Consider the following 111,028-nt stretch of genomic DNA (forward strand, 5'->3'; position numbering starts at 1 on the left):
GTTTCGGTGGTCATAGCGTGAGGGAAACGCCCGGTTACATTCCGAACCCGGAAGCTAAGCCTCACAGCGCCGATGGTACTGCAGGGGGGACCCTGTGGGAGAGTAGGACACCGCCGAACAATCATTCCGGGAGACCCCCGCACCGTATGGTGCGGGGGTTTTCTGCGTTTTAGGTACTGTTATTCGCATGAATGACTTTGTGGTGCGGGGCATACGGGCCGACGAATGGCGTTCCGTGAAGGCGCTGCGACTGGAAGCGCTCCAGGATTCCGCTGCGGCGATCGCCTTTCTCGAGACCTATGAGGACGCCGCGGCGCGGCCGGACGCCTTCTGGCAGGGGCGGGCTCTCGGGGCCGGAGCAGAGGCCGGCGGTGTGCGGCAGTTCGTCGCCGAGGCGGCCGGTGGGGGGTGGGTCGGGACCGTCACCGTGCTGGTGGAGGAGGCCGGCAGCGTCGACTGGGCCGGGCTGCCCGTCGAGCGGCGGCAAGGGCATGTGGTGAGCGTGTACGTGCGGCCCGAGTGGCGAGGGGTGGGAGTGACCCAGGCGTTGTTCGAGGCCGGGGTGGCGTGGGCGTGGGGTGTCGGACTGGAGCGGGTGCGGTTGCTGGTGCACCAGAAGAATCTGCGGGCGCAGCAGGCCTATCGGAAGGCGGGGTTCACACCGAGCGGGGTCACGGTCCCCGTAGGGGAGGGATTCGGGGATTTCTCGGGGGAGGTCGAGATCGAGTTCGTGCGCGAGCGCGGGTAGAACGTCCTCAGACCGGTAGTTCGTGGTGGGGCCAGCGGGCCCTGGCCTGTTCGCGGGAGCGCAGAAGGGCCAGGGTGGGCAGGCCGCGGTCCGCACCGGTCGCCAGGAGGTCCGGCAGTTGGGGGAGAGGTGCTACGGCGGCGATGTCGTCCAGGATCAGGGTCAGTGGTGGGTCGAGGCGACCGGAGGATGACCGTTCGGCCATGCGCCGGCCGCGCTCGACCACGCTGGAGACGAGGGCCGTAAGGAGAGGCATGGCGCCTGGGTTTGTCCTGGGGTCCTCGAGGGATTCGCCGACCACGTAAAGCGTTCCCCCTTCTTCCACGAAGGAATCCAAGGCGAGGGCATCATTTCGGTGGGGAGTGCATGCCTCGCGGATGTTGATCGTGGAGAGGGCGGCGAGTGCGCGGGAGGTGAGCTCCTGGGCGATGTCGCGGCGCTCGGGGTGGGCGGTGAGTGCGGCCTCCAGTTCGCCGGCGGAGCCGGGGGCGGCCTTCGGGTTGGTGCGGAGGGTGCGGACCGCGTCCTGGATGCCGGTGCCCTGGGACCAGCGGTGGACATGGCGGATGGTGCGGCCGTCGATGGCGGCGGCGTGGAGGTAGCTGCGGAGGAGGGTTGCGGCGGTGTCCGTGACGGCTTGGTCGAGGCGAGCTGTGGGGCGTACGGGGGTGAGGAGGGCGGTGGCCCGGAGGGCCGCTGTCGCCTTGTCCTCGCAGCCGGTGGTGGGGGACCAGTGGAGGCGGGCGGGGGAGTCGCAGAGGTGAGTCGGGTCGTAGAGGTGGACCGGGCCCAGTTTGGCCCGGGCGTCCTTGGTCTCCTGCCAGAGGGAGGGGTTGGAGGTGAGGACGAGGGCCGCGCCCTCGGCGTCTCGGAGGGCCTGGGCGGCGGCGGCCTTGCGCATGTCCGGCGGGGCGCAGCGGACGCCGACACCGCCTTCGGTGCGGGTGCCTTCCCTTCCGTTCACCACCCCTCCGTTCACCGTCCCTCCGTCGACCACTCCTTCTCCCGGCGATGGGGAAGCCGGCGTCGAGGGCGTCTTCGCGGCCGGAGTGTCAGGGAGCTGTGGCTGGGTGTGAGGCGGTTCCTCCGTCGGAACGGCTTCTTCTGTGCGCGGTACCGGCACCTCGTGCCGCTGTGGGCCGGTGGCGGCTCGTCTGCGGGCCCGCACGGCCCGCCATCTGGCCACCGTCCCTATGGTGAACACCGTGAGGACGAAGAGGATCATCAGCTGGCCGATGAAGAGGCCCCAGAAGAGGCCGTAGCCGGAGAGGGCGGTGGGGGTGGCGTCGGGCCAGGCGCCGGGGATGTCGTGGGGTTGGGCGACGAGGTGGCGCATGGCCAGGGGGGTGCGGGTGAAGGTGACGCCCTGGGGCCAGGAGCCGTGGGTGAAGAGGGCGGCGAGGCCCGTGGCCGTCCAGACCAGGAGGGTCATGCCGAGGAGGAAGGCCAGCAGGCCCACCAGGAGGCCGTCGGGGATGCCGCCGGGGCCGCCTTCGCGGGCGGGGGCGCGCTCGTCACCAGGTCTCATGGCACCCCCCTGCCGCTAGGCCACGGTCGACTCGGACGAGTCGTCCAGGTCGGCCAGGTGGTGTTCCATGAAGGCCGCCGCCCGGCGTTCCTGTTCGAGTTCGGCGGCGTGCAGGGCGTCCTCGGAGGCCAGGTGGTCCGTGGAGGACTCCGTCATGGCCCGGTCGGTGAAGACCAGGGGGCGTTCCGTCTCCGTGACCAGGTGTTTGACCACCTGGACATTGCCGTTGACGTCCCAGACCGCGATACCGGGGGTGAGGGTGGGGATGATCTCCACCGCCCAGCGGGGGAGGCCCAGCACCCGGCCGGTGGCCCTCGCCTCGTCCGCTTTCTGGGCGTAGATCGTCCTGGTCGAGGCCATCTTGAGGATGGCCGCGGCTTCCTTGGCCGCCGCGCCGTCCACTACGTCGGACAGATGGTGGACCACCGCGACGAACGACAGGCCGAGGCGGCGGCCGAACTTCAGCAGGCGCTGGAACAGCTGGGCCACGAAGGGGCTGTTGATGATGTGCCAGGCCTCCTCGACCAGGAAGATGCGCTTCTTCCGGTCGGGGCGGATCCAGGTGTGCTCCAGCCAGACGCCGACGATCGCCATGAGGATCGGCATGGCGATGGAGTTGCGGTCGATGTGGGAGAGGTCGAAGATGATCAGGGGCGCGTCCAGGTCGATGCCCACCGTCGTCGGGCCGTCGAACATGCCGCGCAGGTCGCCGTCGACCAGGCGGTCCAGGACCAGGGCGACGTCCAGGCCCCAGGCGCGGACGTCGTCTATGGCGACGTTCATGGCCTCCGCCGACTCCGGTTCGGGGTGACGGAGTTGTTCGACGATGTCGGTGAGGACGGGCTGGCGTTCGACGATCGTCTCGTTGACGTAGGCGTGGGCGACCTTGAGGGCGAAGCCGGAGCGTTCGTCCAGGCCGTGGCCCATGGCCACCTCGATGATCGTGCGGAGCAGGGCCAGCTGGCCCGTCGTCGTGATCGAGGGGTCGAGGGGGTTCAGCCGGATGCCGTCGTTGAGGGCGGCCATCGGGTCCAGGCGGATGGGAGTTATGCCGAGGGCCTGGGCGATGAGGTTCCATTCGCCGACGCCGTCCTCGCCCTGGGCGTCCAGGACGACGACCTGGCGGTCGCGGAAGCGGAGCTGGCGCAGGACATAGGTCTTCTCCAGCGCCGACTTGCCGTTGCCGGACTCGCCGAGGACCAGCCAGTGCGGGGCGGGGAGCTGCTGGCCGTACAGCTGGAAGGGGTCGTAGATGTAGCCCTTCCCGGAGTAGACCTCGCGGCCGATGATGACGCCGGAGTCGCCGAGGCCGGGGGCGGCCGTGGGGAGGTAGACCGCCTGGGCCTGGCCGGTGGAGGTGCGGACGGGCAGGCGGGTGGTCTCGACCTTGCCGAAGAGGAAGGACGTGAAGGCGTCGGTGAGGACGGACAGCGGGTCCCGCATGTGAAGCCCCTACCTTCGGATGCCGGTGGCGAACGGGAGTGTGTTCACGAACGCGCGGTGGTGCTCGCGGTCGCACCACTCCAGCTTCAGGTACGACTTGCCTGCGGACGCCCTTATCGTGCGCTTGTCGCGGGCCAGGGCCTCGGGGGTCCGGGAGGAGACGGTGATGTAGCCGACCAGGTTGACGCCGGCGGCGCCGGAGGCCAGGTCCTCGCCCCGCTGGTCGAGACGGGAGTGGGCGGCGACGTCCCGGGGGTCGACGGTGCGGTTCATCTTGGCGGCGCGGCTGGCCTCGGCCTCGTCGTTCGTCTTCTCGGTGAGCATGCGCTCGATGGCGATCTCGGTGGGTTCGAGGTCCATCGTGACGGCGACGGTGCGGATGACGTCGGGGGTGTGGACCAGGAGCGGTGCCAGGAAGTTGACGCCGACCGGGGTCATCGGCCATTCCTTCACCCAGGCGGTGGCGTGGCACCAGGGGGCGCGGGTGGTCGACTCGCGGGTCTTGGCCTGGAGGAACGTGGGTTCCATGGCGTCCAGCTCGGCCGGCCAGGCGTTGCGCCGGGTCATCGCCTGGATGTGGTCGATGGGGTGGTCGGGGTCGTACATGGAGTGGACGAGGGAGGACAGCCGGCCCTGGCCCAGGGGCTGGCGGACGCGGATGTCCGCCTCCTGGAGGCGGGAGCAGATGTCGGTCAGTTCACGGGCCATGACGACGGCGAGGCCGGCGTCGCGGTCCAGTTTGCGGCCGGACTGGGGGCGGGCGGCGCGGGCCATGGCGTGGGCCTCGGCGGCGAGCTCGCGGGTGTAGTGCATACAGGCGACGAGGTAGGCGCGGTGCTGCTCGCTGCTGGTGGAGACCATGGACTGGAGCTGGTCGTAGGACTGGGCCAGCCAGCCCGGTGCCCTGTCGTCGCCGCGCTGGGCGACGTCCTTGGCGTGGGCGTCGGGGTCGGCGGGGAGGGTGCGGGCGAGCATCTGCAGGCGGGTGACGAAGCCGTCGCCGTTGGCCACGTGCTTGAGGAGGGTGCCGAAGCGGTCGACGAGGGCTTCCTGGTCCTCGCTGTCGCGCAGGCCGACGCCGGGGCCCTCGATCTCGATGGCGGCGGTGACGGTACGCCGGTCGGCGTGCAGGAGTACGGCGATCTCGTCGGGGCCGAAGGGGGCGGCGAGCCAGCTGATGCGGCCGATGCCCGGGGGCGGGCCGACCTCGACCTCCTGGCCGTCGATGCGGGTGCCGGCCTCCATGGCTCCGGAGCGGTAGGTCGTGCCCTGGCGGAGGGTGCGCTTGTAGCTGCGGTTGATCTCGAACCACTTGTAGAAGGTGCGGTGCTTGTACGGCACGTAGACGGCGGCGAGCGCGATCATCGGGAAGCCGGCGAGCAGCACGATGCGCAGGGGGAGGAGGGGGACGAGGAGGCCGCACATCATGCCGAGGAACGCGCCGATGACGATGAGCGCGATCTCGCCGGTTTCGCGGTTGCGGCCGACGATGGCGTTCGGCCGGGCGCGGCCGATCAGATATGTGCGGCGGGGCGAGACCACGTGGGACACGTGGGCCAGATGGGAATCCGTCGTCAACGCCCTTCACCTCCCGTGCGGTTGTTGCGGGTGTTGCCTGCGTGCGGGGTGTTCACCGCGCTGCTGGAGCGGGGCGCGGGTGCGGCGGAGGGGACAGATCCGCCGCCTCCGTTCGAGGGGCGGGAGCTGTGGGCGGCGACGCCGCCCGAGGCGGGGTTCGAGGGGCGGGGGCCGGAGGAGGACGAGCCGCCTGCGCCGTTGTTGTCGGCGCGGGTGCTGTGGGTCTTGATGCCCTGGGCGACGAGGGTCGCGGGGGAGCTGATGACGGCGGCGGCCTTGCCCTCGGCGCCCTGCATGATGCGGTTGCTGCGGGAGTTGGCGATCTCGTCGCCGAAGCCGGGGACGAAGCGGTAGATCATCGCGCTGGCGAAGATGGCGAGCAGGATGATGGCGAGACCGGAGACGACGGCGGAGAAGGCGTCGGGGCCGTCGTCGGAGGAGAGGGCGCCGGCGAGGCCGAGGACGATCACGATGACCGGTTTGACCAGGATGACGGCGATCATGATGCCGGCCCAGCGGCGGACGTGGCTCCAGAGGTTCTTGTCGACGAGGCCGGCGTAGACGACGGTGCCGAGGAGGGCGCCGACGTAGAGGAGGGCGGCCCGGATGACGAGCTCCAGCCAGAGGACGCCGGCGGCGAGGATGGAGACGAGGGAGACGACGATCAGCATGATCGGGCCGCCGCCGATGTTCTCGCCCTTGGCGAGGGCGGCGGAGAACGTGCCGAAGAAGGTGTCGGTCTGGTCGCCGGTGGTCTTCGCGAGGACTTCGGTGATGCCGTCCGTGGCGGAGACGACGGTGTAGAGGATCAGGGGGGTGAAGGCGGAGGCGAGGACGGTGAGCCAGAGGAAGCCGACGGCTTCGCCGATGGCGGTGGTGAGGGGGACGCCGCGGACGGCTCGCTTGGCGACGGCCAGGAGCCACAGGACGAGGGTGAGGACGGTGGAGGCGGCGAAGACGACGGCGTACTGCTGGAGGAACTTGGTGTTCGTGAAGTCGACGTTGGCGGTCTCCTTCACGGCTTCGCTGAGCTTGTCGACGGTCCAGGAGGCGGCGTCGGCACAGCCCTTGGCGAGGGAGGAGAGGGGGTCGAGGGTGTCGGAGACGCCGGGGTTGGTGGTGGTGCCGGTGGTGTTGTTGCCGCGTTCGCAGTACTTCTTGGCTTCGCCGGAGATGAGGCTGCAGTCGAGGGAGCCGCTGGGGGAGGGGGACGCCGAGCCCGACGGGGTGGGTGAGGGGTCGGGTGTGGGGGCCGCGAAGGCGCGGCCGGCCAGCAGGACCACGCTCGTCTGAACGGCCGTCACGACTCCGGCGAGCCTGAGCAGGCGGTGCGGGTTACCGGGCATAAGTGAACCCTCCGTACTCCTCGATGGCCTTGCTGATCTCGTCGGAGGCGGCGGCCTGGTCGTCGCCGGGGACCGGGGCGGGGCCGTTCTTCTGGCTGTCGGTGCTGATCTTCCAGTCGCCGGCGGTCCAGGTCAGGTCGAAGGTCCAGGTCTTCCACGACGAGGTGACGGGGTCGGTCGAGTCCGTGCCGGACATGCCGATGAGACCCAGGTACCAGACGGCGACCTGGGTGGTGGTGTCCGCGTATTTCCCGACCGTCGTGCCGACGGGGACCACGCGGGAGACGAAGGTGTTGCCCTTGGGTGCGTTGCCGTCCGCGTCGAGGCCCATCTTGGCGAGGAAGTCTGCCGAGTAGGCCTGGTCGATGGCGCTCTGCAGCTTGGCCGCGGCGTCCTTGGTGTAGACGGTGTCGACGAGGGTGTGTCTGCTGTTCTTCTGGAACATGCCGGTCGAGCCGAGGGCCACCGCGTAGTTGGCGGCGGCGGACTGGGCGCCCTGCTCGGTGTGCGCGAAGCCCGAGGGGATTCCGCCCGTCTTCGTGTCCACCGGCTTCGTCCCGCTCGCCGCTGTGGACGTCGTCTTCGGCTTGTCGGTGTCGGGGGTGGCTTCCGAGGTGGTGGAGTCGTCGCCGCCTCGGTTCGCGAAGGCGATGGCCGCGATGAGGAGGACCACGACGCCGACCACCGTGACCAGGCTGCGGGAGGAGGAGCGGGCGGGGCGGCGGGCGCCGCCGTAGGGGTCGGCCTCGGGGAGGCGGACTCGGGTGCCCGAGGGCTCGCCGTAGTCGTGGTCGTCGCCGGGAGTCATGTCGCGTTCGCCCCCTCGTTGCCGTACCGAAAAGCGTAGAAGTACGACGGTAGCCGTGCTGGTTCCCGCGCGGGCGCGGTGTGGTGACTCGACATCAGGGAAACGCAACCTCAGCCGGTGGGCACGACGGATGGGTGGGGGAGGAGGGGCGCCGGCGGGCGGCTATACGGCCATGCCGTACACGATGGTGAACAGTGTGCCGAGGGAGCCGATGATGAAGACGCCGGTGAGTCCGGCGATGATGAGGCCCTTGCCCTGTTCCGCACTGAAGGTGTCCCTCAGGGCCGTGGCGCCGATGCGCTGTTTGGCCGCACCCCAGACGGCGATGCCGAGGCAGAGGAGGATGGCCACCGCCATCACGACCTCGATCATCACCTTCGCCTCGTTGCCCAGGCTGCCGAAGGGCCCCCAGTCCGGAGCGATTCCGCCGATGATGGTGTTGATGTCGCCCTTGTCGGCCGCGAACAGCATGTAAGTCACCGCCCCTGGTGGGTAGTTCCGCGTGGCCCCTGCCGGGTGCAGAGGTCAGGCCTCATTGTCGCCGACGATGTCGCCGTCGTATGTCGACTTGGCGTCATTGACGGGTGGGATTCGTATGAATGGTTGCTATCGTCACTCTGTGTATCACGGCAGGTCACGCCGGGCAATGAGGCCGGAACGGAACCTGGGTGTGGTTCCGTCGTTGACCCACTTCACGGCTCCGTGCCGTTTCTGACGGCTGGTCGGGTGAGTGCACGTTTCGATGGTCTCATGTCCGTGTGGAACGCACGGCGAACGGGCCGCGGCTGGATGCCGCGGCCCGTTCGCCCTTGCCGCTGTGGCCCCCACGGTCCACTGCGGTCGTTCTGCGGGGTGGTGAGGGGATGTCAGCCGGTGAAGGCGTCGGTTCCCTCCGGGGTGCCCACGCCGGTGGGGCCGTCGTAGCCCGTCCTGGCGGTGCACAGGTAGCCGGCGCTGGAGGAGCAGGTGCCGTTGCTGCCGCTGGTGACGTCGTTCAGGGACGAGGTGCCGAGGTGGGCGTAGGGGTACGAGGCCGGGTAGTCGCCGCTGCCGGGGGTGCCGGCGAGGGCGTAGACCGCGGCGATGATGGGCGCGGAGGCGCTGGTACCGCCGAAGGTGTACCAGCCGGCGGTGACGCCGTAGGAGTCGTAGACCGAGACGCCGGTGGCGGGGTCGGCGACCGCGGAGACGTCGGAGACGGTGCGCTTGGCGCAGCCGGTGTCGGTCTGCCAGGCGGGCTTGGCGTCGTAGGAGGAGCAGCCGGAGCCGGTGCCCTCGGTGGAGCTGGTGTTCCAGACCTTCTCGGTCCAGCCGCGGGTGGTGGAGGACGAGGTCGACAGGGCGGTGCCGCCCACGGACGTCACGTACTTGGACGCGGCCGGGTACTCGGCGCCGTAGCCCTCGTCGCCCGCGCTGACGGTGATGGCGACGCCCGCGTGGTTGAAGTACGAGGAGTCGTAGGAGGTGTCCGAGGAGGACTCGGAGCCGCCGTAGCTGTTGGAGACGTACTTCGCGCCGAGGGTGACGGCGCGGTTCACCGCGGTGCCGAGGTTGGCCATGCTGGCGGACTTGGCCTCGACGAGCAGGATGCTGCACCGGGGGCAGACCGCGCTGGCCATGTCGAGGTCGAGGGAGATCTCCTCGGCCCAGCCGCTGTCGGCGGAGGGGAGTGAGGTGGTGGAGCCGGTCTGGCCGACCTTCTTGAAGCAGCCGTTGGCGGTGGTGCAGGCGGAGAGGCCGTAGAAGGAGCGGTACTTCGCGAGGTCGGCCTCGGCGTTGGGGTCGTCGTAGGCGTCGACGATCGCGAGGGTCTCGCCGTCGCCGTTGGTCGCGGCGGCGTCGGTCAGGCCGTAGGCGTCCTGGAGGTCGGAGGGGCCGTAGCCGGTGGGGGCGGCGGCTGCGGCCTTGGGGGTGACCTGTGCGGTGTCGCCGGTCCGCCGGGCCTGCGCCTTCTGGAAGGCGGTGGTGCCGCCGGTGACGCGGAAGGAGTCGCAGGCGAGTTCGCCCGCGTGCTTGGGGGTGGCGCAGGGGGTGGCCGCCCAGGTGACCTTCGAGGGTGTGGCGGTGGGGGTGGTGGGGGCCGCGTCGGCGTGGGCCGCGGTGCCGAGGCCGGCGAGCACCAGGGCCGCGGTGCCGAGGAGGGAGGCGCCGGCGCGGCGCCATCTGCCGGGGGAGGCAGAGGGGTTGGGGGAAGTCGTCGTACGCAACGGACAGCTCCTGATGGTGGGTGACAGGGGCGGTGCGGGTGGGGGTGATGCGTGGCCGCCGGTACGCGGTCCCCGGCGGCGGGCGGCGGCCCGCGACGACTGTGCACTTGTTGAGTACGCGACAACAAGGAGGGTTGCGGAGTTCTGACTTCCGCCTTACTCGCGGGGGTGGGGGGATTGCCCGCCGATGGTGGGCGGATGGGGGGTGGGTGGCCGGTCCTTGACCCCGCTCACAGGTGGGCCACAGGGGCGCGGGGGCGGGCGGTCAGTGGCGGATCAGGCCGTGCAGGGTGTGGTGGACCAGATCGGCGACGCCCGCGAGGACCTCCTCGGGGGTGAGCATCTCGTTCGCGGCGAACGAGGCGTACCCGTGCAGGGTGGAGCCCAGGAACAGGGTCAGCCGGGCCGGTTCGCCCTCGACGATCTCGCCGCGCCGCTGCCCGTCGGCGATCAGCCGCTCCAGGCTCCCGACCGTGCGGTCGATCGCGGCGGCCATCCGGTCGGCGACGTCCGGGGTGGTGTGGGCGTGCTTGCGGGCGTACATCAGTTCCAGCAGCGCGGCGTTGTCGAGGGCGAAGCCCAGGTAGGCGCGGGCGAGCGCGGTGAGCCGGGGTTCCATGGGGAGGGCCGGGGCGTCGGCGGCCTCCAGGGTCTCGGCCAGGCGGTCGAAACCGCTGAGGGCGAGTGCGTCGAGCAGGGACTGCTTGTCCTTGAAGTGCCGGCCGGGCGCGGCGTGGCTCACGCCGATCTCGCGGGCCAGTTCGCGCAGGGAGAGGGCGGTGGCGCCCTTGTCGCGCAAGGTGCGTTCGGCGGTGGCGAGGAGGGCGGAGCGGAGGTCGCCGTGGTGGTAGGGGCGGCTCTCGGTGGGCGACGACGGCATGCGGACCATCGTATCCCGGTGTTGACGGCGTCAGCATTGTTGTCGCCGTCATCTTTGTTGACGTCGTCATCTTTGTTGTCGTTGACAGCATTGTTGTCGGCGTCTACTTTTGGCGGTATGGCAGCTGAGAAGAAGGCATGGAGTGTCGCGGACCTCCCGGACCTCACCGGTCGCACGGTGATCGTCACGGGGGCCAACAGCGGCATCGGGTTCACCGCGACGCAGGCGCTGGCGGGGGCGGGGGCCCATGTCGTCCTCGCGGTACGGGACCCCGAGCGCGGGCGGGCCGCCGCCGCGCGGGTGAGCGGCAGCACCGAGGTCCGGCGGCTGGACCTCGCCGATCTGTCGTCCGTGCGGGAGTTCGCGGCGGACTGGGCCGGGGCCCCGTTGCACACCCTCATCAACAACGCCGGCGTGATGATGGTGCCCCGGGAGTCGACCGCCGACGGCTTCGAGCGGCAGTTCGGCACCAACCACCTGGGCCACTTCGCCCTCACCAACCTGCTGCTGCCGGCCGTCACCGACCGGGTGGTCACCGTCGCCTCGGGCGCGCACCGATGGGGCGGCGCGGTGATCCACTTCGACGATCCGAACCTCAGGGCCGGCTACACCCCGCAGCGCGCCTACGCCCAGTCCAAACTGGCGAACCTGTTGTTCACGCTGGAGCTCCAGCGCCGGCTCGCCGCGTCCGGCTCGGCCGTACGGGCCCTGGCCGCGCACCCCGGATACTCCGCGACCAATCTCCAGAGCCACGCGGCCAGTCCGCTCGCCCGGGTCTTCATGCGCGTGGGCAACGCGCTGTTCGCCCAGGACGACCGCGCGGGCGCGCTGCCCACCCTGTACGCCGCCACCCAGGACCTGCCCGGCGCGAGCTACGTCGGGCCGGACGGCCTGGCCGAGATGCGCGGGGCGCCCACGCTGGTGGGACGCTCGGCGGCGGCGAGCGACGCGGAGGCGGCGCGTCGGCTGTGGACACTGTCGGAGGAGCTGACGGGCGTGCGGTCGGGAGTCGGCGTGGGGTGAAGCCGGGGGCCGGAGGGCCGGAAGCCCCGGCGGCTGTGGTGGGGCGGGCTCAGCGGGGTCCCAGGGTCCATATCGAGAGGGTGCGGTGGTTCTCGCTGGTCGTGTACCAGTGGCCGGCGCCCAGTGCGGTCGGGGAGCTGGTGACCGGGGCCGGGTAGCCGAGCGGCTCGGGGCGGGACGCGCCCCGGGTCACCAGCCAGTGCCTGCCCTCGCCCCACTCCTCGTCCTGCCACACGGTCCCGGCGACCATCGTCGCGTCGTCGACGAAACCGTCGGCCCAGTCCCAGGCGGGCCACACCTCGTCGTCGTCCGGACCGGCGTCCGGGTGCCGGGGCACGCACTCCTCCACGTCCCACTCCGCGACCTGCGTCCCGGCCGCCGTGTCGTACAGCGCGAGCTTGTCCTGGTCGTGCGAGACGGTCATGAAGTGCGCGCCGGACGGGCTCACGTCCAGCAGGGCCAGGTCCAGTCCCTCGAAGTACTCCACCGCCAGCCGCTCACCGTCCCAGCGGCCCCAGCGCATCGGCGCGCCGTCCTGGCCCTCGCCGATGCTCAGGCCCATCCGGCGCGGGTCCGGGTGCGCGACGTGGTCGCTGCCGGCGGCGGCCGACCGTGCGTCCACCCGGGCCAGCACCCGGCCGTCCTCAGGGGTGAGCAGCAGCCACTCGTCCACAGGCTGTGCATCCAGTGCGCCGCCCTCGGCCAGCGGGCCGCGGACGTGGGCCCACAGCAGCGAGCCGTCCACGGAGAAGCCGGCGGAACCGCCCTCGGGGTACAGGTGCCGGCCGTCGGTCGCGTACTCCTCGAACGAGCCGTGCGCCTCGGGGCAGCCCCAGCAGCCGTGCCGTATCTCCCACAGCGTGCCCCCGTCCGGGTCCACCGCGCGCAGGGCGTGCGTGCCCGCGAAGACGACGACACCGGCGTCGCGGGAGACGGCACAGGTGCCGAAGCGATGGGTCCACGGGGCCGGGAACCGGATGCGCCCCACCGGCCGGAACGCGTCGTCCAGCGGCTGTACGACCACCTCGTGGTCGCCGCGCTGCACGAGCGCCGTACGGCCGCCGCGCAGCCGGACCACCGTCGCGGGGGCGGCGTCGGGGCCCGGGAGCGGCGCGTCGAGCGTGGCGACGAGTCGGGCGGTTCGGGTCATGTCTCGAACCGTACGACACCCCACTGACAACGCCCGTCCCCTCGTACGCCGAGGTCGACGCCCGGCCGATCGCCGCTCGCCTGTCGTTCGTCACCCGTCACCCGTCACCCGTACGGCCCAGTGGTCGCCCCGTTGTCTGACGCTTCTCTCACCTTTCTGGGTCACAGTGGGTCCGGTGAAGCCGGTGAAGCGAAACGCTCTGCTCGGTGCGGTCGGGCTGCTCGCCGTGGCCGCCACCTCCGCCTCCGAGGCGGCGGCCGACGGTGGGCCGGGCCCCCTGGGGGTGACCACGGTGGCCGCGGCCACGGCCGATGCGGCACGCGTCGGCGCGCTGTTCGACGCGGCGGACGCCGGCCGTCCGACCGGCGCCCACTTCTGTACGGCGTCCGTGGTCCACTCGCCCCACCGCAACCTCCTCGTCACGGCCGCCCACTGCCTCGGCGGGGGCGGCGACCTCGTCTTCGTCCCGGGGTACCGGGACGGCAGGGCGCCGTACGGCACCTGGACGGTCGCCCGCGTCTTCCTGCCCGACGGGTGGGCGAAGGGCCAGGACGAGGACAGCGACGTCGCCTTCGCGACCCTGCGCGCCGACGGCGGCCGACAGATCGAGGACGTCGTGGGCGCCAACCGGCTCGCGACCCGTACGGCCACCGGCGCCACCGCCGTGACCGTCACCGGCTACCCGAACTCCCGTGAGACCCCGGTCCGCTGCGTCAACCGCCCCACCGCCCACAGCTCCACCCAGCAGCGCATCGACTGCCCCGACTTCACGGGCGGCACCAGTGGCAGCCCCTGGGTCAACGGCGACGACCAGATAGTCGGCGTCCTCGGCGGCCACGAACAGGGCGGGGCGACGGCGGACATCTCGTACAGCGTGGTGCTCGGCGCGGAGGCCGCTGAGCTGTACGAGGACGCGGCCTGCGATCCGTAAACCTTCCGGAGGCCGCAGAACCTGCAGAAACCACCCCGTACATGATCACCCCGAAGGGCCGGGGCGCCTCTACACTGACCGGGGCGGACTCCCGGGCGGCGAGGGGCGGTTGACGGTGCGTAAGGCATGGATCGTGGCGACCGCTGCCGTCGGTGCCGGTGCCGCCTTCATGATGGTGCTCGTCGTCGGGGTCTACATCGTCGCCGGGAACATGGTGAACGGCGTGGGGGGCAGCACCAAGTCGCTCGCCAAGGGCGCCGTGCCCGCCGCCTACAGCGCGATCGTGCAGAAGTGGGGCAATCTCTGCTCCGCCATCAATCCCGCGCTGCTCGCCGCGCAGTTGTACCAGGAGAGCGGATTCAACCCGCGCGCGCGGAGCGCCGCCGCCGCACAGGGCATTGCGCAATTCATCCCGGGAACCTGGGCCACGCACGGCATTGACGGCGACGGCGACGGCGACCGCGACGTATGGGACCCGAATGACGCGATTCCGTCGGCCGCTTCGTACGACTGCCAGCTCGCCTCGTACGTGAAGGACGTCCCCGGGGACCCCACGAAGAACATGCTCGCCGCCTACAACGCCGGGGCGTACGCGGTCATCAAGTACGGCGGCGTGCCGCCGTACAGCGAGACCCAGAACTACGTGAAGACGATCACGACGCTGGAGGAGTCGTTCGCCGCGCCCGTCTCCCGGGTCGATCCGTCGGAGCAGGCCGCCGGGGCCATCTACTTCGCCCAGAAGAAGCTCGGCACGCCCTATCTGTGGGGCGGCAACGGAACGGCTGACCAGGGGGGACGCTTCGACTGCTCCGGGCTGACCAAGGCCGCCTACGAGAGCGTCGGGATCACCCTGCCCCGGGTCGCCAACGACCAGTACAACGCCGGGCCGCACCCCAAGCGCAGTGAACTGCTGCCGGGGGACCTGGTGTTCTTCTCGACCGATCCCGGCAACTCCCGTGCCATCCATCACGTGGGTATCTACGTCGGCGGCGGATACATGATCGACGCGCCCTACACGGGGGCCGTGATCCGGTTTGATCCCATCGACACGGCTGAGTACTTTGGTGCCACTCGGGTGACCGAAGATGGCGCGAAAGCGCTCCCGACGAACGTCTGAGACAGTCCGGGAATATCCCCCTGAGCTGCGGCTTTGCATCTCTCTTCGATAACGTCTGAGTGATCATTCAGTGGAGAGTGGAACGTATCAACCGGGGCCGTGCGTTCCTGTTGAGGCGTGCGCACGAGAGATGCGCCGGGCAGAAGACGACGAAGGGGCCGCAGCACCATGGCTGGACTCGCCGATTCCGGGTCGAACCCCGACGTCGACCTGCTCTACGACATCAACGGTCTCGCCAAGGACGCCCCCCATTGGTTCGACCGGATCGTCGAGTTCGTGGGGGAGTACGGGCTGCTCCTCGCCATGGTCCTGCTGATTCTGTGGTGCTGGGCCGGCGGGCGGCGCACGGTGCGGGGGGCCGAGGAGGCCTCGGCCGCGGTCGCCGCGCTCGTGTGGGCGCCGCTGGCGGCCGCCGTCGCCGTGCTGGTGAACGTGCCCATACGGGGATTCGTGGAGAGGCCCCGGCCGTTCCTCGATCACCAGGGGCTCGAGGTGCTGGTCTCCGGGAAGACCGACTACTCGTTCGTGAGCGATCACGCGACGCTGACCATGGCCATGGCCGTCGGACTGTTCGTCGCCAACCGGAAGTTCGGGTTCTACGGGATAGCGATCGCACTGCTCGAAGGGTTCTGCCGGGTCTACATGGGCGTGCACTACCCGACCGACGTGGTGGGCGGGTTCGCGCTCGGGACCGCCGTCGCGCTGCTGCTGTCGCCGCTCGCCTCGCTGGCGCTCACCCCGCTGCTGAGGGCCGTCGAGCGCTCGCCGCGGGTGGGGTGGATCGTGCGGAGCAGGCAGGCGAGGGAGCGGGCCCGGGACGCGTTCATCCCGGGGGCCCGTTCCGGGGCCGCCGCCGAGGAGCGGGACCTCGCCGCCTGAGAGACCCGTGTCAGAGTGCCTGCGGGTAGGTGAAGAAGCCCGTCGGGTCGTACTGCCTCTTCAGCTGGGTCAGGCGCGGCAGCGCGTCCCCGTAGTACGCCTTGCGCCAGTTCGTGAGGGTCGGGTCGGCGTAGTTCTGGTAGGCGGCGCCCGAGGCGTACGGCTGCATCGCCCGGTGGGCCGTGTTCAGCCAGGACTGGGCCGTCGTACCCGTCGTACCCGCCCGCCAGGACACGAGGTACTGGGCCAGCATGCGTGAGCGGCGGTGCACGAAGGCGGTGGCCGTCGGGGAGACGCGGTTGATCGCGCCGCCCAGGGCGGTGAGGGCGATGCTGCCGGCGCCGCCCTGGACGGACTTGATCTGCTTCAGCAGGGCCTGGATGCCCGCCGAGGACAGGGAGCGGTCGAAGAAGTCGCTGCGTGCGGTGTACGTCTCCCGGCCCAGCCTGCCCTGCGGGGAGCGGCCCGGGGTGGAGCCGGGCAGGTGGCACTGGGCGTCGGCGCTGAAGGAGGAGCAGCCCGCGTAGGCCTCCATGGCCTCCTCGTAGCCCTTGCGGCGCAGGGACACCGAGGACGCGGGGGCGCCCACCCGGTCGGCCAGGCGGTCGACGGCGTTCTGGAGCTGGCCGTAGGTGCCGATGCAGAACGCGGCGACGGCGACCCGGGGGGTGCCGCCCGCGGAGTTCTCCAGGTGCAGGGAGGACCAGATCTCGTCCGGCTGGGACGGGCCCCACTCCTGCCAGGCCTTGATCACCGCGGCGGCCTTCGCCCAGGGCCAGGTGAGATAGCCGGTCACGGCCTGCGGGGCGGCGTGGGTCCGGAAGCGCAGCTCGGTGACGACGCCGAAGTTGCCGTTGCCGGCGCCGCGCAGCGCCCAGAACAGGTCCTTGTTCTCGGTGGCGCTGGTGACGAGCTGCTTGCCGTCGGCCGTGATGATGGTGGCCTGGGTGAGGCTGTCGCAGGTCAGGCCGTAGGCGCGGGAGACGACCCCGTGGCCGCCGCCGAGGACCAGGCCGGAGACGCCGACGGTCGGGCAGGAGCCGGCCGGGATCGTGACGCCCTTCGCGGCGAGGGCGCGGTAGACGTCTATCAGCTTGGCGCCCGCGCCGACGACGGCCGAGCTTCCGCTCGCGCGGACGGTCCGCAGCCTGGAGACGTCGACGATGAGCCGGCCATCGCCGGAGGACCAGCCGCCGTAGGAGTGGCCGCCGTTGCGGATCGCGACCTTGGTGCGGTGCGCGCGGGCGTAGGAGAGGACGGTGCGGATGTCGTCGGCGTGGGCGACGTACGCCACGGCCGCCGGCTTCAGGTTGTCGAAGCGGGTGTTGTAGAGCTGACGGGCCGTCGTCCAGGAGGCGTCGCCGGGGCGGACGAGGGTGCCGTCCAGGTCGCGGGCGAGCGCCGCCCAGTTCGCGGGCCCGGTGCCGGCGGTGGTGGTGAGCAGGGTGAGGCCGGTGGTGTCGGCACCGGCGGAGGTGCTCGCTCCGCCGCTCTTCGAGGTGCTGCACGCCGCCGTGGTGACCGCGGCTACAGCGGCCGTTCCGCCTGCGATGAACGTACGCCGTTCCATGGTGTGCGCCTTCCGTCCGCCTGTCGGCATCTCGCGGCCTGTCGGTTTCATGGTGCGAGACGGGGCCCCGCGGCCACGGGTTCCCGCGGGCGGCGGCGGTGACGGAACGGTGACGTCAGCCGCGGGCGTGGCCCTCGGCGTCCGACCGGGCCAGGCTTCTCGCTCTGCGGGCCGGCCCGCGCCAGCCGCAGGTGCACCGGGCCAGGCAGAACCGGCCCTGCTCGACGGTCGTGGTGGTGTGTTCCCCGTCGGTGCGGGGAGGGGCCGAGCCGTCCTGCTGCGTCACGCAGACAACGTTACCCAGGAAAGGTCAACGGCACGTATGCCGGGGAGCGGGAGGCGCGAACGACCCGTTCGGCGGTCGCGCGGGGGGTGGGGCGCGTGACGGGGGCACGTGACCGTCGTTAGGCGGGACGACAGGGGCACCCGTGACGGACGTACCGGCTGGGGGTAGGCAGACGATGACGGAGCGGTGGTACAGGCGGCGCGGACGGGGCGGTGCGGTGGTCGCGGCCGCCGGGCTGGTGGCCGGGGGGTGCCTGGGGGCGACCGGGTGTTCGGGCGCGGGGGGAGCGGCCGGGGTGGCCGACGGGGCGGCCGGTACGGGAGACGCGCGGGGCGGTGAGGCGGTACGGCTGGTGCGCGGGGCCGCGGACGCGCTGCGGGAGGCGGGCAGTTCGAAGGCGCGTACGTCCATGGAGATGGCCACCGGCGGGACCCGGGTGACCATCCGGGGCGAGGGGGTCTACGACTACCGCAGGCAGCGGGGGCGGCTGACGGTGCTGCTGCCGCAGGATCCGGCGGGGACGAGCGAGCACCGGCCGATCACCGAACTGCTCGCGCCGGGCGCGCTGTTCATGAAGCACCGCGGGGCCGGGGTGCCGGACGACAAATGGGTGCGGGTGGAGACGGCGACGCTGTCCGACGGGAACCTGGTGACGGGCGGGGCCACGGATCCGTTCGCCGCGGCGGAGGTGCTGCGCGGGGCGCGGACCGTGGCGTACGTGGGGCGGACCGCGGTCGCGGGGACGGCGGTGCGGCACTACAGGGGGACGGCGGATCTGGTGGTGGCGGCGGAGGCGGAGGGGGCGTCGGCGGGGAGCAGGGGGGCGCTGGCGGCGGCGGCGAGAGGGTTCGCCACGGCCCGGGTGCCGTTCGACGTGTATCTGGACGACGCGGGGCGGATCCGGAAGGTCAGGCACCGGTTCAGCTTCGTCAACGGGCGGCAGGCGGAGGCCGTGGCGGTCGCCTCGACGACGCTGCTGTACGACTTCGGGGCCCCCGCCGACGTACGGCTGCCGGCGGCTCGGGACATCTTCGCGGGGCGGATCGCGGAGGACTGAGGTCACCGGGCCCGCGCAAGGACTAGCCCGTCCGTGCCATGCGCGCCGTGTGCGCCGCTCCCTACTCTAGGAAGCCGGTGACGGCAGAGACGAGGTGATGCGCGTGGCTCCGGTCGGCGGTACGGCAGTTCAGGACCACGTGGCCCTCGCCGAGATAGAGCTGTGCGGGGAGCTGATCATCGCGGCCTCGGCGGCCGGGGAGGAACGGCTGAGCCTGGAGAGCATCGACCAGGTGCTGCGCGTGCGGGAGACGCCGGACGGGGGCGGGGCCGCGTCAGGTGCGCAGTAGGCGGCCGATCGCCTTGGTCGCCTCCTCCACCTTCGCGTCGATCTCGTCGCCGCCCCTGAGGGCCGCGTCGGCGACGCAGTGGCGCAGGTGTTCCTCCAGGAGCTGCAGGGCGAAGGACTGCAGGGCCTTGGTGGAGGCGGACACCTGGGTGAGTATGTCGATGCAGTAGGTGTCCTCGTCGACCATGCGCTGGAGGCCGCGGATCTGGCCCTCGATCCGGCGCAGGCGCTTGAGGTGCTCGTCCTTCTGCTTGTGGTAGCCGTGCGTGACGTGCGGCACTGTCTCGGCGGGTGCCGGGTCGGTGGGCTCGGTGGCCTGTGTCGTCGTCATCGCGTCCTCCCGTTACGGACATATACCCCTGCCGGGTATATCGTAACGAACTTTGCCGGGTACGGGACCCGTGCGGCCCCCGTGCTGATCACGCTGTCCGATGGGTGACACTGGGGGACGGCCCGATAGCCATGTCCGGATGGTGCGCTTAGCATCACCCCTGGCCATTGGCTTGACCGAAACCGATGCATCCCGAGGACCCCAAGTGCGCTTTCGTCTGACCCCCAGGGAGACGAGCTTCTACGACATGTTCGCCGCATCCGCGGACAACATCGTCACGGGCTCGAAACTCCTGATGGAACTGCTCGGGGCGGACACCGCCGGCCGGGCCGAGATCGCAGAGCGTATGCGGGCCGCGGAACACGCCGGTGACGACGCGACGCACGCCATCTTCCACCAGCTGAACTCCTCGTTCATCACGCCGTTCGACCGTGAGGACATCTACTCCCTCGCCTCCTCCCTCGACGACATCATGGACTTCATGGAGGAGGCCGTCGACCTGGTCGTCCTCTACAACGTCGAGGATCTGCCGAAGGGCGTCGAGCAGCAGATCGAGGTGCTGGCGCGGGCGGCCGAGCTGACCGCGGAGGCCATGCCGAACCTGCGGACGATGGAGAACCTCACCGAGTACTGGATCGAGGTCAACCGGCTGGAGAACCAGGCGGACCAGATCCACCGCAAGCTGCTGGCTCATCTCTTCAACGGCAAGTACGACGCGATCGAGGTGCTGAAGCTCAAGCAGATCGTGGACGTGCTGGAGGAAGCTGCCGACGCGTTCGAGCATGTGGCGAACACGGTGGAGACCATCGCCGTCAAGGAGTCCTGAGCTTTTCATGGACACCTTTGCTCTGGTCGTGACCATCTGTGTCGCGCTCGGTTTCACGTATACGAACGGTTTCCACGACTCGGCGAACGCGATCGCGACGTCGGTGTCGACGCGGGCGCTCACGCCGCGGGCCGCGCTGGCGATGGCCGCGGTGATGAATCTCGCCGGGGCCTTCCTGGGGAGCGGGGTCGCCCACACCGTCAGCAGCGGGCTGATCGAGACGCCCGAGGGCTCGAAGGGGATGGGGATCCTCTTCGCCGCGCTGGTCGGGGCGATCGTCTGGAATCTGGTCACCTGGTACTTCGGGCTTCCCTCGTCCTCCTCGCACGCGCTGTTCGGCGGCATGGTGGGGGCGGCGCTGGCCGGGGGGACCCAGGTCATCTGGTCGGGCGTGCTCGACAAGGTCGTCATCCCGATGTTCCTCTCGCCGGTCGTGGGACTGGTCGGCGGGTACCTGGTGATGTGCCTGATCCTGTGGATCTTCCGGCGGGCCAATCCGCACAAGGCCAAGCGGGGGTTCCGGATAGCGCAGACGGTCTCCGCCGCGGGGATGGCGCTCGGGCACGGTCTGCAGGACGCGCAGAAGACCATGGGCATCGTGGTGATGGCGCTGGTCATCGGGGATGTGCAGACGGCCGAGGATCCGATTCCGGTGTGGGTGAAGGTCGCCTGTGCGGTGATGCTGTCGCTGGGGACGTACGCCGGTGGGTGGCGGATCATGCGGACGCTGGGGCGGAAGATCATCGAGTTGGATCCGCCGCAGGGGTTCGCGGCGGAGACCACGGGGGCGACGATCATGTTCACGACGGCGTTCCTGTTCAAGGCGCCGATCTCCACGACCCATGTGATCACGTCGGCGATCATGGGGGTGGGGGCCACGAAGCGGGTCAACGCGGTGCGGTGGGGTGTCGCGAAGAACATCGTGCTGGGGTGGTTCATCACCATGCCGGCTGCTGCGGTGGTCGCTGCGGGGGCGTTCTGGGTGGTGAACCTGGCGTTCCTGTAGGCGGTGGTGGCCGCGCCGCCCGCCCCGCCTCGCCCACCCGCCCACCCGTCTCGGTCCGTCGAGGGGTGGGCGTTGTGTTGCGGGCGTGGGGTGAGGGGCGGGGGCGGGGCGAGGGAAGGAGCGGGGTGCGCATCGGCTCGGGCTGTGGGAGCGACCGGGTCTGCGCCCGCCGTCGCGGCGGTCGCCGCGGAGCCGCTGCCCCGGAGCGACCGGGACCTGCGCCCCCTCTCGGGCCGGGCCGCCGCCCGAGAGCGGTGGTTGCCGTGGGACCGGTCGTCGCCCTGGGGCAGCCTGTCGGGCCGTTGCCCGAGAGCGTCCGTGCCCCTGCGGTTCTTTCCACGTCGGCCGGGGCTCCGGGCGGCCTACCTGTGTGCGTCCTGGCGCTGGGGCGCTGCCCCCCGCCTGCCGTCAACCGGGTCGTCGTCCGCAGACGCCCCTTCCTGTGGTTGCCGTTGTGGCCGGTCGTTGCCCGGGGGTAGGTCACCCGCGGGTGTCCGCTGCCGGGCCGCTGTCCGCACGCGCCCCTTCCTGTGGTTGCCGTTGTGGCCGGTCGTTGCCCGGGGGTAGCTCACCCGCGGGTGTCCGCTGCCGGGCCGCTGTCCGAGGGCGTCCGCGCCTGCTGTTGCCGTAGCGCCAGCCGTTGCCCGAAGGGGCCGCACCCGCAGGCATCCGCGCCGGTGCAGGCCGTTGCCGTGGTGTCGGTCGGCGGTCGTTGGCTCCTCGTTGAGGTGGACGTAGACGCACCTGGGCCCGCCCCCCGAGGCAGTCGGGGGGCGGGCCCTTTGGCCTCGCGGTGGCACCGCCATGCAGCACCGCGAGGGGTTCGTGGTGTGCCTCGGTCAGCCGAAGCGGCCCGAGATGTAGTCCTCGGTGGCCTGGACGGACGGGTTGGAGAAGATGCGCTCCGTGTCGTCGATCTCGATCAGCTTGCCGGGCTGGCCGACGGCGGCGAGGTTGAAGAAGGCCGTGCGGTCGGAGACACGCGCCGCCTGCTGCATGTTGTGCGTCACGATGACGATCGTGAAGCGCTCCTTCAGTTCGCCGATCAGGTCCTCGATGGCGAGGGTGGAGATGGGGTCCAGGGCCGAGCAGGGCTCGTCCATGAGGAGGACCTTCGGCTCCACGGCGATCGCGCGGGCGATGCACAGACGCTGCTGCTGGCCGCCGGAGAGGCCGGAGCCCGGCTTGTTGAGGCGGTCCTTCACCTCGTTCCAGAGGTTCGCGCCCTTGAGGGACTTCTCGACGATCTCCGAGAGCTGCGACTTCTTGTAGTTGCCGTTGAGCCGCAGGCCCGCGGCCACGTTGTCGAAGATGGACATCGTGGGGAACGGGTTCGGGCGCTGGAAGACCATGCCGATCTCGCGGCGGACGGCGACGGGGTCGACGCCCGCGCCGTACAGGTCCTCGTCGTCCAGCAGGACCTTGCCCTCGACCCGGCCGCCCGACGTCACCTCGTGCATCCGGTTCAGCGTGCGCAGGAACGTCGACTTGCCGCAGCCGGACGGGCCGATGAAGGCCGTCACCGTGCGCGGCTCGACCGTCATCGAGATGTCCTCGATCGCCTTGTGGGTGCCGTAGTAGGCGGTGAGCCCGCTTACATCGATTCGCTTGGACATGGTTACTACTTCACTTCCGTCTCGGTCGCTGAGCTGAGGGGCCGCGTCAGCGACCGGTCTTCGGGGCCTTCCAGCGGGCGATGGCCCGGGCCACGAGGTTGAGGATCATCACGAAGGCGATCAGCGTGAGCGAGGCCGCCCAGGCACGGTCGTACGCCGCCGTGGAACCGGCGCTCTGCGAGTACTGCTGGTAGATGTACAGCGGCAGAGACGCCTGCGCGCCCTCGAAGGGGTTGTTGTTGATGAACGGGTTGCCGAAGACGAGGAGCAGGACGGGGGCCGTCTCACCCGCGATACGGGCGATCGCCAGCATGACGCCGGTGATGATGCCGCCGATAGAGGTCGGGACGACCACCTTGAGAATGGTGCGCCACTTCGGGACGCCGAGCGCCAGGCTCGCCTCACGCAGTTCGTTCGGGACGAGCTTGAGCATCTCCTCGGTCGAGCGTACGACCACCGGCATCATCAGGATCGCCAGCGCGAGGGAGCCCGCGAAGCCGAAGGGCTGCATGTCGAACATCAGCATGAGGCTGAGGATGAACAGACCCGCGACGATGGACGGGATGCCCGTCATGACGTCCACGAAGAAGGTCACTGCCTTCGCCAGGCCGCCGCGGCCGTACTCGACGAGGTAGATCGCCGTCAGGATGCCGATCGGGGCGCCGATCAGGGTGGCGAGGCCGACCTGCTCCAGGGTGCCGATGATGGCGTGGTAGATACCGCCGCCCGGCTCGGAGTCGGCGACGACTCCCATGGAGTGGGTCAGGAAGTAGATGTCCAGGACCTTCACGCCGCGCACGACGGTGGTCCAGAGCAGGGAGACCAGGGGGACCACGGCCAGGACGAACGCCACCCAGACCAGGGAGGTCGCGATGCGGTCCTTCGCCTGACGGCGGCCCTCGACCTTGGCGGCGATGCCGTAGGTGCCGGCGATGAACAGGAGCCCGGCGATCAGGCCCCACTGGATCTTGCTGTCCAGGCCGGCGGCCAGGCCGATCCCGACGGCGACGACGACCGAGCCGCCGGCGATCGCGTACGGGGACCAGCTGGGCAGGCTCGCGCCGCGCAGCGTGCTGGGGCGCTTGTCGGCGACTGCGGTTGCGTGGCTCATGCGTTGGCCCCCGAGTACTCCTTGCGGCGGGCGATGATCATGCGGGCCGCGCCGTTGACCAGCAGGGTGATGACGAAGAGGACGAGACCGGAGGCGATCAGCGCGTCACGGCCGTACTCCGTCGCCTCGTTGAACTTGCTGGCGATGTTCTGGGCGAAAGTGCCGCCGCCGGGGTTCAGCAGGCTGGCGTGGATGTCGAAGTCGGGGGAGAGGACCGTGGCGACGGCCATCGTCTCGCCGAGCGCGCGGCCGAGGCCGAGCATGGAGGCCGAGATGACACCGGAGCGGCCGAAGGGGAGCACCGCCATGCGGATGACCTCCCAGCGGGTGGCGCCGAGCGCCAGGGCCGCCTCCTCGTGCATCTGCGGGACCTGGCGGAAGACCTCGCGGCTGACGTTGGTGATGATCGGCAGGATCATGATCGCCAGGAGGATGCCGACCGTCAGCATGGAGCGCGGCGCGCCCTCGTCCCAGGAGAAGATCCCGGTCCAGCCGAAGTAGTCGTTGAGCCAGCCGAACAGTCCGTCCATGTGCGGCACGAGGACGAGGGCGCCCCAGAGGCCGTAGACGATGGAGGGGACGGCGGCGAGCAGGTCCACCACGTACGCGAGGGGGCCGCTCAGGCGGCGCGGGGCGTAGTGCGTGATGAACAGGGCGATCGCCACGGCGATCGGGACCGCCAGCGCCATCGCGATGATCGACGACACGACCGTGCCGAAGGCGAGGACGGCGATGCCGAACTTCGGCGGGACGAGGCCGGTGTTCCACTCGAAGGCGGTGAGGAAGTTGGCGTCGTCCTTGCTGATGGCGAGGTAGGCGCGGTAGGTCAGGAAGACCGCGATCGCCGCCATGATCACCAGCAGCAGGATGCCCGACCCGCGGGAGAGACCGAGGAAGATCCGGTCGCCGGGTCGGGTGGCGCCGTGGGCCACGCGCTTCTGGGGGCCGTCGGCGGAGGTCGTGGGGGGAGGAGTGTCGTGGGGCGGGGGTGCGCCGTCGGCGCCTGTCTTCTGCGTGGATATGTCCATCGGGGTCTCCGGTCTGCGGAGCCGCTGCGGGAGTGGGCGGCTCGGGCGGGGCCGACCCTCGGGCGGCCCCTGGCGGCGGTGCACCGGACGGGTGCGGTCCGGTCCGGGTCTCCCCGGTACCGGACCGCACCTTCAGATCAGCTCAGGCCGTCGATCGTGGTACGGACCTTGGAGATGATCGCGTCGGGGATCGGCGCGTAGTCGATGCCCGAGAGGATGCCCTGGCCCTCGGTGGAGGCGATGTAGGTCAGGAACGCCTTCGTGGCCGGCAGGGTGGCGGCCTTGTTGCCCTTGTCGCAGGCGATCTCGTACGTCACCAGGGTGATCGGGTAGGCGCCGTCGGCCTTGGTGGTGTAGTCGAGCTTCAGCGACAGGTCGCTGCCGGTGCCGACGACCTGAGCGGCGGCGACGGCCTTGGTCGCGCCCTCGGAGGAGGCCTTGACCGGGGCGGAGGCGCCGGTGTTGATGGAGACGACACCCAGGCCGTCCTTGGCGTACGACAGCTCCATGTAGCCGATGGCGCCGTTGGTCTGCTTCACGCCCTGGGCGACACCGGAGGAGCCGGCGGCGGACTGGCCGCCCTTGGCCTGCCAGGCCTTGCCACCGGAGTACTTCCAGTCGCTCGGGGCGGCGGCGATCAGGTACTTGGTGAAGTTGTCCGTCGTACCCGACTCGTCGGAGCGGTGGTACGGCTGGATCTTCAGGTCGGGAAGCTTCGCGCTGGGGTTCAGCTTCTTGATCGCGGCGTCGTTCCAGTTGGTGATCTTGCCGTCGAAGATCTTGGCGATCGTCGAGGCGTCGAGCACCAGGTCGTCCACGCCGGAGACGTTGTACGCGACGGCGATCGGGCCCGCGACCATCGGCAGGTCGATGCCCTGGCCACCGGAGCAGACCGACTTGGAGGCGGTGACCTCTTCGGGCTTCAGCGCGGAGTCCGAACCGGCGAAGGCGACCTGGCCCTGGGTGAAGGCGGTGACGCCCGCGCCCGAGCCGGAGCCCTTGTAGTTGACCTGGACGCCCGAGCAGGCCTGCGTGAAGTTCTTCACCCAGGCGTCGATCGCGTTCTTCTGCGCGGAGGAGCCGTCGGCCAGGAGCTGGCCCTTGGCGTCGTCACACTTGATCGAACCGGCGGCGGCGGTCGCGGAGGAGCTGCTGCTGCTGTTGCTGCTGGAGCCCGTGTCGTCGGAACCGCACGCCGTGAGGGCCAGGGCGCCGGAGACGGCGAGAGCACCGAGGGTGAGGGCCCGCCGGTTCATGCGCTGAAGCTTCACTTGAGGGAGATCCTTCCAGTAGCCGCCGTCCTGAATTCGGCGGCGTGCGAAAGTCATGGGTGGCACGGCCGGGGTCCTCGGACCGCGCACCGCACCGGGTAAGGCTGAAATTAGGCAGATCAGGTGAAGGCGCCTACGGGCGCGAGTGAACGGCGGGTGAACCCATGGGGAAGGCCCGGTTAGGTCACGGAACGCTTACGCTGAGGACACAGCGCGGTCCCGGGTCAGGTGAGGCGCAGGGTGTTCAGGAGGGCGTCCACCAGGTCACGGTCCCGGGGCTGGGTGAGGCGGGTGCGGGCCGCCGACGGTGACAGCCACAGGAGGCGGTCTACCTCGTCGTTCGGGCTGAAAGCGCCGGAGACGGCCTCCGCCGCCCAGTAGCGGACCTGCTTGGGCCGGCCGTTCGCGTAGTAGCTCACGGTCGGCAGCACAGCGCCGGGCTCCGCCCGGTACCCGGTCTCCTCCCCGACTTCGCGCAGGGCGCCGGTCAGCGGGTCCTCCCCCCGCTTGAGCTTGCCCTTGGGGTGTGACCAGTCGTCGTATTTGGGCCGGTGGACGAGGCACACCTCCAGTTCACCGCCACTCGGCGAGCGCCGCCACAGGACGCAGCCCGCGGCCTGTACGGGGGTGGTCTGCAGGGGGGTCCGGTTCGGGGAACTCACTTCGTCCTCACCGCCTGGCTTCCTACGTTCCGGTGTTCCGACGTCCTGGCCTGATGTCTTCCCGGCCGCCTGTCCTCCTGTTTACGGGCTGCTGTCCCGCGTCTTACGGCGGGGTGTCCATGACGTGCCGACCGCTGCTGTTCGACCTCTGCTGTTCGACCTCTGCTGTTCTACGACATGACCGCCGGGGTGCGCACCTCGGCACCGTCCCTACGGCGTACCGACGGTCTGCTTCTGCCAGCAGTGCTGGAACGCGTACCGCGCGGCCTCCACCTCGTGCCGCTGGTCCGCGTGCAGCACGCCGAGCGCGTACGCGGTGGCCGGCGCGATCCGGGGCGTGCGGGCCGCCTGGGCCGCGGCGGCCGCCGCCTCCGAGGCGTCCCGGTGCCGGTCGAGGGCCTGGCCCGCGGTCAGCAGCCGCACGTCCAGGGGCGCTCCGGGGCCGTGCAGGACCTCGCAGGCGTAGCGGTGCAGCCGCAGCAGCAGCCGGACCTGGTGCCACGGGGCGTCCTGAGGGTGCGGGGCCGGGTCCGGGGAGAGGCCGTGGATCAAGGCCTCCGCGTTGTAGGGGCTGCCCGCGGTGAGGAGGGGGAGGGTGGCGACGGCGTCCGCGAGGCGTTCCTCGGCGGCCGCGGCGAGGGGGCGCAGGTCGGTGGTGGGGGCGGCCGGGGTGAGCCGGACCTCGCTGGCGAGGACCGCGACCTGGTCGGCGACCGCGTGGAAGCGGGAGGAGCCGAGGGCCTGCAGGGCGGTGCTGTGGGCGCGGGTGCGGGCGAGGGTGAGCTGGCGGTCCAGGAGGGCGCCGGCCTTGGCGGCGCCGACCGTGAGGTTGGCGCGGTCGGGGTTCGCGGTGGTGCGGGTACCGCCCGGGGCGGCTGCCGCTCGCTGGGTGACGGGGGCCGCGGCGCCGCCGCCCCGGCTGCCCGCCGCCGTTCCGGTTCCGGGCGTGCGGGTTCCCGCCGTGCGGGTCCCGGCCGTTCCGGTTCCAGGGGCTCCCGGTGTCTGTGGCTGGGGCGGGACCGGCGCGGAGCCCGAGAGGCGGTGCAGGGCGAGGAGCAGGCGTTCCAGGCGGGCCTCGTATGCGTGTTCGAGGGCCAGTGTGCCCGAGAGCCAGGCCAGTTCCGGGCGGATCTGCTCCGACCACTCGGGGTCGAGGAGCGGGCGGAAGGTGTGCAGGCTGCCGCTGATCCGGCGGGCCGTACGGCGCAGGGCGCGCACCGCGTCGACGGCGTCCTCCGCGCCGCCCGGCGCACCGGAGGACGCACCGGGGCCGGCGGCCGACGCGGCGCCCGCCGCCGTACCGCCGCCTCCCGTCTCCCGGTGCAGCCGCAGCGCACGGAGGAAGTCCGTGGCCTGGGCCCGCAGATAGCCCGCCAGGGCGTCCCCGGTCACGGGCCCGGGGACGACGCCGGGCCCGGCCGCCGAGTCCGTCACGTCATGGTGTTGCTGTGCCACGCCGGCGCCTCCGGGCGTCTATGAGCATCTCCTGGACGTTGCGCAGGGGCTGGCCGTCCGGGTCGGTCGCGTGCCGGATCCATTCGCCGTCCGGGCCGAGGTGCCAGGAGGAGGTGGCGTCGGACATGCCCGTCTCCAGCAGGCGGTTCAGGGCGGCCCGGTGTGCCGGGTCCACGACCCTGACCATGGCCTCGATACGGCGGTCGAGGTTGCGGTGCATCATGTCGGCGCTGCCGATCCACACCTCGGGCTCGCCGCCGTTGCCGAAGGCGAAGACCCGGGAGTGCTCCAGGAAGCGGCCGAGTATCGAGCGGACCTTCACGTTCTCCGACAGGCCGGGCACGCCGGGGCGCACGGCGCAGATGCCGCGCACCCACACGTCGACGGGCACGCCCGCCTGGGAGGCCCGGTAGAGGGAGTCGATCAGGGCCTCGTCGACGATCGAGTTGACCTTGACCCGGACGTACGCCGGACGCCCCGCGCGGTGGTGCTGGATCTCCTTCTCCACCCGGGAGATCAGTCCGTCGCGCAGCGACTTGGGGGCGACGAGGAGACGGCGGTAGGTCTCGCGGCGCGAGTAGCCGGAGAGCCGGTTGAACAGGTCGGAGAGGTCGGCGCCGACCTGCGGGTCCGCGGTGAGCAGCCCGAGGTCCTCGTAGAGCCGGGCCGTCTTCGGGTGGTAGTTGCCGGTGCCGACGTGGCTGTAACGCCGTAGCGTCTCGCCCTCCTGACGGACCACCAGGGACAGCTTGCAGTGCGTCTTCAGGCCGACGAGGCCGTAGACGACATGGCAGCCCGCCTCCTCCAGCTTGCGCGCCCACTTGATGTTGGCGTGTTCGTCGAAGCGGGCCTTGATCTCGACCAGCACGAGGACCTGCTTGCCGGACTCGGCCGCGTCGATCAGCGCGTCCACGATCGGCGAGTCGCCGGAGGTGCGGTACAGGGTCTGCTTGATCGCGAGGACGTCCGGGTTGGCGGCCGCCTGCTCCAGGAAGGCCTGGACGGAGGTGGAGAAGCTGTCGTACGGGTGGTGCAGCAGCACGTCACGGCTGCGCAGGGCGCCGAAGATGTCGGGAGGGGAGGCGGACTCCACCTCGGCGAGGTCGCGGTGCGTGCCCGCGATGAACTTCTTGTACTTGAGCTCGGGCCGGTCGAGGCCGTGGATACGGAAGAGACCGGTGAGGTCGAGCGGGCCGGGCAGCGGGTAGACCTCCGCCTCGGAGATCTTCAGCTCGCGCACCAGCAGGTCGAGCACCGTGCGGTCGATGGACTCCTCGACCTCCAGGCGCACCGGCGGGCCGAACCGGCGCCGCATGAGCTCCTTCTCCAGCGCCTGGAGCAGGTTCTCGGCGTCGTCCTCCTCGACCTCGAGGTCCTCGTTGCGGGTGAGCCGGAAGGCGTGGTGCTCCAGCACCTCCATGCCCGGGAACAGCTCCTCCAGGTGGGCGCCGATGACGTCCTCGATGGGGACGTACCGGCCCGGGGAGGCCTCCAGGAAGCGGGAGAGCAGCGGCGGCACCTTGACGCGCGCGAAGTGGTCGTGCCCGCTCACCGGGTTGCGGACGACGACCGCGAGGTTCAGCGAGAGACCCGAGATGTACGGGAAGGGGTGCGCGGGGTCGACGGCCAGCGGGGTGAGGACCGGGAAGATCTGGTGCCGGAAGAGTGTGAACAGGCGGGCCTGTTCCTTCTCGGTCAGCTCGTTCCAGCGGACGAGGTGGATGCCCTCCTCCGCGAGCGCGGGGGCGATGTCCTCGTGGTAGGTCGCGGCGTGCCGGGCCATGAGCTCGCGCGAGCGGGCCCAGATCATCTCCAGCACCTCGCGGGGCTGGAGTCCGGACGCGGACCGGGTGGCGACGCCGGTCGCGATACGGCGCTTCAGCCCGGCCACCCGGACCATGAAGAACTCGTCCAGGTTGCTCGCGAAGATGGCGAGGAAGTTCGCCCGTTCGAGCAGGGGCGTGTTCGGGTCCTCGGCGAGTTCGAGCACCCGCTCGTTGAAGGCGAGCCAGCTGCGCTCCCGGTCGAGGAAGCGGCCCTGCGGGAGGCGGACCCCGTCGGCCTGCGACTCCTCGTACGCGTCGAGGTCGGCGTCGATGTCGGGTTCCAGATCGGAGACCGCGGCCGCGACGGTGTGCGGGCGGTGCGCGGCTATGGAGCCCACGGAGGGCTGCGGGTGCTGGACATCGGCCTGAGGGGCGTGTGACTGGCTCATGGACCCATTCTTCCGCGCCAGCAGCGATACGGGCGCGTCAGAACGTGCAGGCGGGAGCATGACGGGCTGCCCGTCGGGGTCGTTCCCCTCGGGGGGCGGCGAGGCCTCGGGCGCGGCGGGCTTCATTCGCCGAGCCTTGCAAGGCCGTCTTAACCAGTGGTTACGGAGACATGGCGTGCGGGATATCTGGGGGCGGCCCGCGGGCGTCGGGGCCGGGCGGCGGTGGGGGAGACGCTGCCGGGGTGCGGTGGCGCCGGGGGCGGTGACGGGGGCGGGGCGCGTACGGCCGTCTCCCCCGCGGAGGGACGTACGCACCCCGGGCTCACTGGGGCCCCGCCGGTTCAGGCCGTGCGCCGGCGCACCAGCCGGTAGACGGCCACGGTGGCGAGGACGGTGACGGCGAGCACGATCCCCGTCTCCAGGAGCTGGATCGGCCAGTAGTGGGACTCGGGGTGGTAGGAGGCGTAGTAGCCGGTGAGGCCCAGGTCGTCGACGCAGCGCCGCATCTCTGCGGCGCTGCCGTCGCACTGCCAGGACGCGAAGTTCGCGACCCGCCGGCCGTGGAGCAGCGCGCCGTTCTCCACCTGCCACGCGGCGTCGGGGATGTGGGGGTAGCCCTTCGTCGTCGAGGTGCTGGTCACCGTGGGCCACAGCCGGGCGCGGTACAGCGAGAGGATGAAGGAGAGCGCCCAGGTCGTGCCGGTGGCGACGGCGAGGGCGGGCAGCGCGCGGCGCAGCAGCAGCCCGGCGAGCGCGCCGACGGCGAGGGCGCACAGGACGTACGCGACGGCCGCCGGGCCGCGGGCGTTGAACCCGTCGGTCATCCAGGCGTCGTAGAGGAGGTCCCGGTTGCCGTCCCAGACCCAGCGGAAGAGGAGGACCAGGGCGGTGGTGCTCGCGGTCAGCACCAGCGCGGGGACGGTGAGCTTGGCGGTGAGCCAGCGGACGGGGCTGATGCCCTGGGTCCACGCGAGGTGTGCGGTGCCGTTCTCCATCTCGCGGCCGATCAGCGAGCCGCCGGCGAAGGCGGCCACCACGACGAACGAGTAGCCGAGGCCCAGACCGATCAGGCCCATGCCACTCATGAAGTACGCCGTCGTCGTGTCGCAGAAGTCCTGGCCCGCGCGGTCACAGATTTCCTGGGCGGCGCGCTCGTCGGCGGCGGTGACCGTGCCGAGCCACACCAGGCAGCCGCTCAGGCCGACGACGACGAGCGTCCAGAGGACGAGCGCGGTGCGGTGCAGCCGCAGGACCGTACGGACGGTGCCCCAGGAGGCACCGGGGGACACGGCCTCGGTGGTGGGCTGCGGGGCGCCGGTTCGCGGGCGGGCGACGGCGGTCATACGGCTGCCTCCTGAGCGGGGAAGGGCGGGCGGTCGGGGAAGGGTGAGCGGGCGGGGAAGGGCGGGCGGTCGGGTCGGGGAGGGGTGCTCACGGGGCTCACAGGGCGCATGGGGCTTACGGGGCTCACGCCAGGGCCTCCTTTGGGGCGGCCGGGGTGAGGGGGGCGGCCTCGGGGTTGCGCAGATAGGCGAGGAGGAGCTCCTCCAGGGAGGGCGCCGAGGTGCGCCAGTCGTCGGCGAGGCGGCCGGCGGGGCGGATCAGCGCGGTGACCTGGCGGCCGGTGACGCGGGACTCGACGACCGTGTGCGCGGAGAGACCGGGGAGCCCGGCCACCGCCGTGCCCGCCGTACCCGCCCCGCCCTCCGTGGCATCCGTGGCCTCCGCCGTGGCGCTCACGCGCGCGTGGGCGGCCAGCAGCTCGTCGATCTCCCCGGCGAGCCGCACCCGGCCGCGGCCGACGAGCAACAGGTGGTCGCAGGAGTCCTCCAGCTCGGCGACGACGTGCGACGACATCACGATCGTCGTCCCGTGCTGTGCCGCCTGGGACATGAGCGCGCCCATCAGCTCGTGCCGGGCGAGCGGGTCGAGGTCGGCCATCGGCTCGTCCAGGAGCAGCAGCTCGGGCCGCTTGGCGAGGGCGAGCGCGAGGGCGACCCGGGTGCGCTGGCCGCCGGAGAGCGCGCGGATCCTGCGCCGGGGATCGAGCTCGCCCGCGGCGACGATCCGCTCGGCGGTCGCGGCCTCCCAGCGGCCCGGGTTGAGGTGGGCGCCCATGCGCAGGGTCTCGGCGATCGTGAGGTGGGGGTGCAGCGGCTTGTCCTGGGCGACGTAGCCGACACGCGCGCGTGCGGACGCGGGGTCGGTGCCGAGGACGGTGACGGTGCCCTCGCTGGGGACCAGCAGCCCTGCGGCGAGGGAGAGGAGGGTGGACTTTCCGGCCCCGTTCGGTCCGACGACGGCGCAGACCCGTCCGGCGGGCAGCCGGAACGTGCAGTTCCGCAGTGCCCAGCCCCCGCGCCGGCCGAATCGCCTGCCGAGCGCGGTGGCCGCCATGGCGAGGTCGGTCATGAGGGGTCTCCTTCGGGGTGTGCGGGCTCCTTGCGAGCGGCCGGCGGGGCGAAGTGTTCTTCGAGTACGGCGGTGAAGAGCGCGGCGACGTCCTCGCGGTCCAGGCCGGTGTCCCGGGCGCGTACGGCCCAGGCGTCCAGTTCGGTGCGCAGGGGCGAGTCGGCCGGGGCGGTGCTCAGGCCGCGCCGCACGAACGTGCCGACTCCGCGCCGCGCCTCCACCAGCCCCTCGCGCTCCAGCTCGCGGTACGCCTTCAGCACGGTGTTCGGGTTGATGGCGGTCGCCTCGACGACCTCGCGGGCGGTGGGCAGCTTGTCCCCGGGCCGCAACACGCCGAGCCGCAGGGCCTGTTTGGTCTGCTGGACGATCTGGACGTAGGTGGCCACGCCGCTGTGCCGGTCGATGCGGTACTCGACCACGCGGATCAGCCCCCTTCCCCTGCTTTCACTAATTGAGTAGTGAAAGGGTGGTGGAAGGGAGGGGCGAAGTCAAGATCGAGAAGGCCGCCGGTTCGCCCCGGGCGCTTCCGCCCGAGACGCAACCGCCCTTCCCCGGACCCGTGATCGGGGCGAAAGGCCAGGTCGCGGGGGTGGGGGGCGGCGCGGTACGGCTCGAGGAAAATTCGTGGGCCGGATCGTGAACCGATCGGCGGGGCCGGACCGATGAGGGGATGTGAGCGAAACGAGAAGCGACGGGGAGCTGCTGCGGGCCATCGCGGCAGACGCGGACCGTCACGCCTTCGAGGAGCTGTACCGGCGGTTCGCGCCGTGGCTGACCGCGCGCATGCGCGGCCGCTGCGCCGACGCCGGGATAGTCGACGACGTCGTGCAGGAGACGTTCCTCGCGGTGTGGCGGGGCAGCGCCCGCTATCGCGAGGAGGGCGACGTGGCCGGCTGGCTGTGGCGGATCGCCGCGCGCCGGCTGGTCGACGCCCTGCGCGGCGACGGCGCGCGCGGCCGCCTGCGCCAGGTCCTGTCGCGCCTGCGCCACCGGGACGAGGCCTCGGCGGAGGAACGCGTGCTCGCGGGGGTGGAGCACGGGGACCTCGCCGGGGCCCTCACCCGCCTCTCACCGGAGCTGCGGGCCGTCCTCCAGGCGACCGTCATCGACGGACTCACCACCAGGGAGGCCGCGGTCCTGCTCGGCATCCCGCCCGGCACGGTCAAGACGCGGGCCCTGCGCGCCCGCAAGCAGTTGCGGGAGGCGCTGGCATGAGACGGATCGCGGACGACGGGGACGACCGCTCGTACGACCGGGACGACCGCTCGTACGACGGAGCCGACCGGCACCGGCCGAGGGAGGCACAGGCATGACCGAGGGAGGCACAGGCATGACGTGGCATGTGGCGGAGGACGATCTGCGGGCCTACGCCCTCGGCGAGTTGGCGCCACCCCTGCTGTGGTCCACCGACACGCACCTCACCCGGTGCGCGCAGTGCCGGGCCAGGCTCGCGGCCGGCACGGACCCCGTGGCGCTGGACCTGGCCTGGGAGCGGCTGGACGCCGAACTGGACGCGCCCCGGCCGAGCCTCGTCGAGCGGCTGCTGGTGCGGATCGGCGTGGCCGACCACACCGCGCGGCTGCTCACGGCGACCCCGATACTGCGCCGTTCCTGGCTGCTGTCGGTGCTGTTCCTGCTGGTCATGACGGTGCTGGCGGTGCGGGTGGCGGACCTGCCCGGACTGTTCCTCGCGCTCGCCCCGCTGCTCCCGCTGGCCGGAGTCGCGCTGTCCTACGGCCCCGGACTCGACCCGACCTACGAGATGGCGGTCGTCGCCCCGCTGCACGGCTTCCGGCTGCTGATGATCCGCACCGTCGCGGTCCTCACCGCCGGCCTCGCGCTCAACGGACTGGCGACCCTCGCCCTGCCGGGGTACGGACTGCTGGCCCTGGCCTGGCTGCTGCCCGCCCTCGCCCTCACCACCACCGGCCTCGCCCTCTCCGCCCGGCTGGGCCCGGTCCTCGCACCCGCCCTGGTCGGCGGCGCCTGGCTGACCCTGCTGGCCGTGCTGGAGACCCGGCCGCACACCGCCGGCCCCCTCGCCCCCTTCACCGCGGCCGGCCAGTCCGTCGCCGCCGGGCTGGCGGTCGTCGCCGCCGTGCTGCTCTACCAGGCCAGGGACCGTTTCGACGCCCGCCCGCTGCGCGGCTTCGCGGACGGGGGCCCGGCATGAGCCCCGCCCGCACGGGCGGCGACCTCGCGGGCCCCGCCCGCCGAGCGCCCGCCTCCCCGACCTCTCCCCCTTACAGGACCTTCAGGAGCCCTGCGTGACCATCGACCCCCTCACCGAGCCCAGCACACTGCGGGCCGACGGGCTGGCCCTGCGGTTCGGCGGCACCCGTGCCCTCGACGGCGTCTCCCTCCGGCTGACGCGCGGCGTCACCGGACTGCTCGGTCCCAACGGCGCGGGGAAGACCACCCTGCTGCGGGTGCTGGCCACGGCCGTACCGGCCGACGACGGCCTCTTCACCGCCCTCGGTCACGACCCCCGCACCGCCGCCGGCCGCCTCGCCCTGCGCCGCGAGCTCGGCTATCTGCCCCAGACCCCCGGCTTCCACCCGGACTTCACGGCCTTCGAGTTCGTCGACTACGTGGCGATCCTCAAGGAGCTGACCGACCGGGGGGCCCGGCACCGCGAGGTCCGCCGTGTCCTGGACGCCGTCGACCTCTCCGACGTGCGCGGCAAGCGTCTCAAGCGGCTCTCCGGCGGGATGCGCCAGCGGGTCGCGCTGGCCGCCGCGCTGGTCGGCGACCCCGGATTCCTCGTCCTGGACGAGCCGACCGTCGGCCTGGACCCCGAGCAGCGCATGCGCTTCCGCGACCTGATCGCCCAGGCCGGCGAGGGCCGCACGGTCCTGCTGTCCACCCATCAGACCGAGGACGTGGCGATGCTCTGCCATCGTGTCGTGGTCCTCGCCGCCGGCCGGGTCCGCTTCGAGGGCACCCCCGCCGAACTGACCGCCCGCGCGGCGGGCCGGGTCTGGAGCAGCGCGGAACGCGCCCCGGGCGCACTGGCCGGCTGGCGCACCGGGACGGGCACCTTCCGCAACATCGGCGACCCGCCCCCCGGCGCCGATCTGCTCGAACCCACCCTGGAGGACGGCTATCTGCTGGCCCTGGACGGCGAGAGCGCGGAGGTGACGGCATGAGCCCCACCCCCGCAGCCCCCGACGCCCCGGTCACCCCGGCCGGCCCGCCGGCCGCGCCGCTCGACGAGGCGCCCCCCAGCGGCTCCGGGCAGCCCGACGAGCGCCGCCGCTTCGGCGCGGTCCTCGCCCTGGCCCGCTTCGAGACGCGCGAACTGCTGACGCAGGTCCAGACCCTGTTCTTCCTCGCCCTGTGCCTCGTCCTCGTCGTCGTGCAGATGGTGCGGCAGGAGGGCATGGACGACTACCCGATCCTCAACATGGTGGACCGGCAGACCCAGGGGGTGTCGCCGCTGTTCGCGCTCGCCGTGCTCGTCTGCGCGAACGCGGCCGCGCTGCGGTCCCGCAAGCACGGCACCGGCCATCAGCTCGACGTCCTGCCCATGGACCGGTGGCGGCGCACCCTCGCCCACATCCTGTCCGTGGTGCCCTTCGCCGCGCTCATCGGGCTCCTCGCCCTCGCGCAGTACTGGCGGGAGGCGCTCAAGCCGGGTGCGATCGGCCACGGCTCGCTCGGCGAACTCGCGGTGGGGCCGCTGACGGTCCTGCTGGCCGGGGTCGTGGGTGTGCTGCTGGCCCGCCTGATACCGCTGTCCTTCGCGCCCATACTGTTCGTCATCGTCTTCTACCTGGCCCTCGTCATCGCCGCCGACCTCGCCGGCCAGGGCAAGGGCTGGGCCTGGCAGTGGCTCAGCCCGGTCTCCCTGGACTCCCTGCCCAGCGGCGACCCCGTCCCCTCCGACCTGCTCGGCCGCCCCGCCGCCTGGCACGCCCTCTACCTGCTCGGTCTGTGCGCCGTGGTGGCCTGCGCGGCCCTGCTCCTGTCCGGCGGCCGCACCCGCGCCGTCAAGGCGGCCACGGCCCTCGCCCTGGCGACCACCGCGGTCGGGGTGATCGGCCAGGCACCCCGGGACGCGGCAGCCCTGGACGCGGCCCGCAAGGTGGCGACCGAGACGCCGCTGAAGGTGCAGTCCTGCACCCGCCACGACGGCTCGACGTACTGCTCCTTCCCCGAGTGGAACGGGGTACGGGACGACTGGGCCGCCGTGGTCCGGCGCGTGCGGTCCCAGGCGGGCGGCACCGCAGCGACGAGACCGCTGACGATCCGCCAGCGCATCGACCTCTCCGGCGGCGTGGAACAGGACAGCTCGCTCACCGCCCTCACCACGCCCGACGAGGTCACGGTCGGCACACACTGGGGCGGCAACCGCGTCCCCGAGTTCGCGGTCGGCGTCGCCTCCGTCCTGGTGGCCGGCACGGAGGACGTGACGAGCGGGCAGCTCTGCGGCGACGCCCGCGCGGTGACGATCATGTGGCTGGCGCTGGGCACCGACCCCACCCCACTGGCCACCTTCCGTGACGTCCGGATCGACGACAGCGACCACGGCTCCGCGGCGGTCCTCGCCCCCACCAGCGGGTTCTCCCTGGGGGCTGATCAGACGACGGTCGTCCGGGAGCTCCTGGACCGCCCGCGGGCCGAGATCACCGAGCGGGTGAAGGCCCACTGGACGGAGCTGACGTCCGCGTCGACGACGACGGTCCGGGCCGCCGAGCTGCTGGGCGTCCGGGCACCGAAGGAGGCGAGCACGTGCGAGGAGTAGAGGAGACCGGCGGAATGAAGGACGACGGCGCTAAGGCCCGCGCGGACGAGGCCGTCACGGCGACGGTGCACACGAGCAGCCGGCCCACCTCGGCCCAGCTGCGCCCGCTGCTGGTGCCGGTCTGGCGCACTCTGCCCCGGCGGGCCCTGACGATCGCCGGCGCGGTGGGCCTCCTGGTCGCGGCGAGCACCCGCCTCCCCGACCACGCCCCGGGGGCCGAGCCGGGTCTGGTCGTCCTGCGCCTGACGGCACTCTCCGGCGCCCTGGGCCTGGCCTTCCTCCTGGACGACCCGGCCCGCAACACCAGCGCGACCACTCCGATCGCCCGCCCGCTGCGGACGGTCCTGCGCCTGGCGATGGTGCTCCCGCTGACCGCCTTGTGGTGGACGACGGCCCTCCTCCTCGTGCCCTCGCCGAGCCGCCCGCCGCTCCTCCCGGTCACCCTCCAGGCGGCGGCGACGACCGCGGCCGCCCTGGCCCTCGCCACGCTCGCCGTCCGCTTCTCGGACTCCCCCGAGGTGGGCAGGAGCACGGCGACATGCCTGCTCACGGCATCCGCGGTGGCCGTCCTGACCCCCAGCCGCTGGGGCCTGCTGGCCGCGTTGTCCGACCCCTGGTGGGAACCGACGCAGCTGCGTTGGGCGGCGGTCCTGGTGGTGACGCTGGCGGTGTGCGCGCTGTGGACCCGGGAACCGCTCGGCCCGGGGAAGGCGCTCAGGCGGCCGGGGTCCCCTGGTGGAAGTACATCCGCCAGCCCGTCGCGGTGAGACGCCACAGGGAGCTGCGCCACACCCGGCGGCCCCGGTGCTCGGAGACATAGGTGAGATGCACGAGCCCCGGAGCGAGAAGGGTCCCGGTCATCTCACCGACCTCGACCGGAGCCTCGGCGGAGACCTCGCCGTCACCGGTCACGGCGAGGATCGTCTCCGCGTCCCACCGGCGCCCCGAGGCCCCGATCTCCTCGAACTCCGGATCCAGCAGTGCCAGCACCCGCTCGCGGGAGGCACGCACCTCGGGATCGAGCAGCGACAGCTCGCCCCCGACGGCCGCCCGCACCGACTGCTCCTGATCGTCCGTCACGTCTCCGTCCGGTACATCAGGTCCGTCTCGTGGGTGACGAAGCCCAGGCCCTCGTACACCGCCACCGCCGCCTTGTTGTCGGCGTCGACGTACAGCATGGCCGTGGGCAGTCCCTGGTTGGCGAGGTGCCGCAGGCCGATCGTGGTGAGGGACTTGCCGAGACCGCCGCCCTGGGCGCCGGGGGCGACACCGAGGACGTACACCTCGCCGAGCTGTTCCTCGGCGTGGACCTTGGTCCAGTGGAAGCCGATGAGTTCGTCGCCGCGGAAGGCGAGGAAGAAGCCGGCGGGGTCGAACCAGGCCTGGGCCTTGCGGTCGTCGAGGTCGCGCTGGACCAGCGATCCCTGCTCGGGGTGGTGGGCGAAGGCCGCGGCGTTGACGGCGAGCCAGGCGGCGTCGTCCCGGCCGGGCTCGAAGGTGCGGACGGTGACCCCCGCTGGCAGCACCGGCTCGGGCAGCGCGAGGCCGCTCAACGGCCGCCGCAGCTGACGGAGTTCGCGGAACAGGGTCAGCCCGAGGACCTGGGCGAGATGGCGGGCGGCGGAGTGCCCGCCGTGGGCCCACACCCGCAGCCGCTTGCCGGAGGCGGCGAGCAGCGCGGCGCCGAGGGCGCGGCCGTGGCCGTGGCCGCGGTGGGAGGGGTGGACGACCAGCTCGGCCGCCGGGGCCTCGATCGGGTCGGTGTCCTCCAGCTGGGCGTAGCCGATGAGTTCGCCGCCGACGGTGAGGACCAGATGGGAGACGCCTTCGCGGGAACCCCCGCGCAGTTGCAGCCGGCCCTGCTCGGACACCGCCTGCTGCCCGTCCGTGCGGAGGGCCTCCGCGAGCAGGTCGAGGACGGCATCGGTCTGTTCGGGGGAGAGCTCGACGAGGGTCTCGATGGATCGGGAGCCGTAGGGCCGTGCGATGTCGTCGCTGGTCATGCGTACGAGGGTAAGGGGAGGGAGCCGCAAAGTGGGGGCAAAGGGGAGGGCAAAGGGAAACCAGGATGTAACCCGGAACCCCCTGTCGCGCTACGCGCGTTGACCTTAGGCTGCGCCGGACGGGCCACCTACCTCAGCCGATTCACAGGGGGGCGCATGCCAGCCACTTCCCAGCCGGACCCGGGCCGCAGACGTCGTACGTACCGTCTGCTCGCGGCCGCCGCCACGCTCGCCACCGCGGGTGCGCTGGCCGCGGCGCTTCCGGCGGACGCCCACGACGCACACCACGGCAAGCCGCTGCCGAGCCGTTACCAGGACGTGCAGCTGCTGTCGTTCAACGATCTGCACGGCAACCTGGAACCGCCGTCGGGCTCGTCCGGCCGGGTGACGGAGCTTCAGGCGGACGGCACGTCGAAGACCATCGACGCGGGCGGTGTCGAGTACCTCGCCACCCATCTGCGCGAGGCCCGCAAGAACAACGCGTACTCCATCACCGCGGCCGGCGGTGACATGGTCGGCGCCTCCCCCCTGATCTCGGGCCTGTTCCACGACGAGCCCACCATCGAGGCGCTCAACAAGCTGGACCTGGACGTCACCTCCGTCGGCAACCACGAGTTCGACGAGGGCGCGAAGGAACTGGCCCGGCTCCAGTACGGCGGCTGCCACCCGACGGCCGGCTGCTACACGGACAAGAGGTTCAAGGGCGCCGACTTCCCGTACCTGGCGGCCAACGTGCTGAGCGAGAAGACCGGCAGGCCGATCCTCGCGCCGTACTGGGTGTGGAAGAAGAAGGACGTCAGGATCGGCTTCATCGGGGTGACCCTGGAGGACACCCCGGGCGTCGTCTCCGCCGACGGCGTCAAGGGCCTGAAGTTCAAGGACGAGGTCGAGACGATCAACAAGTACGCCAAGGTGCTCCAGCGCCAGGGCGTGAAGTCGATCGTGGCGCTGATCCACGAGGGCGGCCAGCCGGCGTCGGGCGCGTACAACTACAACTGCGACTCCCCGGGCGCCGGTGACGGCATCTCCGGTCCCATCGTGGACATCGCGAAGAACATCTCCCCGTCGGTGGACGCGCTGGTGACGGGCCACACCCACGCCGCGTACGTGTGCACGATCCCGGACCCGGCGGGCAACCCGCGCATGGTCACCTCGGCCGCCTCCTTCGGCCGTCTCTACACGGACACCACGCTGACGTACGACCGCTTCACCGGCGACATCGCGCGCACGTCCGTGAAGTCGGCGAACCACGTGGTCACCCGGACCGTCGCCAAGGCCCCGGACATGACCGAGCTGATCAGCAGGTGGAACACCCTCGCCGCCCCGATCGGCAACCGCGCCATCGGCTACATCTCGGCCGACGTGCCCAACACGGGCACCGAGTCCCCGATGGGTGACCTGATCGCGGACGCGCAGCTGGCGTACGGCAAGGGCCTCGACCCCGAGACCGACCTCGCGCTGATGAACCCGGGCGGCGTCCGAGCCGGCCTCACCTACGCGGCCAAGGGCAGCGAGGGCGACGGCGTGGTGACGTACGCCGAGGGCTTCACGGTCCAGCCGTTCTCCAACACCGTGAACCTCCAGGACTTCACCGGCGCCCAGCTGATCCAGGTCCTCAAGGAGCAGGTCAGCGGGTCGAACGCGGCGGCGCCGAAGATCCTCCAGCCGTCGGCGAACCTGACGTACACGCTGGACCTGACGAAGAGCGGCGCCGACCGGGTCGTCACCGACTCCATCCGGCTGAACGGCGCGGCCGTCGACCCGTCGGCCACCTACCGCATCGCCACCAACAGCTTCCTCGCGGGCGGCGGCGACGGCTTCACCACCCTCGGCCAGGGCACGGGCGACCTCGTCGGCACGGACGACCTCACGGCCCTGGAGCAGTACCTGACCGCCAACTCCTCGGCGACCAGCCCGATCACCCCGCCGGCGGCGAACCGGATCACGATCGTCCAGTAGCTCACGGCTCATCCCCGGACGAGGCCGTCGCGTCACCGACGCGGCGGCCTCGTCCAGTTCTCCCTGCCGGGGCCCGCGGTCAGGAGGCCGACGGCGCTTCCAGGAGAAGCCGCCCTCTCCAGTTCGGCGAGCGTCTTCACGGTGACGGTCTTTCCGTCCCGGCCGCCGTACGTCCCGTTCTGGCCCATGGGGGGGCGTCGCGGGAGGGTCGCCGCCCGGGACGGAAAGGGGGCCGTACGGGGGAAGTCCCTGGTGCCGTCGGCGCTACGGCGTCTGCGGCGCCTCGGGCGGAGGCGTCGGCGCCCCCGGCAGCCGTACGGTGGCCACCGTGCCGCCGCCGTCCGCGCGGGCCAGGTCGACCCGGCCGCCGGCCTGCTCGACCGTGCGGGCCACGATGGACAGGCCGAGGCCGGAGCCGGGGAGGGCGCGGGCGCTGGGGGAGCGCCAGAAGCGGTCGAAGACGTGCGGGAGTTCGTCCTCGGGGATACCGGGGCCGTGGTCGCGGACGGTCAGGACACCGCGGCTCAGCCCGACGTCGACGGTGCCGCCTTCGGGGCTGAACTTCACCGCGTTGTCCAGGATGTTGACCACCGCCCGCTCCAGCGCGGCGGGCTCCGCCCGGGTGAACCAAGGCTCCAGGTGGGCGTTGATGGTCAGCTCGGGGCCGCGCAGCCGGGCCCGGCGCAGCGCCGCCTCGACCGTGTCCTCCAGGTCGACCACCTGGACGCGTTCACCGCGCTGGCCCTCCGAGCGGGACAGCTCCTGGAGGTCGCCGATGAGCGAGGCCAGCTCCGTCATCTGCGCCTTCACACTCGCGAGCAGCGCCTTGCGGTCGGCGGCGGGGATGGGGCGGCCGGTCTCCTCGCTGCGGGTGAGCAGCTCGATGTTGGTCCGCAGGGAGGTGAGCGGCGTCCGCAGCTCGTGCCCGGCGTCCGCGATCAGCTGCTGCTGGAGCTCACGGGAGTTGGCGAGGGAGGCGGTCATCGAGTTGAAGGACCGGGACAGCCGGGCGATCTCGTCCTCGGCGTCGTCCTCGACCGGGATGCGCGTGCTCAGGTCGTCCGTGCGGGCCACGTGCTCGACGGCCTCGGTGAGCTTGTCGACGGGCCGGAGGCCTGCGCGCGCTACGGCGAGACCGGCGGCGCCGGCGCCGAGGACTCCGACACCGGAGACGAGGAGGAGGATGAGGGCGAGGTCGTTGAGGGTCTTCTCGGTGTTCTTCAGCGGGAGGGCGATGAGAACGGAGGCCTTGGGCAGGTTGGGGCTGTTCGGGGTCAGGGGAAGTGTGAGCACACGGACGCTTTCGCCGTCCGAGGCGACTCCGTTGCGGAAGATCCCGTCGGTGCCGTCCTTCGCCACCGTCTTGTCCGCCTGGGTGACCTTGACCAGGCCCACCGAGAAGTCCATGACGCAGGCCGTGCCGTCCTCCAGGACCACCTGCATGTACGTGTTGGGCCCGAAGCCGTTGCGCGTCGTGGTCTGGGTGCAGTTGGTGACCGCGTCGTTGGCCTGATCGCCGAGACGGCCCATCGCCGCGGCCTTCCGCAGGTCGTTGTTCACCTGCTCGTACAGCTTCCCCTGCACGATGAACCAGCACGTCACCGAGACCGCCGCCACCGCGAACGCCACAGCGGCAGCGACCAGCATCGACAGCCGCGCCCGGATCGGCAGCGTCCGGAAGCGGCGGACCAGCTTGTTCACTCCGCGCCGCCCTGGCGCAGCACGTACCCCACACCCCGCACCGTGTGCACCAGCCGCGGTTCGCCCGCCGCCTCGGTCTTGCGGCGCAGGTACATCACGTACACGTCCAGGGAGTTGGAGGACGGCTCGAAGTCGAAGCCCCACACCGCCTTCAGGATCTGCTCGCGCGTGAGGACCTGACGCGGGTGCGCCATGAACATCTCCAGCAGGGTGAACTCCGTGCGGGTCAGCTCGACGGGCCGCCCGGCCCGGGTGACCTCGCGGGTCGCGAGGTCCATGCGCAGGTCGGCGAAGGTGAGTGCCTCGTCCTCCTCCACGACGGCCGTGCCGGCCGCCGCCGCGTAGGAGCTGCGCCGCAGCAGCGCGCGGACCCGGGCGAACAGCTCGTCCAGTTCGAACGGCTTGACCAGGTAGTCGTCGGCGCCCGCGTCGAGCCCGGTGACCCGGTCGCCGACCGTGTCCCGGGCCGTGAGCATCAGGATGGGGGTCGTGTCGCCCGCGCCCCGGATGCGGCGCGCGGCCGTCAGGCCGTCCATGCGGGGCATCTGGATGTCGAGGACGACCAGGTCGGGGCGGTAGGCCGTCGCCTTGTCCAGGGCGTCGGCGCCGTCGACGGCGACCTCCGTGTCGTATCCCTCGAAGGCGAGGCTGCGCTGGAGGGCTTCACGCACCGCCGGCTCGTCGTCGACGATCAGGATGCGCTGGATGTCACGGTCGCCTTCGGCGGGGCTCATGGGCGTGGATCCTCGGGTGCGGTGGGGCGGACGGGGACGAGACCTTCAGCCTCGCATGCTTCCCGGTCCGTGCGTGAAGAGAGAACAGCGGGGGATCAGCCGCGCACCGCGGTGAGGCGGTTCAGCGGAACCTTGCGGCGGTGCGGGCGGGTGGCGGGCGTGCGCAGGCCCATCAGCTGCGGCGCCGCCACCTCCGGGGCCCGTACGACCGTCTGCCGCACGCTCTCGTGCAGCTCGTACGCCACGTCGAGGGCCAGGGCGAGGTCGGCCGCGCCGACGCCGGTCACCGTGTGCGAAACCTGCTTGATCATGACGTGCTCCCTGAGTGGCCGGAGGGTGGATCAGCTGTCGGAGCCGCCGGCCCGCAGGCCGGCCAGGTCGGACTTGACGGTGTTGATCGGGATGGCGAAGCCGAGGCCGACGCTGCCGGCGTCCGAGGAGGAGGACGAGGACGCGGAGTACATCGCGGAGTTGATGCCGATGATGTTGCCGTTCGCGTCGATGAGCGCGCCGCCGGAGTTGCCGGGGTTGAGGGAGGCGTCCGTCTGGAGCGCCTTGTAGGTGGTGGTCGAGGAGCCGGTGTCGCCGTTGAACTGCCGGCCGCCGAACTCGAACGGCCATCCGCCGCCGCCCTGCTGTTGCTGCTGGCCCTGGCTCTCGTCGGTGGAGACGGTCACGTCACGGTTGAGCGCGGAGACGATGCCGCTGGTCACCGTGCCGGTCAGGCCCTCGGGGGAGCCGATCGCCACGACCTGGTCGCCGACCTGGACCCCGTCGGAGTTGCCGAGGGTCGCCGCCTTCAGACCGGAGGCGTTCTCCAGCTTGATCAGCGCGAGGTCCTTCTTGCTGTCGGTGCCGACGACCTTCGCGGTGTAGCTCTTGCCGTCGCTGGTCCTCACCTTGATCGAGGAGGCGCCCGCGATGACGTGGTTGTTGGTGACGATCTCGCCGTCACTGGTGATGATCACACCGGAGCCGGTGGAGGAGCCGTTGCTGAGGGTGGCGTTGACCTCGACCACGCTCGGGCTGACCGCGGCGGCGATCGAGGCGACGTTCCCGGTCTTGCTGGACGGCACCACACTGGTCGTGGTGGAGGAGGACACCACCTGGTCCTTGCCGGTCAGCTCCTGTATGCCGTACGCCGTGCCGCCCCCGACGGCCGCGGCGACGATCGCCACGGCGGCGAGCAGGGCCAGGGGACCGCGGGTGCGCTTCTTCCTGGGCTCCGGGGCGCCGGGCCCGGCCGCCGCGGGGGTGAGGGGAGCGGTTCCGCCGCCGTGACCGTCCCCGCCGCCCGGCGCGGCCTGCGTCTGCCACACCGCGGTGGGCTCGACCACCGGCTGCGGCTGCTGCTGCGGCTGCTGGTACGCGCCCTGCTGCATCGGCTGCATCGGCTGCTGCGGCGTCTGCTGCGTCGGCCGGTACGCCGGCGGCGGCGGCCACTCCGGGTCGACGGGGGAGGAAGCGTGCTGCTGGGCGCCCCGCTGAGGGGTGTCGAAGTTCTCGTACTCGCCGCTGCGGCGGAAGCTCTCGGTCATGGAAAGAAGCTTGTCCCGCGACCATGAGAGCTTCCTGAGTGCTCCCTGAGAACGCCGCCAGAACCTCGTATGCCCGATATAAAGCGGGAACAGGCGCCGGGCGAGGGTCTCTCAGAGACCTCTCATACGGTGAGGCCGTACGGTCAGGCGCAGCCGCAGGAGCGGCGGGTCACCAGCCGGGACGGGAACTGCCTGAGGCGTTCACGGCGGGAACCCGCGATCCGCACCCCGTCGTCCAGGACCAGGTCCACGGCCGCCCGGGCCATCGCCGAGCGGTCCGACGCGATCGTCGTCATGGGCGGGTCGGCGAGGGCGGCTTCCTTGATGTCGTCGAAGCCGATGACGGCCAGCTCGCCCGGTACGTCGATGCGCAGCTCGCGGGCCGCGCGCAGCAGGCCGATCGCCTGGTCGTCGGTGGAGCAGAAGATCGCGGGCGGCCGGTCCGGGCCCGAGAGCAGGTCGAGGGCGACGCGGTAGGCGTCATAGCGGTTGTACGGCGCCTCGAAGAGCCGGCCCTCGGTGCTGAGCCCGGCCTCCGCCATGGCCTGCCGCCAGCCCTCGACGTGGTCGGAGACCGGGTCGCCGACGGAGGGGGTCTCGGCGGTGCCGCCCATGCAGGCGACGTACGCGCAGCCGTGCTCCAGGAGGTGGCGGACGGCGATCCGGGCGCCGCCCAGGTCGTCGGTGACGACGGCGACGTCGTCGATGGCCTCGGGCCGCTCGTGCAGCAGGACCACCCGGGCGTCCCAGGCGTCGATCTCGGCGGCGGCCAGGTCGTTGAGCGCGTGGCTGACGAGGATCAGGCCGGAGACCCGCATCCCGAGGAACGCCCGCAGATAGTGGACCTCTCGCTCGGCGACGTAGTCGGTGTTGCCGACGAGGACCATCTTCCCGCGCTCGGAGGCGGCCTGCTCGACCGCGTGGGCCATCTCGCCGAAGAAGGGCTGGCGGGCGTCCGGGATGATCAGGCCTATGAGGTCCGTGCGCCGGGACGCCATCGCCTGGGCGACCCGGTCGGGCCGGTAGCCCAGTTCCTTGATCGCCGCGAGGACACGCTCGCGCGTGGCCGGGGCGACCGGCCGGGGTCCGTTGTTGATGACGTAGCTGACGACGGCGGTGGAGGTCCCCGCCAGTCGTGCGACGTCGTCCCGAGTCACCTTGGCCACGCGCGGAGTCTACGCGGATGGACCCGCTCTGGGCAGGGCGTACGTCACGTCCCTGTGCGGAAGCAACGCCTCCGCCGAGCGGATCCGGGCCGGTACCGGTGGGTAACCGAGAGGTACCGGCGAGTACTACGCGTCCGCCGCGACTTCTTCGGCGCCCACGGCGGCCGCGTTGTCCGGATCGTCCGTGTTTGCCCGGCCGGCCTTGGCCTTCGCCTCGTCACTCCCGCGCTCCGCCTTCTCAGGCGTAACGAATCGATAACCCACGTTCCGGACGGTGCCGATCAGCGACTCGTGCTCCGGGCCGAGCTTGGCGCGCAGCCGGCGTACGTGCACATCGACCGTGCGGGTGCCGCCGAAGTAGTCGTAGCCCCACACCTCCTGCAGGAGCTGTGCGCGGGTGAACACCCGGCCGGGGTGCTGGGCCAGATATTTCAGCAGCTCGAACTCCTTGAAGGTGAGGTCGAGGACCCGGCCCTTCAGCTTCGCGCTGTACGTCGCCTCGTCCACCGACAGATCGCCGTTGCGGATCTCCATCGGGGAGTCGTCGTTGACGATCTGCTGGCGGCCCATGGCGAGCCGCAGCCGCGCCTCCACCTCCGCCGGGCCGGCGGTGTCGAGGAGCACGTCGTCGATGCCCCAGTCGGCGGTGACGGCGGCCAGGCCGCCCTCGGTGACGACGAGGATCAGCGGACAGCCGGGTCCGGTCGAGCGCAGCAGCTGGCACAGGCTGCGCACCTGCGGGAGGTCGCGCCGGCCGTCGATCAGGATGACGTCGGCGCCCGGGGTGTCGACGAGCGCGGGTCCTTCCGCCGGAGCGACGCGCACGTTGTGCAGCAGCAGGCCGAGGGCGGGCAGCACCTCGGTCGACGGCTGGAGGGCATTGGTCAGGAGCAGCAGAGAACTCATACGTCTGGTTCCTCCTCGGTCCCTGCGAGGACGTTTGCGGCACTACGGCACTGCGGCACTGCACTGCACGTTCCCGAAGGCCCCGTACACCCGCGGTCACCTGGAGTTTCCCGCTTCGTATACAACGCTTCCGAAAGCACAAAAGGACCCGGGGGCTACGCTGCCCGAGTCCTCTGCCCAGCAGAATAGCCCACATGAGCAACAGCCGGGCAGGTCATGCGGCCCGTTCCACCGTACGTCCGAACTGTGAGACGGGCAGCCGCACACCTTTGCGGACGTTTCGGCGCACCGTCGACGGGATTCCGATCGATTCCGTATACAACCCGGGTGCGGTCGTATACAACAGTTCGCCGCCATCCACCGTTCACCCGGTGTTCGTGATCGCGCACGGCTTCACCGGCGACGCCGACCGCCCCCAGGTACGCCGGGTCGCGGAGACCTTCGCGCGCTACGGGGCCGTCGTCACCTTCTCCTTCCGGGGCCACGGGCGCTCCGGCGGGCGTTCGACGGTCGGCGACAAGGAGGTCCTGGACCTGGAGGCCGCCGCCACGTGGGCCCGCTCGCTCGGACACGCGCGCGTGGTGACCGTCGGCTTCTCGATGGGCGGCTCGGTCGTGCTCCGGCACGCGGCCCTGCACCGGGGGGTGGACGCCGTCGTCTCCGTCAGCGCGCCCGCCCGCTGGTACTACCGGGGAACCGTCCCGATGCGCCGGGTGCACTGGCTGATCACCCGCCCCGAGGGCCGGCTGCTCGGCCGCTGGGGCTTCCGCACCCGGATCCACCACCGCGACTGGGACCCCGTACCGCTCTCCCCGACCGAGGCGGTCCCGCGGATCGCGCCCGCCCCGCTGCTGATCGTCCACGGCGACCGTGACGGCTACTTCCCCCTCGACCACCCCCGGATGCTCGCCGCGGCGGCGGGCGAGCACGGCGAACTCTGGCTGGAACCCGGCATGGGCCACGCCGAGCACGCGGCCGACGACGCCCTGCTGGCCCGGATCGCGGAATGGGCGGTGGCCCGGGCGGGCTAGCCTGAACCCTGTCGGTGAACCGACGACGGACCGACGAGACGCCGGCCCGACGCGACGGCGGACCGACCGAGACGACAGAACGACCGAGACGACAGAACAACCGATCCGAGAAGGAACGCGATGCCCAAGGTCACGGTGCGCTACTGGGCGGCCGCCAAGGCCGCGGCCGGGGTCGACGAGGAGCCGTACGACGCGGACACCCTCGCCGAGGCCCTCGACGCCGCGCGTCTGCGACACCCCGGTGAACTCACACGTGTGCTGCGGCGATGCTCGTTCCTGATCGACGGTGACCCCGTGGGCACCCGCGCACATGAGACGGTACGGCTGGCCGACGGCGGCACGGTCGAGGTGCTCCCGCCGTTCGCAGGAGGGTGAGGATGACCGACCAGCAGCCGTATCAGCAGTACCCGGGATACGACCAGCAGAACTGGCCCGGGCAGCAACAGGGCCACGACGACCCGCAGGCGCACCTCCAGTACACCCAGCAGTGGCAGGGCCAGACCTGGGAGACCAGCGTCCAGCCGCCGGTCACCGCGGAGGCGCCGGGCGCGTACCCGGGGCAGGCGGGTCACGCCGGCCAGCCCGGTCACCAGGGCCACTCCGGCCACGCCGACCACCAGGACTACTCCGCCCACCAGGCCTACGGAGGCCAGGCCGCCGCCGCACCCGCCCAGCCCGAGGCGGCCGCGGGCTACGGTTCCCCCCAGCCCGAGGCGGCCGCGGCCTACGGTCCCGCCACCCTCGCGGGCAACTCCCGGGTGACCGACGCCCAGCGGGCCCGGCTCGAAGGGCGTTCGCCGATCATCGAGCCCGGGATGCAGCCCGCCGCGCTCACCGCGCTGCTGGGCCTGCTGCTGTCCGGCGCGGCGGCCATCGGGTCGTACGCCCTGCTCGTGCCGCTCGTCGTGCTCCAGGCGCTGACGGCGGCCGGCTGGTTCCGGCTGAACGGCATGTGGCCCGCCCGGCAGGGCATCGCGCTGGCCTTCCTCGGCGCGCTGGTCTCGGACGTGGCGCTGCTCGTCGCCGGCCGGGAGAACGCGCCCGCCGCGATCCTCGGCACCCTGGGCGTGTGGGTGCTGCTCTGTCTGGTGCTCCAGCTCCGCTCGCACGCCGACCCCGACGAGCGGATGTACGGCCTGATGGCCACCGTCGTCTCCGCCGCGCTGGCGATCATCGCGACCGGACACCTCGGCGCGGACCCCGACGCGGTGACCGTGGGTGCCGCGGCCGTCGCCGTCGCCGTACTGGCCCGCGCGCTTCCGCTGCCGACCCCGGCCTCCGTCGTCGTGTCGCTGCTCGCCGCCGCGGGCGTGGGCATCGCGGTCGGCGGGACGACCGGGACGGGCGCGCCGGGCGCGCTGCTCGGCGCGGGCGCCGCGGCGTGCGCCCTGATCGGCCACCGGGTCGCGAGCTACGACTACCCCTCCCGCTTCGTCCACTTCACCGCGGGCGTGGCCCTGCCCCTCGCGGCCGCCGCACCGGCGGTCTACGTGCTGGGGCGGGCGCTGGGCTAGGGGGTGTTGCGGAAGTCCCGCACAGCACCCACGGCGCCCGGCACGCTCCCCCGGAGGGGGCACCCCCACTCGCCGCACCGGCCGAAACCCCAAGTACGTCCAGTACGAGGGCTTTCGTCCGGCACTCCCCCAGCCTTCGGCCGGGGGGACCCCCAGAGCACGCACCGGACACCGCGGGCACCGCACAGGACTTTCGCAGCACCCCCCAGTGCCGTGACCGGAAAGGTTCACCGGCTCGCGGCGCCCGGCACGGCACCTCGCCGCGTTGTCGCATCACCCGAGTACATCCCGTACGCGGGCGACGCTCCGCCTTGCGATGCACCGCACCGGACGCCGCGAGCTTCCCGGTAAACCTTTCCGGTCACGGCACTGGACGGCATCGAGGGCACGGCGGGGCAGGGGCGGCATGTCACAGCTGATCGACAATTCCGGGGTGTCCCTTGCCCCCAGGGTTACGGTGGGCCGCAAAGCGACCTGAACCGGGGGACACCTTCATGCGCGCGCTTCGCATACTGCTGATCATCGTCGTCGTCCTGGGGGGCCTCTTCGTCCTCGTGGACCGCCTCGCCGTCCACTTCGCCGAGGGCGAGGTCGCGGACAAGCTGAGGACCACCGAGGGTCTCGCCACCACCCCCGACGTGTCCATCAAGGGCTTCCCCTTCCTCACCCAGATGGCCGGCGGCTCGCTGGACGACGTCGAGGTCGGCATCGCGGACTACCAGGCCGACACCGGCGTCAACGGGCAGACCCTGCGCATCGACGACCTCCGGGCCGACATGAAGGGCGTCGCCTTCTCCGGCGACTACAGCTCGGCCACCGCCACCACGGCCTCCGGCACGGCGACCGTCGCCTACGGCGAGCTGCTGAAGACCGCCAAGTTCGAGGAGACCCGGGTCGCGCCCGGAGTCACCGCCGAGGTCGTCGGCCTCTCCGACGGCGGCAACGGCAAGATCAAGGTCATGGTCGAGGCGACCGTCCTGGGCGTGAAGCTGAAGGAGCCCGTCTCCGTGCTGAGCTCGGTCAGCGTCGAGGGCGACACCGTCCGGGTGCACGCCGACTCGCTGCCCGACTTCCGCGGGGTGACGGCCGCCGAGAAGCAGGTCCGCACCGTCACCGACTTCCAGCAGAAGATCGAGGGGCTGCCCGGCGGCATCAGCCTCGACAAGGTGCAGGCGGGGAAGAACGGTGTGGAGATCACGGTGAAGGGTTCGAACGTCCGGCTCGCCGGGTAACACCCCATGGCTCCGGGATGTCCGCGAGGGCCGTCCGACAGGCGAGACACCGCCGTCCGAACCGTAGATGTGACGACGGATACATGAGCCCGGAGCCCCCGCGGGGACGCCCGGGCACCTTCTCCGTCCCGACATGTGGACGATCGCATCTCACCATCCGGCCAGCTGGTGACACGCCCGCCTGTCCGTCCCTACGATCGACCGCATGATGCAGCGACAGGCGGATCTCACGAGGCGGCGGGCAGTAGACCTGTGCCGCGTCGCCGCCATGCTCTGTCGCACCGTCTGACAGCGGAAGCGCCGCCGGCCTTCCGCGCCTCCCGGCGCCCTCGGACCGAGGGCATCCGTGCGCCGGCCGCCGGCGAGACCCGGCCGCGCACCCCTCTCTTTCTTGCACACCCCCGCCGCAACTGCCCCGGAGGAGAACGAGCATGAGCCGCAGCGACGTCCTGGTCGACGCCGACTGGGTCGAGGCCAACCTCGACAACGCCGACATCGCCATCGTCGAGGTCGACGAGGACACGTCGGCCTACGAGAAGAACCACATCCGCAACGCCATCCGGATCGACTGGACCCAGGACCTCCAGGACCCGGTCCGCCGCGACTTCATCGACCAGGAGGGCTTCGAGAAGCTCCTGTCGGCGAAGGGCATCGGCAACGACACCCTGGTGATCCTCTACGGCGGCAACAACAACTGGTTCGCCTCGTACGCGTACTGGTACTTCAAGCTGTACGGCCACGAGAACGTCAAGCTCCTCGACGGCGGCCGCAAGAAGTGGGAGCTGGACGCCCGCGAGCTGGTCGAGGAGGTCCCGGTGCGCGCCGAGACCACCTACACCGCCAAGCCGCAGAACACCGCCATCCGCGCCTTCCGAGACGACGTCGTCGCCGCGATCGGCTCGCAGAACCTGGTCGACGTCCGGTCGCCCGACGAGTTCTCCGGCAAGCTGCTCGCCCCGGCCCACCTGCCGCAGGAGCAGTCCCAGCGCCCGGGCCACGTCCCGACCGCCCGCAACATCCCGTGGTCGAAGAACGCCAACGACGACGGCACCTTCAAGTCGGACGACGAGCTCAAGGAGCTCTACGCCGCCGAGCAGGTGGACCTCGCCAAGGACACCATCGCCTACTGCCGCATCGGCGAGCGCTCGGCCCTGACCTGGTTCGTCCTGCACGAGCTGCTCGGTGTCGAGAACGTCAAGAACTACGACGGCTCCTGGACCGAGTACGGCTCCCTGGTCGGCGTGCCGATCGAGCTCGGCGCCAACAAGTAACCCACCCAGCCCGCAAACCCGACCGGCCTTCCTTCCGTCCGGTCAGACCCCGATGGAGAAAGACATGTGTGGAGCGAAGGCCGGCGGCCCGGACGCCTCGACGATCAAGCCCGGTGAGACCACGATCCAGGGCCAGGTGACCCGCGACGGCGAGCCCGTCGTCGGCTACGTCCGGCTGCTGGACTCGACCGGCGAGTTCACCGCTGAGGTCCCCACCTCCGCCACGGGCCAGTTCCGCTTCTACGCGGCCGAGGGCACCTGGACCGTCCGCGCCCTCGTCCCCGGCGCCACCGCCGACCGCACGGTCGTCGCCCAGCAGGGCGGACTCGCAGAGGTCGCGATCGCGGTCTGAGGACCGCGGGGCCCGGGCGGTCTGTGACGGACGCCGACAGCTCTGACGACGGTCTGACGACGGTCGGTACGACGACAGAAGGGCCGTACCCCTCGCGGGGTACGGCCCTTCCGGCCGCCCGGACCTACGCTGGAAGCATGTACGCGCGCCGGCGCCACCTCTACTTCGCCATGATGGGCACCTGCATCGGCCTGTTCGTCCTGGCCTGGGCCGTCGTGCGCATCTGGTCGGTGCCGGTGGCGGTCGGCATGTGCGTGGTCGCCATGGTCATCCCGCCGCTCGCGGCGATGGTCGCCAACCGGCGCGGCCCGGAGGACCGCTGGTGGGACGACCCCTCCGGCGACCCGGAGTCCGACGAGTGGTGGGACGAACTGGACGGCAGGAAGCGCCGCCCGTAGCCGTGGGCGGCCGCCGTCAGTAGACGAGGGCCTGGGCGCCGTCGGCCAGGGCCTCCTGCACGAACACCTGCGCACCCGCGATCCGTACGCCCTCGATGACGTCCTTCTCCGTGATGTCCCGCCGGGCCGCGCACTGCGTGCACAGCGTGAGCCGCCCGCCGGCCAGGACGGACTCCAGGAGATCCGGCAGCGGGGCGGAGTGCGGCAGCTCGAACCCGGCGGCCCGGCCCGGCAGCGCGAACCACGCGGACTCCCCGGTCAGCCACAGCGACACCTCGACCCCGCTGGCCACGGCCACCGCCGCGACCGTGAACGCCTGCGCACACCGCTCGGGGGCGTCGGCCCCGGCGGTCACCTTGATCACGAGCTTCTTCGCCATGGCCGCATCGTAATCAGCTCCCTCGCACGGAGGGCCGGTCACCGGCCGCGTAAGCTGGGGGCCGGCCCTGTGTACGTACGGAACCAACCACGCTCATCCGAGGAGCACCCCGTGGAGATCTTCTTCGAAACCCTGCTGGTCCTGGTCTGCGTCGGTGTCCTCGCCTTCGCCGCCCTGGCCGTGAAGAAGCTGTACCAGGGCCAGCGCTGACCGACCGATCCAGGAACTGCCAACCATGATCGAGATCCCGTCCGACCTCCACAAGGACCTTGTCCCCCTCGCCTTCCTGCTGGGCACCTGGGCGGGTGCCGGGGTGCACGACTTCCCGGGTGCGGAGAAGTGCAACTTCGGCCAGGAGGTCACCTTCAGCCACGACGGCCGTGACTTCCTGGAGTACCACTCCCGTACCTGGATCCTGGACGGCGACGGCAACAAGGTCCGTCCCCTGGAGTCCGAGTCCGGCTTCTGGCGGATCGACGGCTCCCGCAAGGTCGAGGTGACGATGACCCGCGACGACGGCGTCATCGAGATCTGGTACGGCGAGATGGCCGACAAGAAGCCGCAGATCGACCTGTTCACGGACGCCGTCGCCCGCACGGCCGCCTCCCGCCCCTACACCGGCGGCAAGCGGCTCTACGGCTACGTCAGGAGCGACCTGATGTGGGTCGGGGAGAAGCAGACCCCCGAGGTCGAGCTGCGCCCCTACATGTCGGCCCACCTGAAGAAGGTCGTCACACCCGAGGACGTCGAACGCTGGGCCAAGGCCCTCCCGGACGACATGCCGGACGACGGCATCGCGTTCTTCAAGTAGTTCTAGACTTCCAGTGTGGTGAGCACCGACTGGAAGAGCGACCTCAGGCAGCGCGGCTACCGGCTGACGCCGCAGCGGCAACTCGTGCTGGAAGCCGTGGACACCCTGGAGCACGCGACCCCCGACGACATCCTCACGGAAGTGAAGAAGACGGCGTCGGGGGTCAACATTTCCACCGTCTACCGGACCCTGGAGCTCCTGGAGGAGCTGGGCCTGGTCAGCCACGCCCATCTGGGGCACGGCGCGCCGACGTACCACCTCGCCGACCGGCACCACCACATCCACCTGGTCTGCCGGGACTGCGAGAACGTGATCGAGGCGGATGTGCAGGTGGCCGCCGAGTTCACCGCGAAGCTGCGGGAGACCTTCGGCTTCGAGACGGACATGAAGCACTTCGCGATCTTCGGCAGGTGCCGGGACTGCACGTCGAAGGCCATGGCGGACGGACGTTCGGCTGCCAGGAGTTCCATTACCGAGTCGTAGGCTTGGCACATGAAGAGCCCTCTGCTGTCCCTGCCCGGCGCCGTCCCCGCCGAGGGCGTGGACGAAGGTGTCGCCGCCCACTACGGCGACCTGTTCCGTGAGCAGCGCGCCCTCGCCGACGGCACCGGTTTCGTCGACCTCTCGCACCGCGGGGTCGTCACCGTCACCGGCGAGGACCGTCTGAGCTGGCTGCACCTGCTGCTCACCCAGCACGTCAGCGACCTCCCGGCCGGCCAGGCCGCCGAGGCCCTGATCCTCTCCGCGCACGGCCACATCGAGCACGCGCTCTACCTGGTCGACGACGGCACCACGGTCTGGGCCCACGTCGAACCCGGCACCCAGGAGGCGCTCCTCGCCTACCTGGAGTCGATGAAGTTCTTCTACCGGGTCGAGGTCGCCGACCGCACCGCCGACACGGCCGTCGTCCACCTCCCCGCCGGCTCCATCGCCGAGGTGCCGCAGGACGTCGTCGTCCGCGAGACCCCGTACGGCCGCGATCTCTTCCTCCCGCGCGCGGACCTGGAGTCGTACGCCGACAAGACGGGCCCCGCGGCCGGGATCCTCGCCCATGAGGCCCTGCGCGTCGAGCAGCACCGCCCCCGCGTCGGCTTCGAGACCGACCACCGCACCATCCCGCACGAGCTGGGCTGGATCGGCACCGCGGTCCACCTCCAGAAGGGCTGCTACCGCGGCCAGGAGACGGTCGCCCGCGTCCAGAACCTGGGCAAGCCGCCCCGCCGCCTGGTCTTCCTGCACCTGGACGGCAGCGAGGTCCACCTGCCGCCCCACGGCACCGAGCTGCGGGTCGCCGACGAGGCCCCCGACGGACGGAAGATCGGTTTCATCACGACCTCGGTACGCCACCACGAACTGGGCCCCGTGGCCCTGGCCCTGGTGAAGCGGAACGTCCCCGTGGATGCCCCGCTGATGGCCGACACGACGGCGGCGGCCCAGGAGACGGTGGTCGAGCCCTAGGGGCCGACGCCTCAGATCTCCAGGAGCACGGTGAAGGGGCCGTCGTTCGTCAGCGACACCCGCATCCGCGCCCCGAACCTGCCGGTGGCGACGGTGGCCCCCAACGCCCGCAGCTGCGCCACGACCTCCTCGACCAGGGGCTCGGCGACGGGCCCCGGCGCGGCGGCGTTCCAGGTGGGCCGCCGCCCCTTGCGCGCGTCGCCGTACAGGGTGAACTGGCTGATCACCAGCAGCGGGGCGTCGATGTCACTGCACGACTTCTCCTCGTGCAGCATCCGCACCGACCACAGTTTGCGGGCGAGCTGGGCCGCCTTCTCCTTGGTGTCCTCGTGCGTCACCCCCACCAGTACGCACAGGCCCTCGCCGACGATCTCCCCGACCGTCTCCCCGTCCACGACCACACTCGCGCCGTCCACCCTCTGCACCACAGCTCGCATGCGGACCATCATGCCGGGTGCCCCGCACGGACTCGCGGAGGGCCCATTTTTGATCCTTTAGGCCCTGTCTGGGGCCGTTCGGGGGGACTCGGTCACCTCGCGGCGACTTGGGGTGGCACGATGCTTTCCACCACACGCCGGTCGAGGGGACGGTAGAGGGACATGAGCACACCGAGTACCGAGCGGCTGGAGACACACCGGCCGCCCGCCCAGCGCGGCGAGAGCCCCGGGCCGCCCGCGGATCCTCCGGGGCCCGAGCTGGCCCGGCTCAGCCTGCCCGAGCTGCGCACCCTGCGTCAGGGCGCCCAGCGCGACGAGGCGGACCTGAGCTACGTACGACGCCTGCTGCAGGGCCGGATCGACATCCTGCGCGCGGAGCTGGCCCGCCGTTCCCCGTCGGGCGCCGCGTCGGTCGTCGAACGCCTCCCGGAGATCCTCACCGACGCCCCGGCCCGCCACCGCTCCTCTGCGCGGCACGTCACCCTGGGCACCCCGCACAGCGAGGAGTACGGCCGCCTCGCCGCCGACATGCTCGCCGACGTCGAACTCTCCGACCTCGACGCCCGCACCGACCCGGAGCTGCACGAGGCGATGGCCCGACTGGTCGGCTACGAACAGCAGGTCTCCCGCCGCCGCCAACACCTCCAGCGCACCGCCGACGACTGCGGAGCAGAAATCACCCGCCGCTACCGCGAGGGCGAGGCCCAGGTGGACGACCTGCTGGTGTGACACCGGGTGGACGACCTGCTGGTGTGACACCGGGTGGACGACCTGCCGGTACGACACCGGGGGGCGGGCGGCCGCGCCGGGTGGTCGGCCCCGTGGCCCGGTCAGGCGGGGTGGGTCTCCCCGGGACGCGGTCGGGGGCGGAGGGGGCCCGGGGAAAAGCGGGCGACACCCGGTTCCGCCGTGCCTACCGTGGCCCCATGGACGTCCGCCCTCTCGCCGACCACGAACTCCCCGCCTGGATGCGTGCCCTGAACACGGGCTTCCTGCGTCCCCCGGCCGTCACCGAACAGGCCGTCGCCGCCCGTCGGGCCACGCTCGGCGACTCGCGTCTGACCGGTGCCTTCGACGCCGACACCTGTGTGGCCACCTTCCGTTCCTTCCCGCAGGAACTCACCGTCCCGGGCGGTGCGCTCGTCCCCGCCGACGGCATCTCCAACGTCGCCGTCCTGCCGACCCACCGCCGCCGGGGACTCCTCACGCGGCTGATGGCCGACGACCTCGCGGCGGCGAAGGACCGCGGGGACGTCGTGGCGACCCTCATCGCCGCCGAGTACCGCATCTACGGCCGGTACGGCTTCGGCCCCGCCACCACCATGACCGAGTGGACGATCGACGTACCGAGGGCCGGCTTCGACCCCCGCCACCCGGTCCCGCTGGCCGGCGGCCGTATCGACCTGGTGGACGGCGCGGAGGTCCGCAAGCTCGGGCCCGTCCTGCACGAGCGCCTGCGCCGCGGTCAGCCGGGAGCCGTCAGCCGCCACGAACACTGGTGGGACATGAACACCGGGGTGATCCACCTGCACGGCGCGGACAGCTGGACCGAGCCGTTCTACGCGGTGTACCGCTCGGCGGACGGCGAGGTCGAGGGGCTGGTCTCGTACCAGGCGGACGACCACTGGACCGACGCCAAGCAGCCGCGGAACACGGCCTCGGTGAACTGGCTGCTCTCGGTGACCCCGGCCGCCGCCCGCGCCCTGTGGCACTACCTGTGCTCCGTCGACTGGATCACCCGGGTGAAGTCGGGCTGGCGCTCCCCGGACGACGTGCTGCCGCTGCTGCTGCCCGACCCGCGGGCGGCGAGCGTCACCACCCAGGCGGACTGGCTGTGGGTGCGGCTCCTGGACGTCGCGCAGGCCCTGGCGGCGCGGTCGTACGACACGGCGGGCGCCCTGGTCCTGGAGGTGGTCGACGGGTCCGGCCCGGCCGGGGGCCGCTTCCTGCTGGACGCGACCCCCGACGGCGCCTCCTGCACGCGGACGACCCGCGACGCCGATCTCACACTGGACGTGGCCGCGCTGGCGTCCCTGTGGCTCGGCGACGAGTCGGCGCTGCGGCTCGCGGCGCTGGGCCGGCTCCGGGAAGAACGAGCGGGCGCCGCCCGGGGGGCCGACGCCCTGCTGCGTACGCCCGGGCGACCGTGGTGCCCGGACCTGTTCTGACGCTCCTTTCGACGTCCGGCGGCGGGGAAGGTGGTGGTGCATCCGTAGCTGTTCGGTTGTGGCTGTGCGCGCGATGTTCGGTTGTGGCTGTGCGGCGATCTGAAGTTGTGGCTGTGCTCAGGTGTCGGCTTCTCGGGCTCCCGGCTCCCCTCCGGAAGGGAGTCCGACCGGCCAACCGTCCGGAAGTTTGACCATGTTGTTGAAGTTGGCTGCCAACTTCACTGTACTTATGTCCGCTTGGAAGCGTCCTATAACCATCTCTCTGAGAACTGCCAGAAGATGGCGGGAAGTTGTACTGTTCCCCCGTGGAGCCGGAACATGCCCCCGTCAACGGACGGGGGAGAGCGGGGCGGCCCCAGCCCTCGCACCGCGAGGTGGCCGACGAGTTGCGCGCCCGGATCAGGACCGGAGTGCTGCGGCCGGGCGAACGCATGCCCACGCAGGCCAGGTTGGCGGACGAGTTCGGGGTGGAGCGGGGGGCCGTACGCCAGGCGCTGCGCATTCTGCAGTCGGAGCACCTGCTCACCAACGTCTCCAAGGGAAGCCCGGCGACGGTCGCCCCGCCGCCGGGCGCGGCCGGCCCGCCGATGGGTCCGCAGGCGGCCCCGCAGCCGTCCATGGTCGGCCTTCCCCCACGGATGACCGAGGCCTTCGCGGCCCAGCATGTCCAGGTCGACGCCCTCTGTCTCACGGCGGTCTCGCTGACGGCGGCGATCGGCGAGCCGCTGCGCCGGATCCACGCCGGACAGCTGAAACCGGCCAAGATCGACGTCCGGGTCCTGCTGCCCTCCCGGAACATCGACCTGGCGTTCCCCGCGGCGGTGGACACCTCGGCCACCGAGCGGCTCCAGCGGCACTGGCTGGCCCACCGCAACGCGCAGGGGCAGGTGCTGCGGCACAATCTGCTGAGCCTGCGCTCCACGCACGGCATCGATGTCAGCGTCACCTTCCGCGCGCTGCCGTTCACCCCGCCCGTGAAGCTGTACCTGCTCAACGGCACGGACGCGCTGTTCGCGTACTACACGGTGCGGCTGCGCGAGGAGACGATCGACCAGGAGAACCTGGAGTTGTACGACGCCGAGGGCACGCGGTCGGTGCTGTTCGCCTTCGAACAGGGGGCCGGGCCGCGCGACTCGGCGTTCGTGGAACAGTCCCAGCTGTGGTTCGACGCGCTCTGGGAGACGATCAGCTCGGAGCTGCTGCTCACGAGCTGACGGCGGGTCCGGTGGCCACGAGGGCGAGGACCACGGCGCCGACCGAGCTGAGGGCCGGGCTCCTGACCTTGATGCCGACGCTGAGCAGCAGCAGTCCCACGGCGCCTGTGGCGCCGTACTTCCACTGGATGGTCTGCTCGACGCCGACGACGAAGGCGGCGGAGACGAGGGTGAGGACAGGCATGGCGTTCCCCCCTTCTTCGCCAACTCGATCAAGTTGGCAACCAACTTTAATTAGGTTGTCCCCACTTGGCACCAACCCCTAAACAACTTCCAGGCAACTCCCCATAGATGGATCTAAGTTGTAGCGTTTGGTCGTGACCCAGGAGAACGTGGCGGAGAACCCGGCAGTGAACGGCAGCAGAAGGTCCCCCCAGGAGATCGCCGGCGTCCTGCGGCAGCGCATCCGCTCCGGTGACCTCAAGGCCGGCGACCGTCTGCCCACCCAGGCCGAGCTCGCCGACGAGTTCGGGGTGGAGCGCGGCGCCGTACGCCAGGCCCTGCGCGAGCTCCAGCTCGACGGGCTCCTCACCCATGTCAGCAAGGGCAGCCCGCCGCGCATCGCCGAACCGCCCGCGCCCGGTCACGACGAGCCCCAGCGCACCATGGTCGGCCTCGCCCCCCGCCTCACCGAGGCGTTCTCCGCACCGCACGTCCGTATCGACGCGGCCTGCCTGACGGCCGAGAGCCTGATCCCCGCCCTGGGCGAGCCCCTGCGCCTGATCCACGCGGGCGTCCTCCACCCCCAGAAGATCGACGTCCGGATCCTCCTGCCCTCCCGCCGCATCAATCTCGCCTTTCCCGTCCCGGTCGAGGGCCGCGGCGACGACGACCCGGTCCACCAGCGCTGGCTGGCCATGCGCAACGCCCAGGGCCACGTCCTGCGCCACAACCTGCAGACCCTGCGCTCCCACGGCATCGACGTCGACATCACCTTCCGCGCGCTGCCGTTCACCCCGCCCGTGAAGCTGTACCTGCTCAACGGCACGGAGGCGCTGATGGCGTACTACATGGTCGAGCGCCGGGCGGAGGACACCGACACCGGACCGCTCGACATGTACGACGTCCTCGGCACGGAGTCGCTGCTGTTCTCCTTCCAGTCCTCGGCCGGTCCGCGCGACACCGCGTTCGTCGAGGAATCCCAGAAGTGGTTCAACGCCCTCTGGGAAACCATCACGACGGACCTGACACTCTCCTAGTGACTTCTGATACGACGCAGACTGAACAGGTGGCAGCCGACACCGACAACACCCGGGGAAACGGAACCGCGGATCTGCGGGAGCTGATCGCGCGTACGAGGGTCGTCCTGTGGGACTTCGACGGCCCCATCTGCCGGCTCTTCGCCGGCCACTCGGCGGAGGACGTCGCCGACGGACTGGTGGAGTGGCTCGAAGGGCGGGGCCTGCACCATCTGCTGACGGAGTCCGAGCGGGAGTCGCTGGACCCGCACGTCGTCCTGCGCGCCGTGGACCGCCTGCGCCCCGGCAGCGACCTGGTCGCGGAGCTGGAGGAGCGCCTCACCCAGGAGGAGCTGCGGGCCGCCTCCTCGGCGATGCCCACGGCCTGGGCGGACCCCCTGATACGCACCTGGACCGCCCTGGGCCTGCGCCTGGCCATCACCACCAACAACTCTCCCCGCGTGGTCGCCAAGTACCTCACCGGCAGGGGCCTCGCCGCCTGCTTCACCCCCCATGTCTACGGCCGTACGCAGGAACTCCACCTGCTCAAGCCCCACCCGCACTGTCTGCAGCGCGCCCTGCGCGCGACGGGCTCCGCCCCCGACACCGCCCTGATGATCGGCGACACCCCCTCCGACTTCCTCGCCGCCCGCGAGGCCGGCGTCCCCTTCCTGGGCTACGCGCGTAACGAGCGCAAGGAGAAGCTGTTGCGGGGGGCGGGGGCGACGGTGGTGGTGAACTCGCTGGAGACGGTGCTGCGCGTGGCCAGAGGTCAGGCCTGACTCGCGAGCACCACGAGCATCACGGCCGCCGTGACCGCGAGGCCCTGATGACGAGCGCGGATGCCCACGGCGAGCAGGAGCACGAGGGCCGGTCCCAGCGGGCCGAGCCTGGCCTGCGCCAGGCTCCCCAGGGCGACGCTCAACAACTCCCGGGACGCGGCTAAAAGGAGCATGCCATTCCACCTCCGTACAACTGTCAGTGAAGCTTTCATATGTCGGTCCAATTGGACTGGTTGCCTTGAATCGGATGTGCCCTGTCCGATTGATCCCTTAACCAGCAGGCCAATTCGGCCTGCCGGTTGACTGAAAGTGGTTTGTCGAAGACCGGGCGGCGGTACGGTCGCGGTGTGGGAGATCGTCAGAGTGACAGCGGCGGCAGGGAATTCCACCGGGTCGCCGACGAGTTGCGCGCCCGCATGGCCGACGGGCTGTACCCGGTGCGCTCGTTCCTGCCGTCCCAGCGTGAGCTGGCCGAGGAACTGGGCGTCTCCCGGGACACCGTGCAGCGCGTCCTGCGCGTCCTCGGCAACGAGGGCTGGATCGAGTCACGGCAGGGCAGCGGCTCGCGTGTGATCAGGACGCCCCGGATACCGACCCCGACGCACCGGGTCGGCCGGCAGCGCCGGACGGTGACCCTGGGCCCTCTGATCGGCGAGGCCTTCGAGCAGCCCGAGGTCACCCTCGACGTCTACACCCTGACGTCCGAGTCCCTCGACGCGCACATCCGCCTCCAGGTCGAGCGCATCCGTCTGCAGGTCATCGCACCGCAGCGCATCACCCTGCGGCTGCTGCTGCCCCTGCGCGACCAGGTCCTGCCCTATCCGCGGGTGAAGGACGACAGCAGCGACGGGCGGCTCGGGGACCGGCTGCACGACATCACCGACCGGCACACGGCCTCGTTGCGGGGTCTGCTCACCGACCTGCGGACCGACGGACTCGTCCCCTCGATCGACCTCAGGATCCGTCACGCCCCCCTGGTCCCGGCGTTCAAGCTCTACCTCCTCAACGGCACCGAGGCCCTGCTGGGCCCCTACGAGGTGGTCGAGCGCCAGATCGAGCTGCCGTCCGAGGAGACCGTGAACGCCCTCGACGTGCTGGGCCTGGGGGCCACCCTCACCCATCACGTCAAGGACGACGACCCCGACGCGGTCGGCACGGTCTTCGTCGACACCTGGCAGGCGTGGTTCGACTCGGTCTGGAACCTGCTCGCCGAGTGACCACGGCTTTCGCCGGTTTCCGCGGGGGAGCGTGCGCTAGCATGCGCCAACATCAAGCGAGCAACCGCTCCCGTCCGTACGTATGAGATGGCGTACAAGCCACCATCGAACGGCCTCACTGAAGAGTGGCAGGCCACCCATGACGGCCACTCCGATGTCCCCTCGGGCCGCCTTTCGCATTTTCCGGCATCCCTGGTGCCGTACCCGTTCAACCGTGCGAGTTCCTCGGAGCTGCAAGTGGCCGACCCCAGCGCCGCCCTTCGGACGTTCGTCGAGAAGGCGGAGTCGGAGAAGGTGTCCAGCGGACACCACAACCTCAATTACGTCGTCGAGGTGACCGACGACGTGGCCGGCCTCCTGGGCCGCAAGGCCGGCACCCGGGTGACCGTGCGCATCCGGCGCACCGACGCCCTGCGGGTGGTGATCAGGACCTGGCAGGACGAGCCCGCGATCCTCGAGGCCGTGGGAAGCGTGTTCGAGGACGCGCCCCTGTGCCTGGCGCGCCGGCCGGAGTTCGCGATCCACAGTCATGTGGAGGGCGTCCCGCTCTCCACCGTCTGCGGAAACGGTAAACCGGTCGACACCCTGCTGGTGAAGGCGATGGCCGAGCTGCTGGCCCGGATGTCCCAGGTGCGTCCTCCGGCGCTGCCCGCCGGATGGCCCGCCCAGCACAACGGCAGCCAGGCCTTCCTGCGGTGGCTGGTGAGACTCGCCGACGAGCAGATCCGGGTGCCCAACTGGGACGAGTACGGCGGCCTGTTCATCGCCCTGGGCATCCGGGAGGACGCCCTGCTCGCGCTGGCCGACCGGATCCCCCCGATGACCCGGCGGCCGTACAGCCTGCTCCACGCGGACCTGCACCGGGACAACCTGATCATTGCCTACGACGGCAGTCCGCCCCTGGTCTGCGTCGACTGGGAACTCGCGACCTACGGCGACCCCCTGCACGATCTCGCGACGCATCTGGTGCGCATGCAGTACCCGCCGCACCAGTGGGGAGAGGTGATCGACGCGTGGGTGGAGGCCATGCGGGTGATGCGCCCCACCGCGGTCCGGGGCATCGCGAACGACCTGCGCCACTACCTGGATTTCGAGCGGGCGCAGTCGGTCTACCCGGACGTGATACGGGCCGCGCGGTCGCTGCAGGACGGGTTCACCCAGAAGCGACTGGACCTGGCGACGGCGGAGGTGAGCCGGGCCCTGGACGCCGCGAAGGAACCGCTCGGCCTCGACGACATCCCCAAGAAGAAGGAGATCGAGCGGGCCCTGTGCCGCTGGCTGATGTCCCGCGGCGGCGGCATAAGGGGCGGCGAGTGGATCGCGCCGGCCTACCACTGGGACCCGGACCCGGACTTCCCGGAACCCCCCGACTTCCCCGCGTCCGACGTGCACGAGGCCCTGCTGGCCGAGGGGGGCGCACCGGCGTCCCGGGTGTTCAAGGGGGCCGCGCACCTCAACACCGTCGTCCGGATGCCGGGAAACCGTGAGCCGGTGGTCGTGCGGCGCATACTGCCCGACGTCTGCCGCAGGGAGCCCGTCTACCTCAGGGAACATGTCGTCCTGCGGGCGATCCACGCCTCGAACGCGAAGGTCGCCGCACCTCGGGTGCTCGCACTGGGGACCAGCTACAAGGACGACCGCTTCGCCGTGCACACCTACGTCGGCTCGGCGGGCCGTGAGTGGCCCAGCCATCCGGTGGACGGCCTGCTCCCGCACGAGGCGGACGCCCTGGTGGATCAGCTGTGCGAGCTGACGAAGGTCGACACCGGCACGGTGGGCTGGGACGCCGGTGACCTCGACTTCCACGAGTGGCTGAAGCGGCAGCTCGTCGCCCTGGTGCGCGATCTGCCGAAGGAGACCCTGCAACTGGCCCGCGCGCTCGGACTGCCCGACCACGTCCGGCTGGGCGAGATCCTGTCCGGGCGGCAGATGAGCCGCCGTCCGTCCGTCCTGCTGCACGGTGACCTCAACCCGTGGAACCTGGTGCGCCGTGACGACGAGCTGGTCCTGACCGTCATCGACTGGGAGATGGCCCTCGTCGGGGACCCCCTCTACGACCTGGTCCGGCACATGCATCTGACGCCGACCCGGCCCGAGATCAGGAAGCGCATGTTCTGGCGCTGGAAGACGCGGCTGCCCGAGGAGTACACGGTCAACTGCCGCCGGGACGCACGGGTCTACGGGCACCTCGAGGTCGTCCGCTCCGCCTACGTGGACCTCGACCGCCTGGTCACCCGGGCGAGCCTGGACGCTCCCAATGTCCGCCGTGCCGTGGACTCCTACGACGCCACCCTGTCGGCGGCCATGGCGGCGCTCGGCCTGCCGGTCCCGCACACCGCGAACCCCTATCTGGCCAGGGCCCTGGCCAGACGCAGGAGGTAGCGGCGGGAGGCGGCGGCGAGAAGCGGCGGCGGAAGGCGTACGGCGTCGGCGCCGTACGCTCACCCCATGAGCGACCCCGGGCTGCGTGAGCGCAAGAAGCGGCGGATGTATCAGGCCGTGTCGGACACCGCCGTGCGGATGTTCCTGGAGCGGGGCTTCGACGCGGTGTCCGTCGCCGAGGTGGCCGCCGCGGCCGAGATCTCCAAGCCGACCCTCTTCCGGTACTTCCCGGCCAAGGAGGACCTCGTCCTGCACCGGATCGCCGACCACGAGCGGGAGGCCGCGCGGGTGGTGGAGGACGGACGGGCCGAGGGGGTCGCGCCGCTCGTCGCCCTGCGCCGGCACTTCCTGGCGGGGATCGCGGCCCACGACCCGATCACCGGGCTCAACGACCACCCCGCCGTCCGCGCCTTCTACGACCTCCTCTACGGCACCCCGTCCCTGGTCGCCCGGCTCCACGCGTACCTGGAGCGTTCCGAGGCCGCGCTCGCCGAGGTGCTCGGCGGTGACCTCGCGGCCCGGCTCGCCGCCGGGCAGATCATCGCCGTACGACGCATCCTCGCCGAGGAGAACTGGCGGCGGATCTCGGCCGGGGAGCCGGTGGAGGACGTACGGGAGGACGCGGTGGGGGCGGCCGAGCGGGCGTTCGCGACGCTGGAGGCGGGGCTGCCGTATCTCGCCATGCCCGGCAGTACTGGCGTTACTCGGCAAAGCGGCGTTACTCGGTAAAATATTTAACTTGGTTACGGTATTCGCTATCCTCGGTGCATGACGTCTGCCGAGCCGGTCCCGCCTGCCGTGACGGAACCCGATCACGGCCTCGACACCGCCCTGCGCCAGGAACGCGCCCACCACGACACCTGCCGCGCCGCCCTCGCCGCCATGGTCGACGGCGCCGACCTCCAGGTCGTCATCGGCGAGGACGTCTCCGCGTCCGGTGCCGACGCCGAAGTCCTCGGTCACGGGCTGCGCAGCCGAGCCAAGGCCCTGCGCGAACTCCCCGAAGGACCGCTCTTCTTCGGCCGCATCGACCTCGTACAGGGCGGCGCGCACCACATCGGCCGGCTGCGGATCAGCGAACACCCCGCAGCCCCGCCCCTCGTCGTCGACTGGCGCGCCCCCGTCTCCCGCGCCTTCTACCAGGCGAGCGCCCGCGCCCCGCAGGGCGTGACGGTACGGCGGCGGTTCGGATGGGCGCCCGGCAGCCGCGGCGACTCCGCCGACCTGACCGGCCTGGAGGACGAGCACCTCAGGGGCGGCGGGCCGGCCGCGGGTCCCGGCGGCCTCCTCCTCCGGGAGCTCGAGAGACCCCGCGTCGGCCCCATGCGGGACATCGCCGCCACCATCCAGCCCGAGCAGGACGACCTCGTGCGCGGCGGCCTCGCCGACTCGGTCTGTGTGCAGGGCGCCCCCGGCACCGGCAAGACCGCCGTCGGCCTGCACCGGGCCGCCTACCTCCTCTACACCCACCCGCAGCGCGTCCAGCGCGGCGGCCTGCTGATCCTCGGCCCCAACCGCACCTTCCTCTCCTACATCGCCGAGGTACTGCCCTCCCTCGGCGAGACCGGCGTACGGCAGTCGACCCTCGCGGACGAGATCGCCCGGCACCCGGTCACCGCGACCGACACCGCACGAGCCGCCGCCCTCAAGCACGACCCCCGGATGGCCGAGGTGCTGCGCCGGGCGGTGTACGGCCGGGTGACGGCCGGCCACGCCGAGGACCTGGCCGTACCGGACGGGACCTACCGCTGGCGGATCGCGGGGGACCGGCTCACCGACCTCGTGGGCGCGGTCCTCGCCGAGGAGCCGCCGTACGAGGTCGGACGGGAACGGGTCCGCAGCCGGATCGTGCGCCGGCTCCTCACCCAGGCGGAGCGGCGCGGCGGACCGCCCCCGGCCGCCTGGCTGCGGCGGATCGAACGGGCGCGGGCGGTGAGCGCCTGCGTGGAGGCGCTCTGGCCCCGGTTGCGGCCGGAGGAGGTGCTGGCCGGACTGCTGGCCGACGCACAGGCGCTGGCCGCGGCGGCCGACGGGCTGCTGGAGCGGGCGGAGCAGGAGGCCCTGCTCTGGGCCCGGCCGCCACGCTCACCGAAGTCCGCACGCTGGTCGGCCGCCGATCTCCTCCTCCTCGACGAGATCGCCGGGCTCCTCGAACACCCCCAGGGCTACGGCCATGTCGTCGTCGACGAGGCCCAGGACCTCTCGCCGATGGAGTGCCGGGCCATCGCCCGCCGGGTCCCCTTCGGCTCCCTCACGGTGCTCGGCGACCTCGCCCAGGGCATCACTGCGTGGGCGGCGCGCTCCTGGCGGGCCCAGCTGACCCACCTGGGCAAGCCCGACGCGACGGTCGTCCCGCTCACCACCGGCTTCCGGGTCCCCGGCGCGGTCCTCGCCCTGGCCAACCGGCTCCTCGCCCGCCTCGACACGGACGTCCCCGCGGCCCGCTCCCTGCGCCACGACGGCGCCCTGCGCGTCCGCCGCGCCCCGGACGGCGGCCTCACCGCCGCGGTGCTCGCCGCCGTACGCGACGCCCTCACCCACGAGGGCTCGATCGGCGTCATCACCCCGGACACCGAGACCGCGCGCATCGGCGAGGCCCTCACCGCCGCCGGCCTCGCCCCGCCGAACGGCCGGGTGACGGTCATCGGCGCCACCCTCGTCAAGGGCCTCGAGTACGACCACGTCGTCGCCGTGGAACCGGCCACGATCGCCGAGTCCGAGCAACGCGGCCTCAACCGCCTGTACGTCGTCCTGACCCGCGCCGTGTCCCGCCTGGACGTGGTCCACGAACGGCCGGAGCTGCCGTGGGCCGCGGGAGCGACCGGCGAGGGCCCACCCGGCTGACTTCCGGGCCCGTCCGGGCTCATCCTTGGAGGATGCCGCCCCTGCTCTTCCTCGACGTCGACGGGACGCTGATCCCGTTCGGTGGACCGGGTCCCCACCGGGAGTACGGCACCTCGTCCCACCCCCTGCTGCCCCGCCTGGACCCGGCCCTGGGGCCCCGGCTGCTCGCGCTGGGCTGCACACCGGTCTGGGCGACGACCTGGCTGCACGAAGCGAACGAACTCCTCTCCCCCTGGCTGGGGTGGCCCCCGCTGGACGTGGTCGACTGGCCGGAGGACACGGAGGTGCCGGCCGGGTGGTGCGGTGCCGCTCTCCACTGGAAGACGCGGGTGCTGGTCGAGCGGGCCGCGGGACGCCCGTTCGTCTGGCTCGACGACGAGATCGGCGACGTCGACCGCGCCTGGGTGAGGGCGCACCATCCCGGGCCGGCGCTGCTGCGTCGGATCGACCACCGGTACGGGGTCGGGGAGCAGGACTTCGCGGCCGTGCGGGCGTGGGTCGCGGAAGCGGACCAGGGCGGGTGGCGCGGGCGCGCGTCAGGAGCGCAGCGCGTCGACGGGCTCCATGCGCGAGGCCCGGAGTGACGGGTAGAGACCCGCCAGGAGCCCGACGAGCGCCCCGGCGACCGGAGCACCGAGGGCGAGCCGGACGTCCAGCACCGGAGTCCACTCCCGGACGGCCGACACGGCGACCACGACGACCATGCCCAGAGCGGCGCCGATGACGCCGCCGAGCAGTCCGATGGTCGTCGACTCCACCAGGAACTGCCCGGCGATCTGCCGTCGGGAGGCACCGAGGGCGCGGCGCAGTCCGATCTCCCCGATCCGCTCCATGACCGTCACCAGCGTCACGTTGGCGATACCGATCGCCCCCACCACCAGCGAGACCAGTCCGAGGACCAGGAACAGGCCGTTGACGTCGCCCTGCACGCCCGTGCGCGCCTTGGCCGGGTCGGACGGCGCCGTGACGGCGAGGGCGCTCTCGGCACCGGGCGCCAGCGCGATCGGGGCCTGGTGCGCCACCTGCTTCGCCGCGCCGAGCGCCGTGTTGATCAGCACCCGGGTCACCTCGCCCAGGCCGAGCCGGTCCTCGGCCGTCGTGGGCGGCAGGATCATCGCGGTGGAGAGCTGCTGCTCCCGCTCGGCCTCGCCGAGGATCCCGATCACGGTGTAGGACTGGCCCCTCAGGAAGACCGCGGGGGAGCCCTGCACCGAGCTGATGCCCAGCAGCCGCGCGGCCTGGTCGCCGAGCACCGCCACCCGGTCGTGCCGGGCGATGTTGCCGCCGTCGAAGAAACGCCCCACGGTCATCCTGCCGCGCACCGCGGCGGGCAGCGTGGGGGACGCGGCGAACACGGCCATGGTCTGGCCGCTGACGTCCCCCGGGGCCACCACGTCGTTCGCCCGTACCTGGACGCTCGCGGTGTCCGTGGATCCAGCGAGCGCCGCCACCGACTCGACCCCGGCCAGCCTCCGGACCGCGTCGACCCCCGACCAGTCGACGAGCGGGACCGCGCCGGCCGCCGGAGGCACCACGACCGTGACCGAGGTGGCGGTCAGGGCGTCGAACCGGCCGACGATCTGATTGCCGGCCGTGGCCGAGACCCCGATGGTGATGACCAGGGTGGTGATGCCCAGAACCGTTCCCAGCGTGGTCAGGGCGGAGCGCATCGGACGGGCGAGCACACCCGCCAGCGCCTCGGCCCACAGGTCCCGGACATCCATCCGGGGACGCTCCGCGCCCCCGGCGTGGCCGCGGCGCCGGGTCCTCATCTCCCCTCCTCGGTGAGCCGTCCGTCGCTGATCCGCACCCGCCGGTCGGCCCGTCTGCTGACCGCCTCCTCGTGCGTGATCACGACCAGGGTCATGCCCTGCTCGGACAACTGGTCGAAGAGGTCCAGGACCGACGCGGTGTTCTCACTGTCGAGGTTGCCGGTGGGCTCGTCGCAGAGCAGCAGAGCCGGCTCGCCCATCAGGGCCCGGGCGATCGCCGCCCGCTGTCGCTCCCCACCGGAGAGCCGGTCCGGACGGAAGCCGGACCGGTGGGCAAGGCCCACCCGTTCCAGCGCCTCGTCGGCCCTGGCGCGGCGGCCGGCCCGGCCGCGCCCCGGACGGGCCCGGCGGTAGGCCTCGGCCAGCATGACGTTCTCGTCCACGGTCCGGTACGGCAGCAGATGGAAGGACTGGAAGACGAAGCCGATCCGGCTGCCGCGCAGCGCCGTGCGTTCCAGGTCGCCGAGCGTGTTGGTCTCCACCCCGTCGAGCCAGTAGGAGCCCGAGGTGGGGCGGTCCAGCAGTCCCAGGGTGTTGAGCAGCGTCGACTTGCCGGACCCGGACGGGCCGACGATCGACAGGTGCTCGCCGCGCCGGACCGCCAGGTTCACGTCGCGCAGGGCATGCACCGGCGGTTCGGAGTCGAAGATACGGTCGACGGACACCAGGTGGATGACCGCGTCCGTCCCGCCGAGCGGGGAGCTCATTGCCCGATCACCACCTGGTCGCCCGCCTGCAGGGCGTCACCGGACGGGGTGACCTCCACCTGCCCCTCCGCGGAGAGTCCCGCCTTCACCGAGACGTCCACCACCGTGCCGCCGCGCCGGACCTGCACCGTGGCCTGTCCGTCGGCCGCCGTGTGGAGCGCGGCGATCGGCACCGTCAGCGCCCGGCCGGCCGACGATCCCACCTTGATGGTCACCTTCGCGGAACCGCCCGCGTTCCTGGTCAGCTTCCCCGCCGGGAGGGAGATCTGCACCGGTACGGGAGCCGACGCGTCACCGCTCCCGCCGGACGACGCCCCCTGCGCGGTCGTGCCGTCCGCCGTACCCGTCTTCGGCACGTCGTCGCCGAGTGCCACCAGCTCGCCCGCCACCTTCTTGCCGTCGGTGGTCTCCACCTCCGCCGTCATGCCCTTGTGGAGCAACCTGGCGTCGCTGCCCTGGACGACGGCCTGCACCACGACCTTCGAGCTGGTCACCGTGCCGATCGGTCCGGACGGGCTGTCACCGACCTTCACCGTCACCTTGTCCAACCTGGCCGGCAGGTCCGGCAGGAAGACCACCTCGCCTGCGGGGATCTTGGTCCCGTATCCGGCCCGGAAGGCGGAGAGCGCGGTGTTCGCCGCGTCCAACTGCTGCTGTGCCGCCTTGAGCTGGAGCCTTTCCGCTTGGCCAGTGGTGCCGGAGCCGGAGCCGGAGCCGGTGGCGGTGCCTGTGCCCGCACCGGTTCCTGCGCCGGTGCCTGTGCCGGTTGGTGTGCTGCCGGTGCCCCCCTTGCCGTTGGCTTCCGTGCCGTCGGTTCCCGTGCCGTTGGTGCCCGTACCGTCGGCCTGCGTGCCGCTGGTCTCCGTACCGCCGTCGCCGCCCGTGCCGCCGCTCGGGTTCCGGGCCGCGAGGAGGCCCTGCTGCGCGGCGGTCACCGCCGCCTCGAGCGTCCCCAGCTGCTGTTTGTCGGCGATGCCGGGCTCCTGCGCCTGGAACCCCTTGCTCCTGTACCAGCGGCTCACCGCCGTGGCGACGCCCTGCCCGTACTGCCCCGTGGCCGCACCGGAGTCGAAGCCGAGCCGGGCCAGGGCTCGCTGGAGCTGCCTGACATCGTCTCCGGAGGTGCCGGGACCCAGGGTGCGGTACATCGGGACGGAGCCGCGCAGCACCAGCACCGGCCGCCCGCTCAGCTGCATCAGCACGTCGCCCTCCTTCAGCACCGCCCCGGCGACCGGTGCCTTGGTGACGCGCTGGGCCACGGGGTCGGTGGACCCGGAATCCGGGGTGCCCACGGGCCCGGCGAGGGCCAGACTCTGCGGGGAGTCGAACTCCACCGAGCCCTGGGCCACCACGCTCGCGGTCAGGGACCGCCGCTCGACCGCGACGGTGACCGGTCCGGCCTTCGGCGGTTTGCGCGCGGCGGCCGCGTCCGCGGGCGACTGCATCTGCGATCCGGCGAACCACCCGCCCGCTCCCACCAGCGCCACGGCGGTGACGATGATCCCCAGCTGTCTGGGGCGGCTGTTGCCGCCCTTTGGGCGCTGCATGCTCTTCCTCGGATCGCGAGAGGGACGTCGCTCGGTCGGGTCGGGTGCCGGCTCGGCCGGCTCGGCCGGCTCAGCCGGCACCGGTGGACCCCGGGGCCTTGAAGAACTTCGGGAAGTAGGCGGCCCGGAAGTCCTTGCCGCACGCCAGGTCCTTCATGGCCAGCTCGATCTCCTTGGTGAGCAGCGGCAGTGCCTCGGCCTTGCTCATGGTCTGGGGGGAGGGCCGGCTCTCCGGCAGCTTCCCGTCCGCGCCCGCCTCCACCGATACGGCGCCACCGGCCCCGGCGGGAGCCGCTGCCGCCGCCTGGAGCTTCACCATCTCCCCGATGCCGGTGGGCTGGGTGGTCGTGACGGGGATGCCGTCCTTCCTCAGGCACGAGGCGTACGACTGCGCCAGGCCGACCAGTTCCCGGTCCCCGTTGAGGGCCTGCGCGTTGGCCTGGTTCTGGGAGGAGGACGCGGCGCTGCGGTCCTCGACCGACTCACCGCCGTAGACCTCCTTGTCGGCCGTTCCCATGCAGCCGGTCCAGTCCTTCTGGCCAACCTTCGGGTCCGGGGGGCCGCCCAGCGCCTTCTCGTAGGCGGTCTTCTGTGCGGGGGTGAGCGTGTCCAGGTACTTCGCGTTGGCCGAGGGCTCGTTCGCCGCCTTGCGCGACACCTGGGGGTCGTCGGGGTAGACCGCGACGGCGGTGTAGCCGAAGCCGTACTTCTGCCGGAACTTCTTCGTCAGTCCGTAGTCCGCCCCGTCGGTGGCCCAGCCGGTCCTGAAGTCCTCGGGCGGATCGGGGGTGTAGGTGAACCCCTGCTTCCTCATACAGGTCGCGATCGCGTTCTCCACGAGGTACTGCTTCTTGAGTTCGGCGCCGGCGTCCGCGGGGATGTCGAGCTGTCCCGACGACCCTGACCCGGCGGAGGCCTTCCCGCCGCTCGCCGAGGTGCTTCCGTCGCCCGCCGAGGAGGACGAGGGCGACTCACCGCCGCCCCCGCAGGCCGCCAGCAGCGGCAACAGGCTCACGGCCACGGCCAGTTTCCGGACAGTGCGGCTTCCAGACATGTGTCCATCCGATCGAGAGGAATCAGGCAAGTGGGAGTGCAGGTGGGTGGGAGTGGAGGTGGCAAGTGGAACGTTGGGGAGTGGAACGGTGGGGAGTGGAACGGTGGGGATCGCGGTGACCCGGTTCCACCGGAGGCCCACGGTGGTGTCCGCAGTTGATGACCATGGGCGCGGATCATGACCAAGCTGTAACTGCGGGCCCGCTACGCGGGCGGCCCGGAGACGAGGTCGCCGTCCTCGTCGTAGGGCCAGGCGTTGGCGACACAGCCGTGCAGGCCCTTGATCTGCTGCATCATCACGGGCGCGAGCCGCCCGGGACCCGCGCAGCCCTGGTGCGTGTGGTTCAGGAAGTGCCCCATCTCGTGGTTCACGATCAGCGCCCGGTACTCGTGGATCGGACCGTCGAACGTGGGCGAGCCCCGCACCCAGCGCTTGAGGTTCACCACCACGCCGTCGGGAACCTCGCAGTTGTACTCGCCGTGCGTGTCCTGGCGGATGCCCGCCCAGCACAGCGCGTCCGCGGTCCCCGGTGTCGCGATCTTCACCTTCAGGTCATAGGGCTGCCCCGCGCTCACCAGCTGGAACGAGGACACCCCGTTCCGGGTCCAGCCCCGGGGCGCGCCGAGGATGTCGGCGATCTCGTTCGCCGCCCGGTCCGGCGAGATGCCGATCCCCGTCTCGACCTGCACCACATAGCGGAGCGGACGCGCTCCCCGACCGACCTTGGCGCCACCGGCCCGCGCGGTGACGAAGGTGCCGGGCCCTGTCGCGGGTACGTCGATCCCGGAGGAGGCCGGGGGCGAGGCCGGCGCCGAAGGCGGTGTCGAAGGCGGCGGTGTCGAAGGCGGCGGTGTCGCAGGTGGCGCAGACGTCGGCGTCGCGGGTGGAGTCCGGGCCGGGGCGGGGCTCGTGGTGTGCGCCGTGTCGCGCGGGCCCGGCACGGAGGCCGTCGTCTCTCCTCGCCCGCCGTCCACCAGGAAGAACGCCGTGGAACCCAGCAGACCGACCGTCACCAGCGCTGCGGCCAGGTGGGTCCGGCCCCGGCGCCGCGGACGCGCCCGGCGGTGGGAGGTCCGGTGGCGGCCGCCGACGGGCGGTGCGGGGTCCCGCTCTCGTACCGAATGCATGGCAGCTCAAGCTGGCCATGTCACATGATCGCACCGAGCTCAAACGGTCACGGGACAGTAACGACTGTCCGTTCCCGTAGTACGGATGGCGGAATGAAGCCAGGGACCGGCCGCCGGGCCTCGAACGGCCGAAACCGCGTCCGCCAACGGCAGTCGATGTGCGGTGGGTGTCCCGTTCAACTGTGGGCAGCCGCCTCTGGAGCGCTCATCGCGGAAGTTCATGTTCACGAGAACGGGGGAGTGCTTGGAGGATCTGTCGCACTTCCTGTTTCCGCCGTCGACTCGCTCTCGGTGAAGGTCCGAAAATGACTGCAGATGTGCACCGTCTCGGGAGGCGGTCACGAGGGTGCGGGGGTTCGCATTGTTCACGAGCTGCGGTTCTGGCTCACTTTCCGTGAATCATCACGCGGAGTGACGTTTGTCGGGCGGGCGGGGCCTCGGGAAGCTGCCTGAAAATGATTCGTCCCCAGTGCGGTGTGGCTGACAGTTCGGCCCGTGGCAGAAGTAGTGCTCCGGCTGGAGGAGTTACTGTTCCCGTCGATCTCGGACGTGGCTGTGCTGTCGGTCGACGTGACCGACGAAGCGGTACGTATCGAGGCCCAGAGGACGGTGGCCGGGTCCGCTTGCCCTGGCTGTGGAAGCTGATCGCGGCGGATTCACAGCTCCTACCTGCGGTTTCCCGCTGATGTGCCCAGCGGTGGCAGACGGGTTGTCCTATGCCTGCGGGTCCGCAGGTTCCTCTGCCCGCTCATCTCATGCGGGCGGCGGACCTTCGTCGAGCAGATGCCGGGGCTGACACGTCGGTACGGCCGACGGACCGAGCGCCTGCGGTCGACGCTGGCTGCGGTTGGGCTCGCGCTCGCCGGTCGGGCCGGGGCCCGCATGGCGAGAGTCTTTGGCCTGTCCGTTAGCCGCAGCACGGTGCTGCGGCTGGTCGAATCCTTGCCCGACCCGGAAGTTCCCGCCCCGCGCGTCGTCGGCGTCGATGAGTACGCCACCCGCAAAGGCCGCCACTACGGGACCGTCCTGGTCGACGTAGAAAGCCGACGCCCGGTGGACCTGCTGCCTGACCGTGATCTGCCGCGATCGGGCACCGTTCTTCGCAGAAGGCGCCACCGCCGGGGCGCCCCAGGCGGTGCAGGTGGCGGACAGGTGGCATCTCTGGCACAACCTGAGCGAAGCCGCCGAGCGTTGTGTCGCAGACCACCGCGGATGCCTGCGGGTGCTGGTGTCAGATCCAGCCCAGCCTGCCCCCGAGCTGGAGAAGTTCGAAGACCCGTCCGGCTCGCCCTGGCCAAGGGGACACCGCTTCGCCGACCGAACCCGAGCCAACCACGCGACCGTCCACGAACTGCTGACCGCCGGACTCAGCCGGAGGGCGATTGGCCGCCAACTCCGCATGACCTCGCGAACCGTCAAACTCTTCGCCGACGCAGCCACCCCGGAGGACCTCTTCCGCGGGCAGTGGCAGGGTCGGCCGTCCAAGCTGGACGCGTTCAAGCCCTACCTGGATGACCGCTGGAACCAGGGCTGCACCAACGCCTGGGCGGTATGGGAGGAGATCGTGCCGCTCGGCTATCAGGGCAGCTACCAGCGCGTTCGCGCCTACTTCCGGGAGAAGAGGACCTCTCCCAACCCGATCACAGCTCGGCCACCGTCACCCCGCGTCGTCGCCGGCTGGATCCTCCAGCGCCCCGAGACCCTCCCTGAGATCGACCACCTTCGGCTCAAGGCAGTCCTGGCCCACTGCCCCGAACTCGACGCCCTCACCACTCACGTCCGGTCCTTCGCCCAGATGCTCACCGAGCGCCAGGGCGAACGGCTTCCGCAGTGGCTCGACGCCGTCCGGCGCGACGACCTCCCCAGCCTCCACACCCTGGCCGCAGGCATCGAACGTGACCGTGATGCCGTCATTGCCGGGCTCACCCTGCCCTGGAGCTCCGGCGTCGTCGAAGGACACGTCAACCGGATCAAGATGCTCAAGCGCCAGATGTTCGGACGGGCCGGCTTCGCTCTGCTGCGGAAGAGGGTTCTTCTGGCCAGCTGACCACAGCCACCCATAGGGTGACGGAGACGAGAGAAGAGCACGATGGATCCCCGTATACACCGCCTGCGTCGCAAGCTGGTCGCGATCCCTTTCCAACCCCTGCGCAGCCACTCCTTCGGGGAAGAGCAGCACAAGTTCCGCCTCGGCCCGAAGCTGGCGGAAGCACGCGTCGCTGCGTTCGAGGCCGAGCACGACATCGCCCTGCCCGATGCCTACCGGCAGTTCCTCACGCACGTCGGCGGCTCAGGCGCGGCACCGTTCTACGGCCTCATGCCGCTGGAGCAGTGTTCCCTGCTGGTCATGAATCCCCGCGGAGAACCAGGGAAGCCCCGCGGCTTCGACGGCCGAGACCCCAGGGCCCACGGACGCGATCTCTTCCTCCACATCATCGAAATGGGCTGCACCGACGTATGCGTCATCGCGGTGACCGGTCCCCTCACTGGCCGCGTCCTCATCGGCAACAGCGACGGGTTCTGGGGCCCCAACGTCTCCTCCGCCACCGACTTCCTCGACTGGTACGAACGCTGGCTCAACCACATGAGCGCCGGACGCGACAACCGGGCCCTGGAACTCACCTCACCCCAGCTTCGTGCCCATCCCGACAGGCATCGCATGGCACCGAAGATTTGACTCTCCGTAACCACTCCACGGAAAGTGAGCCAGAACCCGAGCTGCGGCAGTGCCGCTGCCGATGTTCAGTGGCGGTAGGCGGCTGTCGCGATCTCGATGAATGACCGGGTCAGCGGGTTGGTGTCTCCTTCGTTGCACGCCGCCACCACTCGGCTCGGCGCCATGTCGGTCAGCGGCACCACGGTGAACTCCGCGGGCAGGCCGTGTCCGAGCGGGGCCAGGCCGACCGTGCCGTTCCACAGCACAGCCTGCAGGCATTCCTGGACGGCGCGCACCACTGGTCCCTCCCGCGGCCTGCCACCGTTCCAGTACGACTGCCAGATGGGGTCGGTGCCCTGCGGGAACTGGAACCACCGGCGGTCGTGCAGCTCGGTCAGGCGCAGCGCATCACGGCGGGCCAGCGGATCGTCGGCGCGCAGGACCACGCCGACCGGATCGGTCCGCAGCGCACGCACCGTCAGGGCGGTCTCGTCGAACGGCGCCCGGGTGAGGGCGACGTCGACCAGTCCAGCGCGCAGTCCGCACGTCGGGTCGGTCAGGTCGGTGTCGCGGATGCGGATGTCGACTCCGGGGTGGTTGCGGCGATAGGCCGCGGCCAGCCTGGCCACTGCCGGGTCGGTGGCGTCGCCCAGAATGCCGACGGTGATGGTCGCGACGCCGGCTGCTGCGCTCACGCGGACCCGGACGCGGTCGGCGTGGTCGAGCAGGGCTCGCGCCTCGCCGAGCAGCACCGTGCCCACCGCAGTGAGCGTGACGCCGGTGGGCGAGCGGGCGAAGAGCAGAGCCCCTGTCTCGGCTTCCAACTGCTTGATCGCCCGGCTCAGCGGCGGCTGACTCATGTGCAGTCGGGTGGCGGCCCGGCCGAAATGGAGTTCCTCGGCGACCGCCACGAAGTAGCGCAAGGTCCGTAGCTCCACGCTGCAACGATATCCATGAGGTATCGGCTCTGCCGAAGGGGTCTTGGACACCGGCGAGGTCCCGGCGGTGCACTCGTGACCATGACCGACGAAGCGAAGACCAGCGAGCCGCAGACCGACCCCGCCGTATCGGTGGTGGGTCCCCGCGACGGCGAGACGATCGTTCTGGGCACCACGCGCATGCGCGTTCTCGAGGACGGCAGCCACACCGGGCACCGCCTCGCGATCGCCGAGTCCGTCCTCGCCCCGCACACGCAGGGCCCGCCGCAGCACCGCCACGGTCTGCACGACGAGGGCTTCTACGTTCTCTCCGGCACCGTGCGGTTCACCGTCGGGGACGAGGACTACGACGCCACCGCGGGGACGCTCGTCATGGTTCCGCCCGGCACCCCGCACACCTTCGCCAACCCGACCGACCAACCCGCCGTCATGCTCAGCACATTCACACCCGACCTGTACCTGCAGTACTTCCGAGACCTTCAGGAGGTGCTCGCCGGTGGTCGGCCGCTGACGCCACAGGCCAACATCGACGCGATGAGCCGCTACGCGACTCGGCCCGCCACCGACCTCGCCTGAAGCCGAAGGGACGGGGAACGGCCCGGCTGCCCTCCCTCCGGCCTCCGGGACCGTGGCGCTCCCGCCTTTCGCGTCCGAACCCCTCGGGCGACGGACCGGCCGCCTCCAGGGGCTTCCCCGGCAATCGACGTAATCGACAGGCCCCGTGAAACGGGGCCCTGGTGAACGGGAACCATGAACATCGCCTATGGGATCGCCGCGGGACTGCTCGCGCTCTTCTACTTCTACGCAGGAACTCTGAAGGTGATCCGCAGCCGCGATCAACTCCGACCGATGATGGCTTGGGTCGACCGCGTGCCGTTGCCTGCCCTCAGGGCGTTGGGGGCGGTCGAAATACTCGGCGCGGCCGGTCTGATCCTGCCACCGCTGACCGGCGTCGCTCGCTGGCCGGCACCGGCCGCAGCCATCGGCTTCGTACTTCTGCAGACCGGTGCGATCGCCGTTCACCTGACCGGCGAAGACCGCAGGATCACACTCAATGTCGGACTCCTCGCCGCCGCGGCCGTGACTGTCTGGTTGGCCACGAGGGTGTGATTGTGGATCAGTTCGAGAATGGACAGCACCGGATCGAGGGGGGCGAGCTCGTGATCGTGGTCGACTCCCGGTCGTCAGGCTGTGCGCACCGCCATCAGTGGTCCGCTTGCCCATGCCATGCGGACGCATCGGAAGTCTTCGCGTTCGTCCAGCTCGGCCAGGAGGCGTTCGACGGAGGCGTCGTGGCCGTCCGGCCGGCCGGGCTGGGGGAAGAGGTCGTCGATCAGGCAGGTCCCGGTGCTGCCAGAAGGCCTCCTGTGCGGTCTTCGCTGGGCAGGATGAAGCCCGCGTCGCGAGCCTTGGAGCGTAACGCGGGCAGGGCGGTCGGGGTGCGGCTCGGCGTGTCGTCCATTCGCAGATGATGCGAGGAGCGCGTGCTTGCAGGCAAGGTGGGCATCCGTCGAACCGGACCAGGTCACCCGCTCGCGACACCCGAGGACACGGCGGCACCTGCCCCCTCCCGCACCGGGCCGAGCCGGACCCGCGTGTCCGCTGACAACAGTTCAGCCTCCAGAACCACGGCCAGGACCCGGCGCCGGAGCCGGTGGAACGCCGGTAGCCGCCCAGCCACCGCGCATTCGCCATCAGCACCGCCCCGGCTTCCCCCTGTGGCGCGACACACTATTGCAAGCAGGTGCTTGCAATAGTTAGCGCTAGTGGTGCACAGTGGGGACATGGCATCGCTCAACGTCGGCAATCTCGGTGACTACCTGCGCGAGCAGCGGCGTAACGCCAAGCTCTCGCTCCGGCAGCTCGCCGACGCCGCCGGGGTGTCCAATCCCTATCTGAGCCAGATCGAGCGCGGGCTGCGCAAGCCGAGCGCGGAGGTGCTGCAACAGGTCGCCAAGGCCCTGCGGATCTCCGCCGAGACGCTGTACGTGCGCGCCGGCATCCTCGACGCGGAGCGGGACCGGGACGAGGTCGAGACCCGTGCGGTCATCCTCGCCGATCCCACCCTGACGGAGGCGCAGAAGCAGGCACTGCTGCAGATCTACGAGTCCTTCCGCAAGGAGAACGGATTCGAGAGCGGTCAGGAGAGCCGGCCCGGGGACGAGGGCGACGCCGATCCGCAGCAGACGGCCAGTTGACCGGACCAGGGGACCGGCCGCCGACTGCGGACTCGTACGACCCTCAGCCGAAGACGACGAATGTGAATCCGGGAGGACCTACCACCATGGCCATCACCGACGACCTGCGCAAGACCTTCAGCGACCCGACCCCGCTCTACTTCGCCGCGGGCACCGCGGACCTGGCCCTCCAGCAGGCGAAGAAGGTGCCGGCCCTGGTGGAGCAGCTGCGCGCCGAGGCCCCGGCCCGTATCGAGGCCGTGCGCAACACCGACCCCAAGGCCGTGCAGGAGAAGGCCGCCGCCCGCGCCAAGGAGGCCGGGGTCAAGGCCAAGGAGGCGCAGGAGACCTTCCAGACGAAGGTCAACGACTTCATCTCCACCCTCGACGGCGACATCAAGAAGCTCGGCACCACGCTCGACGCCGACCTGAAGAAGCTCGGCGAGTCCGCCCAGGACCTCGCGCTGCGCGGTGTCGGCGTCGCCGCCGAGTACGCCGTCAAGGCCCGCGAGACCTACGAGAAGGTCGCCGAGCACGGCGAGCAGGCCGTGAAGACCTGGCGTGGCGAGGCCGCGGAGGAGATCGAGGAGCTGGCGATCGTCGTCGAGGGCAAGGACGCCCCCGCCGCCGAGCCGAAGTCCGAGCCGAAGCCCGAGTCGAAGCCCGAGTCGAAGTCCGCCCCGGCCGCCGAGGCCAAGACCGAGCCGGCCCCGGCGCCCGTGAAGAAGACGGCCGTCAAGAAGGCGCCGGCGGCCCGCCGGACGACCGCGAAGAAGACGACGCCGCCCGCCAAGTGAGACGCGGCGCCGGCCTCGACGCCGACACGGAGATACGGTCACGGGCCGGGCACGGAAACGCTGCCCGGCCCGTTGTACGGGGTGACGAGCGCGCGGTTGCGGGTACGGTGACCGCGTAAGGACGAACCGGGTCGTGCCTAGTCGGGTGGTGGACGTAGTGCTGATGCAGGGTTTCGCAGGGTTCATGTCACTGTTGAGCCTGGCCCTGATCGTGTTCAGCGGCTTCGCTCTGATCGACGCGGCCGTCCGCCGCGAGGACGGCTACCGCGCCGTCGGCAAGCAGACCAAGCCCTTCTGGATGATCATCCTCGGGATCGCCTTCGTGGTGAACCTGATCTTCCCGATCCTGTCGTTCCTGCCGGTCATCGGCCTGGTCGCGACGATCGTCTACATGGTCGACGTCCGCCCCGCCCTCCGAGGCCTCCCCGGCGGCGGCCGCAGCCACCGAGGCGGCGGCTCCAGCAGCGACGGCCCGTACGGCCCGTACAACGGCGGCCGCTAGAGCCCCTTCCCGGGCCGGGGGCCCAGCCCCCTACCCGCCCCCGTACCGTCCTACGGCCCTACGGCGAAGCCCCGCGGCGAAGCCCTACGGCACCCGGTCCAACAGCACCACGGCCACGTCGTCCGTGAGCTCCCCGCCGTTGAGCTCCCGCACCTCACTCACCGCGGCCCGCAGCAGCTCCTCCCCGCTCAGCCCCTCGGAGAACTGCCGCCGGATCATCTCCACCATGCCGTCCTGCCCGAGCCGCTCCTTGCGTCCCGCGCCGACCCGCCCCTCGATCAGCCCGTCGGTGTAGAGCATCAGGCTCCACTCCGGCCCCAGCTCCACCTGCATCCGGGGCCAGCGGGCCCCCGGCACCAGTCCGAGCGCGGGCCCGTTGTTCTCCTGCGGCAGCAGCCGCGCCGGCCGCCCGGGGGCGGCGATCAACGGCGCCGGGTGCCCGGCCAGGCAGAGCCCGGCCCGCCGCCCGTCGGGCGCGATGTCCACCGTGCACAGCGTCGCGAAGATCTCGTCGTCGTCCCGCTCGTGCTCCAGCACCTGCTGCAGGGTTCCGAGCAGTTCGTCACCGCACAGCCCCGCCAGGGTCAGCGCCCGCCAGGCGATGCGCAGCTCCACGCCGAGCGCCGCCTCGTCCGGGCCGTGCCCGCAGACGTCGCCGATCATCGCGTGGACCGTGCCGTCGGGGGTGCGGACGGTGTCGTAGAAGTCGCCCCCGAGCAGCGCGCGCGAGCGGCCGGGGCGGTAGCGGGCGGCGAAGCGCAGCGGGGAGCCCTCCAGGAGCGGCGTGGGCAGCAGCCCGCGCTCCAGCCGGGCGTTCTCCTGGGCGCGCAGCTTGCCCTCGGCGAGCCTGCGCTCGGCTGTGTCGGAACGTTTCCTCTCAACGGCGTAGCGGATCGCGCGGCTCAGCAGCCGGCCGTCCAGCTCGTCCCGGAAGAGATAGTCCTGGGCGCCGACGCGTACGGCCTCGGCGCCGCGCTCGGCGTCGCCGGAGGCGGTGAGCGCGAGCACGGCGTGCCGGGGCGCGAGCCGCAGGACGTGCCGCAGGACGGCCAGTTCCTCGGTCTCGCCACCCTTCGTGGCCCGGCCCGGCGCGGGGAGCGCGAGGTCGAGCAGGATGCAGTGCACGTCGTCGGTGAGCAGCCGCTCGGCCTCGGTGAGATTGCGGGCGGTGCGGACGCGGATGGGCTTGCCGTCCGAGTCGAGCAGATCGGGCACGATCGGCGCGGCCGTGGGGTCGTCCTCGATCAGCAGCAGGGTGAGCATGGGGTGCGCGGTGTCGTTGTCGGCCGTGGCGGCGTCGCGCACGGTCTCGTCGTCGGTGCGGGCGGCGTCCCGCCGGGGCGGGTACGCGTCACCGGAGGGGCCGCCTGCTGCGGGCACGGCCTGCGCCTGACCACACTCCGCGGCCGGGATCGCTCTCTGCCGCGGTACGGGTGCGGGCATGTGTCGGGTTCCTTCCCTCCCCCCGAGGGCACGGCGGGGACGAGGGACCTCGACCCACCGACGGGGACCATAGCGGCAGAAGGCGCCACAGCGGAATGGTGTGCGGCACGCTGCTTGATCTCAGGCCACTGTCATATGCCGCGTTCCGTACCGCAGTTGGGCAGGCCGGTACAGGACGCGGATGACGAAGGTCACGTCCGTAGGGGGTTTGGGGCGTCCGGCCGGTGCCGTGCGTCACGTGTGCGGGGTCACGAGGGTGGTGAGAGGGCCGGTTCGGGGCTTTCGCTCCTATGCGTCCGGGCGCACCACCGCGAGGATCGGCATGGTGCCGGCCCCGGCGAGGGTGACCGTGCGGCCCGGGCGGGGGGCGTGGATGATCGCGCCGTCGCCGACGTAGAGAGCGACATGGCTCGCGTCGCCGAAGTAGATGATCAGGTCGCCGGGGCGCATGTCCGCGACGGGTACGTGCGGGAGCTGCTTCCACTGCTCCTGCGAGGTGCGCGGGATCGGGTGCCCGGCGCTCTTCCATGCCTCGGAGGTCAGCCCGGAGCAGTCGAAGGAGTCCGGCCCCTCGGCACCCCACACGTACGGCTTCCCTATCTGCGCGGTCGCGTAGGCGATGGCCTGCTTGCCGGCCGCGCTCGCCTTGCCGTCGATCTCGTCGAGGATGCCGGTGTTCAGCCAGGCGGTCTGTGCCTTCTGGTCGGCCTGTTCCTGGAGTTGGGCGAGGCGTTCCTTCTCCGCCTTCTCCAGCTGGGACTCCAGCTTCTCGGCCGCGGCGATCTGCTTCTCGATCTTCTTCTGGGCCGTCGCCCTGGCCTTGCGGTTGGCCTCCAGCTTGGTCCACTGGGCGGAGGCGTCCGCGGAGTACTGCTCCAAGTCCTGCTGGATGCGGGTCAGTTCCGCGATCAGGCCCTTGGTCGCGCGCTGGCCCTGGAGCACCCGGCCGGCGCCGTCGAGGAAGTCGCCCGGGTCGTCGCTCAGCATGAGCTGGGCCTCGTCGGGCAGCCCGCCCGTGCGGTACTGGGAGCGGGCGGCGGCACCGGCCCGGTCCTTCAGCTTCGCGAGCCGCTCCTGGCCCTCGACGATCTTCTGGGCGAGGGCGACGATCTCCGCGGACTGCTTCTTCGCCGCCTCCTCCGCCGCGTTGTACGCGTCGGTGGCGACCGCGGCCGCGTGGTAGAGCGTCTCCAGCTTCTCGCGGACCTCTTCCAGGTCCTTGCCGGGCGGGAGGGTGAGGTCGGGGGCGGTCGTCGCCGTCGGGGACGGAGTGGGGCTGTCAGGGGCGGCGAACGCCGCGCCGGGTGCCCCCAGCACGGTCACCGCGCAGACGACCGCCACCGCGACCGCGAACAGGCCGCGCTTGCCCGGACCCATACCTCTTCCCCCCAACTGATTTCCCGTCAGTAACTTACGGTGCTCGGGGGATCGTGCCACGTCACGGCCGAAAGTGACAGAGTCGGGCCCGGAACCGACAGGTACCGAACAGCTGACCCCTTCCCCACGCACCTTTCGGCACGCCACCGGAATGATGATCGCCCCGTCGATGTGACGAACGACTCAAGGAGATCGTTCCCATGTCCCACCAAAGGGTGAACGATCGGTGAAACAGCGGCGAGGCGGCCCTTCGTCAGCCCCGAGGCGCCAACGCCCCCCACCGCACCGTCGCCTCCCCCTGCCGCCACCGCGCCGGGCCGTCCGTCACCGGCCAGTCCGCGGCGAGGTCCCGCACCGCGCGGATCCAGCGCTGGCGGGCGCCGTACGAGGCGTAGGGCGCCGCGGCGGCCCAGGCGCGGTCGAAGTCGCGCAGGAACGCGTGCACCGGCTCGCCCGGCACATTGCGGTGGATCAGCGCCTTGGGCAGCCGCTCCGCCAGGTCCGACGGCCGCTCCAGCGACCCCAGCCGGGCCGCGAAGGTGACCGTGCGCGGCCCCTCGGGCCCGAGCGCGACCCAGACGTGCCGACGCCCGATCTCGTCGCAGGTCCCCTCCACGAGCAGCCCGCCCGCCGACGCCCCGCCGGCCGGCGCGAGCCGCGCGCACAGCCGCTCCCACACCCCGGCGACCTGCTCCTCGTCGTACTGGCGCAGCACGTTGGCGGCCCGCACCAGCTGGGGCCGCTGGGGGAGGGGCAGTTCGAACCCGCCGTGCCGGAAGGACAGCCCCTCGCGCTCGTACGGCTTCGCGGCGGCGACCCGCGCGGGCTCGATCTCGACGCCCACCACGCGCGCGCGTGGCGCCACCGACCGCAGCCGGCCGAGCAGCTCGACGGCCGTCCAGGGCGCCGCGCCGTACCCGAGGTCGACGGCCACCGGGTCGGCGGCCCGCCGCAGCTCGGCGCCGTGCGTCGCGGCGATCCAGCGGTCCATGCGGCGCAGCCGGTTGGGGTTGGTGGTCCCGCGGGTGACGGTGCCCACGATGCGCACGGGCGGGCGGGAGCTCATGGCATACGAGGGTAGGCGGTGTGCGGGACGGGCGATGACGCGTCCGGCGGACGCCCGCGATGCTCGAACGGTTGAGCGATCCGGGTAATGCTCAGGCAAAAATCACCGTTCCGATGATCCCACCCGGGAATGGGAACGCCTCGCTCCGGTGTTCCAGCCCCCTGGGAGGCTTTCGCCCCCTCCGTCCGGCATGCCCGCAGCAAGGAGGAACGCCACGTGAGCCACCACGCCAGCCGGCTCGGGCGTCGCTCTCCGGCGGTACCCCCGCGGCTCAGGCTCCACCGCCGCCCCCGCCGAGTCGCGATGCTCTCCGTGCACACCTCGCCGCTCCACCAGCCCGGCACCGGCGACGCCGGCGGCATGAACGTCTACATCGTGGAGCTCGCCCAGCGCCTCGCCGCGATCAACATCGAGGTGGAGATCTTCACGCGCGCGACCGCCGCCGCGCTCCCCCCGAAGGTGGAGATGGCCCCCGGCGTCCTCGTCCGCCACATCGACGCAGGACCCTACGAAGGGCTCAACAAGGAGGACCTCCCCGCCCAGCTGTGCGCCTTCACCCACGGCGTGATGCAGGCCTGGGCCGGCCACCGCCCCGGCTACTACGACCTGGTCCACTCCCACTACTGGCTCTCCGGCCACGTCGGCTGGCTCGCCGCCCAGCGCTGGGGCGCCCCCCTGGTGCACGCGATGCACACCATGGCCAAGGTCAAGAACGCCAACCTCGCCGACGGCGACACCCCGGAACCCGCCGCCCGGGTCATCGGCGAGACCCAGATCGTCGAGGCCGCCGACCGTCTCATCGCCAACACGGCGGAGGAGGCCGACGAACTCGTACGGCACTACGGCGCCGACCCCGGCAAGGTCGCGGTCGTCCACCCGGGCGTCAACCTCGACCGCTTCTCCCCGGCCGACGGACGTGCCGCCGCCCGTTCCCGCCTCGGCCTCCCGCAGGACGCGCTGATCCCCCTCTTCGCGGGCCGCATCCAGCCCCTGAAGGCCCCCGACGTCCTCGTGCGCGCCGTCGCCGCCCTCCTCGACGTACGCCCCGATCTGCGCACCCGGCTCGTCGTACCGGTCGTCGGCGGCCCCAGCGGCAGCGGCCTCGCCAAGCCGGAGGGCCTGCAGAAGCTCGCCGCCCGGCTCGGCGTCGCGGACGTCGTACGGTTCCGCCCGCCCGTCGGCCAGGACCAGCTCGCGGACTGGTTCCGCGCCGCCTCCGTCCTCGTCGTGCCGTCCTACAGCGAGTCCTTCGGCCTGGTCGCCATAGAGGCCCAGGCGGCCGGGACCCCGGTGCTCGCCGCGGCGGTCGGCGGCCTCCCGGTGGCCGTGCGCGACGGCGAGACGGGCTTCCTCGTCCAGGGCCACGACCCGACGGCGTACGCGCGCGTGCTCGAACGTTTCGCCGACACCCCGGAGCTGCCCGCCCGGATGGGCACGGCCGCCGCCGCCCACGCCCAGTCCTTCGGCTGGGACACGGCGGCAGCCGTCACCGCCGACGTCTACACGGCCGCGATCCAGGCCCACCGCCGTCCCGTACGCTCCCAGCATGGGTGAGGCGGAGAAGAACGCGGCGCGGATCATCGAGGCGTACCTCGCGGGCGCGGAGCTGGAGTGGGAGGACCCGCGCCCCGGCTCCTACGTCGTCCAGCTCCCCGGCACCGCCAAGCTCAAGACGACCGTCTCCCTGCTGGTCGGCCGCCACTCCCTCTCCCTCAACGCCTTCGTCATCCGCCACCCCGACGAGAACGAGCCCGGCGTCCACCGCTGGCTGCTGGAGCGCAACCTCAAGCTGTACGGCGTGAGTTACGCCGTCGACCAGCTCGGAGACGTGTACGTCACCGCCCGGCTGCCCCTGCCGTCGGTGACGCCCGACGAGGTGGACCGCCTCCTCGGCCAGGTCCTGGAGGCGGCGGACGGCGCTTTCAACACCCTGCTGGAGCTGGGGTTCGCCTCCGCGATCCGCAGGGAGTACGCCTGGCGGGTCTCCCGGGGCGAGCCGACCCGCAACCTGGACGCCTTCGCCCACCTCACCGGGCACCCGGACGGGCCCCGGCCGGCCGACGGGTGATCAGGGGGCGGACGCCCCGCGCGCGTACCGCCCCGGTGTGCCCCCCACCGACCTGCGGAAGTGCCGGGTGAGATGGGACTGGTCGAAGAACCCGGCCGCCACGGCCACCTCACCGGCCGGCACCCCGTCGAGCAGCAGCCACCGGGCCCGCTCCACCCGGCGTGCGGTCAGGTACTGGTGCGGTGCGATGCCGTACGCGCCGCTGAACGCCCGCACCAGATGCGCGGGATGGGCCCCGAGGACCCGCGCCGCCTCCGCCAGCCCGATGCCCCGGACGACGGACGCGTCGAGGAGTTCCCGCAGCCGGCGGGCGAGCACCGGGTCGCTGCGCGGGGTCCCCGGCACGGCCGCCGAGGGCCGCAGATGCGTGCGCAGCCGCTCGCCGATGAACGTCAGCCTGCTCTCGGCCTCCAGCTCCTCCCCACCCTGCGCGAGCGCGGTGTGCAGCCGGCCGACCCGGTCCCTCAGCACCGGATCGCGCAGATCGGGCCGGTCGACGGCCGCCCCGACCAGATCCTCGCCGAGACGGGTGCCGTCCAGGTACAGCACACGCTTGCGGAACCCGTGCGGGGTGGCGGCCGAGCCGTTGTGCGGCACGTGCGGCGGCAGCAGGGTGACCGTGTCGTGCGGGGTGCCGTGCCGGTGCCGGTCGAGGTCGTACCGTACGGCCCCGTCGTCGACGATGAGCAGCGTCCACACGTCGTGCACGTGCATCGGATAGGCGTACGCGGTGAAGTGGGCGTGGAAGACCTCCACGACCCCGGGGATCCGGGGGCGCCAGGCGGAGACCTGCCGGTGGGGTGCCATGCAAAAAACGTACAAGACGGCCCCGTACGACGGTCGGCAGTCTCGCACCATGACTACGACCACGCCCGTGACTCGCTTCGACACCAAGATCGCCGTGCTGCTCCGCGAGGACCTGGAGTCCTGGCAGCGCCTCAACGTCACCGCCTTCCTGGTCAGCGGCCTGGGCACCCGGCTCCCCGAGGTGGTCGGGGAGCCCTACGAGGACGGCGACGGCGTGCCCTACCTGCCGATGTTCCGCCAGCCGGTGCTGGTCTTCGAGGGCACGCAGGAGACGCTGGCCGCGGCCCACGCGCGCGTGCTGTCCCGTTCCCTCCCGCGCGCGGTGTTCACCGGCGACCTCTTCGCCACCGGCAACGACCGCGACAACCGGGCCGCGGTACGGGCCGTCCGGACGGCGGAGCTGGACCCGGTGGGACTCGCGGTGTACGGGCCCCGCAACGCGGTGGACAAGGTGATGAAGGGGGCGCGGATGCATCCGTGAGGGGCCGCGGGCGGGGGAGGCGGTGGGTGTCCGTCCCCTTGGAACCGTGCGGTGGTGGGCACATGCCGGCGACCGTGCGGCGGTGGGTGTCTACGGCCTCGCGCGCGCACCGGGGTGTGCCCCGGCCTCACGCGCCGGTGCCGGACCCGGTCCGCACCGCTGCCGTGCGCCCCTCCTCCGTCACCTCGCCGCCGCCGTCGGCGACGGGCTCCTCGTCCGCCGGACGCCGCATCAGCACGGCGTAACCGGCCCCGGCGACCGTCCCCACGACCGCGCACATCCCCCACAGCCACTCCGCCCCGAACCGGTCGATGACGAAACCGGACATCACGGGTGCGACCAGCGAGGCGACGGCCCAGGACAGGGTGTACATGCCCTGGTAGCGCCCGCGGCCGTGGGTGGGGGAGAGGGCCACGACGAGCCCGGTCTGGGTCGGCGCGTTGACGATCTCGGCGAGGGTCCACACGCAGACGGTGAGCGCGAAGACACCGACCGACCCGGCGAAGGCGGTGAGCCCGAAGCCGTACCCCGCGAGGGCCGAGGAGATCACCAGCAGCCGTCGCGGGTCCCGGTGCTCGATGAAGCGGGTGACCGGGATCTGGAGCACCACGATCAGCACACCGTTGACCGCGATGGCGAAACCGTAGTCGGCGGGAGTGAACCCGGCGGCGCCCATGGCCACCGGCAGCCCCACGGACCCCTGCTGGAAGACGAGCGCCACCAGGAACGACAGCCCGACGACACTCATGAACCGCAGATCGCGCACCACGGTCCCGAGCCCGACCGACTCCTCCCGCACCGCTGCCTTGCTCTCCTGATCCGGCCGGGACTCCGGCAGCTTGAGGAAGATGACGACGGCGCACACGAAGGTCATCCCGGCCTCCAGCAGGAACCCGGCGCGGTAGCTGACCTCGGCGATGAACCCGGCGGCCATGGAGGAGACCGCGAACCCCAGGTTGATCGCCCAGTAGTTGAGGGAGAAGGCCCGCACCCGGTCCTCGGGCCGCACGATGTCGGCCATCATGGCCTGGACGGCCGGCCGAGAGGCGTTCGACGCGGCGCCGACGACGCACGCGACCCCGGCGATGGCGACGGGATCGGTGACGAACCCGAGCACGGCGACCGAGCCGGCCGTGGCGATCTGCGAGAACAGCAGCGTGGGCCGCCGCCCGATCCGGTCCGCCATCACCCCGCCGCCCAGCGAGGAGACGACCCCGCCCAGCCCGTGCAGCGAGGCGACCAGCCCGGCGTAGGAGGCGGAGTAGCCCCGGTCGAGCGTCAGATACAGCGCCATGAAGGTGGCGACGAACCCGCCCAGCCGGTTGACGAGCGTGCTCGTCCAGAGCCACCAGAACTCACGGGGCAGCCCGGAGAGGGTCTCGCGGGCGGCACGTCTGAGTGCGGTGACGGACATGGCGGAGCCCCCCGTGGGTCGGAGTCGGTAAGTGGTGCAGACGATGTGCACAACTTACGAAGTGGGGGGCGCCGGAAGCGAGCGGATTAACAGAACCAGTCAACCGTCCGAGGAACGAGCAGGGGCGCACCGCATCAGGACGGTGGATTACGCTCATAGCCATGGCCGACGCACCGTACAAGCTGATCCTCCTCCGCCACGGCGAGAGCGAATGGAACGCGAAGAACCTGTTCACCGGCTGGGTGGACGTCAACCTCAACGAGAAGGGCGAGAAGGAGGCGGTCCGCGGCGGTGAGCTCCTGAAGGACGCCGACCTGCTGCCCGACGTGGTCCACACGTCCCTCCAGAAGCGCGCCATCCGCACCGCGCAGCTCGCCCTCGAGTCGGCGGACCGCCACTGGATCCCGGTCCACCGCTCCTGGCGCCTGAACGAGCGCCACTACGGCGCCCTCCAGGGCAAGGACAAGGCACAGACGTTGGCCGAGTTCGGCGAGGAGCAGTTCATGCTCTGGCGCCGCTCCTACGACACCCCGCCCCCGCCGCTCGCCGACGACTCGGAGTTCTCGCAGGCCGCGGACCCGCGCTACGCCTCCATCCCCCCGGAGCTGCGCCCCCGCACGGAGTGCCTGAAGGACGTCGTCGTCCGGATGCTCCCCTACTGGTACGACGGCATCGTCCCCGACCTCCTGGCCGGCCGCACGGTCCTGGTCGCGGCCCACGGCAACAGCCTCCGCGCCCTGGTCAAGCACCTCGACGGCATCTCGGACGCGGACATCGCGGGCCTGAACATCCCGACGGGCATCCCCCTGTCCTACGAACTGGACGCCGACTTCAAGCCCCTGACCCCGGGCGGCACCTACCTCGACCCCGAGGCGGCGGCAGCGGCGATCGAGGCGGTCAAGAACCAGGGCAAGAAGAAGTAAGCAGAGCTGAACAAGCCCCCTACCTGCGGGTTCTCCGCCGGGAGGGGGCTTTTCGCTGCCTCTGGGCCGTCTCTGGGAAGTCTCTGGGCCGTCAGGCCGATGGGGCCGTGCGCTCTCCGGGCTCCGGTTCCTGTCTCCACTCCGCTCCGGCTCCGGCGCTTTGGAGCACGGCGACAGCGGACTGGGCCCTGTACGCAGACAGACCCCCAAGGAGGCGGACGGGCGCTTGGCGCGCCAGGACCCGGCTGTGCCACAAGCTCAGCCCGGTCACCTTGCGCACTGCCAGGACCACATCCATTTCGCGGGGCCCGCAGTCGACGAGCACCACTTCGTGGGACGGGTCGTCGCAGAGCAGCGTGTAGTACTTGGTGGACTCCTCGTCGGACATCTCGCCCTCCTGCCTCAGCGAACCGGAGCGTACACGCGAGGGTCAGACCCGGACCGAGTGGCCGCGGTACTCGGCGAGGGCCTTGGTGTTCTCTCCGGCGTCCAGGTGACGTGATCGCCCAATGAGGCTGAATCGCGACCTACTGGGACTCCGTCAGATCCGCTCACACTCGAACACATGGGGGCGACGCGGGATGGTGGCCAGTCCAGGTGTGTTCGCTGCGGAGAGGTCGGCCGCTTCGTGTGTGAGCGCGGGCGGATCGGCCTCATGGCGGGTTACTGCGAGAGATGCTGGAACGTCCTCGCCAACGAGATGGCCGAGGCCGACGGAGCCACGGCCGCCCCCAGGCCCGAGCCCGACCCCGACGACGTGGCATGGGTCGAGCCGCCGGTATGTGCAGAATGCGGCGATTCCGTCCGGGTGTACCCGACCGTCTATGACCGATGGGTCAGCCTCGCCCTGGTGGAACTGCCCGCCAAAGACGTCCCCGCGGCCTTCAGGTGGCGTTTGATGAGGCTGCCGACCCGGGCCCACCTTCCCGCCGGCATCGTGGCTGTTCGGGTCCGCGGAATAGAGCCACTACCGGGCGAGCCCGTCGTGCCGGCTCACAGCATGACGTGCGTGCCCGAGTGGGGCGAGCCGTAAGTCACGGCCCAGCCGGCCGGGCCCGTTCCGTCATCGCGAGCCGGCGGCTCCGTCCTGCCAGTGGTAGAGGTCGCGCAGCAGGGAGATCTCGGCGCCGTGATGGATCAGCTCCCTGTTGACGTGCAGGACGATGCCCTCCATGGGAAACCGCTCGGGACCCACCGCGGGCGGATTCTCCAGGTCGGCGTCCGAGAGCTCGCGGACCCCCGCGTTCCATCTCCCGTACATCTCGTCGAGCTGTTTCAGTGCCTCGTCGGCGGTGCCCGCGTAGGCGAAGGTCTCAGAGTCGACGTCCGGGCCGCCGAAGTGCCATCCGACCCGATAGCCCAGGCAGGAGACGATGATGTGCGCCAGCCGCCAGGCGATCGTGGTCACCGGCGCCGGCGGCGGCACCGGGGCAGGGACCGCGAAGTCCATCGTCCATTCCCCGGAAGCCGCCGGCATCGGTGCGGCCGACGTGTCCCGTCGGCGGATGCTCCAGCAGCCGCGCACCGGCTCCCAGAAGTACTCCTCATCGGTGAGGCCGTGCAGCCGCGGCCGCAGGTTCTTGTGCCAGTGCCGGTCCAGCTGGTCCGCGAGTCGCTCGCTTCTCTTCATCTCCGCACCCTACAAACACCGGTCGTGCGGGCCGCGCGCGCAGGGGTTGCGCCCGCGTCCGCTGGGAACTCGGCGAGTGGTCGCGCGGGGGTAGGACCGGCCCGCCGTGATGTGCCGAGTGCCCCGGCGGAGGGAGGCTCTTGGTGGCTGCCGAACTTGCGGAGGACGAACGGCCCCGGCGCACGCGCGACACGCACCTACGTCGCCTGCGACTCTGTGCGGCGTCCCTGCTTCTCGCGCTCGCCGTTCTGCTCGCGCCCGTCACCGTCGTCGCCACGTGGGTGAACTCCGAGATCACCGACGTCGACCGGTATGAGCAGACCGTCTCACCCCTCGCCAGGGACCCCGCCGTGCGGAAGGTGGTGATCGATCGCGTCACCGACGGGCTGGTGAAGAAGATCGACGTGCGCAGGATCAGCCGTGCGCTCGCCGACACGCTGGCCGACCGCGACGCACCCCGCTTCCTCGTCGACACGGCCCGGTCGCTGGACGACCAGCTCAAGGCCGGGGTGACGACGGGTGTGCGCTTCGCGGTCGGGAAAGTGGTGACGAGCGATGCCTTCGCCAAGGCGTGGGACAGCGTCAATCGCGGCGCGCACACCGTCGCGACGAACGTCCTCACCGGAGAGGGAGGCGGAGCGCTCGAGATCAAGGGCGACACCCTCACCCTGAACGTCGGCCCGGTGGTGGAGGAAGTGCAGAAGCAACTCATCGGCGCGACGCTCGTCAAGGCGGACGACATTCCCGGGGCCGACCGATCGATCGTGCTGGTCCGCAACGACAACCTGGGCGCGGCCCGCGACGGTGCCCGCTGGCTCGGTGCCGTCGGGCCGTGGCTGCCCCTGACAGTGGTTCTGCTCGGTGGCCTGGGCATCTGGGTGGCGCCCTCGCGCCGGGTCGCGCTGATGGCCGGCGGCATCGGCACCGGTCTCATGATGTGCGGCCTCCTCGTCGGGCTCGCCGTCACCCGCCAGATCTGTCTGGACGCGGTGCCTCAGGCCGCCCGGTCGCGGGACGCCGCGGCAGCGGTCTACGACACCCTGGTGCGGTTCCTCCGGGAGGCCGCCCTCACCGCGCTCCTCGCGGCCCTGTTCGTCGTGGGCGCGGGGTATCTGTACGGGCCCGGCCGCGGCGCGACCGCCGTGCGCTCGGCCGCGGCCCACGGCACCGCAACCGCCGGGCACGCGCTCGCCCGGAGGGGGGTGCGGACAGGGGCCGCCGGACAGTGGCTGCGCACGAACCGGGCCGTGACCACGGCCGTGGTCATCGGCGCCGGTGGCCTGGTCCTCTTCCTGTGGAACTACCCCACGACCACCACCGTGGCCGTTCTGGCCCTGCTGGTCGTGGTCGTGCTGGTGATCCTCGCCATCCTCGCGGGCGCGGGCGCGGGCGCGAGTACGAACGCGAGTGCGGGTGCGGGCGCGGGTGCGGGCGCGGGCAAGGACGCGAGCGAGGAAACGGACCAGCGCTTATCGGGTTATCGGGCGAAGCCCTGCCCGGTGCCCGTCTCGCCTCCGCCCGCGCTCCGTCAGAGCAGCCCCAAGTCCCCCAGTTCCTTGTGCAGGTCCGCCCGAGGGTGCCCGGCGGGGGCTGTGGTGCCGGGGAGTTGGGGCGCCGAGCCGCCAGAAGCGCCACCGGAAGAGCCGGAAGGACGGTTGGAGGAACTGTCGGAGGAGTCCCGCCGCGGCTTGGCCGCCCCCGGGCGCCTGGTGCGGTCGCGGAAGAGCCACGCTCCCAGGAGCCCGCCGGCCAGGCCGCCCAGGTGGGCCAGCCAGCTGACGCCGGGTGTGCCGGGGACCGCCACCGTGAGCATGTAGGCGAAGGATGCCGCCATCACGACCCCGATGAGCGTGTCGACGAGATGGCGGTCGACGAGGCCGCGGACGACGACGTAGCCGAAGTAGCCGAAGATCAGACCGCTCGCGCCGACCGTCTCCGCGTTGCCGCCCTCGAAGAGCCAGACCGCGAGGCCACTGGTCACCGCCACCAGCAGGCTCAACCCGAGGAAACGCAGCACCCCGCGGTACGCGGCCAGGAAGCCGAAGATGAACAGGGGACCGGAGTTGCTCTCGATGTGCGCCCAGCTCCAGTGCAGGAAGGGCGCCGTGAGGAGGTGCGGCAGGGAGCCGACGTCGCCGGAGACCAGCCCGTACTCGCGGGCCGGCGCGTAGTCGTCGGCGAAGTTGGCCAGCTGCACCAGCCAGACCAGCGCCAGGAACCCGAACATCACGAAGAACGCCTTGCGTGCCTCCGCGACCATCAGCTGTGCGTCGGACGACGTCGGCCTGTCCATGGTGTCTCCCCCTCCACCCGACGGACTCCCACCCGGCGGACTCCCACCCGGCGGACTTCCGTCCGACGGGCTCCCACCCGCCGTACCTCCATCATGCAGCTTTCACACCTGGAGCGGGACCGCGTGGACCTCGTCGGCCCGGTGGCCCGTGCGCTCGTGGATGCGCTGCACCGCCTCCGCCGACGGGGCCTCCGAGAGGCAGTAGACGACGCCGGAGTCGGGGTCCGCCCACGCGGACTCGAAGTGGACGCCCTCCTCGCCTTCTATCGCGAGGTCGTCCTGGTGCGCCTGGAGGAGCTGCTCGCGGGTGATGCCCTTCATGTTGTGGTGGACGTCCATGAACTTGGGCATGGTGCCCACCCCCTTTCCGGCTGAGGTGCCTGCACGTCCCCTCCATGCTGCGCCCGCACCGGCGCTGACGCGACAAGAGGGCGGGGCCCGGTGTGGTCACCGGGCCCCGCCCTGTCGTACGTACGACGCAGCGCTCAGCCGCACTGGCACGGGCTGCCCGACTGGCACCCGCAGCCGCACCCCGAACCGCAGCCGCACGCGCCGATCAGCATCAGGTTCCTGATCTCGGCGGGCTGCCCGGTCGGGCGTTCCTGGGTGGGGTCGGGCTGAGGCGTGCTGGGGGACTCGGCCATGGGTTCCTCCCGGAGGCGTAGGGCCTGTGCCCATTTCATGCCCCTTGTGCCGGGCGCATCAACGGCGCACAGTGGCGCCCGCACGCTCTCCGGAAGCCCGTCACCTGCCTCCCCGGCAGCCCTACGCCCCCTCGGTCCCCGTGGCCGGCTGGATGTCCGGCTGGATGTCGGGCTGGAGCTCGTCCGCGTGCTCACCGGTCACCAGGAACACCACGCGCTTGGCGACCGCCACCGCGTGGTCGGCGAACCGCTCGTAGTAGCGGCCCAGCAGGGTCACGTCGACGGCGGTCTCGATGCCGTGCTTCCAGCGGTCGTCGATCAGGTGCTGGAAGAGCGTGCGGTGCAGCAGGTCCATCTCGTCGTCGTCCTGCTCCAGCTGGAGCGCCAGGTCGACGTCCTTGGTGATGATGCACTCCGCCGCCTTCGCCATCAGGCGCTGCGCGAGCTGGCCCATCTCCAGGATCGTGGCGTGCAGGTCGTGCGGCACCGCCCGGTTCGGGAAGCGCAGCCGGGCGAGCTTCGCCACGTGCTGGGCGAGGTCGCCCGAGCGCTCCAGGTCGGCCGACATCCGCAGGGAGGTGACGACGATCCGCAGGTCGGTGGCGACCGGCTGCTGGCGGGCGAGCAGCGCGATGGCCTTCGCCTCCAGGTCGTGCTGCAGCTCGTCGACCCTCTGGTCGTTCTCGATGACGCTCTCGGCGAGCTTCAGGTCGGAGTCGAGGATGGCGGTCGTGGCGCGCCCGATCGCCGACCCGACCAGCCGGGCCATCTCCACCAGGCTGTCGCCTATCGAGTCAAGTTCCTCGTGGTACGCGTCCCGCATCAGGATTCCCTCTCGTACGTACGTATGCTCCGGGGCGAACCCCACGGTGCCACGGTCCGCCCGCTACGCGTCGGATTCAGTCACCTCAAATGAACCACTACTGGCTCCAAGGTGAACTCTGGGCGACGAGTGTTCGAGGTCGCACCCGCATGGCTGTGGTCACGCCGGATCCCGTGCCTAACCTGGACGCATGGACGTGAACGCGGCGGTCGCCGCAGCGGCAGCGATCGCCGGGGTGCTCACCGGTGTCATCGCCATGCTGGCGTTCCGCTGGAGCGAGCGCGACCAGGCACGCCCCACCCGTAGCTCCCTGCACACCGATCCCGTGCTCCCGCCCGGCGTGGACACGGTCCTGTCGGTGCTGCGTTCGTCGGCCGTCGTCCTGGACGAGGCCGACGCCGTCGTCAAGGCGAGTTCCGCGGCATACGCCCTGGGCCTCGTCCGTGGCGGAAAACTGGCTGTCGAGCCGATGCTCAAGATGGCCCGGGACACCCGGCGCGACGGGGAGATACGGCAGGTCGAGCTGGACCTGCCGCGGCGGGGCACCGGGCGCGGCGAGGCCCTCGCGGTCTCCGCGCGGGTGGCGCCACTGGGCTCCCGGCTGGTGCTGCTGCTCGTGGAGGACCTCACCGAGGCCCGGCGGATCGAGGCGGTGCGGCGGGACTTCGTCGCCAACGTCAGTCATGAGCTGAAGACCCCGGTCGGCGCGCTCTCCCTGCTCTCCGAGGCCGTCATGGACGCCTCGGACGACCCGGAGGCGGTGGAGCGGTTCGCCGGTCGGATGCAGATCGAGGCGACCCGGCTGACGAACCTGGTGCAGGAACTGATCGACCTCTCCCGGGTCCAGAACGACGATCCGCTGGAGGACGCCGAGCCCGTGGGCGTCGACGAACTGGTCGCCGAGGCGGTCGACCGCTGCCGGCACCAGGCCGGCACCAAGCAGATCACCATGGCCACGAGCGTGGCGGCGCCCGAAGGACTCGAGGGTGGTGGGGGACGGTCGGGCGGCACCGCCGACCTGCGGATCTGGGGCAACCGCGGCCAGCTGGCCGCCGCCCTCGGCAACCTCGTCGAGAACGCCGTCAACTACTCGCCCGCCCGCACCCGGGTCGGCATCGCCGCCCGCCGGGTGACCGCGCCGGGCGGGGACCTGATCGAGATCGCGGTGACCGACCAGGGCATCGGGATCTCCGACAAGGACAAGGAGCGCATCTTCGAGCGCTTCTACCGAGTCGACCCGGCCCGCTCCCGTCAGACGGGCGGTACGGGCCTCGGGCTCGCGATCGTCAAGCACGTGGCCGCCTCGCACGGCGGGGAGGTCACGGTGTGGAGCGCCGAGGGACAGGGCTCCACGTTCACCCTGCGGCTGCCCGAGGCCGCAGCGGCCGCCCGCGACCGCGATCGCGCCCACCAGCATCCGGATCCCGACGACCCGGAAGGCCTCGAAGGTCTGGACACCTTCGACGACCTGGACGACCTCAATGACGAGGACGGGCAGGCCGGCGGCATCCCACCCACCCCCTCTCCCACACCGTCCCGCCGCTCATCCCCCGATTCGACCGCGTACCAGACGCTTTCCGCCCCGGAGGTCCTTCCGTGACCCGAGTGCTCGTCGTCGAGGACGAGGAGTCCTTCTCCGACGCCCTGTCGTACATGCTCCGCAAGGAGGGTTTCGAGGTCGCCGTCGCGACCACCGGGCCCGACGGACTCGACGAGTTCGAGCGCAACGGCGCCGACCTCGTCCTCCTCGACCTGATGCTGCCGGGTCTGCCCGGCACGGAGGTGTGCCGGCAGCTGCGCGGCCGCTCCAACGTCCCCGTGATCATGGTGACCGCCAAGGACAGCGAGATCGACAAGGTCGTCGGCCTGGAGATAGGAGCCGACGACTACGTCACCAAGCCGTTCTCCTCGCGCGAGCTGGTCGCCCGGATCCGGGCCGTCCTGCGCCGGCGCGGCGAGCCGGAGGAGGTGACCCCGGCCGCCCTGGAGGCGGGCCCGGTCCGCATGGACGTGGACCGCCACGTCGTCACGGTCTCCGGCTCCAAGGTCGACCTGCCCCTCAAGGAGTTCGACCTCCTGGAGATGCTGCTGCGCAACGCAGGCCGTGTCCTCACGCGCATGCAGCTCATCGACCGGGTCTGGGGCGCCGACTACGTGGGCGACACCAAGACCCTCGACGTCCACGTCAAGCGCCTCCGCGCCAAGATCGAGCCCGACCCGGGCGCGCCCCGGTACCTGGTGACGGTCCGCGGGCTGGGGTACAAGTTCGAGCCGTAGACCGCCAGACCGCCAGACCGTCCTCCGCGGAGCGGCCGACGTACGACAGGGGCGGCACCCTCGCCGAGGGTGCCGCCCCTGTCGTACGTGTACGGGGGTACGGGGCTCAGTGGCCCGACGCCGACTCGGAGGGGGACGCCGAGGCGGACGCGGACTCGGAGCTGCCGGCGGCCGGGGACTCGGTGGACGTGGCCGTCTCCGAGGCGCTCTCGGAGGGGGACGCCGACGGGGCGCTCGGGATGTCGCTGGGGCCCCAGCTGGAGAAGTAGCTCTTGGCCGGCACGACGAAGGCCGCCAGGCTCACCGCGCCGGTGTCGCTGAGCGTGAAGGTGGTCTTCTGGGCGTTGCCCTCGATCGACGCCGTGTCCGGGTGCTCCAGGACGGCGGAGGCGTTGCCCTCGCCGCCAATCACGACGACACCGCCGGCCGGGACCGTCAGCTTCTTCTGCCCCTTGGCGGGCGAGAGCTTCGCGGTGCCGAGGCCCTCGACGTCGATCGACTCGATGGTCTGGGCCTGCTTGCCGGAGTTGAAGAGGGTCGCGGACACCGCGACCGCGCCGCCCTCGGTGGGGTTCGGCTGGGTGATGACGACAACGTTCTGGATCTTGATGTCGCCCACACTGGTGGCGGCGTTGTCCGGCCTGATCTCCAGCGTCTGGCTGTTGTTGCCGGCGCCGCAGGCGGCGAGCGTGGCGATCGAGAACGCGAGGGCGGATGCGGCGAGGGCGCCGCGTCGAAGGCTGCTGCTCACGGCGGCGGCAACTCCTTGAACGCTCATGGGCAGCTCCACCTGTGATAAAGCCGCCCTAAGGGTCTGTCAGCGGGCTTAGGTTACCGAGCCGTTCCCGCGCCGCCGCACCCGACCCGCCTCTAACGCGTCCGGGGCCGTCGCGGGGCGTGATCTCGCTGGTCATCACACCGGTCACGGCACTCTCGGACGACCCGTCGGTCACTCGGACTTCATCCTTGCTCTTCCTGCGCGTAGGTCGTCGTACGTCATTCACATATCCGCGTGCGGCCCCGGGCTTAAGCGCCGTCGCGCCCCGCTCGCGGATTTTCCGTGAAGGAATGCGGGGCCGTCCGGGAAATTGATCACCGATCTGCTCGAAGCCCCGGTGATCAATTTTGGAAACGGCGGGTATCCGGCCATGGACACCGAACGGAGTAGCGCAAGTCGCACATCTGGAAGCGGACATATGTGGATGTTCAGCCGCCCGGAGGGGGCCCCGGACGCGTGTAACGTCCGCGTTTCACCCCCCTCGAAGAGCCGCTCCGACCTGCGAATACCTGCCTCCCGGAGCCGTCCGAAGCACGTTCCTGTTGCACTTGTCAAGCCCCGAGATATGCCCTGACCTGCGAAAACGCCATTCAGGAACCGCAGTTTCCGTGTTACCCTGGATAGCCACGGAAGGGGTACCTGTCACATGACGTTCAAGGTTGGCGACACCGTGGTCTATCCCCATCACGGGGCCGCGCTGATCGAGGCCATCGAAACTCGCCAGATCAAAGGCGTGGACAAGACCTACTTGGTGCTGAAGGTCGCCCAGGGTGACCTGACGGTGCGTGTGCCAGCGGACAATGCGGAGTTCGTCGGCGTGCGTGATGTGGTCGGTCAGGACGGGCTGGACCGGGTCTTCGAGGTGCTGCGCGCGCCGTACGCCGAGGAGCCCACGAACTGGTCGCGTCGTTACAAGGCAAATCTGGAGAAGCTCGCCTCCGGCGATGTCATCAAGGTCGCGGAAGTCGTGCGTGACCTGTGGCGTCGTGAGCGCGAGCGCGGACTCTCCGCGGGTGAGAAGCGCATGCTCGCCAAGGCCCGCCAGATCCTGGTGAGCGAGCTCGCCCTCGCGGAGAACACCAACGAGGACAAGGCCGAAGCGCTGCTCGACGAGGTTCTCGCGTCCTGACGCCGGCGAAGGCCGACGCCGACGCACACCGTTGAACACCGAAATGCCGCGGTGCCCGATGACGAATTCCCGTCGCCGGGCGCTGCGGCATGTCCGCGTTCGGATGCCCTAAGCCCACCCACGGGCCGTCCCACCGCACCGCCCCACGCACTGCCCACGGATACCGGCACCCACGGATCCCGGTGAACCGTCCCTTCGGGGAAACCCCGATACTTTGCGTGCCGAGCCCGGGCAGCGCTCGACCGGCGCGTCACGGAAGGGTCCGGTCAAGGCGTCGCGCCCGGCACGCTGTCTCCGTACCCAACTAGGCCGAGCACACAAACCTGACAGGAACCGATGTCTGACGATTCGCGTCCCTCGCCCGCGCCCGCCCGCACGGCCGCGGTGATTCCGGCCGCCGGCCGAGGCGTACGCCTCGGCCCGGGCGCCCCCAAGGCGCTCCGCGCGCTGAACGGCACGCCCATGCTGATCCACGCGGTGCGCGCCCTCGCCGCCTCCCGCGCCGTCTCCCTGGTGGTCCTCGTGGCCCCGCCCGACGGCGCCGCCGAGGTCAAGTCGCTGCTCGACGCGCACGCGCTGCCCGACCGCACCGACTTCGTCGTCGTCCCCGGCGGCGACACCCGGCAGGAGTCCGTGCGCCTCGGCCTGGACGCCCTGCCGCCCGAGTACGACATCGTCCTCGTCCACGACGCGGCCCGGCCCCTGGTCCCCGTGGACACCGTGGACGCGGTCATCGAGGCCGTCCGCGAGGGCGCTCCCGCCGTCGTCCCGGCACTGCCGCTCGCCGACACGGTGAAGGAGGTCGAACCGGCCGCCGCTCCCGGCTGGCCCGAGCCGGTCGTCGCCACCCCGGTCCGCGCCCGGCTGCGCGCCGTCCAGACCCCGCAGGGCTTCGACCGGGCCACCCTGGTGCGCGCCCACGAGACGGTCACGGAGGACGTCACCGACGACGCGAGCATGGTCGAGCAGCTCGGCCTGACCGTGGTGGTCGTCCCCGGCCACGAGGAGGCCTTCAAGGTCACCCGTCCCCTCGACCTCGTCCTCGCCGAGGCGGTCCTGGCCCGCAGGAGGCTCAACGATGGCTTCTGACCTCCCCCCGCTGCCCCAGGTCGGCATCGGCACCGACATCCACGCCTTCGAGGAGGGCCGCGAACTGTGGTGCGCGGGCCTGAAGTGGGAGGGCGAGGGGCCCGGCCTGGCCGGCCACTCCGACGCCGACGTCGTCGCGCACGCCGCCTGCAACGCCCTCTTCTCCGCCGCCGGCCTCGGTGACCTCGGACAGCACTTCGGCACCGGCCGCCCCGAGTGGTCCGGCGCCTCGGGAGTGACCCTGCTGACGGAGGCGGCGCGGATCGTCCGCGAGGCCGGTTTCACCGTCGGGAACATCGCCGTACAGGTCGTGGGGCCGCGGCCGAAGATCGGCAAGCGGCGGGCGGAGGCGCAGAAGATCCTGTCGGAGGCGGCCGGGGCCCCGGTGTCGGTGTCGGGGGCCACCACGGACGGCCTGGGGTTCCCGGGGCGGGAGGAAGGCCTGATGGCCGTGGCGACCGCATTGGTGGTCAGACTGGGGTGAGGAGAGCACCTGCCGCCCACTACCCTAGGCAGCGTGACTATTCGCCTGTACGACACCAGCGCCCGGCAGATCCGTGACTTCACCCCGCTCCAGCCGGGCTGTGTCTCGATCTACCTCTGTGGCGCCACCGTGCAGGCGGCCCCGCACATCGGCCACATCCGTTCCGGCCTGAACTTCGACATCATGCGCCGCTGGTTCGAGTACCGCGGCTACGACGTCACGTTCATCCGGAACGTCACCGACATCGACGACAAGATCATCACCAAGTCGCACGAGCAGGGCCGCCCCTGGTGGTCCATCGGCTACGACAACGAGCGCGCGTTCAACGACGGCTACCACGCCCTCGGCTGCCTGCCGCCCACGTACGAGCCGCGCGCGACGGGGCACGTCCCCGAGATGATCGAGATGATGCGCGGCCTCATCGAGCGCGGTCACGCGTACGAGGCCGACGGCAGCGTCTACTTCGACGTGCGCTCCTACCCCGGCTACCTGGCGCTGTCCAACCAGGACATCGACGATCTGCGCCAGCCCTCCGAGGAGGGCATCACCGGCAAGCGGGACCACCGCGACTTCGCGATGTGGAAGGCCAGCAAGCCGGGCGAGCCCGACTGGGAGACCCCGTGGGGCCGCGGCCGTCCCGGCTGGCACCTGGAGTGCTCGGCGATGGCCCACAAGTACCTCGGCTCCGCCTTCGACATCCACGGCGGCGGCCTCGACCTGATCTTCCCGCACCACGAGAACGAGATCGCCCAGGCCAAGGCCTACGGCGACGCGTTCGCCCAGTACTGGGTGCACAACGCCTGGGTCACCATGAGCGGCGAGAAGATGTCGAAGTCGCTCGGCAACAGCGTGCTGGTCAGCGAGATGGTCAAGACCTGGCGTCCGATCGTGCTGCGCTACTACCTCGGCACCCCGCACTACCGCTCGATGATCGAGTACAGCGAGGAGTCGCTGCGCGAGGCCGAGTCGGCGTTCGCACGGATCGAGGGGTTCGTGCAGCGCGTCGTCGAGAAGGCGGGGGGCGTCGTCGAGCCCGCCGCCGAGGTGCCGCCGGCCTTCGCCGAGGCGATGGACGACGACCTGGGCGTCCCGCAGGCCCTCGCCATCGTGCACACCACCGTCCGCCAGGGCAACAGCGCGCTCGCCGCCGACGACAAGGAAGCGGCCGTGGCCCGGCTCGCCGAGGTCCGCGCCATGCTCGGCGTCCTCGGCCTGGACCCGCTCGACGCCCACTGGGCCGGCGAGGCGGACCAGGGCGAGGACCTGCACGGCGTGGTCGACAGTCTCGTACGCCTGGTCCTCGACCAGCGCGAGGCGGCCCGGGCCCGCAAGGACTGGGGGACCGCGGACGCCATCCGTGACCAGCTGGGCCAGTCCGGGCTGACCATCGAGGACAGCCCGCAGGGACCGCGCTGGATCCTCGGGCCGCGCTAGCCCGTTCCCTTGATCGATTGTGCCGCCCGGCTCCCCGGGCGGCACACTGCATAGACGTACGCACACCTCCGCACAGAATCAGGTAGGTCATGGCAGCCAACAACCGCCGCATGTCCGGCAAGAAGGGCGCGCAGGTCGGCAGTGGCGGCCAGCGGCGCCGGGGCCTGGAGGGCAAGGGCCCGACCCCGCCCGCCGAGATGCGCAAGGGGCACAAGAAGAACCGCCTCGCCACCGCCAAGGCCAAGCAGGTCCAGCGCCGCCCCGTGGTGCGCGGCCGGGGCGGCAAGAGCGCCTCCGAGCTGGTCGTCGGCCGCAACCCGGTGGTCGAGGCGCTGCGCGAGGGCGTCCCTGCCTCCACGCTCTACGTCCAGCAGTTCATCGACAACGACGAGCGGGTGCGCGAGGCGCTCCAGCTCGCGGCCGAGCGCGGCGGCATCAACCTCATGGAGGCGCCGCGCCCCGAGCTGGATCGGATGACGAACGGCCTCAACCACCAGGGGCTCGTCCTCCAGGTCCCGCCGTACGAGTACGCCCACCCCGAGGACCTGGTCCACGCCGCGCACGACGAGGGCGAGGACCCGCTGATCGTCGCGCTCGACGGGGTGACCGACCCGCGCAACCTGGGTGCCGTCGTGCGCTCGGTCTCCGCGTTCGGCGGCCACGGCGTGGTCGTCCCCGAGCGGCGCGCGGCCGGCATGACCGCGGGTGCCTGGAAGACCTCCGCGGGTACGGCGGCCCGTACGCCCGTCGCCCGCGCCACCAACCTCACCCGCGCCCTGGAGGCGTACAAGAAGGCCGGGATCGCGGTCGTCGGCCTGGCCGCCGACGGCGAGGCCGAGATCGGCGCGCTGGAGGCGCTGGACGGCCCGGTCGTCATCGTCGTCGGCAGCGAGGGCAAGGGTCTGTCCCGACTGGTCGGCGAGACGTGCGACTTCCGCGTCCGCATCCCCATGCCGGGCGGCGCCGAATCCCTCAACGCCGGTGTGGCGGCGGGGATCGTGCTGTACGAGGCGGCGCGGCGCCGCGCCTGACGGCGGTCCGCCCGGCCCCCGTGCCGGCGCTGAACGCCCGTCCGCCCGTTCACCCCGACGGGTTAAATCCGTCGGGGAGGGCAACCTTGACGGAGTCCGGACAGATCCGGCGGGTCAAAGCAGTGTCCTAACCACACGTCACTCGGTTAGATGAGTGTGGACACCAGAACACCCCGCACACCCACGGGGGGCCGCTCGTCGGGATTCGCATCCGGCCTAGACGACGCTCCCGCGCTGAGCATGGTGAAGGTGCCGAGCGATCCGGCGCAGATCATCGTCAATCACGCGAGCTTCCGCGTGCAGCTGGGCGTGTCGGCGCGGCGTAACCAATCCCCGCGGATCGCCCGGCATGCGAGCGCCAGCCAGGACACCACGCGCGTCCCCGTCGTCGGGGCGGCGGGCAGGGCGGGTGCCGCCTCCGGGGCCCGCCGCCGACCCGTCGTCTGGAGCGGCCAGACCGCCCCCGACGACACCGGGGCCCACCGGCTGCTGCAGGCGGTGCGGGCAGGCAGCGTCGGCCACGGCGGACCGCCCGGGGCCGACGCCGGAGCCACCCAGGTCATCCCGCGGGTCGGCGGCGGCTACGACGGCGGCCTCACCGCGCAGACCCTGGAGACCCCGATCGTCGGCGCCCAGCGCGCCCCGGTCCCCGGCGAGCACCGGCTGCTTCCGCAGATGCGCACGGTCGGCAGCGCCTACGACGAACCCCCCTACGACGACGCCGAGTTCGAGGACTTCGGGGAGGCGCTCGCGGAGGCGGTCGAGCCGCGCGGCAGACGCCACGCCGGGGACGCGGACGCCTCCCGGCACGCCTACTACCCCGGTCGCCGGATGAACCTGGGCGTGGTGCTGCTCCCGCTGCGGATCTTCCTCGGCTTCATCTCCATCTACGCCGGCATGGGCAAGCTGTGCGACCCCGTCTTCTTCGACGGCGGCAAGCGCGGCTCCATGGTGAAGTGGCTCAACACCCTGCACCCGTGGGAAGTCGCCGAGCCGCTGCGCCAGTTCGCCCTGCACCACCCCGTCGGCTCGGGGCTCGTCATCGCCTTCCTCCAGGTCGTCGTGGGCGTCCTCACGGTCCTGGGCTGCTGGCAGCGGGTCGCGGCGGTGGTCGGTGCGGGTCTGTCGGCGGCGATCCTCGTCACCGTCAGCTGGAAGACCGCCCCGGTCTACGACACCCCCGACATCATCTGCCTCGCCGCCTGGTCGCCGCTGATCATCGCGGGCGCCCCGGTCTACTCCGTCGACGGCCGGCTGGCCGCCGGGGCCTGGCGCAGGCTCGGCCCCCGCTCCGACATCTGGGAGCTGCGCCGGTACGTCCTGCGCCGCGGCGCCCTGGTCACCGCGATCGCCGTCGGTCTCACGCTGCTGATCGGCGCGCTGCTGGGCGGCGCGGTCCGCGACGCCGACCGGGTCGTCGTCCCCGGCCCCGGCGAGGCCCCGCGCAACGAACTGCCCGGTGCGCCGCTCCCGGAGGAGTCCGGCAGCCACGAGTCGTCCCGCAGCCCCGAGGCGTCCACCTCGCCCACCCAGGGCGCGACCTCGGCGGCACCGACGGCCGGCACGGACAGCACGCCGACGGCCAGGGACACGGACACCGCCACCACGGGCGGTGCTCCCAGCCAGACCCAGGGGACCGCGGGCCAGGCCCCGCCGCAGCAGTCCGACCCCACGGGCGGTGGCGAGGCGCCCAGCACCAGCTCCGGTCCCGGGGCGGGTGGCGGGACGAGCACCTCCGGCGGTTCGACCGGGGGGACCTCGGGTGGATCGTCGTCGTCCGGTCAGCCGGGGCTGGTGGGCGGATTGCTGGGGTAGCGGTTCCGTTCGGAGAGCAGAAGCACCAGGTGCCGTGCGCTGTTGAGCGCACGGCACCTGGTGCTTGTGCCTCCAGGGGTGCGGGGAACTGCGCGAACGCCCCACCGGCCCGCACCCGGAGAACGGCCGAACCGTCAGCGACCCAACGCCGCCAACTCCTTCGCCGCCTCCGTCAGGTCCTTGGCCGTGTCGATGGCCCGCCAGTACGCCCCCTGCGGGATCGGGAAGCCGGCGAGCCTGCGCTCCCGCGCGAGGTGGGGGAACGTCGTCCGCTCGTGGTCCCCGCGCTCGGGGAGCAGACCGGCGAACTCGGGGGAGAAGACGTACACGCCCGCGTTGATCTCGTACGTCGTCGGCGGCGCCTCGATGAAGTCGGTGATGTGGCCGAAGCCGTCGGTCTTCACCGCGCCCCACGGGATCCGCGGCCGGGCCAGCGCGAGGGTCGCGACGGCGTCGCGCTCGGTGTGGAAGTCGGCCATCTCGCGCAGCGAGAAGCGGGTCCAGATGTCGCCGTTGGTGGCGTACCAGGGCCGGTCCGGGTGGGGGAGGCGCGCGGCCGCGTACTTGAGGCCGCCGCCGCGGCCGAGGGGCTCGGTCTCGACGACCGTCTGGACGTTCACCGGCAGGTCGGCGGTCTTCAGCCAGTCCTGGAGGACCTCGGCGAGATGCCCGCAGGAGACGACGACGTCGGTGACGCCCTCCTCGGCGAGCCAGGTGAGCTGGTGGCCGATGATCGGTGTCCCCGTGCCGGGGATCTCCACCATGGGCTTGGGCCGGTCGTCGGTGTACGGACGCAGCCGGGACCCCTGGCCACCGGCCAGGACGACGGCTTGCGTGGGGCGGGACGCGGCGTGCGGGTGAGTCATGGGCGCACTGTACGCGGCGCGCGTGTACGTGCCGTAAGAGGTACCCGTGGGCGGCCCGGGCGGTCCCCCGCCCGGTCGGGGGAGGGGGAGCCGCGCCGACGGGTGAGGGGTCAGCTGTGGGCCGTGAGGACGCCCGAGGCGAAGGAGGTGTCGCAGACCGGGCGGGCGTAGGACTGCGCGCGTGAGGGGCCGTAGATGCGGACCGCGGCGCGGCCCAGGGCGCGGGCGATGGACGTGCAGTGCCTCGCCAGCGACGGCTTGCCGTTCACGGCGGCCTGGAGGTGGGTCAGAGCGGTGCCCGGGTCCTTCTCCTGGAGCTCGGTCAGCAGCTGGTCGCGCAGGACGTCCTGCGGGGCCTGCGGGGCGCCGTGGGAGGTGCGGTGGGCGGTGGAGACGTCGGAGGCGGTGAGCACCGAGTCCGAGGGGTCTCCCGACCAGTTGACCCGGGTGACCGCGAGGGTTCCCGAGAGCACCATGACGACGGGCAGGACGAGGGCGAGCGAGCGGCCGATCCGGCGGGCTGGGCCGCCCTGGCCGCGTCGCGTGCGCTGGGTGGAGTGGTTCGCGGAGTGCTTCACGCGTGTGAGGGTAGCGCCCCGTAATCATCCGGCGACATTTGGTCACTCGGACGGGGGATGAAGTGGTGTCTCTTGTGGGGTAGTGGGTTGACGGTCGCCGGTCCGGCCGGGGTGAAATGTCCGGTGTGCCGGGGTGGGGGCGGGCAACGAGAAGGGCCCCGCAGCGGTCCGCGGGGCCCTCGTCGTCAACCGGCCCGGAATGTCCGGTTTCTCGAGTTCTCGGGTTCTCGGGTTCTCGGGTTGGTGGCTTCCTGCGCGTCAGTCGGAGAGGCGCGCACCCGTGGAGGTGGAGAACACGTGGGTCTCGCCGGCGCGCGGGACGACGTGCAGCGTGCTGCCCTTCTCCGGGACCTCACGGCCGCCGACGCGGACCACGAGGTCCTTGGCCTCGCCGCCGACCTGGGCGGTGCCGTAGACGAAGGCGTCGGAGCCGAGCTCCTCGACCACGTTCACGACGACGCCGAGACCGGTGTCGGAGTCGGTGGTCACGTCGAAGTGCTCCGGGCGGACGCCGACGGTGACCGTCTTGTCGGACGTGGCGGCGAGCGCGTCACGCTGGACCGGGACGACGGAGTTGCCGAACTTCACGCCGCCGTCGGCGACCGGGACCTCGACGAGGTTCATCGCGGGGGAGCCGATGAAGCCGGCCACGAACAGGTTGGCGGGCTTGTCGTACATGTTGCGCGGGGTGTCGACCTGCTGGAGCAGACCGTCCTTGAGGACCGCCACGCGGTCGCCCATCGTCAGGGCCTCGACCTGGTCGTGGGTGACGTAGACGGTGGTGATGCCCAGGCGGCGCTGGAGGGACGCGATCTGCGTACGGGTCGAGACGCGGAGCTTGGCGTCGAGGTTCGACAGCGGCTCGTCCATGAGGAAGACCTGCGGCTCGCGCACGATGGCGCGGCCCATCGCGACACGCTGGCGCTGACCGCCGGAGAGGGCCTTCGGCTTGCGGTCGAGGTACTCGGTGAGGTCGAGGATCTTCGCGGCCTCCTCGACCTTCTGCCGGATCTCCGCCTTGTTGACGCCGGCGATCTTGAGCGCGAAGCCCATGTTGTCGGCGACGGTCATGTGCGGGTAGAGCGCGTAGTTCTGGAACACCATGGCGATGTCCCGGTCCTTGGGCGGCAGGTGGGTGACGTCGCGGTCGCCGATGCGGATCGCACCGCCGTTGACGTCCTCGAGCCCCGCGAGCATGCGGAGCGAGGTGGACTTGCCGCAGCCGGACGGGCCGACCAGGACGAGGAACTCGCCGTCCGCGATCTCGATGTCGAGGCCGTCGACGGCGGGCTTGGTGGAACCGGGGTAGATCCGGGTCGCCTTGTCGAACGTGACAGTGGCCATGGCTCAGAGGCCCCCTTCTACCGGCAGGAACGTGCCGGACGATCCGTTGTAGGAAGGTGGTTGGTGTAGTCCACACGGGTGAACTGGCTCAGGACGCTACCTCGCGTCCGGCGGATCTGTCAGTACCCGGAGGCATGTGAACTTCGCGGAAATTTTCGACAGACCGCCCCGCCGACCTGGGTACACTGCACGGGCGCGGTCATGAACCCTGCCCGCGCACGCCTCCTTAGCTCAGCTGGTAGAGCACCGCTCTTGTAAAGCGAAGGTCGTCGGTTCGAGTCCGACAGGGGGCTCTTCCCTCGTTGTGGCGGACGGACGCCAGCCGGGCCGGCAGGTGACCGATCACCCGGACGGCCGCGTCGACGTCCGCCACGTGGGACAGCGCGCGGTGCTGCGCGTCGAGGCGCCGTTGATCTTTACCTGTTCTGTCACCAGTGCGCCCGGAATCCTGATCACCTCGCGGACGATACTTGCTGGTGTGAATCGGCTCCCGCGGTTTTCCGGTGCGCGGCGGGCGGTGTGGGCCTACGTCCGCAGCGCGCCCGGCACCTATGTGTGGCTGGCCGTCCTGTTCTTCACCACGGTCGCGCTGCACCACATGTCCCCGGAGTTCGAGCGGGAGTTCCTGCGGCAGCGGTCGACCAACCTGCACGAGCTGTCCCGGCACCCCGTGCGGGTGCTGATCGCGAGTGCGATGTGGATCGACGGCGGGTACTGGCTGCCGTACGCGGTGCTGTACTCCGTCTTCCACGCCCGGGCCGAGCGCTGGCTCGGGACCTGGCGCTGGCTGACGGTGTGCGTGGCGGCGCATGTGCTGGCGACCCTGGTCAGCGAGGGCGCGCTGCTCAAGGCGATCCGGGACGGGATGGCCCCGGCGTCCTCGGTCAACACCCTGGACGTGGGCGTGAGTTACGCGCTCGCCGGGGTGGCGGCGGTGCTCGGCTACCGGATCCGTATGCCGTGGCGATGGGCGTATCTGGCCGTCGTGCTCGGCTTCTTCGCGCTGCCGCTGGCCGCCGGGCCGACCTTCACCGACTTCGGCCACTTCGTCGCCGCCCTCGTCGGTCTCGGCTGCTATCCGCTGGTCAGAGGCCGCACGGGAGGGCGGCCGGGAGTACGGAATCCGAAGGAGACACAGGCCGTTTTGCCGGGTTAACGTCCGGCCATGAGCACCTTGGCGAGCGGTGTCGTGAACGGCGGGATCTCCTACTGGTACGCGGACGACGGACTCCCGGCCGTACGGGAGCCGCTCGGCGGTGACCGGTCCGCCGACGTCGTGATCGTCGGCGGCGGCTACACCGGACTGTGGACGGCGTACTACCTGAAGAAGGCCGCCCCCGACCTGAGGATCACCGTCCTGGAGCAGCGGTTCTGCGGCTACGGCGCCTCCGGCCGCAACGGCGGCTGGCTCTACAACGGCATCGCCGGCCGCGACCGCTACGCCGCCCTGCACGGCCACGAGGCCGCCGTACGGCTCCAGCGCGCGATGAACGACACCGTCGCCGAGGTGGTGCGGGCGCTCGCCGAGGAGGGCGTCGACGCCGACGTCCACGTCGGCGGCGTCCTGGAGGTGGCCCGCACCCCCGCGCAACTCGCCCGTCTGAAGGACTTCCACGCGCACGAGCTGTCGTACGGCGAGACCGACCGCGAGCTCTACGGCGCCCGGGAGACCGCCGAGCGGCTGCGGATCGCGGGAGCCGTCGGCTCGACGTGGACCCCGCACGGGGCGCGGGTGCACCCGGTGAAGCTGGTCAAGGGGCTCG

112 protein-coding genes, 1 tRNA gene and 1 rRNA gene (1 of these 114 cut by a window edge) are annotated in these 111,028 nt (G+C 71.4%); 59 read left to right on the forward strand and 55 right to left on the reverse strand.

Translation table 11 applies throughout. The features are described 5' to 3' along the window. The first annotated feature begins 2 nt into the window (after positions 1-2). Together rrf and U5640_RS24465 are read left to right on the forward strand one after the other, a co-directional pair. Positions 3-119 (forward strand): 5S ribosomal RNA (gene rrf / locus U5640_RS24460). A 68-nt stretch (positions 120-187) separates the two neighbouring features. Continuing rightward, complete coding sequence (locus U5640_RS24465) at positions 188-748, forward strand: GNAT family N-acetyltransferase (protein WP_340377883.1); 561 nt, start codon at positions 188-190, stop codon at positions 746-748. 7 nt (positions 749-755) lie between these two features. On the opposite strand, the gene U5640_RS24470 is transcribed toward U5640_RS24465, so the two are convergent. The 8 genes from U5640_RS24470 to U5640_RS24505 form a co-directional block, all read right to left on the reverse strand. Next, positions 756-2,276, reverse strand: coding sequence for a type IV secretory system conjugative DNA transfer family protein (locus U5640_RS24470; protein ID WP_340377884.1), 1,521 nt, complete (start codon positions 2,274-2,276; stop codon positions 756-758). Between the two features lie 15 nt (positions 2,277-2,291). Next, positions 2,292-3,719, reverse strand: a complete 1,428-nt coding sequence (locus tag U5640_RS24475; RefSeq protein WP_340377885.1) for an ATP-binding protein — start codon at positions 3,717-3,719, stop codon at positions 2,292-2,294. A 9-nt stretch (positions 3,720-3,728) separates the two neighbouring features. Beyond that, positions 3,729-5,297, reverse strand: a complete 1,569-nt coding sequence (locus U5640_RS24480; RefSeq protein WP_340377886.1) for an SCO6880 family protein — start codon at positions 5,295-5,297, stop codon at positions 3,729-3,731. Continuing rightward, on the reverse strand, positions 5,294-6,643 hold the full coding sequence (locus tag U5640_RS24485; RefSeq protein WP_340377887.1) for a hypothetical protein: 1,350 nt from the start codon (positions 6,641-6,643) through the stop codon (positions 5,294-5,296). Before U5640_RS24485 ends, U5640_RS24480 begins: the two co-directional genes overlap by 4 nt. Further along, positions 6,633-7,451 (reverse strand): hypothetical protein, encoded by an 819-nt coding sequence (locus U5640_RS24490; protein ID WP_340377888.1) that lies wholly within the window; start codon positions 7,449-7,451, stop codon positions 6,633-6,635. The genes U5640_RS24485 and U5640_RS24490 overlap by 11 nt, the downstream gene beginning before the upstream one ends. A gap of 162 nt (positions 7,452-7,613) precedes the next feature. Further along, entirely contained in the window at positions 7,614-7,922 is a 309-nt protein-coding gene (locus tag U5640_RS24495) for a hypothetical protein (protein ID WP_014673544.1), read from the reverse strand. Between the two features lie 395 nt (positions 7,923-8,317). Then, the gene (locus U5640_RS24500) at positions 8,318-9,658 is read right to left on the reverse strand and encodes a S53 family peptidase (RefSeq protein ID WP_340377889.1); all 1,341 of its coding nucleotides are present in this window, start codon (positions 9,656-9,658) and stop codon (positions 8,318-8,320) included. Positions 9,659-9,923: 265 nt separating this feature from the next. Next, entirely contained in the window at positions 9,924-10,547 is a 624-nt protein-coding gene (locus U5640_RS24505) for a TetR/AcrR family transcriptional regulator (protein ID WP_340377890.1), read from the reverse strand. A gap of 108 nt (positions 10,548-10,655) precedes the next feature. Here U5640_RS24505 and U5640_RS24510 point away from each other — a divergent pair, with 108 nt between their 5' ends. Then, entirely contained in the window at positions 10,656-11,561 is a 906-nt protein-coding gene (locus U5640_RS24510; protein ID WP_340377891.1) for an oxidoreductase, read from the forward strand. Positions 11,562-11,610: 49 nt separating this feature from the next. On the opposite strand, the gene U5640_RS24515 is transcribed toward U5640_RS24510, so the two are convergent. Further along, the gene (locus tag U5640_RS24515; protein WP_340377892.1) at positions 11,611-12,711 is read right to left on the reverse strand and encodes a hypothetical protein; all 1,101 of its coding nucleotides are present in this window, start codon (positions 12,709-12,711) and stop codon (positions 11,611-11,613) included. A 184-nt stretch (positions 12,712-12,895) separates the two neighbouring features. Between U5640_RS24515 and U5640_RS24520 the strand changes: the two genes are divergently transcribed. The 3 genes from U5640_RS24520 to U5640_RS24530 all read left to right on the forward strand — a co-directional run bounded on the left by U5640_RS24520 (position 12,896) and on the right by U5640_RS24530 (position 15,638). After that, positions 12,896-13,642: a trypsin-like peptidase domain-containing protein gene (locus U5640_RS24520; RefSeq protein ID WP_340377893.1), complete on the forward strand. Its 747-nt coding sequence runs from the start codon at positions 12,896-12,898 to the stop codon at positions 13,640-13,642. Between the two features lie 109 nt (positions 13,643-13,751). Beyond that, positions 13,752-14,759, forward strand: coding sequence for a bifunctional lytic transglycosylase/C40 family peptidase (locus tag U5640_RS24525; RefSeq protein ID WP_340377894.1), 1,008 nt, complete (start codon positions 13,752-13,754; stop codon positions 14,757-14,759). A gap of 168 nt (positions 14,760-14,927) precedes the next feature. Further along, the gene (locus U5640_RS24530; RefSeq protein ID WP_340377895.1) at positions 14,928-15,638 is read left to right on the forward strand and encodes a phosphatase PAP2 family protein; all 711 of its coding nucleotides are present in this window, start codon (positions 14,928-14,930) and stop codon (positions 15,636-15,638) included. Between the two features lie 10 nt (positions 15,639-15,648). On the opposite strand, the gene U5640_RS24535 is transcribed toward U5640_RS24530, so the two are convergent. Continuing rightward, complete coding sequence (locus U5640_RS24535; protein WP_340377896.1) at positions 15,649-17,208, reverse strand: FAD-binding oxidoreductase; 1,560 nt, start codon at positions 17,206-17,208, stop codon at positions 15,649-15,651. A gap of 115 nt (positions 17,209-17,323) precedes the next feature. Continuing rightward, complete coding sequence (locus U5640_RS24540) at positions 17,324-17,494, reverse strand: hypothetical protein (protein ID WP_340377897.1); 171 nt, start codon at positions 17,492-17,494, stop codon at positions 17,324-17,326. Positions 17,495-17,669: 175 nt separating this feature from the next. Here U5640_RS24540 and U5640_RS24545 point away from each other — a divergent pair, with 175 nt between their 5' ends. Both U5640_RS24545 and U5640_RS24550 read left to right on the forward strand, forming a co-directional pair. After that, positions 17,670-18,551 (forward strand): hypothetical protein, encoded by an 882-nt coding sequence (locus U5640_RS24545; protein WP_340377898.1) that lies wholly within the window; start codon positions 17,670-17,672, stop codon positions 18,549-18,551. Positions 18,552-18,648: 97 nt separating this feature from the next. Further along, entirely contained in the window at positions 18,649-18,840 is a 192-nt protein-coding gene (locus U5640_RS24550; protein WP_340377899.1) for a hypothetical protein, read from the forward strand. On the opposite strand, the gene U5640_RS24555 is transcribed toward U5640_RS24550, so the two are convergent. Further along, positions 18,826-19,170 carry a metal-sensitive transcriptional regulator gene (locus U5640_RS24555; RefSeq protein ID WP_340377900.1) on the reverse strand — a complete coding sequence of 115 codons (345 nt, stop codon included), beginning with the start codon at positions 19,168-19,170 and terminating at the stop codon, positions 18,826-18,828. The two genes, U5640_RS24550 and U5640_RS24555, sit on opposite strands and share 15 nt — an antisense overlap. Positions 19,171-19,375: 205 nt before the next feature. Between U5640_RS24555 and U5640_RS24560 the strand changes: the two genes are divergently transcribed. Further along, the gene (locus tag U5640_RS24560) at positions 19,376-19,996 is read left to right on the forward strand and encodes a DUF47 family protein (RefSeq protein WP_055638981.1); all 621 of its coding nucleotides are present in this window, start codon (positions 19,376-19,378) and stop codon (positions 19,994-19,996) included. A gap of 7 nt (positions 19,997-20,003) precedes the next feature. Beyond that, on the forward strand, positions 20,004-21,002 hold the full coding sequence (locus U5640_RS24565) for an inorganic phosphate transporter (RefSeq protein WP_340377901.1): 999 nt from the start codon (positions 20,004-20,006) through the stop codon (positions 21,000-21,002). Between the two features lie 839 nt (positions 21,003-21,841). Here U5640_RS24565 and pstB read toward each other — a convergent pair. The 10 genes from pstB to U5640_RS24615 all read right to left on the reverse strand — a co-directional run bounded on the left by pstB (position 21,842) and on the right by U5640_RS24615 (position 33,191). Beyond that, the gene (pstB, locus tag U5640_RS24570; protein ID WP_067251735.1) at positions 21,842-22,618 is read right to left on the reverse strand and encodes a phosphate ABC transporter ATP-binding protein PstB; all 777 of its coding nucleotides are present in this window, start codon (positions 22,616-22,618) and stop codon (positions 21,842-21,844) included. A gap of 46 nt (positions 22,619-22,664) precedes the next feature. After that, the gene (gene pstA / locus U5640_RS24575; protein WP_340377902.1) at positions 22,665-23,729 is read right to left on the reverse strand and encodes a phosphate ABC transporter permease PstA; all 1,065 of its coding nucleotides are present in this window, start codon (positions 23,727-23,729) and stop codon (positions 22,665-22,667) included. Next, positions 23,726-24,757, reverse strand: coding sequence for a phosphate ABC transporter permease subunit PstC (pstC, locus tag U5640_RS24580; protein WP_340377903.1), 1,032 nt, complete (start codon positions 24,755-24,757; stop codon positions 23,726-23,728). Before pstC ends, pstA begins: the two co-directional genes overlap by 4 nt. 137 nt (positions 24,758-24,894) lie before the next feature. Further along, positions 24,895-26,028, reverse strand: a complete 1,134-nt coding sequence (gene pstS, locus U5640_RS24585; RefSeq protein ID WP_340377904.1) for a phosphate ABC transporter substrate-binding protein PstS — start codon at positions 26,026-26,028, stop codon at positions 24,895-24,897. 224 nt (positions 26,029-26,252) lie between these two features. Then, complete coding sequence (locus tag U5640_RS24590) at positions 26,253-26,690, reverse strand: NUDIX hydrolase (protein WP_340377905.1); 438 nt, start codon at positions 26,688-26,690, stop codon at positions 26,253-26,255. A 210-nt stretch (positions 26,691-26,900) separates the two neighbouring features. Then, positions 26,901-28,145 (reverse strand): CHAD domain-containing protein, encoded by a 1,245-nt coding sequence (locus U5640_RS24595; protein ID WP_340377906.1) that lies wholly within the window; start codon positions 28,143-28,145, stop codon positions 26,901-26,903. Beyond that, positions 28,126-30,360 carry an RNA degradosome polyphosphate kinase gene (locus U5640_RS24600; protein WP_340377907.1) on the reverse strand — a complete coding sequence of 745 codons (2,235 nt, stop codon included), beginning with the start codon at positions 30,358-30,360 and terminating at the stop codon, positions 28,126-28,128. The genes U5640_RS24595 and U5640_RS24600 overlap by 20 nt, the downstream gene beginning before the upstream one ends. A gap of 341 nt (positions 30,361-30,701) precedes the next feature. Beyond that, entirely contained in the window at positions 30,702-31,703 is a 1,002-nt protein-coding gene (locus tag U5640_RS24605) for a hypothetical protein (RefSeq protein WP_340377908.1), read from the reverse strand. A 124-nt stretch (positions 31,704-31,827) separates the two neighbouring features. Continuing rightward, entirely contained in the window at positions 31,828-32,772 is a 945-nt protein-coding gene (locus tag U5640_RS24610; RefSeq protein ID WP_340377909.1) for an ABC transporter ATP-binding protein, read from the reverse strand. Next, a complete protein-coding gene (locus U5640_RS24615; protein ID WP_340377910.1) occupies positions 32,769-33,191 on the reverse strand; it encodes a GntR family transcriptional regulator in 423 nt (140 codons plus the stop codon). The genes U5640_RS24610 and U5640_RS24615 overlap by 4 nt, the downstream gene beginning before the upstream one ends. A 253-nt stretch (positions 33,192-33,444) precedes the next feature. Between U5640_RS24615 and U5640_RS24620 the strand changes: the two genes are divergently transcribed. The 5 genes from U5640_RS24620 (at position 33,445) to U5640_RS24640 (ending at position 38,286) form a co-directional block, all read left to right on the forward strand. After that, a complete protein-coding gene (locus tag U5640_RS24620; RefSeq protein ID WP_340377911.1) occupies positions 33,445-33,987 on the forward strand; it encodes an RNA polymerase sigma factor in 543 nt (180 codons plus the stop codon). Between the two features lie 115 nt (positions 33,988-34,102). Continuing rightward, positions 34,103-34,945: a zf-HC2 domain-containing protein gene (locus U5640_RS24625; RefSeq protein WP_340377912.1), complete on the forward strand. Its 843-nt coding sequence runs from the start codon at positions 34,103-34,105 to the stop codon at positions 34,943-34,945. Positions 34,946-35,039: 94 nt separating this feature from the next. Beyond that, positions 35,040-35,921 carry an ABC transporter ATP-binding protein gene (locus tag U5640_RS24630; RefSeq protein WP_340377913.1) on the forward strand — a complete coding sequence of 294 codons (882 nt, stop codon included), beginning with the start codon at positions 35,040-35,042 and terminating at the stop codon, positions 35,919-35,921. Further along, positions 35,918-37,519, forward strand: a complete 1,602-nt coding sequence (locus tag U5640_RS24635; RefSeq protein WP_340377914.1) for an ABC transporter permease — start codon at positions 35,918-35,920, stop codon at positions 37,517-37,519. Before U5640_RS24630 ends, U5640_RS24635 begins: the two co-directional genes overlap by 4 nt. Further along, a complete protein-coding gene (locus tag U5640_RS24640) occupies positions 37,507-38,286 on the forward strand; it encodes an ABC transporter (protein ID WP_340377915.1) in 780 nt (259 codons plus the stop codon). Before U5640_RS24635 ends, U5640_RS24640 begins: the two co-directional genes overlap by 13 nt. Here the strand turns inward: U5640_RS24640 and U5640_RS24645 are convergent. After that, positions 38,234-38,599 carry a DUF4440 domain-containing protein gene (locus tag U5640_RS24645; RefSeq protein ID WP_340377916.1) on the reverse strand — a complete coding sequence of 122 codons (366 nt, stop codon included), beginning with the start codon at positions 38,597-38,599 and terminating at the stop codon, positions 38,234-38,236. The two genes, U5640_RS24640 and U5640_RS24645, sit on opposite strands and share 53 nt — an antisense overlap. Continuing rightward, positions 38,596-39,522 (reverse strand): mycothiol synthase, encoded by a 927-nt coding sequence (mshD, locus tag U5640_RS24650; RefSeq protein WP_340377917.1) that lies wholly within the window; start codon positions 39,520-39,522, stop codon positions 38,596-38,598. The genes U5640_RS24645 and mshD overlap by 4 nt, the downstream gene beginning before the upstream one ends. A gap of 156 nt (positions 39,523-39,678) precedes the next feature. Here mshD and U5640_RS24655 point away from each other — a divergent pair, with 156 nt between their 5' ends. After that, positions 39,679-41,481, forward strand: coding sequence for a bifunctional metallophosphatase/5'-nucleotidase (locus U5640_RS24655; protein ID WP_340377918.1), 1,803 nt, complete (start codon positions 39,679-39,681; stop codon positions 41,479-41,481). A 32-nt stretch (positions 41,482-41,513) separates the two neighbouring features. Here U5640_RS24655 and U5640_RS24660 read toward each other — a convergent pair whose 3' ends face one another. The 7 genes from U5640_RS24660 to U5640_RS24690 all read right to left on the reverse strand — a co-directional run bounded on the left by U5640_RS24660 (position 41,514) and on the right by U5640_RS24690 (position 47,526). Further along, positions 41,514-41,669 (reverse strand): hypothetical protein, encoded by a 156-nt coding sequence (locus tag U5640_RS24660; RefSeq protein ID WP_340385715.1) that lies wholly within the window; start codon positions 41,667-41,669, stop codon positions 41,514-41,516. A 76-nt stretch (positions 41,670-41,745) separates the two neighbouring features. After that, positions 41,746-43,182, reverse strand: a complete 1,437-nt coding sequence (locus U5640_RS24665) for a HAMP domain-containing sensor histidine kinase (protein WP_340377919.1) — start codon at positions 43,180-43,182, stop codon at positions 41,746-41,748. Then, a complete protein-coding gene (locus tag U5640_RS24670; protein ID WP_340377920.1) occupies positions 43,179-43,916 on the reverse strand; it encodes a response regulator transcription factor in 738 nt (245 codons plus the stop codon). The genes U5640_RS24665 and U5640_RS24670 overlap by 4 nt, the downstream gene beginning before the upstream one ends. A gap of 95 nt (positions 43,917-44,011) precedes the next feature. Beyond that, a complete protein-coding gene (locus U5640_RS24675) occupies positions 44,012-44,227 on the reverse strand; it encodes a hypothetical protein (RefSeq protein ID WP_340377921.1) in 216 nt (71 codons plus the stop codon). A 30-nt stretch (positions 44,228-44,257) separates the two neighbouring features. Continuing rightward, on the reverse strand, positions 44,258-45,454 hold the full coding sequence (locus U5640_RS24680) for a trypsin-like peptidase domain-containing protein (protein ID WP_340377922.1): 1,197 nt from the start codon (positions 45,452-45,454) through the stop codon (positions 44,258-44,260). 143 nt (positions 45,455-45,597) lie between these two features. Further along, on the reverse strand, positions 45,598-46,620 hold the full coding sequence (locus U5640_RS24685) for a LacI family DNA-binding transcriptional regulator (protein ID WP_340377923.1): 1,023 nt from the start codon (positions 46,618-46,620) through the stop codon (positions 45,598-45,600). Between the two features lie 126 nt (positions 46,621-46,746). After that, positions 46,747-47,526: a response regulator transcription factor gene (locus tag U5640_RS24690; RefSeq protein WP_340377924.1), complete on the reverse strand. Its 780-nt coding sequence runs from the start codon at positions 47,524-47,526 to the stop codon at positions 46,747-46,749. Between the two features lie 194 nt (positions 47,527-47,720). Between U5640_RS24690 and U5640_RS24695 the strand changes: the two genes are divergently transcribed. From U5640_RS24695 to U5640_RS24725, 7 genes are all read left to right on the forward strand, one after another. Continuing rightward, on the forward strand, positions 47,721-48,557 hold the full coding sequence (locus U5640_RS24695; RefSeq protein ID WP_340377925.1) for an alpha/beta fold hydrolase: 837 nt from the start codon (positions 47,721-47,723) through the stop codon (positions 48,555-48,557). 120 nt (positions 48,558-48,677) lie between these two features. Beyond that, positions 48,678-48,932, forward strand: a complete 255-nt coding sequence (locus U5640_RS24700; protein WP_340377926.1) for a MoaD/ThiS family protein — start codon at positions 48,678-48,680, stop codon at positions 48,930-48,932. A gap of 2 nt (positions 48,933-48,934) precedes the next feature. Further along, complete coding sequence (locus tag U5640_RS24705) at positions 48,935-50,071, forward strand: hypothetical protein (protein ID WP_340377927.1); 1,137 nt, start codon at positions 48,935-48,937, stop codon at positions 50,069-50,071. A 494-nt stretch (positions 50,072-50,565) separates the two neighbouring features. After that, positions 50,566-51,303, forward strand: coding sequence for a DUF2993 domain-containing protein (locus tag U5640_RS24710; protein ID WP_340377928.1), 738 nt, complete (start codon positions 50,566-50,568; stop codon positions 51,301-51,303). Positions 51,304-51,734: 431 nt separating this feature from the next. After that, positions 51,735-52,574, forward strand: coding sequence for a sulfurtransferase (locus tag U5640_RS24715; protein ID WP_340377929.1), 840 nt, complete (start codon positions 51,735-51,737; stop codon positions 52,572-52,574). 64 nt (positions 52,575-52,638) lie between these two features. Then, positions 52,639-52,926, forward strand: coding sequence for a DUF1416 domain-containing protein (locus U5640_RS24720; RefSeq protein ID WP_020122955.1), 288 nt, complete (start codon positions 52,639-52,641; stop codon positions 52,924-52,926). A gap of 137 nt (positions 52,927-53,063) precedes the next feature. Beyond that, positions 53,064-53,324, forward strand: a complete 261-nt coding sequence (locus tag U5640_RS24725; RefSeq protein WP_067251694.1) for a DUF3099 domain-containing protein — start codon at positions 53,064-53,066, stop codon at positions 53,322-53,324. Positions 53,325-53,340: 16 nt separating this feature from the next. Here the strand turns inward: U5640_RS24725 and U5640_RS24730 are convergent, their stop codons facing one another. Continuing rightward, the gene (locus tag U5640_RS24730; RefSeq protein ID WP_340377930.1) at positions 53,341-53,703 is read right to left on the reverse strand and encodes a DsrE family protein; all 363 of its coding nucleotides are present in this window, start codon (positions 53,701-53,703) and stop codon (positions 53,341-53,343) included. A 235-nt stretch (positions 53,704-53,938) separates the two neighbouring features. Here U5640_RS24730 and U5640_RS24735 point away from each other — a divergent pair, with 235 nt between their 5' ends. The 3 genes from U5640_RS24735 to U5640_RS24745 are packed head-to-tail and all read left to right on the forward strand — an operon-like array spanning position 53,939 to position 55,972. After that, entirely contained in the window at positions 53,939-54,514 is a 576-nt protein-coding gene (locus U5640_RS24735) for an FABP family protein (protein ID WP_340377931.1), read from the forward strand. A gap of 15 nt (positions 54,515-54,529) precedes the next feature. Then, positions 54,530-54,997 carry a transcriptional repressor gene (locus U5640_RS24740; protein ID WP_340377932.1) on the forward strand — a complete coding sequence of 156 codons (468 nt, stop codon included), beginning with the start codon at positions 54,530-54,532 and terminating at the stop codon, positions 54,995-54,997. 9 nt (positions 54,998-55,006) lie between these two features. Beyond that, positions 55,007-55,972 (forward strand): folate-binding protein, encoded by a 966-nt coding sequence (locus U5640_RS24745; RefSeq protein WP_340377933.1) that lies wholly within the window; start codon positions 55,007-55,009, stop codon positions 55,970-55,972. An 11-nt stretch (positions 55,973-55,983) separates the two neighbouring features. Here the strand turns inward: U5640_RS24745 and dtd are convergent, their stop codons facing one another. Next, complete coding sequence (gene dtd / locus U5640_RS24750; protein ID WP_067251685.1) at positions 55,984-56,409, reverse strand: D-aminoacyl-tRNA deacylase; 426 nt, start codon at positions 56,407-56,409, stop codon at positions 55,984-55,986. Positions 56,410-56,571: 162 nt separating this feature from the next. On the opposite strand from dtd, the gene U5640_RS24755 reads away from it, so the two are divergent. The 3 genes from U5640_RS24755 (at position 56,572) to U5640_RS24765 (ending at position 59,791) form a co-directional block, all read left to right on the forward strand. Continuing rightward, entirely contained in the window at positions 56,572-57,138 is a 567-nt protein-coding gene (locus U5640_RS24755) for an aerial mycelium formation protein (protein WP_340377934.1), read from the forward strand. A gap of 197 nt (positions 57,139-57,335) precedes the next feature. Further along, a complete protein-coding gene (locus U5640_RS24760) occupies positions 57,336-58,577 on the forward strand; it encodes a GNAT family N-acetyltransferase (RefSeq protein ID WP_340377935.1) in 1,242 nt (413 codons plus the stop codon). Between the two features lie 305 nt (positions 58,578-58,882). After that, positions 58,883-59,791, forward strand: coding sequence for a winged helix-turn-helix domain-containing protein (locus U5640_RS24765; RefSeq protein WP_340377936.1), 909 nt, complete (start codon positions 58,883-58,885; stop codon positions 59,789-59,791). On the opposite strand, the gene U5640_RS24770 is transcribed toward U5640_RS24765, so the two are convergent. Then, positions 59,781-59,975: a hypothetical protein gene (locus U5640_RS24770; protein ID WP_340377937.1), complete on the reverse strand. Its 195-nt coding sequence runs from the start codon at positions 59,973-59,975 to the stop codon at positions 59,781-59,783. The genes U5640_RS24765 and U5640_RS24770 overlap by 11 nt on opposite strands. Before the next feature lie 127 nt (positions 59,976-60,102). On the opposite strand from U5640_RS24770, the gene U5640_RS24775 reads away from it, so the two are divergent. Together U5640_RS24775 and U5640_RS24780 are read left to right on the forward strand one after the other, a co-directional pair. Next, positions 60,103-60,990 carry a GntR family transcriptional regulator gene (locus U5640_RS24775; protein WP_340377938.1) on the forward strand — a complete coding sequence of 296 codons (888 nt, stop codon included), beginning with the start codon at positions 60,103-60,105 and terminating at the stop codon, positions 60,988-60,990. A 29-nt stretch (positions 60,991-61,019) separates the two neighbouring features. After that, positions 61,020-61,751: an HAD-IA family hydrolase gene (locus U5640_RS24780; RefSeq protein ID WP_340377939.1), complete on the forward strand. Its 732-nt coding sequence runs from the start codon at positions 61,020-61,022 to the stop codon at positions 61,749-61,751. Here U5640_RS24780 and U5640_RS24785 read toward each other — a convergent pair. Next, positions 61,742-61,924, reverse strand: a complete 183-nt coding sequence (locus U5640_RS24785) for a hypothetical protein (RefSeq protein ID WP_340377940.1) — start codon at positions 61,922-61,924, stop codon at positions 61,742-61,744. The genes U5640_RS24780 and U5640_RS24785 overlap by 10 nt on opposite strands. A 174-nt stretch (positions 61,925-62,098) precedes the next feature. Here U5640_RS24785 and U5640_RS24790 point away from each other — a divergent pair, with 174 nt between their 5' ends. The 5 genes from U5640_RS24790 (at position 62,099) to U5640_RS24810 (ending at position 68,778) form a co-directional block, all read left to right on the forward strand. Further along, entirely contained in the window at positions 62,099-62,968 is an 870-nt protein-coding gene (locus U5640_RS24790; RefSeq protein WP_340377941.1) for a winged helix-turn-helix domain-containing protein, read from the forward strand. Positions 62,969-63,205: 237 nt separating this feature from the next. After that, positions 63,206-65,350 (forward strand): aminoglycoside phosphotransferase family protein, encoded by a 2,145-nt coding sequence (locus U5640_RS24795; RefSeq protein ID WP_340377942.1) that lies wholly within the window; start codon positions 63,206-63,208, stop codon positions 65,348-65,350. 66 nt (positions 65,351-65,416) lie between these two features. Further along, entirely contained in the window at positions 65,417-66,079 is a 663-nt protein-coding gene (locus U5640_RS24800; RefSeq protein ID WP_340377943.1) for a TetR/AcrR family transcriptional regulator, read from the forward strand. Positions 66,080-66,118: 39 nt separating this feature from the next. Beyond that, positions 66,119-68,194, forward strand: a complete 2,076-nt coding sequence (locus U5640_RS24805; protein WP_340377944.1) for an AAA family ATPase — start codon at positions 66,119-66,121, stop codon at positions 68,192-68,194. 32 nt (positions 68,195-68,226) lie between these two features. Continuing rightward, the gene (locus tag U5640_RS24810; RefSeq protein WP_340377945.1) at positions 68,227-68,778 is read left to right on the forward strand and encodes a hypothetical protein; all 552 of its coding nucleotides are present in this window, start codon (positions 68,227-68,229) and stop codon (positions 68,776-68,778) included. Here U5640_RS24810 and U5640_RS24815 read toward each other — a convergent pair. The 5 genes from U5640_RS24815 to U5640_RS24835 all read right to left on the reverse strand — a co-directional run bounded on the left by U5640_RS24815 (position 68,731) and on the right by U5640_RS24835 (position 74,401). Beyond that, a complete protein-coding gene (locus U5640_RS24815; RefSeq protein WP_340377946.1) occupies positions 68,731-69,966 on the reverse strand; it encodes an ABC transporter permease in 1,236 nt (411 codons plus the stop codon). The two genes, U5640_RS24810 and U5640_RS24815, sit on opposite strands and share 48 nt — an antisense overlap. Continuing rightward, a complete protein-coding gene (locus tag U5640_RS24820) occupies positions 69,963-70,673 on the reverse strand; it encodes an ABC transporter ATP-binding protein (RefSeq protein WP_340377947.1) in 711 nt (236 codons plus the stop codon). Before U5640_RS24820 ends, U5640_RS24815 begins: the two co-directional genes overlap by 4 nt. After that, complete coding sequence (locus U5640_RS24825) at positions 70,670-72,220, reverse strand: peptidoglycan-binding protein (protein ID WP_340377948.1); 1,551 nt, start codon at positions 72,218-72,220, stop codon at positions 70,670-70,672. Before U5640_RS24825 ends, U5640_RS24820 begins: the two co-directional genes overlap by 4 nt. 70 nt (positions 72,221-72,290) lie before the next feature. Further along, positions 72,291-73,235 carry a hypothetical protein gene (locus U5640_RS24830; protein ID WP_340377949.1) on the reverse strand — a complete coding sequence of 315 codons (945 nt, stop codon included), beginning with the start codon at positions 73,233-73,235 and terminating at the stop codon, positions 72,291-72,293. Between the two features lie 242 nt (positions 73,236-73,477). After that, complete coding sequence (locus U5640_RS24835) at positions 73,478-74,401, reverse strand: DUF3152 domain-containing protein (protein ID WP_340377950.1); 924 nt, start codon at positions 74,399-74,401, stop codon at positions 73,478-73,480. 1,399 nt (positions 74,402-75,800) lie between these two features. Here U5640_RS24835 and U5640_RS24840 point away from each other — a divergent pair. Both U5640_RS24840 and U5640_RS24845 read left to right on the forward strand, forming a co-directional pair. Next, positions 75,801-76,448: a transposase gene (locus U5640_RS24840; RefSeq protein ID WP_340377951.1), complete on the forward strand. Its 648-nt coding sequence runs from the start codon at positions 75,801-75,803 to the stop codon at positions 76,446-76,448. 42 nt (positions 76,449-76,490) lie between these two features. Continuing rightward, positions 76,491-77,078: an SMI1/KNR4 family protein gene (locus tag U5640_RS24845; RefSeq protein WP_340377952.1), complete on the forward strand. Its 588-nt coding sequence runs from the start codon at positions 76,491-76,493 to the stop codon at positions 77,076-77,078. Positions 77,079-77,143: 65 nt separating this feature from the next. Here the strand turns inward: U5640_RS24845 and U5640_RS24850 are convergent, their stop codons facing one another. After that, positions 77,144-77,995: a LysR substrate-binding domain-containing protein gene (locus U5640_RS24850; RefSeq protein WP_340377953.1), complete on the reverse strand. Its 852-nt coding sequence runs from the start codon at positions 77,993-77,995 to the stop codon at positions 77,144-77,146. 81 nt (positions 77,996-78,076) lie between these two features. On the opposite strand from U5640_RS24850, the gene U5640_RS24855 reads away from it, so the two are divergent. The 5 genes from U5640_RS24855 (at position 78,077) to U5640_RS24875 (ending at position 81,471) form a co-directional block, all read left to right on the forward strand. Then, positions 78,077-78,571: a cupin domain-containing protein gene (locus U5640_RS24855; protein ID WP_340377954.1), complete on the forward strand. Its 495-nt coding sequence runs from the start codon at positions 78,077-78,079 to the stop codon at positions 78,569-78,571. 174 nt (positions 78,572-78,745) lie between these two features. Further along, positions 78,746-79,105: a DoxX family protein gene (locus tag U5640_RS24860; protein ID WP_340377955.1), complete on the forward strand. Its 360-nt coding sequence runs from the start codon at positions 78,746-78,748 to the stop codon at positions 79,103-79,105. A gap of 674 nt (positions 79,106-79,779) precedes the next feature. Then, positions 79,780-80,193 (forward strand): helix-turn-helix transcriptional regulator, encoded by a 414-nt coding sequence (locus U5640_RS24865; RefSeq protein WP_055638318.1) that lies wholly within the window; start codon positions 79,780-79,782, stop codon positions 80,191-80,193. Positions 80,194-80,279: 86 nt separating this feature from the next. Beyond that, entirely contained in the window at positions 80,280-80,969 is a 690-nt protein-coding gene (locus U5640_RS24870) for a hypothetical protein (protein WP_340377956.1), read from the forward strand. 157 nt (positions 80,970-81,126) lie between these two features. Continuing rightward, positions 81,127-81,471: a DUF2516 family protein gene (locus U5640_RS24875; protein WP_340385308.1), complete on the forward strand. Its 345-nt coding sequence runs from the start codon at positions 81,127-81,129 to the stop codon at positions 81,469-81,471. Between the two features lie 84 nt (positions 81,472-81,555). Here the strand turns inward: U5640_RS24875 and U5640_RS24880 are convergent, their stop codons facing one another. The 3 genes from U5640_RS24880 to U5640_RS24890 all read right to left on the reverse strand — a co-directional run bounded on the left by U5640_RS24880 (position 81,556) and on the right by U5640_RS24890 (position 85,357). Continuing rightward, positions 81,556-82,914, reverse strand: a complete 1,359-nt coding sequence (locus tag U5640_RS24880) for a fused response regulator/phosphatase (RefSeq protein WP_340377957.1) — start codon at positions 82,912-82,914, stop codon at positions 81,556-81,558. Positions 82,915-83,202: 288 nt separating this feature from the next. Then, positions 83,203-84,291 carry an NlpC/P60 family protein gene (locus tag U5640_RS24885; protein ID WP_340377958.1) on the reverse strand — a complete coding sequence of 363 codons (1,089 nt, stop codon included), beginning with the start codon at positions 84,289-84,291 and terminating at the stop codon, positions 83,203-83,205. Positions 84,292-84,544: 253 nt separating this feature from the next. Then, positions 84,545-85,357 carry a class I SAM-dependent methyltransferase gene (locus tag U5640_RS24890; RefSeq protein ID WP_340377959.1) on the reverse strand — a complete coding sequence of 271 codons (813 nt, stop codon included), beginning with the start codon at positions 85,355-85,357 and terminating at the stop codon, positions 84,545-84,547. A gap of 216 nt (positions 85,358-85,573) precedes the next feature. Here U5640_RS24890 and mshA point away from each other — a divergent pair, with 216 nt between their 5' ends. Both mshA and U5640_RS24900 read left to right on the forward strand, forming a co-directional pair. Then, the gene (gene mshA, locus U5640_RS24895) at positions 85,574-86,911 is read left to right on the forward strand and encodes a D-inositol-3-phosphate glycosyltransferase (protein ID WP_340377960.1); all 1,338 of its coding nucleotides are present in this window, start codon (positions 85,574-85,576) and stop codon (positions 86,909-86,911) included. Continuing rightward, complete coding sequence (locus tag U5640_RS24900; RefSeq protein WP_340377961.1) at positions 86,904-87,425, forward strand: YbjN domain-containing protein; 522 nt, start codon at positions 86,904-86,906, stop codon at positions 87,423-87,425. The genes mshA and U5640_RS24900 overlap by 8 nt, the downstream gene beginning before the upstream one ends. Here U5640_RS24900 and U5640_RS24905 read toward each other — a convergent pair whose 3' ends face one another. After that, positions 87,426-88,232: an AraC family transcriptional regulator gene (locus U5640_RS24905; RefSeq protein WP_340377962.1), complete on the reverse strand. Its 807-nt coding sequence runs from the start codon at positions 88,230-88,232 to the stop codon at positions 87,426-87,428. A 49-nt stretch (positions 88,233-88,281) separates the two neighbouring features. On the opposite strand from U5640_RS24905, the gene U5640_RS24910 reads away from it, so the two are divergent. Next, entirely contained in the window at positions 88,282-88,713 is a 432-nt protein-coding gene (locus U5640_RS24910) for a DUF2000 domain-containing protein (protein WP_340377963.1), read from the forward strand. A 127-nt stretch (positions 88,714-88,840) separates the two neighbouring features. Here U5640_RS24910 and U5640_RS24915 read toward each other — a convergent pair whose 3' ends face one another. Next, positions 88,841-90,127 carry an MFS transporter gene (locus tag U5640_RS24915; RefSeq protein ID WP_340377964.1) on the reverse strand — a complete coding sequence of 429 codons (1,287 nt, stop codon included), beginning with the start codon at positions 90,125-90,127 and terminating at the stop codon, positions 88,841-88,843. A gap of 161 nt (positions 90,128-90,288) precedes the next feature. On the opposite strand from U5640_RS24915, the gene U5640_RS24920 reads away from it, so the two are divergent. Continuing rightward, positions 90,289-91,050, forward strand: coding sequence for a phosphoglyceromutase (locus U5640_RS24920; protein ID WP_340377965.1), 762 nt, complete (start codon positions 90,289-90,291; stop codon positions 91,048-91,050). 91 nt (positions 91,051-91,141) lie between these two features. Here U5640_RS24920 and U5640_RS24925 read toward each other — a convergent pair whose 3' ends face one another. Then, positions 91,142-91,438 carry a ribosomal protein L7/L12 gene (locus U5640_RS24925; protein WP_340377966.1) on the reverse strand — a complete coding sequence of 99 codons (297 nt, stop codon included), beginning with the start codon at positions 91,436-91,438 and terminating at the stop codon, positions 91,142-91,144. Positions 91,439-91,750: 312 nt separating this feature from the next. On the opposite strand from U5640_RS24925, the gene U5640_RS24930 reads away from it, so the two are divergent. Then, positions 91,751-92,083, forward strand: coding sequence for a DUF6083 domain-containing protein (locus tag U5640_RS24930; protein WP_340385310.1), 333 nt, complete (start codon positions 91,751-91,753; stop codon positions 92,081-92,083). Positions 92,084-92,113: 30 nt separating this feature from the next. Here the strand turns inward: U5640_RS24930 and U5640_RS24935 are convergent, their stop codons facing one another. The 4 genes from U5640_RS24935 to phoU all read right to left on the reverse strand — a co-directional run bounded on the left by U5640_RS24935 (position 92,114) and on the right by phoU (position 96,440). Next, on the reverse strand, positions 92,114-92,680 hold the full coding sequence (locus U5640_RS24935; RefSeq protein ID WP_340377967.1) for a DinB family protein: 567 nt from the start codon (positions 92,678-92,680) through the stop codon (positions 92,114-92,116). Positions 92,681-94,208: 1,528 nt separating this feature from the next. After that, on the reverse strand, positions 94,209-94,973 hold the full coding sequence (locus tag U5640_RS24940; RefSeq protein ID WP_340377968.1) for a rhomboid family intramembrane serine protease: 765 nt from the start codon (positions 94,971-94,973) through the stop codon (positions 94,209-94,211). 102 nt (positions 94,974-95,075) lie between these two features. Continuing rightward, a complete protein-coding gene (locus U5640_RS24945; protein ID WP_340377969.1) occupies positions 95,076-95,324 on the reverse strand; it encodes an SCO4226 family nickel-binding protein in 249 nt (82 codons plus the stop codon). Between the two features lie 414 nt (positions 95,325-95,738). Then, positions 95,739-96,440: a phosphate signaling complex protein PhoU gene (gene phoU / locus U5640_RS24950; protein ID WP_340377970.1), complete on the reverse strand. Its 702-nt coding sequence runs from the start codon at positions 96,438-96,440 to the stop codon at positions 95,739-95,741. 190 nt (positions 96,441-96,630) lie between these two features. On the opposite strand from phoU, the gene U5640_RS24955 reads away from it, so the two are divergent. Both U5640_RS24955 and U5640_RS24960 read left to right on the forward strand, forming a co-directional pair. Then, a complete protein-coding gene (locus tag U5640_RS24955; RefSeq protein WP_340377971.1) occupies positions 96,631-98,040 on the forward strand; it encodes an ATP-binding protein in 1,410 nt (469 codons plus the stop codon). Further along, entirely contained in the window at positions 98,037-98,717 is a 681-nt protein-coding gene (locus U5640_RS24960; protein WP_015659563.1) for a response regulator transcription factor, read from the forward strand. The genes U5640_RS24955 and U5640_RS24960 overlap by 4 nt, the downstream gene beginning before the upstream one ends. Before the next feature lie 106 nt (positions 98,718-98,823). Here U5640_RS24960 and U5640_RS24965 read toward each other — a convergent pair whose 3' ends face one another. Further along, positions 98,824-99,468 (reverse strand): DUF461 domain-containing protein, encoded by a 645-nt coding sequence (locus U5640_RS24965; protein ID WP_340377972.1) that lies wholly within the window; start codon positions 99,466-99,468, stop codon positions 98,824-98,826. Positions 99,469-100,141: 673 nt separating this feature from the next. Between U5640_RS24965 and U5640_RS24970 the strand changes: the two genes are divergently transcribed. From U5640_RS24970 to U5640_RS24995, 6 genes are all read left to right on the forward strand, one after another. Then, positions 100,142-100,624 carry a CarD family transcriptional regulator gene (locus U5640_RS24970; RefSeq protein WP_003953493.1) on the forward strand — a complete coding sequence of 161 codons (483 nt, stop codon included), beginning with the start codon at positions 100,142-100,144 and terminating at the stop codon, positions 100,622-100,624. Positions 100,625-100,960: 336 nt separating this feature from the next. After that, positions 100,961-101,713: a 2-C-methyl-D-erythritol 4-phosphate cytidylyltransferase gene (gene ispD, locus U5640_RS24975; RefSeq protein WP_340377973.1), complete on the forward strand. Its 753-nt coding sequence runs from the start codon at positions 100,961-100,963 to the stop codon at positions 101,711-101,713. Beyond that, positions 101,703-102,197, forward strand: a complete 495-nt coding sequence (ispF, locus tag U5640_RS24980) for a 2-C-methyl-D-erythritol 2,4-cyclodiphosphate synthase (RefSeq protein WP_340377974.1) — start codon at positions 101,703-101,705, stop codon at positions 102,195-102,197. Before ispD ends, ispF begins: the two co-directional genes overlap by 11 nt. A 33-nt stretch (positions 102,198-102,230) precedes the next feature. Next, a complete protein-coding gene (gene cysS / locus U5640_RS24985) occupies positions 102,231-103,631 on the forward strand; it encodes a cysteine--tRNA ligase (protein ID WP_340377975.1) in 1,401 nt (466 codons plus the stop codon). Between the two features lie 89 nt (positions 103,632-103,720). After that, positions 103,721-104,662 (forward strand): 23S rRNA (guanosine(2251)-2'-O)-methyltransferase RlmB, encoded by a 942-nt coding sequence (gene rlmB / locus U5640_RS24990; protein WP_340377976.1) that lies wholly within the window; start codon positions 103,721-103,723, stop codon positions 104,660-104,662. Between the two features lie 150 nt (positions 104,663-104,812). After that, on the forward strand, positions 104,813-106,477 hold the full coding sequence (locus U5640_RS24995; protein WP_340377977.1) for a DoxX family membrane protein: 1,665 nt from the start codon (positions 104,813-104,815) through the stop codon (positions 106,475-106,477). A 134-nt stretch (positions 106,478-106,611) separates the two neighbouring features. Here U5640_RS24995 and U5640_RS25000 read toward each other — a convergent pair whose 3' ends face one another. The 3 genes from U5640_RS25000 to ugpC all read right to left on the reverse strand — a co-directional run bounded on the left by U5640_RS25000 (position 106,612) and on the right by ugpC (position 109,265). Then, entirely contained in the window at positions 106,612-107,343 is a 732-nt protein-coding gene (locus tag U5640_RS25000; RefSeq protein WP_340377978.1) for a nucleotidyltransferase family protein, read from the reverse strand. Between the two features lie 110 nt (positions 107,344-107,453). After that, positions 107,454-107,921 (reverse strand): hypothetical protein, encoded by a 468-nt coding sequence (locus U5640_RS25005; protein WP_340377979.1) that lies wholly within the window; start codon positions 107,919-107,921, stop codon positions 107,454-107,456. 258 nt (positions 107,922-108,179) lie between these two features. Continuing rightward, entirely contained in the window at positions 108,180-109,265 is a 1,086-nt protein-coding gene (gene ugpC, locus U5640_RS25010; protein ID WP_067251618.1) for a sn-glycerol-3-phosphate ABC transporter ATP-binding protein UgpC, read from the reverse strand. Between the two features lie 220 nt (positions 109,266-109,485). Between ugpC and U5640_RS25015 the strand changes: the two genes are divergently transcribed. The 3 genes from U5640_RS25015 to U5640_RS25025 form a co-directional block, all read left to right on the forward strand. Beyond that, positions 109,486-109,558 (forward strand) — tRNA-Thr (locus tag U5640_RS25015). 185 nt (positions 109,559-109,743) lie between these two features. Next, positions 109,744-110,421, forward strand: coding sequence for a rhomboid-like protein (locus tag U5640_RS25020; protein ID WP_340377980.1), 678 nt, complete (start codon positions 109,744-109,746; stop codon positions 110,419-110,421). A gap of 9 nt (positions 110,422-110,430) precedes the next feature. Next, positions 110,431-111,028 carry the start of an FAD-dependent oxidoreductase gene (locus U5640_RS25025; protein ID WP_340377981.1) on the forward strand. 809 nt of this gene lie beyond the right edge of the window, so the window shows 598 of its 1,407 coding nt (coding positions 1-598); the start codon lies at positions 110,431-110,433; the stop codon falls past the right edge of the window.

Source organism: Streptomyces sp. SS7, from assembly GCF_037993025.1.
Classification (GTDB): domain Bacteria; phylum Actinomycetota; class Actinomycetes; order Streptomycetales; family Streptomycetaceae; genus Streptomyces.

What these genes read in the sequence shown, in the direction of transcription:
- pstA (WP_340377902.1), bottom strand. Translation starts at nt 23,729, where the DNA reads ATGAGCCACGCAACCGCAGTCGCCGACAAGCGCCCCAGCACGCTGCGC.
- U5640_RS24820 (WP_340377947.1), bottom strand. Translation starts at nt 70,673, where the DNA reads ATGAGCTCCCCGCTCGGCGGGACGGACGCGGTCATCCACCTGGTGTCC.
- U5640_RS24800 (WP_340377943.1), top strand. Translation starts at nt 65,417, where the DNA reads ATGAGCGACCCCGGGCTGCGTGAGCGCAAGAAGCGGCGGATGTATCAG.
- U5640_RS24825 (WP_340377948.1), bottom strand. Translation starts at nt 72,220, where the DNA reads ATGCAGCGCCCAAAGGGCGGCAACAGCCGCCCCAGACAGCTGGGGATC.
- U5640_RS24920 (WP_340377965.1), top strand. Translation starts at nt 90,289, where the DNA reads ATGGCCGACGCACCGTACAAGCTGATCCTCCTCCGCCACGGCGAGAGC.
- U5640_RS24945 (WP_340377969.1), bottom strand. Translation starts at nt 95,324, where the DNA reads ATGCCCAAGTTCATGGACGTCCACCACAACATGAAGGGCATCACCCGC.
- U5640_RS24550 (WP_340377899.1), top strand. Translation starts at nt 18,649, where the DNA reads ATGCGCGTGGCTCCGGTCGGCGGTACGGCAGTTCAGGACCACGTGGCC.
- mshD (WP_340377917.1), bottom strand. Translation starts at nt 39,522, where the DNA reads ATGACCAGCGACGACATCGCACGGCCCTACGGCTCCCGATCCATCGAG.
- U5640_RS24515 (WP_340377892.1), bottom strand. Translation starts at nt 12,711, where the DNA reads ATGACCCGAACCGCCCGACTCGTCGCCACGCTCGACGCGCCGCTCCCG.
- pstC (WP_340377903.1), bottom strand. Translation starts at nt 24,757, where the DNA reads ATGGACATATCCACGCAGAAGACAGGCGCCGACGGCGCACCCCCGCCC.
- U5640_RS24690 (WP_340377924.1), bottom strand. Translation starts at nt 47,526, where the DNA reads ATGAGTTCTCTGCTGCTCCTGACCAATGCCCTCCAGCCGTCGACCGAG.
- U5640_RS24680 (WP_340377922.1), bottom strand. Translation starts at nt 45,454, where the DNA reads ATGACCGAGAGCTTCCGCCGCAGCGGCGAGTACGAGAACTTCGACACC.
- U5640_RS24935 (WP_340377967.1), bottom strand. Translation starts at nt 92,680, where the DNA reads ATGAAGAGAAGCGAGCGACTCGCGGACCAGCTGGACCGGCACTGGCAC.
- dtd (WP_067251685.1), bottom strand. Translation starts at nt 56,409, where the DNA reads ATGCGAGCTGTGGTGCAGAGGGTGGACGGCGCGAGTGTGGTCGTGGAC.
- U5640_RS24910 (WP_340377963.1), top strand. Translation starts at nt 88,282, where the DNA reads ATGACTACGACCACGCCCGTGACTCGCTTCGACACCAAGATCGCCGTG.
- U5640_RS24835 (WP_340377950.1), bottom strand. Translation starts at nt 74,401, where the DNA reads ATGCATTCGGTACGAGAGCGGGACCCCGCACCGCCCGTCGGCGGCCGC.
- U5640_RS24715 (WP_340377929.1), top strand. Translation starts at nt 51,735, where the DNA reads ATGAGCCGCAGCGACGTCCTGGTCGACGCCGACTGGGTCGAGGCCAAC.
- U5640_RS24670 (WP_340377920.1), bottom strand. Translation starts at nt 43,916, where the DNA reads ATGAGCCCCGCCGAAGGCGACCGTGACATCCAGCGCATCCTGATCGTC.
- U5640_RS24490 (WP_340377888.1), bottom strand. Translation starts at nt 7,451, where the DNA reads ATGACTCCCGGCGACGACCACGACTACGGCGAGCCCTCGGGCACCCGA.
- U5640_RS24955 (WP_340377971.1), top strand. Translation starts at nt 96,631, where the DNA reads ATGGACGTGAACGCGGCGGTCGCCGCAGCGGCAGCGATCGCCGGGGTG.
- U5640_RS24505 (WP_340377890.1), bottom strand. Translation starts at nt 10,547, where the DNA reads ATGGTCCGCATGCCGTCGTCGCCCACCGAGAGCCGCCCCTACCACCAC.
- U5640_RS24655 (WP_340377918.1), top strand. Translation starts at nt 39,679, where the DNA reads ATGCCAGCCACTTCCCAGCCGGACCCGGGCCGCAGACGTCGTACGTAC.
- ugpC (WP_067251618.1), bottom strand. Translation starts at nt 109,265, where the DNA reads ATGGCCACTGTCACGTTCGACAAGGCGACCCGGATCTACCCCGGTTCC.
- U5640_RS24940 (WP_340377968.1), bottom strand. Translation starts at nt 94,973, where the DNA reads ATGGACAGGCCGACGTCGTCCGACGCACAGCTGATGGTCGCGGAGGCA.
- U5640_RS24625 (WP_340377912.1), top strand. Translation starts at nt 34,103, where the DNA reads ATGACGTGGCATGTGGCGGAGGACGATCTGCGGGCCTACGCCCTCGGC.
- U5640_RS24870 (WP_340377956.1), top strand. Translation starts at nt 80,280, where the DNA reads ATGGCCATCACCGACGACCTGCGCAAGACCTTCAGCGACCCGACCCCG.
- U5640_RS24905 (WP_340377962.1), bottom strand. Translation starts at nt 88,232, where the DNA reads ATGGCACCCCACCGGCAGGTCTCCGCCTGGCGCCCCCGGATCCCCGGG.
- U5640_RS24970 (WP_003953493.1), top strand. Translation starts at nt 100,142, where the DNA reads ATGACGTTCAAGGTTGGCGACACCGTGGTCTATCCCCATCACGGGGCC.
- U5640_RS24885 (WP_340377958.1), bottom strand. Translation starts at nt 84,291, where the DNA reads ATGGGTCCGGGCAAGCGCGGCCTGTTCGCGGTCGCGGTGGCGGTCGTC.
- U5640_RS24755 (WP_340377934.1), top strand. Translation starts at nt 56,572, where the DNA reads ATGAGCACACCGAGTACCGAGCGGCTGGAGACACACCGGCCGCCCGCC.
- U5640_RS24745 (WP_340377933.1), top strand. Translation starts at nt 55,007, where the DNA reads ATGAAGAGCCCTCTGCTGTCCCTGCCCGGCGCCGTCCCCGCCGAGGGC.
- U5640_RS24605 (WP_340377908.1), bottom strand. Translation starts at nt 31,703, where the DNA reads ATGACCGCCGTCGCCCGCCCGCGAACCGGCGCCCCGCAGCCCACCACC.
- U5640_RS24865 (WP_055638318.1), top strand. Translation starts at nt 79,780, where the DNA reads ATGGCATCGCTCAACGTCGGCAATCTCGGTGACTACCTGCGCGAGCAG.
- U5640_RS24805 (WP_340377944.1), top strand. Translation starts at nt 66,119, where the DNA reads ATGACGTCTGCCGAGCCGGTCCCGCCTGCCGTGACGGAACCCGATCAC.
- U5640_RS24930 (WP_340385310.1), top strand. Translation starts at nt 91,751, where the DNA reads ATGGCCGAGGCCGACGGAGCCACGGCCGCCCCCAGGCCCGAGCCCGAC.
- U5640_RS24730 (WP_340377930.1), bottom strand. Translation starts at nt 53,703, where the DNA reads ATGGCGAAGAAGCTCGTGATCAAGGTGACCGCCGGGGCCGACGCCCCC.
- U5640_RS24735 (WP_340377931.1), top strand. Translation starts at nt 53,939, where the DNA reads ATGATCGAGATCCCGTCCGACCTCCACAAGGACCTTGTCCCCCTCGCC.
- U5640_RS24675 (WP_340377921.1), bottom strand. Translation starts at nt 44,227, where the DNA reads ATGATCAAGCAGGTTTCGCACACGGTGACCGGCGTCGGCGCGGCCGAC.
- U5640_RS24695 (WP_340377925.1), top strand. Translation starts at nt 47,721, where the DNA reads ATGAGCAACAGCCGGGCAGGTCATGCGGCCCGTTCCACCGTACGTCCG.
- U5640_RS24485 (WP_340377887.1), bottom strand. Translation starts at nt 6,643, where the DNA reads ATGCCCGGTAACCCGCACCGCCTGCTCAGGCTCGCCGGAGTCGTGACG.
- ispF (WP_340377974.1), top strand. Translation starts at nt 101,703, where the DNA reads ATGGCTTCTGACCTCCCCCCGCTGCCCCAGGTCGGCATCGGCACCGAC.
- U5640_RS24915 (WP_340377964.1), bottom strand. Translation starts at nt 90,127, where the DNA reads ATGTCCGTCACCGCACTCAGACGTGCCGCCCGCGAGACCCTCTCCGGG.
- pstB (WP_067251735.1), bottom strand. Translation starts at nt 22,618, where the DNA reads ATGTCCAAGCGAATCGATGTAAGCGGGCTCACCGCCTACTACGGCACC.
- U5640_RS24635 (WP_340377914.1), top strand. Translation starts at nt 35,918, where the DNA reads ATGAGCCCCACCCCCGCAGCCCCCGACGCCCCGGTCACCCCGGCCGGC.
- U5640_RS24840 (WP_340377951.1), top strand. Translation starts at nt 75,801, where the DNA reads ATGACCTCGCGAACCGTCAAACTCTTCGCCGACGCAGCCACCCCGGAG.
- U5640_RS24845 (WP_340377952.1), top strand. Translation starts at nt 76,491, where the DNA reads ATGGATCCCCGTATACACCGCCTGCGTCGCAAGCTGGTCGCGATCCCT.
- U5640_RS24890 (WP_340377959.1), bottom strand. Translation starts at nt 85,357, where the DNA reads ATGAGCTCCCGCCCGCCCGTGCGCATCGTGGGCACCGTCACCCGCGGG.
- U5640_RS24855 (WP_340377954.1), top strand. Translation starts at nt 78,077, where the DNA reads ATGACCGACGAAGCGAAGACCAGCGAGCCGCAGACCGACCCCGCCGTA.
- U5640_RS24815 (WP_340377946.1), bottom strand. Translation starts at nt 69,966, where the DNA reads ATGAGGACCCGGCGCCGCGGCCACGCCGGGGGCGCGGAGCGTCCCCGG.
- U5640_RS24475 (WP_340377885.1), bottom strand. Translation starts at nt 3,719, where the DNA reads ATGCGGGACCCGCTGTCCGTCCTCACCGACGCCTTCACGTCCTTCCTC.
- U5640_RS24545 (WP_340377898.1), top strand. Translation starts at nt 17,670, where the DNA reads ATGACGGAGCGGTGGTACAGGCGGCGCGGACGGGGCGGTGCGGTGGTC.
- U5640_RS24565 (WP_340377901.1), top strand. Translation starts at nt 20,004, where the DNA reads ATGGACACCTTTGCTCTGGTCGTGACCATCTGTGTCGCGCTCGGTTTC.
- U5640_RS24860 (WP_340377955.1), top strand. Translation starts at nt 78,746, where the DNA reads ATGAACATCGCCTATGGGATCGCCGCGGGACTGCTCGCGCTCTTCTAC.
- U5640_RS24600 (WP_340377907.1), bottom strand. Translation starts at nt 30,360, where the DNA reads ATGAGCCAGTCACACGCCCCTCAGGCCGATGTCCAGCACCCGCAGCCC.
- U5640_RS24555 (WP_340377900.1), bottom strand. Translation starts at nt 19,170, where the DNA reads ATGACGACGACACAGGCCACCGAGCCCACCGACCCGGCACCCGCCGAG.
- U5640_RS24725 (WP_067251694.1), top strand. Translation starts at nt 53,064, where the DNA reads ATGTACGCGCGCCGGCGCCACCTCTACTTCGCCATGATGGGCACCTGC.
- rlmB (WP_340377976.1), top strand. Translation starts at nt 103,721, where the DNA reads ATGGCAGCCAACAACCGCCGCATGTCCGGCAAGAAGGGCGCGCAGGTC.
- U5640_RS24770 (WP_340377937.1), bottom strand. Translation starts at nt 59,975, where the DNA reads ATGCCTGTCCTCACCCTCGTCTCCGCCGCCTTCGTCGTCGGCGTCGAG.
- U5640_RS24660 (WP_340385715.1), bottom strand. Translation starts at nt 41,669, where the DNA reads ATGGGCCAGAACGGGACGTACGGCGGCCGGGACGGAAAGACCGTCACC.
- U5640_RS24700 (WP_340377926.1), top strand. Translation starts at nt 48,678, where the DNA reads ATGCCCAAGGTCACGGTGCGCTACTGGGCGGCCGCCAAGGCCGCGGCC.
- U5640_RS24610 (WP_340377909.1), bottom strand. Translation starts at nt 32,772, where the DNA reads ATGACCGACCTCGCCATGGCGGCCACCGCGCTCGGCAGGCGATTCGGC.
- U5640_RS24470 (WP_340377884.1), bottom strand. Translation starts at nt 2,276, where the DNA reads ATGAGACCTGGTGACGAGCGCGCCCCCGCCCGCGAAGGCGGCCCCGGC.
- U5640_RS24510 (WP_340377891.1), top strand. Translation starts at nt 10,656, where the DNA reads ATGGCAGCTGAGAAGAAGGCATGGAGTGTCGCGGACCTCCCGGACCTC.
- U5640_RS24900 (WP_340377961.1), top strand. Translation starts at nt 86,904, where the DNA reads ATGGGTGAGGCGGAGAAGAACGCGGCGCGGATCATCGAGGCGTACCTC.
- U5640_RS24710 (WP_340377928.1), top strand. Translation starts at nt 50,566, where the DNA reads ATGCGCGCGCTTCGCATACTGCTGATCATCGTCGTCGTCCTGGGGGGC.
- U5640_RS24495 (WP_014673544.1), bottom strand. Translation starts at nt 7,922, where the DNA reads ATGCTGTTCGCGGCCGACAAGGGCGACATCAACACCATCATCGGCGGA.
- U5640_RS24810 (WP_340377945.1), top strand. Translation starts at nt 68,227, where the DNA reads ATGCCGCCCCTGCTCTTCCTCGACGTCGACGGGACGCTGATCCCGTTC.
- U5640_RS24530 (WP_340377895.1), top strand. Translation starts at nt 14,928, where the DNA reads ATGGCTGGACTCGCCGATTCCGGGTCGAACCCCGACGTCGACCTGCTC.
- U5640_RS24995 (WP_340377977.1), top strand. Translation starts at nt 104,813, where the DNA reads ATGAGTGTGGACACCAGAACACCCCGCACACCCACGGGGGGCCGCTCG.
- phoU (WP_340377970.1), bottom strand. Translation starts at nt 96,440, where the DNA reads ATGCGGGACGCGTACCACGAGGAACTTGACTCGATAGGCGACAGCCTG.
- U5640_RS24925 (WP_340377966.1), bottom strand. Translation starts at nt 91,438, where the DNA reads ATGTCCGACGAGGAGTCCACCAAGTACTACACGCTGCTCTGCGACGAC.
- U5640_RS24880 (WP_340377957.1), bottom strand. Translation starts at nt 82,914, where the DNA reads ATGCCCGCACCCGTACCGCGGCAGAGAGCGATCCCGGCCGCGGAGTGT.
- U5640_RS25000 (WP_340377978.1), bottom strand. Translation starts at nt 107,343, where the DNA reads ATGACTCACCCGCACGCCGCGTCCCGCCCCACGCAAGCCGTCGTCCTG.
- U5640_RS24720 (WP_020122955.1), top strand. Translation starts at nt 52,639, where the DNA reads ATGTGTGGAGCGAAGGCCGGCGGCCCGGACGCCTCGACGATCAAGCCC.
- U5640_RS24760 (WP_340377935.1), top strand. Translation starts at nt 57,336, where the DNA reads ATGGACGTCCGCCCTCTCGCCGACCACGAACTCCCCGCCTGGATGCGT.
- ispD (WP_340377973.1), top strand. Translation starts at nt 100,961, where the DNA reads ATGTCTGACGATTCGCGTCCCTCGCCCGCGCCCGCCCGCACGGCCGCG.
- U5640_RS24705 (WP_340377927.1), top strand. Translation starts at nt 48,935, where the DNA reads ATGACCGACCAGCAGCCGTATCAGCAGTACCCGGGATACGACCAGCAG.
- U5640_RS24465 (WP_340377883.1), top strand. Translation starts at nt 188, where the DNA reads ATGAATGACTTTGTGGTGCGGGGCATACGGGCCGACGAATGGCGTTCC.
- U5640_RS24785 (WP_340377940.1), bottom strand. Translation starts at nt 61,924, where the DNA reads ATGCTCCTTTTAGCCGCGTCCCGGGAGTTGTTGAGCGTCGCCCTGGGG.
- U5640_RS24535 (WP_340377896.1), bottom strand. Translation starts at nt 17,208, where the DNA reads ATGGAACGGCGTACGTTCATCGCAGGCGGAACGGCCGCTGTAGCCGCG.